100 protein-coding genes (1 of these 100 running past the window's edge) are annotated in these 98,794 nt (G+C 65.2%); 35 read left to right on the top strand and 65 right to left on the bottom strand.

The features are described 5' to 3' along the window. The 8 genes from kduI to RQH62_RS14650 all read right to left on the bottom strand — a co-directional run. Positions 1-709, bottom strand: a 709-nt coding sequence (kduI, locus tag RQH62_RS14685; RefSeq protein ID WP_311269471.1) for a 5-dehydro-4-deoxy-D-glucuronate isomerase, incomplete at its 3' end; no start/stop codon positions are given. Positions 710-804: 95 nt separating this feature from the next. Continuing rightward, a complete protein-coding gene (locus RQH62_RS14680; RefSeq protein ID WP_311269470.1) occupies positions 805-1,416 on the bottom strand; it encodes an LUD domain-containing protein in 612 nt (203 codons plus the stop codon). Beyond that, on the bottom strand, positions 1,413-2,825 hold the full coding sequence (locus tag RQH62_RS14675; protein WP_311269469.1) for a lactate utilization protein B: 1,413 nt from the start codon (positions 2,823-2,825) through the stop codon (positions 1,413-1,415). Before RQH62_RS14675 ends, RQH62_RS14680 begins: the two co-directional genes overlap by 4 nt. Continuing rightward, positions 2,822-3,580, bottom strand: coding sequence for a (Fe-S)-binding protein (locus RQH62_RS14670; protein WP_311269481.1), 759 nt, complete (start codon positions 3,578-3,580; stop codon positions 2,822-2,824). The genes RQH62_RS14675 and RQH62_RS14670 overlap by 4 nt, the downstream gene beginning before the upstream one ends. Continuing rightward, entirely contained in the window at positions 3,574-4,539 is a 966-nt protein-coding gene (locus RQH62_RS14665) for an alpha/beta hydrolase (RefSeq protein WP_311269468.1), read from the bottom strand. Before RQH62_RS14665 ends, RQH62_RS14670 begins: the two co-directional genes overlap by 7 nt. After that, positions 4,536-5,342 (bottom strand): rhamnogalacturonan acetylesterase, encoded by an 807-nt coding sequence (locus RQH62_RS14660; RefSeq protein WP_311269467.1) that lies wholly within the window; start codon positions 5,340-5,342, stop codon positions 4,536-4,538. Before RQH62_RS14660 ends, RQH62_RS14665 begins: the two co-directional genes overlap by 4 nt. A 73-nt stretch (positions 5,343-5,415) precedes the next feature. Beyond that, positions 5,416-6,180 (bottom strand): SDR family NAD(P)-dependent oxidoreductase, encoded by a 765-nt coding sequence (locus RQH62_RS14655; protein WP_311269466.1) that lies wholly within the window; start codon positions 6,178-6,180, stop codon positions 5,416-5,418. Between the two features lie 25 nt (positions 6,181-6,205). Next, complete coding sequence (locus RQH62_RS14650) at positions 6,206-7,054, bottom strand: IclR family transcriptional regulator (RefSeq protein WP_311269465.1); 849 nt, start codon at positions 7,052-7,054, stop codon at positions 6,206-6,208. Positions 7,055-7,243: 189 nt separating this feature from the next. Here RQH62_RS14650 and rhmD point away from each other — a divergent pair, with 189 nt between their 5' ends. From rhmD to RQH62_RS14615, 7 genes are all read left to right on the top strand, one after another. Next, the gene (gene rhmD / locus RQH62_RS14645) at positions 7,244-8,428 is read left to right on the top strand and encodes an L-rhamnonate dehydratase (RefSeq protein ID WP_311269480.1); all 1,185 of its coding nucleotides are present in this window, start codon (positions 7,244-7,246) and stop codon (positions 8,426-8,428) included. 21 nt (positions 8,429-8,449) lie between these two features. Then, complete coding sequence (locus RQH62_RS14640; protein WP_311269464.1) at positions 8,450-9,307, top strand: fumarylacetoacetate hydrolase family protein; 858 nt, start codon at positions 8,450-8,452, stop codon at positions 9,305-9,307. Then, positions 9,304-10,056: an SDR family NAD(P)-dependent oxidoreductase gene (locus tag RQH62_RS14635; protein WP_311269463.1), complete on the top strand. Its 753-nt coding sequence runs from the start codon at positions 9,304-9,306 to the stop codon at positions 10,054-10,056. Before RQH62_RS14640 ends, RQH62_RS14635 begins: the two co-directional genes overlap by 4 nt. Before the next feature lie 192 nt (positions 10,057-10,248). Then, positions 10,249-11,151 (top strand): amidohydrolase family protein, encoded by a 903-nt coding sequence (locus RQH62_RS14630; protein WP_311269462.1) that lies wholly within the window; start codon positions 10,249-10,251, stop codon positions 11,149-11,151. Further along, on the top strand, positions 11,148-12,209 hold the full coding sequence (rhaT, locus tag RQH62_RS14625) for an L-rhamnose/proton symporter RhaT (protein WP_311269461.1): 1,062 nt from the start codon (positions 11,148-11,150) through the stop codon (positions 12,207-12,209). The genes RQH62_RS14630 and rhaT overlap by 4 nt, the downstream gene beginning before the upstream one ends. After that, entirely contained in the window at positions 12,209-13,249 is a 1,041-nt protein-coding gene (locus RQH62_RS14620) for a glycoside hydrolase family 43 protein (protein ID WP_311269460.1), read from the top strand. Before rhaT ends, RQH62_RS14620 begins: the two co-directional genes overlap by 1 nt. Next, positions 13,236-14,066, top strand: coding sequence for an alpha/beta hydrolase (locus tag RQH62_RS14615; protein WP_311269459.1), 831 nt, complete (start codon positions 13,236-13,238; stop codon positions 14,064-14,066). Before RQH62_RS14620 ends, RQH62_RS14615 begins: the two co-directional genes overlap by 14 nt. A 4-nt stretch (positions 14,067-14,070) precedes the next feature. Here RQH62_RS14615 and RQH62_RS14610 read toward each other — a convergent pair whose 3' ends face one another. The 10 genes from RQH62_RS14610 to RQH62_RS14565 all read right to left on the bottom strand — a co-directional run bounded on the left by RQH62_RS14610 (position 14,071) and on the right by RQH62_RS14565 (position 28,669). Next, positions 14,071-15,120: a LacI family DNA-binding transcriptional regulator gene (locus RQH62_RS14610; RefSeq protein ID WP_311269458.1), complete on the bottom strand. Its 1,050-nt coding sequence runs from the start codon at positions 15,118-15,120 to the stop codon at positions 14,071-14,073. Between the two features lie 44 nt (positions 15,121-15,164). Then, positions 15,165-16,130, bottom strand: a complete 966-nt coding sequence (locus RQH62_RS14605; protein ID WP_311269457.1) for a family 43 glycosylhydrolase — start codon at positions 16,128-16,130, stop codon at positions 15,165-15,167. After that, a complete protein-coding gene (locus tag RQH62_RS14600) occupies positions 16,127-17,317 on the bottom strand; it encodes an SGNH/GDSL hydrolase family protein (RefSeq protein WP_311269456.1) in 1,191 nt (396 codons plus the stop codon). Before RQH62_RS14600 ends, RQH62_RS14605 begins: the two co-directional genes overlap by 4 nt. A 14-nt stretch (positions 17,318-17,331) precedes the next feature. Further along, the gene (locus RQH62_RS14595) at positions 17,332-18,840 is read right to left on the bottom strand and encodes an MFS transporter (protein WP_311269455.1); all 1,509 of its coding nucleotides are present in this window, start codon (positions 18,838-18,840) and stop codon (positions 17,332-17,334) included. 97 nt (positions 18,841-18,937) lie between these two features. Next, positions 18,938-21,412, bottom strand: a complete 2,475-nt coding sequence (locus RQH62_RS14590; protein ID WP_311269454.1) for a glycosyl hydrolase 115 family protein — start codon at positions 21,410-21,412, stop codon at positions 18,938-18,940. Positions 21,413-21,436: 24 nt separating this feature from the next. Then, positions 21,437-22,552: a glycoside hydrolase family 88 protein gene (locus RQH62_RS14585; RefSeq protein WP_311269453.1), complete on the bottom strand. Its 1,116-nt coding sequence runs from the start codon at positions 22,550-22,552 to the stop codon at positions 21,437-21,439. Further along, positions 22,553-25,546, bottom strand: coding sequence for a beta-galactosidase (locus RQH62_RS14580; RefSeq protein ID WP_311269452.1), 2,994 nt, complete (start codon positions 25,544-25,546; stop codon positions 22,553-22,555). Between the two features lie 4 nt (positions 25,547-25,550). After that, positions 25,551-25,865 (bottom strand): L-rhamnose mutarotase, encoded by a 315-nt coding sequence (locus RQH62_RS14575; protein WP_311269451.1) that lies wholly within the window; start codon positions 25,863-25,865, stop codon positions 25,551-25,553. Positions 25,866-25,946: 81 nt separating this feature from the next. Beyond that, entirely contained in the window at positions 25,947-27,467 is a 1,521-nt protein-coding gene (locus RQH62_RS14570; protein ID WP_311269450.1) for a glycosyl hydrolase family 28-related protein, read from the bottom strand. Beyond that, positions 27,467-28,669 carry a rhamnogalacturonan acetylesterase gene (locus RQH62_RS14565; RefSeq protein ID WP_311269449.1) on the bottom strand — a complete coding sequence of 401 codons (1,203 nt, stop codon included), beginning with the start codon at positions 28,667-28,669 and terminating at the stop codon, positions 27,467-27,469. The genes RQH62_RS14570 and RQH62_RS14565 overlap by 1 nt, the downstream gene beginning before the upstream one ends. A gap of 328 nt (positions 28,670-28,997) precedes the next feature. On the opposite strand from RQH62_RS14565, the gene RQH62_RS14560 reads away from it, so the two are divergent. Then, positions 28,998-31,946 carry a TonB-dependent receptor gene (locus RQH62_RS14560; protein WP_311269448.1) on the top strand — a complete coding sequence of 983 codons (2,949 nt, stop codon included), beginning with the start codon at positions 28,998-29,000 and terminating at the stop codon, positions 31,944-31,946. 200 nt (positions 31,947-32,146) lie between these two features. Here the strand turns inward: RQH62_RS14560 and RQH62_RS14555 are convergent, their stop codons facing one another. The 7 genes from RQH62_RS14555 to RQH62_RS14525 all read right to left on the bottom strand — a co-directional run bounded on the left by RQH62_RS14555 (position 32,147) and on the right by RQH62_RS14525 (position 37,840). Beyond that, a complete protein-coding gene (locus RQH62_RS14555; RefSeq protein ID WP_311269447.1) occupies positions 32,147-32,956 on the bottom strand; it encodes an IclR family transcriptional regulator in 810 nt (269 codons plus the stop codon). 133 nt (positions 32,957-33,089) lie between these two features. Further along, the gene (pal, locus tag RQH62_RS14550; protein ID WP_311269446.1) at positions 33,090-33,605 is read right to left on the bottom strand and encodes a peptidoglycan-associated lipoprotein Pal; all 516 of its coding nucleotides are present in this window, start codon (positions 33,603-33,605) and stop codon (positions 33,090-33,092) included. Between the two features lie 117 nt (positions 33,606-33,722). After that, positions 33,723-35,057 carry a Tol-Pal system beta propeller repeat protein TolB gene (gene tolB, locus RQH62_RS14545; RefSeq protein ID WP_311269445.1) on the bottom strand — a complete coding sequence of 445 codons (1,335 nt, stop codon included), beginning with the start codon at positions 35,055-35,057 and terminating at the stop codon, positions 33,723-33,725. Continuing rightward, positions 35,054-36,067, bottom strand: a complete 1,014-nt coding sequence (locus tag RQH62_RS14540) for a cell envelope biogenesis protein TolA (RefSeq protein WP_311269444.1) — start codon at positions 36,065-36,067, stop codon at positions 35,054-35,056. Before RQH62_RS14540 ends, tolB begins: the two co-directional genes overlap by 4 nt. A gap of 18 nt (positions 36,068-36,085) precedes the next feature. Further along, positions 36,086-36,544, bottom strand: a complete 459-nt coding sequence (locus RQH62_RS14535) for an ExbD/TolR family protein (protein WP_056690442.1) — start codon at positions 36,542-36,544, stop codon at positions 36,086-36,088. Positions 36,545-36,668: 124 nt separating this feature from the next. Further along, on the bottom strand, positions 36,669-37,373 hold the full coding sequence (gene tolQ / locus RQH62_RS14530; protein ID WP_311269443.1) for a protein TolQ: 705 nt from the start codon (positions 37,371-37,373) through the stop codon (positions 36,669-36,671). Continuing rightward, a complete protein-coding gene (locus tag RQH62_RS14525; protein WP_311269442.1) occupies positions 37,370-37,840 on the bottom strand; it encodes a YbgC/FadM family acyl-CoA thioesterase in 471 nt (156 codons plus the stop codon). The genes tolQ and RQH62_RS14525 overlap by 4 nt, the downstream gene beginning before the upstream one ends. 164 nt (positions 37,841-38,004) lie before the next feature. Between RQH62_RS14525 and RQH62_RS14520 the strand changes: the two genes are divergently transcribed. Beyond that, complete coding sequence (locus tag RQH62_RS14520; protein ID WP_311269441.1) at positions 38,005-38,883, top strand: 3-hydroxybutyryl-CoA dehydrogenase; 879 nt, start codon at positions 38,005-38,007, stop codon at positions 38,881-38,883. A gap of 112 nt (positions 38,884-38,995) precedes the next feature. Here RQH62_RS14520 and pspF read toward each other — a convergent pair whose 3' ends face one another. Then, positions 38,996-40,027, bottom strand: a complete 1,032-nt coding sequence (gene pspF, locus RQH62_RS14515; RefSeq protein WP_311269440.1) for a phage shock protein operon transcriptional activator — start codon at positions 40,025-40,027, stop codon at positions 38,996-38,998. Positions 40,028-40,209: 182 nt separating this feature from the next. Here pspF and RQH62_RS14510 point away from each other — a divergent pair, with 182 nt between their 5' ends. The 8 genes from RQH62_RS14510 (at position 40,210) to RQH62_RS14475 (ending at position 43,035) form a co-directional block, all read left to right on the top strand. Further along, entirely contained in the window at positions 40,210-40,404 is a 195-nt protein-coding gene (locus RQH62_RS14510; protein WP_311269439.1) for a hypothetical protein, read from the top strand. 85 nt (positions 40,405-40,489) lie between these two features. Further along, positions 40,490-41,158: a phage shock protein PspA gene (gene pspA, locus RQH62_RS14505; RefSeq protein ID WP_311269438.1), complete on the top strand. Its 669-nt coding sequence runs from the start codon at positions 40,490-40,492 to the stop codon at positions 41,156-41,158. A gap of 4 nt (positions 41,159-41,162) precedes the next feature. Beyond that, entirely contained in the window at positions 41,163-41,432 is a 270-nt protein-coding gene (gene pspB, locus RQH62_RS14500; RefSeq protein WP_093018949.1) for an envelope stress response membrane protein PspB, read from the top strand. 1 nt (position 41,433) lies between these two features. Further along, on the top strand, positions 41,434-41,814 hold the full coding sequence (gene pspC / locus RQH62_RS14495) for an envelope stress response membrane protein PspC (RefSeq protein ID WP_311269437.1): 381 nt from the start codon (positions 41,434-41,436) through the stop codon (positions 41,812-41,814). Between the two features lie 35 nt (positions 41,815-41,849). Next, positions 41,850-42,140, top strand: coding sequence for a hypothetical protein (locus RQH62_RS14490; RefSeq protein WP_120251276.1), 291 nt, complete (start codon positions 41,850-41,852; stop codon positions 42,138-42,140). Positions 42,141-42,166: 26 nt separating this feature from the next. Then, on the top strand, positions 42,167-42,478 hold the full coding sequence (locus RQH62_RS14485) for a hypothetical protein (protein WP_311269436.1): 312 nt from the start codon (positions 42,167-42,169) through the stop codon (positions 42,476-42,478). 30 nt (positions 42,479-42,508) lie between these two features. After that, complete coding sequence (locus RQH62_RS14480; protein WP_311269435.1) at positions 42,509-42,766, top strand: hypothetical protein; 258 nt, start codon at positions 42,509-42,511, stop codon at positions 42,764-42,766. A 29-nt stretch (positions 42,767-42,795) separates the two neighbouring features. Continuing rightward, positions 42,796-43,035, top strand: a complete 240-nt coding sequence (locus RQH62_RS14475; protein WP_120251273.1) for a hypothetical protein — start codon at positions 42,796-42,798, stop codon at positions 43,033-43,035. 122 nt (positions 43,036-43,157) lie between these two features. On the opposite strand, the gene pheT is transcribed toward RQH62_RS14475, so the two are convergent. From pheT to hisN, 6 genes are all read right to left on the bottom strand, one after another. After that, on the bottom strand, positions 43,158-45,575 hold the full coding sequence (gene pheT / locus RQH62_RS14470; protein ID WP_311269434.1) for a phenylalanine--tRNA ligase subunit beta: 2,418 nt from the start codon (positions 45,573-45,575) through the stop codon (positions 43,158-43,160). Then, the gene (gene pheS, locus RQH62_RS14465) at positions 45,572-46,663 is read right to left on the bottom strand and encodes a phenylalanine--tRNA ligase subunit alpha (protein ID WP_311269433.1); all 1,092 of its coding nucleotides are present in this window, start codon (positions 46,661-46,663) and stop codon (positions 45,572-45,574) included. The genes pheT and pheS overlap by 4 nt, the downstream gene beginning before the upstream one ends. Before the next feature lie 71 nt (positions 46,664-46,734). Continuing rightward, a complete protein-coding gene (locus RQH62_RS14460) occupies positions 46,735-47,352 on the bottom strand; it encodes a LysE family translocator (RefSeq protein ID WP_311269432.1) in 618 nt (205 codons plus the stop codon). Positions 47,353-47,547: 195 nt separating this feature from the next. Continuing rightward, positions 47,548-47,910: a 50S ribosomal protein L20 gene (rplT, locus tag RQH62_RS14455; protein ID WP_056690489.1), complete on the bottom strand. Its 363-nt coding sequence runs from the start codon at positions 47,908-47,910 to the stop codon at positions 47,548-47,550. Positions 47,911-47,923: 13 nt separating this feature from the next. Beyond that, the gene (gene rpmI / locus RQH62_RS14450) at positions 47,924-48,127 is read right to left on the bottom strand and encodes a 50S ribosomal protein L35 (RefSeq protein WP_056690492.1); all 204 of its coding nucleotides are present in this window, start codon (positions 48,125-48,127) and stop codon (positions 47,924-47,926) included. Positions 48,128-48,262: 135 nt separating this feature from the next. Then, positions 48,263-49,096 carry a histidinol-phosphatase gene (hisN, locus tag RQH62_RS14445; protein ID WP_311269431.1) on the bottom strand — a complete coding sequence of 278 codons (834 nt, stop codon included), beginning with the start codon at positions 49,094-49,096 and terminating at the stop codon, positions 48,263-48,265. A 68-nt stretch (positions 49,097-49,164) separates the two neighbouring features. Here hisN and RQH62_RS14440 point away from each other — a divergent pair, with 68 nt between their 5' ends. Together RQH62_RS14440 and RQH62_RS14435 are read left to right on the top strand one after the other, a co-directional pair. Further along, a complete protein-coding gene (locus RQH62_RS14440) occupies positions 49,165-49,587 on the top strand; it encodes a VOC family protein (protein WP_311269430.1) in 423 nt (140 codons plus the stop codon). 50 nt (positions 49,588-49,637) lie between these two features. After that, complete coding sequence (locus RQH62_RS14435; protein ID WP_311269429.1) at positions 49,638-49,874, top strand: hypothetical protein; 237 nt, start codon at positions 49,638-49,640, stop codon at positions 49,872-49,874. On the opposite strand, the gene RQH62_RS14430 is transcribed toward RQH62_RS14435, so the two are convergent. Genes RQH62_RS14430 through RQH62_RS14420 form a run of 3 tightly spaced genes read right to left on the bottom strand, consistent with a single transcriptional unit; the run spans position 49,871 to position 52,580 of the window. Then, positions 49,871-50,347, bottom strand: a complete 477-nt coding sequence (locus RQH62_RS14430; RefSeq protein WP_311269428.1) for a DUF2269 domain-containing protein — start codon at positions 50,345-50,347, stop codon at positions 49,871-49,873. The two genes, RQH62_RS14435 and RQH62_RS14430, sit on opposite strands and share 4 nt — an antisense overlap. Beyond that, complete coding sequence (locus RQH62_RS14425; protein ID WP_311269427.1) at positions 50,344-51,636, bottom strand: SDR family oxidoreductase; 1,293 nt, start codon at positions 51,634-51,636, stop codon at positions 50,344-50,346. Before RQH62_RS14425 ends, RQH62_RS14430 begins: the two co-directional genes overlap by 4 nt. Positions 51,637-51,644: 8 nt before the next feature. After that, on the bottom strand, positions 51,645-52,580 hold the full coding sequence (locus tag RQH62_RS14420; protein WP_311269426.1) for a ribose-phosphate pyrophosphokinase: 936 nt from the start codon (positions 52,578-52,580) through the stop codon (positions 51,645-51,647). A gap of 120 nt (positions 52,581-52,700) precedes the next feature. On the opposite strand from RQH62_RS14420, the gene RQH62_RS14415 reads away from it, so the two are divergent. Both RQH62_RS14415 and gltX read left to right on the top strand, forming a co-directional pair. After that, the gene (locus tag RQH62_RS14415; RefSeq protein ID WP_311269425.1) at positions 52,701-54,362 is read left to right on the top strand and encodes an NAD+ synthase; all 1,662 of its coding nucleotides are present in this window, start codon (positions 52,701-52,703) and stop codon (positions 54,360-54,362) included. Positions 54,363-54,379: 17 nt separating this feature from the next. Beyond that, on the top strand, positions 54,380-55,708 hold the full coding sequence (gene gltX, locus RQH62_RS14410; protein WP_311269424.1) for a glutamate--tRNA ligase: 1,329 nt from the start codon (positions 54,380-54,382) through the stop codon (positions 55,706-55,708). Between the two features lie 732 nt (positions 55,709-56,440). On the opposite strand, the gene RQH62_RS14405 is transcribed toward gltX, so the two are convergent. The 4 genes from RQH62_RS14405 to hemC form a co-directional block, all read right to left on the bottom strand. Beyond that, the gene (locus RQH62_RS14405) at positions 56,441-57,190 is read right to left on the bottom strand and encodes an alpha/beta fold hydrolase (protein WP_311269423.1); all 750 of its coding nucleotides are present in this window, start codon (positions 57,188-57,190) and stop codon (positions 56,441-56,443) included. 140 nt (positions 57,191-57,330) lie between these two features. Next, positions 57,331-58,233 (bottom strand): hypothetical protein, encoded by a 903-nt coding sequence (locus RQH62_RS14400; RefSeq protein WP_311269422.1) that lies wholly within the window; start codon positions 58,231-58,233, stop codon positions 57,331-57,333. A gap of 7 nt (positions 58,234-58,240) precedes the next feature. Then, on the bottom strand, positions 58,241-58,912 hold the full coding sequence (locus RQH62_RS14395) for a uroporphyrinogen-III synthase (protein WP_311269421.1): 672 nt from the start codon (positions 58,910-58,912) through the stop codon (positions 58,241-58,243). After that, the gene (gene hemC, locus RQH62_RS14390) at positions 58,909-59,835 is read right to left on the bottom strand and encodes a hydroxymethylbilane synthase (protein ID WP_311269420.1); all 927 of its coding nucleotides are present in this window, start codon (positions 59,833-59,835) and stop codon (positions 58,909-58,911) included. The genes RQH62_RS14395 and hemC overlap by 4 nt, the downstream gene beginning before the upstream one ends. A gap of 44 nt (positions 59,836-59,879) precedes the next feature. On the opposite strand from hemC, the gene tsaD reads away from it, so the two are divergent. From tsaD to RQH62_RS14375, 3 genes are read left to right on the top strand one after another with little or no spacing between them, the layout of a single operon-like run. Further along, positions 59,880-60,914 (top strand): tRNA (adenosine(37)-N6)-threonylcarbamoyltransferase complex transferase subunit TsaD, encoded by a 1,035-nt coding sequence (gene tsaD, locus RQH62_RS14385; protein ID WP_311269419.1) that lies wholly within the window; start codon positions 59,880-59,882, stop codon positions 60,912-60,914. Continuing rightward, a complete protein-coding gene (locus tag RQH62_RS14380; protein WP_311269418.1) occupies positions 60,911-61,882 on the top strand; it encodes an NAD(P)H-dependent glycerol-3-phosphate dehydrogenase in 972 nt (323 codons plus the stop codon). The genes tsaD and RQH62_RS14380 overlap by 4 nt, the downstream gene beginning before the upstream one ends. 54 nt (positions 61,883-61,936) lie before the next feature. Then, positions 61,937-63,457 (top strand): lipopolysaccharide biosynthesis protein, encoded by a 1,521-nt coding sequence (locus tag RQH62_RS14375; protein WP_405053553.1) that lies wholly within the window; start codon positions 61,937-61,939, stop codon positions 63,455-63,457. A gap of 43 nt (positions 63,458-63,500) precedes the next feature. Here the strand turns inward: RQH62_RS14375 and RQH62_RS14370 are convergent, their stop codons facing one another. After that, positions 63,501-64,502 (bottom strand): adenosine kinase, encoded by a 1,002-nt coding sequence (locus RQH62_RS14370; protein WP_311269416.1) that lies wholly within the window; start codon positions 64,500-64,502, stop codon positions 63,501-63,503. A gap of 125 nt (positions 64,503-64,627) precedes the next feature. Here RQH62_RS14370 and RQH62_RS14365 point away from each other — a divergent pair, with 125 nt between their 5' ends. Both RQH62_RS14365 and RQH62_RS14360 read left to right on the top strand, forming a co-directional pair. Beyond that, entirely contained in the window at positions 64,628-65,299 is a 672-nt protein-coding gene (locus RQH62_RS14365) for an EI24 domain-containing protein (protein ID WP_311269479.1), read from the top strand. Then, positions 65,296-65,670, top strand: coding sequence for a hypothetical protein (locus tag RQH62_RS14360; RefSeq protein WP_311269415.1), 375 nt, complete (start codon positions 65,296-65,298; stop codon positions 65,668-65,670). The genes RQH62_RS14365 and RQH62_RS14360 overlap by 4 nt, the downstream gene beginning before the upstream one ends. 257 nt (positions 65,671-65,927) lie before the next feature. Here RQH62_RS14360 and queG read toward each other — a convergent pair whose 3' ends face one another. Beyond that, positions 65,928-66,953: a tRNA epoxyqueuosine(34) reductase QueG gene (gene queG / locus RQH62_RS14355; protein ID WP_311269478.1), complete on the bottom strand. Its 1,026-nt coding sequence runs from the start codon at positions 66,951-66,953 to the stop codon at positions 65,928-65,930. A gap of 43 nt (positions 66,954-66,996) precedes the next feature. On the opposite strand from queG, the gene RQH62_RS14350 reads away from it, so the two are divergent. The 3 genes from RQH62_RS14350 to msrB are packed head-to-tail and all read left to right on the top strand — an operon-like array spanning position 66,997 to position 69,654. Beyond that, positions 66,997-67,971, top strand: a complete 975-nt coding sequence (locus RQH62_RS14350; RefSeq protein WP_311269414.1) for an ATP-binding cassette domain-containing protein — start codon at positions 66,997-66,999, stop codon at positions 67,969-67,971. Next, entirely contained in the window at positions 67,968-69,158 is a 1,191-nt protein-coding gene (locus RQH62_RS14345; RefSeq protein ID WP_311269413.1) for an ABC transporter permease, read from the top strand. The genes RQH62_RS14350 and RQH62_RS14345 overlap by 4 nt, the downstream gene beginning before the upstream one ends. 19 nt (positions 69,159-69,177) lie before the next feature. Then, positions 69,178-69,654, top strand: a complete 477-nt coding sequence (msrB, locus tag RQH62_RS14340; protein WP_311269477.1) for a peptide-methionine (R)-S-oxide reductase MsrB — start codon at positions 69,178-69,180, stop codon at positions 69,652-69,654. Here msrB and RQH62_RS14335 read toward each other — a convergent pair. The 4 genes from RQH62_RS14335 to RQH62_RS14320 all read right to left on the bottom strand — a co-directional run bounded on the left by RQH62_RS14335 (position 69,641) and on the right by RQH62_RS14320 (position 73,803). Beyond that, the gene (locus RQH62_RS14335) at positions 69,641-71,398 is read right to left on the bottom strand and encodes a hypothetical protein (protein ID WP_311269412.1); all 1,758 of its coding nucleotides are present in this window, start codon (positions 71,396-71,398) and stop codon (positions 69,641-69,643) included. The two genes, msrB and RQH62_RS14335, sit on opposite strands and share 14 nt — an antisense overlap. After that, positions 71,376-71,774, bottom strand: a complete 399-nt coding sequence (locus RQH62_RS14330; protein WP_311269411.1) for a GtrA family protein — start codon at positions 71,772-71,774, stop codon at positions 71,376-71,378. The genes RQH62_RS14335 and RQH62_RS14330 overlap by 23 nt, the downstream gene beginning before the upstream one ends. Before the next feature lie 5 nt (positions 71,775-71,779). Then, positions 71,780-73,303 carry an NAD(P)/FAD-dependent oxidoreductase gene (locus tag RQH62_RS14325; protein ID WP_311269410.1) on the bottom strand — a complete coding sequence of 508 codons (1,524 nt, stop codon included), beginning with the start codon at positions 73,301-73,303 and terminating at the stop codon, positions 71,780-71,782. A gap of 167 nt (positions 73,304-73,470) precedes the next feature. Continuing rightward, positions 73,471-73,803, bottom strand: a complete 333-nt coding sequence (locus RQH62_RS14320; protein ID WP_311269409.1) for a UrcA family protein — start codon at positions 73,801-73,803, stop codon at positions 73,471-73,473. A gap of 265 nt (positions 73,804-74,068) precedes the next feature. Here RQH62_RS14320 and RQH62_RS14315 point away from each other — a divergent pair, with 265 nt between their 5' ends. After that, on the top strand, positions 74,069-74,782 hold the full coding sequence (locus tag RQH62_RS14315) for a hypothetical protein (protein ID WP_311269408.1): 714 nt from the start codon (positions 74,069-74,071) through the stop codon (positions 74,780-74,782). Positions 74,783-74,793: 11 nt separating this feature from the next. On the opposite strand, the gene purH is transcribed toward RQH62_RS14315, so the two are convergent. The 7 genes from purH to htpX all read right to left on the bottom strand — a co-directional run bounded on the left by purH (position 74,794) and on the right by htpX (position 82,354). Next, a complete protein-coding gene (gene purH, locus RQH62_RS14310) occupies positions 74,794-76,383 on the bottom strand; it encodes a bifunctional phosphoribosylaminoimidazolecarboxamide formyltransferase/IMP cyclohydrolase (protein WP_311269407.1) in 1,590 nt (529 codons plus the stop codon). Positions 76,384-76,552: 169 nt separating this feature from the next. Then, positions 76,553-78,319 (bottom strand): heparinase II/III family protein, encoded by a 1,767-nt coding sequence (locus tag RQH62_RS14305; protein WP_311269406.1) that lies wholly within the window; start codon positions 78,317-78,319, stop codon positions 76,553-76,555. After that, positions 78,316-78,978: a ribulose-phosphate 3-epimerase gene (rpe, locus tag RQH62_RS14300; RefSeq protein ID WP_311269405.1), complete on the bottom strand. Its 663-nt coding sequence runs from the start codon at positions 78,976-78,978 to the stop codon at positions 78,316-78,318. Before rpe ends, RQH62_RS14305 begins: the two co-directional genes overlap by 4 nt. Positions 78,979-79,205: 227 nt before the next feature. Next, positions 79,206-79,697 carry a diguanylate cyclase gene (locus tag RQH62_RS14295; RefSeq protein WP_311269404.1) on the bottom strand — a complete coding sequence of 164 codons (492 nt, stop codon included), beginning with the start codon at positions 79,695-79,697 and terminating at the stop codon, positions 79,206-79,208. 50 nt (positions 79,698-79,747) lie between these two features. Continuing rightward, a complete protein-coding gene (locus RQH62_RS14290) occupies positions 79,748-81,058 on the bottom strand; it encodes a transcription antitermination factor NusB (protein ID WP_311269403.1) in 1,311 nt (436 codons plus the stop codon). Between the two features lie 25 nt (positions 81,059-81,083). Next, entirely contained in the window at positions 81,084-81,398 is a 315-nt protein-coding gene (locus tag RQH62_RS14285; protein WP_311269402.1) for a hypothetical protein, read from the bottom strand. After that, positions 81,398-82,354, bottom strand: a complete 957-nt coding sequence (gene htpX, locus RQH62_RS14280) for a zinc metalloprotease HtpX (protein WP_311269401.1) — start codon at positions 82,352-82,354, stop codon at positions 81,398-81,400. Before htpX ends, RQH62_RS14285 begins: the two co-directional genes overlap by 1 nt. Positions 82,355-82,444: 90 nt before the next feature. Here htpX and RQH62_RS14275 point away from each other — a divergent pair, with 90 nt between their 5' ends. From RQH62_RS14275 to RQH62_RS14265, 3 genes are all read left to right on the top strand, one after another. Next, positions 82,445-82,618, top strand: a complete 174-nt coding sequence (locus tag RQH62_RS14275) for a DUF1674 domain-containing protein (RefSeq protein ID WP_311269400.1) — start codon at positions 82,445-82,447, stop codon at positions 82,616-82,618. 157 nt (positions 82,619-82,775) lie between these two features. Then, positions 82,776-83,243: a hypothetical protein gene (locus tag RQH62_RS14270; RefSeq protein WP_311269399.1), complete on the top strand. Its 468-nt coding sequence runs from the start codon at positions 82,776-82,778 to the stop codon at positions 83,241-83,243. 178 nt (positions 83,244-83,421) lie between these two features. Beyond that, entirely contained in the window at positions 83,422-84,297 is an 876-nt protein-coding gene (locus tag RQH62_RS14265) for a UTP--glucose-1-phosphate uridylyltransferase (protein WP_311269398.1), read from the top strand. A 76-nt stretch (positions 84,298-84,373) separates the two neighbouring features. Here RQH62_RS14265 and ssb read toward each other — a convergent pair whose 3' ends face one another. The 5 genes from ssb to RQH62_RS14240 form a co-directional block, all read right to left on the bottom strand. Next, positions 84,374-84,979: a single-stranded DNA-binding protein gene (gene ssb / locus RQH62_RS14260; protein WP_311269397.1), complete on the bottom strand. Its 606-nt coding sequence runs from the start codon at positions 84,977-84,979 to the stop codon at positions 84,374-84,376. Positions 84,980-85,058: 79 nt separating this feature from the next. After that, complete coding sequence (locus RQH62_RS14255; RefSeq protein WP_311269396.1) at positions 85,059-86,912, bottom strand: ferrous iron transporter B; 1,854 nt, start codon at positions 86,910-86,912, stop codon at positions 85,059-85,061. Next, positions 86,909-87,181 (bottom strand): FeoA family protein, encoded by a 273-nt coding sequence (locus RQH62_RS14250; RefSeq protein ID WP_311269476.1) that lies wholly within the window; start codon positions 87,179-87,181, stop codon positions 86,909-86,911. The genes RQH62_RS14255 and RQH62_RS14250 overlap by 4 nt, the downstream gene beginning before the upstream one ends. Positions 87,182-87,275: 94 nt before the next feature. Next, entirely contained in the window at positions 87,276-87,941 is a 666-nt protein-coding gene (locus RQH62_RS14245) for a COQ9 family protein (protein WP_311269395.1), read from the bottom strand. Positions 87,942-87,951: 10 nt separating this feature from the next. Continuing rightward, positions 87,952-88,833: a DMT family transporter gene (locus RQH62_RS14240; protein ID WP_311269394.1), complete on the bottom strand. Its 882-nt coding sequence runs from the start codon at positions 88,831-88,833 to the stop codon at positions 87,952-87,954. Positions 88,834-88,906: 73 nt separating this feature from the next. On the opposite strand from RQH62_RS14240, the gene RQH62_RS14235 reads away from it, so the two are divergent. Continuing rightward, positions 88,907-90,001, top strand: coding sequence for an alkene reductase (locus RQH62_RS14235; RefSeq protein ID WP_311269393.1), 1,095 nt, complete (start codon positions 88,907-88,909; stop codon positions 89,999-90,001). Positions 90,002-90,203: 202 nt separating this feature from the next. Here RQH62_RS14235 and ribH read toward each other — a convergent pair whose 3' ends face one another. The 6 genes from ribH to RQH62_RS14205 form a co-directional block, all read right to left on the bottom strand. Continuing rightward, complete coding sequence (ribH, locus tag RQH62_RS14230) at positions 90,204-90,626, bottom strand: 6,7-dimethyl-8-ribityllumazine synthase (RefSeq protein WP_311269392.1); 423 nt, start codon at positions 90,624-90,626, stop codon at positions 90,204-90,206. A gap of 12 nt (positions 90,627-90,638) precedes the next feature. After that, positions 90,639-91,922, bottom strand: coding sequence for a 3,4-dihydroxy-2-butanone-4-phosphate synthase (ribB, locus tag RQH62_RS14225; RefSeq protein ID WP_311269391.1), 1,284 nt, complete (start codon positions 91,920-91,922; stop codon positions 90,639-90,641). Between the two features lie 101 nt (positions 91,923-92,023). Further along, positions 92,024-92,632 (bottom strand): riboflavin synthase, encoded by a 609-nt coding sequence (locus tag RQH62_RS14220; RefSeq protein WP_311269390.1) that lies wholly within the window; start codon positions 92,630-92,632, stop codon positions 92,024-92,026. A 103-nt stretch (positions 92,633-92,735) separates the two neighbouring features. Continuing rightward, complete coding sequence (gene ribD, locus RQH62_RS14215) at positions 92,736-93,737, bottom strand: bifunctional diaminohydroxyphosphoribosylaminopyrimidine deaminase/5-amino-6-(5-phosphoribosylamino)uracil reductase RibD (RefSeq protein ID WP_311269389.1); 1,002 nt, start codon at positions 93,735-93,737, stop codon at positions 92,736-92,738. Between the two features lie 2 nt (positions 93,738-93,739). After that, positions 93,740-94,261 carry a hypothetical protein gene (locus RQH62_RS14210; protein WP_311269388.1) on the bottom strand — a complete coding sequence of 174 codons (522 nt, stop codon included), beginning with the start codon at positions 94,259-94,261 and terminating at the stop codon, positions 93,740-93,742. Between the two features lie 85 nt (positions 94,262-94,346). After that, positions 94,347-95,048 (bottom strand): TonB family protein, encoded by a 702-nt coding sequence (locus RQH62_RS14205; RefSeq protein ID WP_311269387.1) that lies wholly within the window; start codon positions 95,046-95,048, stop codon positions 94,347-94,349. Positions 95,049-95,253: 205 nt separating this feature from the next. Here RQH62_RS14205 and RQH62_RS14200 point away from each other — a divergent pair, with 205 nt between their 5' ends. Further along, positions 95,254-95,856 carry a hypothetical protein gene (locus RQH62_RS14200; protein ID WP_311269386.1) on the top strand — a complete coding sequence of 201 codons (603 nt, stop codon included), beginning with the start codon at positions 95,254-95,256 and terminating at the stop codon, positions 95,854-95,856. A 208-nt stretch (positions 95,857-96,064) separates the two neighbouring features. Here RQH62_RS14200 and RQH62_RS14195 read toward each other — a convergent pair whose 3' ends face one another. Beyond that, positions 96,065-97,330 carry a DUF445 domain-containing protein gene (locus RQH62_RS14195; protein ID WP_311269385.1) on the bottom strand — a complete coding sequence of 422 codons (1,266 nt, stop codon included), beginning with the start codon at positions 97,328-97,330 and terminating at the stop codon, positions 96,065-96,067. A gap of 83 nt (positions 97,331-97,413) precedes the next feature. Continuing rightward, positions 97,414-98,794, bottom strand: partial view of an efflux RND transporter permease subunit gene (locus tag RQH62_RS14190; RefSeq protein ID WP_311269384.1) — the final stretch only. Its footprint extends 1,793 nt past the window's final position; only the last 1,381 of its 3,174 coding nucleotides appear in the window; its start codon lies beyond the right edge, outside the window; it ends in the stop codon at positions 97,414-97,416.

Raw genomic sequence — 98,794 nt, 5'->3', positions numbered from 1 at the left:
CTTCCTCGTTCGCCATCACGATGTGCCGCATCGCCTCGCCCTCGCCCATATAGTGGAAGACGCGGTCGCTCGGCCCATCCAGCTCGAAATAGAAGTAGATCTCGCTGCGGCGTTCATGAATGTGCGGGGGCATGGTGTTCCACACCGAACCGGGCTTGAGCACCGTCAGCCCCATCACCAGCTGCGCGCTGTCGCACACGCCGGGGATGACCAGCTGAAAGATCGTCCGCTCGTTCGATTCCTCCAGGCTGCCGCGCTCCAGCGCATTGGCGTCGGCAATACCCAGCTTGCGGGTCTTGAAACCCTTGTGCGCCGGGCAGGAGGCCAGATAATAGCGCGCGCCGGCCCCGGCAAATTCCACATCCTTCGCGCCCATCGTCACATAGAGGCAATCCTTGTTGCCCAGCGTGAAGACTTCGCCATCGACCGTCACCGTGCCTTCGACACTGCCGACATTGACGATCGCCAGTTCGCGCCGCTCCAGAAAGGGATGGCCCGCCGCCGAGGCCGGCTCGCTCTGCGCAGGCAGCTTGACTGGCGCATCGACCACCGCCACGCCGCCGATCACGAACCGCTCGGCATGGGTATAGTTCAGCACGCACTCGCCATCCCGGAACAGCCCGCCGATCAGATAGCGATCCCGCAATTCCTCGTTCGACACGCACTCCATCATATCCGGATGCGTCGCATAATAGGTCTTCTCGAACATTGGGAATCTCCTCGGAACTTTGCGTCCTTATAGCGTCCGCTGCTCCGAAAGGAACCATTTATTCCCTGAATGTGGAATGAAGTCCCGACATGCGGTTATTGCTGACGCAGCAGGATGACATGCAGGAATCGCGGCCCATGCGCGCCGCGCACATAAGTGCCCTCGATATCGGTCGTGCCCGACACGCCGGTGATCCAGTAGTGCGCGCGCGGCTGTGCACCGGCCAGCGGCGCCGCCTCCAGATGAGCGGCAATGTCCTCCACCGGCAGCAGCACGATATGATGCAGCGCCAGGAAATTGGGCAGCATCGGCGCCTGCGGCGACGTCTCGAATATCAGCGATCCGCTTTCCGCAATCCCCTTGCGCGCGATCGCCAGCGCAGCCGCCTCGTCCGGCGCTGCGACGTCATGCAGGGTGAAACCGCACCAGTCACACGCGCTCAGCCGCGGATCGGGTGGCAGGCAAAGGGTGCGTGCCTCGCCCTGCGCATCCAGATAGCGGGCGACCGCCGCTGGCAGGTCGGCGATGCTGTCGATCGCATCATGGCTGGCGCTGACGCTGGGCAGGGCCAGCCGGGCGAGGAATTCTGCCTCCAGCGCACGCTCGTCCACCGCAGGCCGCTCCGGCGCGACCAGCAGGGCATCGGCCTCCGCCTTGTCCGGCGCAGCGCCCTTCAACCGGGCAAGGATGGCGTCCCGCGTGCTCATTGGCGGCGCTCCTTCTTATATTGGTTCATGAAGGTCTGCGGCGCAGGCTTGGGCATGTCGCGATAGCGCGTCCATCCCCCCGCCAGCGGCAGACGGCTGATCCAGCCCTTCGTCCCCAAAATCTGCATCGCCCGCACCGCAACGCCGGTGCCGAAGCGATACAGCGCGGGTCGCCGCGCCACCCATGCCCAAATCCCAAGCCCCCAGCGCATCGACGTCGGCTCCAGCCCCTCGCGCCAGCTCTTCTCCCGCCACCCGCGCAGCAGCGTGGGCAGGGGGATGCGGACCGGGCATACCTCCTGACATTTGCCGTTCAGCGTACAGGCGTTTGGCAGTTCCCGGCTCTGCTTCAGCCCGTCGAACACCGGTGTCAGCACGGCACCCATCGGCCCCGGATAGGTGCCCCCATAGGCATGGCCGCCAATCTGCCGGAACACCACGCAGTGGTTCATGCAGGCGCCGCAACGGATGCAGCGCAGCATCTCCGCCAGACCTTCCTCGCGCATCTTCGTGCGGCCATTGTCGACCAGCACGATATGCATCTCTTCCGGCCCGTCCCGGTCGCCCGGCCGCTTCGGCCCGGTATAGAAGGTCGTATATTGGGTCAGCGCCGCGCCGGTGGCGGATCGCGCCAGCATCCGCAGCATATGGATGGCATGCGGCATGCTCGGTACGATCTTCTCGATCCCCGCCGTCACGATATGCACGCGCGGCGGCACCAGCGACAATTCGGCATTGCCCTCATTGGTGACGGTGCAGATCGCGCCGGTGTCGGCCACGAGGAAATTCGCGCCGGAAATGCCGATATCCGCGCCCAGCATTTGCGTGCGCAATTCGCGCCGCGCGCTTTCCGCCATCGCGGCGATCGTTTCTTCCTCATGCGGGCTGCGATGCTTCGCCTTGAACAGCGCCGACACCTGCTCGCGCGTCTTGTGCATGGCGGGCCAGATGATGTGCGACGGCCGCTCATCGGCCAGCTGGATGATATGCTCGGCCAGATCTGTCTCGACCCGCCGGATCCCGGCCTCGGCCAGCGCATGGGGCAGGCCGATCTCCTCGCCCAGCATCGACTTGGATCGCGCGACGCTCTTCGCGCCCGCCGCCTTGCAGATGTCGATGACGATCCGGCACGCCTCGTCGGCGGTGCTGGCCCAATGGACCTTAGCACCCGCCGCGATGGCATTGGCCTCGAACTGCTCCAGATAGGCGCCCAGATGCGCGACGACATGATCCTTGATCGCCGCTGCTCGATCCCGCGCCGCCTCGAAATCCGGGAAGGCGTCGACCGCGACCGCCCGCTTGGCTTCCGCCGTCCCCGCCGTCCGTTCGACCGCAACCTTCAATATCCGATCGGCCAGCGCTGCGTCGGCACGCGCCTTGAACGTCGCGGTGTCGATGGCGGCGCTCATGCCTCTTCCCCGATCGCCGGCCCATCACCCATGCCGGCGATCAGTTCGATCGCGTGGAAGGCCCGCACCTTGCTGCCCTTGCGGTTCAGCTTCCCCGCCATGTTCATCAGGCAGCCCAGATCGCCCGACAGCAGCAGGTCCGCGCCGGTCGCGTCGATCGCATCGGCCTTCTCGCCGACGATCGCGTTGGAGATGGCGGGATATTTGACGCAGAATGTACCGCCGAAACCGCAACATGTCTCCTCGCCCGCCAACGGTGCGAAACGCAGCCCGTCGATCCCCTTCAGCAACCGGCGCGGCTGTGCCTTGATCCCCAGTTCGCGCAGACCCGAACAACTGTCATGATAAGTCGCTTTGGCATCCACTGCGACACCCTCGGGCCGCCATCCGCACACTTCGTCCAGATAGGCCATGACCTCGAACGTCTTGCCCGCCACCGCCTGCGCGCGCGGCAGCCATACCGGATCATGTTCGAACATCTCGGGATAATGGCATCGGATCGTCCCCGCGCACGATCCCGACGGCACCACCACCGCCTCATAGGGTTCCAGCGCCACGATCGTCTGCTTCGCCAGCGCCATCGCATGATCCCGATCACCGCTGTTGAGCGCGGGCTGGCCGCAACAGGTTTGCCCCTCCGGCACCACGACCTCGCACCCCGCCGCCTCCAGCGCGCGGATCGCGGCAAAGCCGATGCGCGGCCGCATCAGGTCGACAAGGCAGGTGACGAACAGGGCAACTTTACGAGTCATAATCCATGGCGTTTCGCGAAATTGAGGAACAGGTCGGGCCAGGGCGCCGGCGCGGCAGGGGCGGGCGCCAGGCCAAACCCATGATTACCGCTTTCAAACAGATGACATTCGGCGGCAATGCCGCGCGCGCGCAGCGACGCCAGCATCGCCAGGCTGTTTTCCGGCGGCACGGCGACGTCGTTCAACGCATGGGCCAAAAAGACGGGTGGCGTCTGCGCGCTGACATCCTGATCCATGGAATAGGCGCGCAAGCGCTCGGGCGAGGGCGCCTCGCCCAGCAATTGCATGCGCGACCCGGCATGGACGAACGGCTCCTCCATCTGGATCACCGGATACATATAGGCGGCCAGCGCGGCCTTGATCGGCTCGCGATCGCTGGCATCCATCGGCGCATAGCTCTCTTGCGGCGTACGGCTGGTCAGCCAGGCGGCCAGATGCCCGCCAGCGGAAAAGCCCATCACGCCGACCCGCTCCGGATCGAACTTCTCCTTATGGCCCAGCGCCCGTATCAGCCGCAGCGCGCGCTGCGCATCCTGTAACGGCGCTTCCGCGCCCGCCGCCCAACCATCACCCGGCATGCGGTAAACCAGCGAGAAACAGGCGTAGCCCGCTTCGGCCAGCCGGCGTGCGATCGCATAGCCTTCCTTGCCGATGGCGACGCGGGTGTAGCCGCCGCCGGGGATCAGCAACATCGCCGCGCCATTGGGCCGGGCGGGGCGCAACAATGTCAGCGTCGGCGTCGTCACATGCGAAAAAGCGGTGTCGTCGGTCGGGCTTTCGGGCTGGCGCAGCGTCTCGACCTCCCGCACCGTCACATGTTCGCCGCCCGGCGCCTTGCCCGGCCAGATCGGGAAGCGCTCGAACCCGGCCGGCAACGGAAAAGTCTGCGCCAGCACGGGAGAAGCGAGCGCCGCGCCGGCAATGCTGCCGGCCAGCAAGGTCCGTCGATCAATCGGGGTCATGGGCAATCGCTCCTTCCTGACGGTGTGGTGCGGGTGAGGGCAGGGCGATCGGCCAGCACCTTGGCCGATATGGGCAGGTTCAACGCCTTCAATCCGCCCGCCACCAGATTCGCGACCTGCCGACCACCCACTTCGCTGAAATGCGTATTGTCGGTAACGCCCTTGGGGAAGGCGGCGATGCCATCCTCGGCCCGATAATGAAGATAATAGGCCTTTGCAGCCTCCGGCCCCGCCCGGTCGAGCCAGCGACGCGACAGCGATTCAAGGTCGATCAGCGGCACATGCAGATCCTTCGCCAGCGCCCGCATCACGCCCGAATAATCGGGATAATCGGCCAAGGCCCTGCCATCTGCACCAAAGTTGCGCCGCGCGACCGGCGTCACCAGCACCGGAATCCCGCCCGCGCCGCGCACATCCCACACGAAGCGCATCAGGTTGTTGCGATAGTCGGTTGCGGCAGGTGCCCAGCGTTCCGGCTTGCCCCGCGCCTGGTCATTATGACCGAACTGGATCAGCACCGCGTCGCCCGGCAGCATGTCCGCCAGCAACAGCTTCCACCGCCCCTCCGACAGGAAGGTCCGGGTGGACCGTCCGCCCATGGCATGGTTGGCAACCCGCACGGCCGGCGACAGGCCGCAGGAAAGCATCTGCCCCCAACCCACCTGCGGATAACGTTCAGCGCCGTAACTGGCCGCCGTCGAATCGCTGGCGATCAGGATCGTGTCGCCCGGCCGCGTGGCATGCGCGGGCAGACCGGTGAGCAAACCGACGAGCAAGGCTGCGATCTTCGGGGCGATCCTCATGGAGCGGCGTCCTGTTCGGGCCCCTTCCCCACCCTGAAAGGAGCGGAGGAGGGGGCCAGAATTATTACCAGAATTACTGCAAATTCACATACATGCCGCCGTCGACCAGCAACGCGGCGCCGGTGACATAGGCGGCCATGTCCGACGCCAGGAACACGATCGGCCCGGCCAGATCCTCCGGCTGGCCCAGACGGCCGAGCGGCGTGCGCGCTTCCATATATTGGCGCTTCTCGACATCGGCCAGATCATCCTTGTTGATCTCGGTCAGGATGGTGCCCGGCAGCACGCTGTTGCAGCGAATGCCATGCTTGCCCAGCGCAATGGCCGTGGACTGCATCAGCGAATGTACGCCCGCCTTGGTCGGGGTATAATGGGTCTGATATTCCCCGCCGACCAGCGCGGAAATGGAGGATACCGCCACGATCGACCCGCCATGGCCTTGGCGAACCATCTGCTGCGCCGCCGCCTGCACCATGAAGTAAGCGCCGTGCAGATTCACCTTGAAGGTCCGCTCCACCACATCGACCGGCATGTCGAGAAAGCCGTGGAAAGGGCAGATGCCGGCATTGCTGACCATCACGTCGACCTTGCCGAACGCCTCGACCGCCTTGGCGACGAAGTCCTGCGCGGTCTGCGGATCGGCGACATCGCCCTTCACCGCGATCGCCCGCTGGCCCAGCGCCTCGATCTCCGCGACGCAGCTTGCGGCAGGACCATCGCTGTTCGCATAGTTGATGACGACATCGGCGCCATGCTGCGCCGCGCCGATGGCGGCGGCGCGGCCGATGCCGGTGGATGCGCCGGTGACGAGGACGGTCTTGCCTTCAAGCAGCTTCATGGGATCGCTCTTCCTTCAGATGATATTATCGCCGCACCGGGCGGCGGGGGGATTTGACGCCGGGGGTCCAGCCCAGGTCGGCGCTGATCTTCTGCGCAGTCTCGCGAACATCGATACTCAGGGCCTGCATGCGTGCGTCATCCATATATTGGGCGGCACTCGACAGGCTGATGGCGGCGATGATCGCGCCGGACGCATCGCGGATCGGCGCAGCGACACAGCGTATCTGGTCCTCATTCTCCTCCAGGTCGAAGGATCGGCCTTCGCCGACATAGCTGCGCATCCGCTCCAGCCATGTGCCATAGTCGGCCGCATGGGTGCCGGCTTCATATTCGGCATCGAACATCCGGCGCCACACCGGCTCTGGATCGTCCAGCAGCAACGCCTTGCCAAGGCCGGTGGAGGTGAGGGGATGGCGGTCGCCGATCCGGCTGGAAATTTCGACGCGACGCCGCCCCGGAATCTTGTCGAGATACAGCGCCTGTTCGCCGTCCAGCCGCCCCAGATGCACCACATCCTCGCTGGCGGCGGCCAGCGCTTCCAGATGCGGCCGGGCGATCTGCACCACGTCCGCCTGCGACTGCGCCAGAAAGCCCAGCTGCAACAGCTTGGGCCCCAGATGATAGCCTTCGCGCGGCAGGAAGGTCAGGAAACCCCGCTCCACCATCGCATTGGCCAGCCGATGGGTCGTCGACCGGGTCAGGCCCATACGCTCCGACAGGTCGGCCAGCTTGATCGGTCCGTCTATCACCTGGTCGAGCAGGTCCAGCCCACGGTGCAGCGTCTGCGACCCGCCCGCTTTCGCGGCAGCCTTATCCTCTCGCACCAAATTTTCCGACCCGTCCGATTCTGGGTTTGACGTTTTCTGTCTCATCTAATAACACTCTATCCCACAAAATGAGAAAAACAAGAGTGAAGGAGAGGCCGACCTGATTCCTCCGGTCCTGCCAAACTGACACTCTGGTCCGGCTCCCTGCGGCGCCTATCATATTGTGAAAGTTTTCGCCTGCCGTTCCCACATGTTGAACGCGGGCTGAGTTGAGGGAGTTTTCGCGTGCCGATCGTGACGTTGCCGAAGATCAAGCATGTCCGCGCCTTTACCGTGCGCGGCGGTGGTGCCGACTATCATGACCAGGGCGAAGGCCACTGGATCGACGACCATATCGCCACCCCGATGTCGAAATATCCCGAATATCGCCAGTCGCGCCAAAGCTTCGGCATCAACGTGCTGGGCACGCTGGTGGTGGAGATCGAAGCGGAGGACGGCACCGTCGGTTTCGCCGTGACGACCGGCGGCGAACCGGCCGCCTATATCGTGGAAAAGCATCTCGCCCGCTTCCTCGAAGGGCGCTCGCCGACCGATTATGAGAAAATCTGGGACCAGATGTATTTCTCGACCCAATATTATGGGCGCAAGGGGCTGGTCATCAACGCCATCTCCGGCGTCGATCTGGCGCTCTGGGACTTGCTGGGCAAGCTGCGGCAGGAACCGGTCTATCATCTGCTGGGCGGCGCGGTGCGCGACGAACTGCAATTCTACGCCACCGGCGCGCGCCCCGACAAGGCGAAGGAATTCGGCTTCATCGGCGGCAAGATGGCGCTGCATCACGGCCCGGCCGAAGGCGTCGAGGGCCTCAAGAAGAACATCGCCGAACTGGCCGACATGCGCGCGAAGGTGGGCGATGATTTCTGGCTGATGTGGGATTGCTGGATGGCGCTCGACGTCGATTATGCCACTCGCCTCGCCATCGCCGCGCACGAACTCGGTCTCAAATGGATCGAGGAAGCGATCAGCCCCGACGACTATTGGGGCTATCAACAGCTCAAGCGCAACGTGCCCAAGGGCATGCTGGTCACCACCGGCGAGCATGAAGCGACCCGCTGGGGCTTCCGCATGCTGCTGGAAATGGATTGCTGCGACATCATCCAGCCCGATGTCGGCTGGTGCGGCGGCGTCACCGAACTCTTGAAGATCAGCGCGCTGGCCGACGCCCATGGCAAGATGGTCGTGCCCCATGGCTCGTCTGTCTACAGCTATCATTTCGTCATCACCCGCCACAACTCGCCCTTCGCCGAATTCCTGATGATGCACCCCGGACCGACCGAGGTGGTGCCGATGTTCCACCCGCAATTGCTGGGCGAGCCGGTGCCGGACAATGGCCGCCTGAAGGTGACCGCGCTCGACAAGCCGGGCTTCGGTGTCGACCTCAACCCCGACATCAAAATGCACCGCCCCTATACCCACTGATCTGACAGAGAGACTGACCCCATGAAATTCGTTCGTTTCGGCCAGCGTGGCCAGGAAAAGCCCGGCGTCATCGATGCTGACGGCCAGATTCGCGACCTGTCGGGCGTCGTGTCCGACCTGACCATCGAAAGCCTCGCCGCCGCCAAGGCCGCTGACATCGCCGCGCTGCCGGTCGTCGAAGGCGAACCGCGCTATGGCGTGCCGGTCAAGGGCATCGGCAAGATCGTCGCCATCGGCCTCAATTATGAGGATCATGCGATCGAATCGAACCTGCCGATCCCGACCGAACCGATGATGTTCATGAAGGCGCTGTCCTCGCTGAACGGCCCGAACGACGAAGTCGTGCTGCCCAAAAACAGCACCCATGGCGACTGGGAAGTCGAACTGGGCGTCATCATCGGCGAAACCTGCCGCTTCGTCAGCGAAGAGGAAGCCCTGTCGAAGGTCGCGGGCTACACGCTCGTCAACGACGTGTCCGAACGCTTCAACCAGAAGCAGCGCGGCACCCAGTGGAGCAAGGGCAAGGGCCACGACACTTTCTGCCCGGTCGGTCCCTGGCTGGTGACGCCGGACGAGGTGGGCGATCCGCAGAATCTCGACATGTATCTCACCATCAATGGTGAGCGGATGCAGACCGGCAACACGAAGACGATGATCTTCAACGTCGCCCAGCTCATCTCTTATGTCAGCGAATATATCACCCTCTATCCGGGCGACCTGATGATCACCGGCACCCCGCCGGGCGTGGGCGAGGGCAAGAAGCCCAATGCCATCTACCTGAAGGCCGGTGACGTCATGGAACTGGGCATCGAAAAGCTGGGCGTCCAGACGCAGAATGTCTCCGAATGGCGTCATCTGGGTGACGAGGTGCTGGGATGAGCGTCTGGTCGGGAAGATTTGAAGGCCAGACGGCGGTCATCACCGGCGGCGCTTCCGGGCTTGGCCGTCAGGTTGCCAAGCGCATCGTCGCCGAAGGCGGTGAAGTGGTGTTGTGGGATCTGAACGCGGAAGCGCTTGCGGAAGCGAAGGTGGAAGTCGCGGCAACGCACACCATCGCCCTCGACATTTCGGATCAAGCCGCTGTCGAAAAGGCAGCGGGAGAAAGCTTCCATGCTCTGGGCACCCGCATTGACGTGCTGGTCTGCTCGGCCGGCATCACCGGCGCAACGGCTGCCGTCTGGGACTATCCCGTCGACAGTTGGCAGCGGGTGATCGACATCAACCTCAACGGCCTCTTCTACTGCAATCGGGCCATCGTCCCGTTCATGCTCGAAAATGGCTATGGCCGGATCGTCAACCTGGCCTCTGTCGCAGGCAAGGAAGGCAATCCCAACGCCAGCGCCTATTCGGCGAGCAAGGCAGGCGTGATCGGCTTCACCAAGTCGCTCGGCAAGGAACTGGCCGGCAAGGGCGTCATCGCCAACGCGCTGACCCCCGCCACCTTCGAAAGCCCGATCCTCGCCCAGCTGCCCCAGAGCCAGGTGGACTATATGCGCTCGAAAATCCCGATGGGCCGCCTCGGCCTGATCGAGGAATCGGCCGCCATGGTCTGCTTCATGGCCAGCGAGGAATGTAGCTTCACCACCGCGTCCACCTTCGACACGTCGGGCGGCCGCACGACCTTCTAACCAAAGTTGCGCGGCGCGACCGGCCGAAAAGAGCCCAGCGCGCCGCAGTTATAAGACTCTCTCCGTTCGCCCTGAGCCTGTCGAAGGGCAGGCTGAGCGAAGTCGAAGCCTTCGCTGCGCTCTGGCAGGGGCTTCGACGTCGCTCAGCCCGAACGGAAGGGATGTCGCTGAACCATTGCACCGGAGAGGTCCATGATCCCCTTTGTCGATGCCCATATCCATCTGTGGGACTTGCACCATATCCGCTACGACTGGCTCAGCCCGCCCTTCTCGGACGATGGCCCCAATGGCAGCGTCGAGGCGATCGCGCATGATTATGGCATCGCCCAATATCGCGCCGACCTTGCCCGCTGGAATGTCGTGGGCGCAGTCCATGTCGATGCCGGCGCCGCGGCGGACAGCGCGTTGCGCGAAACCCAGTGGCTTGATGGCCTGGCCGCAGTCGAAGGTCTGCCCACCGGCCTCGTCGCCTTCGCCGCGCTGAACGATCCGGACGTCGATACTCTGCTGGCCGCGCAGGCGGCACACCCCCGCGTCAAGGGTATTCGCCACATCGTCAACTGGCATGTCGACCCGAAGCGCACCTACACGCCCGCCGACCTGACCGTCGATCCGCAATGGCAGGCCGGCTATGCCCTGCTCGCGAAACATGGCCTGTCCTTCGACCTGCAATGCTATCCGGGTCAGATGCCCGGCCTCGCCACGCTGATCGCCCGCCATCCCGACATTCCGGTCATCATCAACCATATGGGCATGCCGGTCCTGACCGATGCCGATGGCCTCGATGACTGGCGCCGGGGCATGAAGGCGCTCGCCGCGCTGCCCCATGTCGCGGTCAAACTGTCCGGCATGGGCTTCATCCGCCGCGACTGGAGCCTCGATACGATCGGCGACCTCGTCCGCGAAACCATCGACCTGTTCGGCGTCAACCGCTGCGCCTTTGCCAGCGACACCCCCACCGACAAGCTGTTCGGCCCGATCGATCGCTACATGGAGTCCTACCACGCCATCGTAGCGGATTTCCCGGAAGCCGATCGCCGCGCTCTCTTCGCTGGCAACGCCAATCGCCTCTATCGTCTGGGACTTGCCCTATGACCCCTAATCCGCTGCTCGGCGTCCTTTTCCACTGGCTGGGCGGCTTCGCCTCGGCCAGCTTCTACGTCCCCTTTCGCGGCGTCAAACGCTGGAATTGGGAAATCTACTGGCTGACCGGCGGCCTTTTTTCCTGGGTCATCGCGCCCTGGTTCTTCGCTTCGGTCCAGACCAGCGACCTGATGGGCGTCATGGCACAGGTGCCGTCCTCGGTTCTGGGCTGGTGCGTCTTCTTCGGCATCCTCTGGGGCTTTGGCGGCCTGACCTACGGCCTCACCATGCGCTATCTTGGCCTGTCGCTGGGCATGGCGGTGGTGCTGGGCCTGTGCACCGTCTTCGGCACGCTGATCCCGCCGATCTTCGACGGCACATTCATGACGGAGATCGCCGGCACGACCCATGGCCAGATCGTCCTCCTCGGCCTCGCCGTCACGCTGGCGGGCATCATCGTCGTCGCCCGTGCCGGCGCGCGCAAGGATGAGGCGCTCAGCACGGAGCAAAAGGCCGCCGCCGTCGCCGAATTCGATTTCAGGAAGGGCATCGCCGTCGCCATCTTCTCCGGCATCATGTCCAGCTGCTTTGCCTTCGGTCTGGCGGCGGGCGAGCCGGTCAAGGCGCTCTCCGCCGCCGCCGGTACCGGCCCCTTGTGGACCGGCCTGCCCACCCTCTGCCTCGTCATGTTCGGCGGCCTGATCACCAACGCGCTCTGGTGCGGCTGGCTGATCGTGAAGAATAAATCGGCCAGCCAGTGGATCGGCGCACCCGACGCCAGCGGCCAGCGCCCGAAGCTGCTCCTCAATATCCTGCTCTGCGCGCTCGCCGGCACCGCCTGGTATTTCCAGTTCTTCTTCTACACCATGGGTGAAAGCCAGATGGGCCGCTTCGGCTTCTCCAGCTGGACGCTGCACATGGCGTCGATCATCATCTTCGGCACCTGCTGGGGCTTCGCCTTCCGCGAGTGGAAGGATGCCGCGCCTGCCGTCCGCCGCATGGTGTGGAGCGGGGTCGGCCTGCTGATCCTCGCCACCATCATCATCGGCTATGGCAACCGGCTCGCCTGATGTGCAGACTGTTCGCCGCGCTGCTGCTGGCGCTCTCCGCTCCGGCAGCCGCGGCCGACGCGCCGCTGCTGACCTCTCACCTGCGCATCCATGATCCCTTCGTCGTCGCGGAGGAGAGCGCGAAGACCTACTGGCTCTTCTCGAAGAACGATCCGCTCGTCACCGGTGACAAGCGGCTCGGCATCATGGCCTATGCCAGCACCGACCTGACCCATTGGCGCAAGCCAAAGCTGGTCTTCGCCCTGCCGGACGACAATTGGGCCAATGAAGGCGGCTGGGCGCCCGAAGTCCATAGGTGGAAAGGTCGCTGGTATCTGTTCGCGACCTTCCACAATGACAAGGCGGCGATCGGCGCCACCGGGAAACGCCCGCTCTATCGCCGCGCCACCCTGCTTGCCGTCGCCGACCGGATCGACGGTTCCTACGCCCTTATCCACAAGGGCGAGCCGCCCACGCCCGTTACCGACATGACCCTCGACGGCACCCTCCATGTCGATGCGGCGGGCAAGCCCTGGATGGTCTATGCCCATGAATGGCTGCAAATGGGCGTCGGCACGATCGAGGCGCTGCCGCTCAAGGATGATCTGTCCCCCGCCGGCAAGGCTCGCCTCCTCTTCCGCGCCAATGACGCCGACTGGGTCGTCGGCCAGAAACAGCCCGAAGGCGACACCGGCACTGTCACCGACGGCCCGCAACTCTTCCGCACGAAGACCGGCACCCTGCTGATGCTCTGGTCCAGCTGGGGCAAGGACGGCTATGTTCAGGCGCAGGCCCGCTCGAAAAGCGGCACGATCGCCGGCCCCTGGGAGCAACTCGGCCCGCTGGTCGAGCGGGACAGCGGCCATGGCATGGTCTTCCGCGCCTTCGACGGCCGGCTGATGCTGGTCCTGCACCGCCCCTTCAAGCGCGCGCTCGCCAAATTCTACGCAATGCGCGACGCCGGCGACCGGGTCGAAGTGGTCCGCGAAGCGGTCGAACTGGACGGCGAAGCCTGGCCCACCCATGGCTGCCCGATGGAGGCGCAAGATGCTGGCTGCTGATCTGGTCTGGCCGCTGCACGATCCGGCAAGCGGCGCCTTCACGCTGGCGGATGAAGCGGCCGCCCCTGAACAGGCCCCCGAACAGGCGGTCGTCACCGCCGTCGATCGTCCGGTGCTGCTCGGCTACGTCCCCGAAGCGCCCAATGGCCGCGCCATGCTGATTCTCGGCGGTGGTGGCTATACCGCGCTGATGGCCGGGCGGGAGGGGGTACAGGTCGCCCGCTGGCTCACCGCGCTCGGCTATCACGCCTTCGTCCTCATCCATCGTTTCCCCCATGCCGGCACCGGCCCATCCGCACCGCTGGACGACGCACTGGCAGCGATGGCCATGATCCGCGCCAGCACGCTCGCGCCGAACGGACTGGGCGTGGTCGGCCTGTCCTCCGGCGGCCATCTCGCCGCCTGCCTGATCGCCGACTATCCGACGGCATGGGGCAGCGCCCAGTCCCAGCGGCCGGACATAGTCGTAATCGGCTACGCCCCCATCTCTACCAATGCGAAGGGCCGCACGATCATCGCGGACAAACCGCTTTTGCCGCCGCTGGAGAAGCAGGCGCTCTACGACGCGCTGCAACCCGATGCGCAGCTTTTGCCCGATCCGCCGCCGACCTTCATCGTCTATGCCGGCAATGATCCGGTCGTGCCGGTCGCCAACGCCCACCGTCTGCACGACGCACTGAAGGCAGCCGGCGCCTGCCCCGAACTTCATATTTTCGCCGACGCGCCCCACGGCTTCGCGCTCGATACGCCCGATCAGCCGGTATCGCTCTGGCCGCGCCTATGCGAAGCCTGGCTGCGACAGGTGGGGTTCCTGTAACCGATCAATGCCGCGCCGGCACTGCATCCGACTGGCGACGGATCAGCTGATAATCCAGCTTCACCTTGCCGATGATCCCGTCCGCGCCTTCATCCTGACTGCGGAACCGCATCGCCAGCAGGCCGATCGCTTCCCGGCTCATGTCGCGGATCGGCTGGCGGATGGTGGTCAGCGCCGGCCAGATCGCACTCGCCAGCGGCGTATCGTCGAACCCGCAAATGCTGATCTCGGCGGGCACATTGATCTTGCGCTGATGCGCCACGGTGATCGCCGCGGCCGCCATATCGTCATTGCAGGCAAAGATCGCCGTGGGCCGCGCGTCCAGCGCCATCAGCCGCTCCGCCGCATCCAGCCCGGACCGATAAGTGAAATCCCCCGGCACGATCAGCGCCTCGTCCACGTCCAGCGCATGATGCACCAGCGCGTCCTTATAGCCCTGCAAGCGCCGCGCGCTCGACCGGTGGCGCGGATTCCCCTCGATGAAGCCGATCCGCTTGTGCCCCAGTTCGATCAGATGCCGGGTCAGGTCATAGGCGGCATGGCGGTCGTCGGTGCTGACGCTCAGCATGTCGGGGCCATCCTGATCGGTGGCGATGGCGACGATGGCGATGTCGCGGGCGCGCAGCCCCTCGACCAGCTCCGCCCAGTCGCACAGGGGCGGGGGCAGGATCACGCCTGCCACATGGGCATGGGCGACCTGTTCGACAATCTCTGAGGCAAAAGCCCCCGGCGCGCATTGTTCGACCACCAGATGCAAATGCCGCTGCGGCGCCTCGCTCATCGCGCCCAGCAGCAATTCGCCCAGATAGGCCGATGTCGTGCTGTGGCTGTGCAGCAGGGCGACCCGCCGGTCCGCGCTCCCCGCCAGCGCCCGCGCCGACGCATTGGGAACATAGCCCAGCGCCTTGACCGCCAGGTCCACCGCGCGCTTCGCCTTGGCGCTGACCAGCGCCTTGCCGTTGACCGCGCGCGACGCGGTCATGATCGACACGCCCGCATGGGCGGCGACTTCCTTGATCGTGGGCGGTTTCTTCTTTGCGTCGCTCTTCTGCATCCGCTCCTCCCTAGCCGCTTTTGCGGCCAAGGAAAATCGGCTGTTCAGCGCGTCAGGCGAACATGGGCCGGCGCCTCGCGATCGACGCTGATGACGCCGCCCTTCTCCGTCAGTTCGGCGATCTGCAACACGCTGCGCCGCTTCCAGTCGGGATTGGCCTTGGCCTCTTCCTCGCCGTCCTGATGGACGAAATAGATTATATAGGCCCGGTCGCCCGCGACGATGATGTCGGGATGCTGCCCTTTGGCGCGGTCGGTCGGCTGCTGCCCTGGCGTGGCGAGGATATGCCCCGGCTGCGTCGTCCAATGCTGCCCATCGTCGGACCGCATCACCAGCAGCCCTTTCCAAGCATCGGAAATCAGCCAGTAGCGCCCCTTCCAGCGGAACGCTTTCGGCCCCTCACCCGGCGTCTGGGTCAATCGATCCTTGACCGTCCAGTGGATCAGATCGTCGCTGTCGGCGGTGACGATCGCCTTGTTCTGCCGCTCGTCATTGAAGAACAGCCGATACCCGCCTTTTGGCAGCGCCAGCACGCTCGCATCGATTACCCGGTCCGACCCCAGCTCCAGCTTCTCGCCGCAGGTCCAGTCTTTCAGGTCCGGGCTGGTCAGATGCACGATGAAGCGCGGCGCATTCCAGTCGCGAAACACGCCCGGCACCACCGTCAGCCACATATGCCACTGGCCTGCCAGCCATTGCACCTCGGGCGCCCACAGCGTCTCGCCGGTACAGCTTTTGGGAATGTTGGCCGTCCCGCCATAGGTCCAGTGCGCCCCATCCTTCGACCGGGCGACGCCGATTGCGGTACCATGCACCCAGCGCACATCTTTGGGATCGTCCATGGGCAGGTCGGCGCGGCGATTGGTGTAAAACATCACCCATTCGCCGGTCTGGCGATCGCGCACGGTGGAGGCATCGGCCGCCCCGTCATGCACCGGATCGCGGAACAAGGGTTTGGGCGCGACCGGCCCGCTCGCGGCGGCGGCCAGCATCAGCAGCGACGCAATCATCGCAGCAGCTTCAGGTCGACGGCGTCCGCCATGATCCGAAATCCTTCATCATTGGGATGCAGCGCATCGCCCACATCATAGGGCCTGGCCATGCGCGCAGGATCGGCCGGATCGGCGATCGCCTTGGCCAGATCGACAAAGCCGTCCGCCTCTCCATTCTGGCGAATCCAGTCATTGACCGCGACCCGCACCGCCTCGCCCTGCTCGCTCCAATAGTCCGCCCCCTTATAGGGCAGGATGGTAGCAAGGATGACCTTCACCCCCCGGTCATGCGCCCGCGCGATCATCTGGCGGTATGCTCCGATCAGGTCGTCGCGGGTCGGGATCGGGCGCTGTTGCGCAAAAGCCGACCCGATATCATTCACCCCCTCCAGCACCACCACATGGGTCACGCCCGGCACCGCGAGCACATCGGCGTCGAACCGCGCCAGCGCATTATGGCCATCACCCTCGCTCAGCAGCCGGTTGGCGCTGATCCCGGCATTGGCGACGCCGACCGACGTCCGCCCGGCCTTTTGCAACCGCTCCGCCAACAGGTCTGGCCAGCGCCGGTTGCTGTCCGGTGTCGCGCGCACCCCATCGGTAATGGAATCGCCCAGCGTCACGATGGTCGTGCCCACCCGGCGATTTTCCACTTCGACGCCGGACAATATGATGCGCGGCCCGATCACCGTCGCGTCGGTCAGGCTGGTCGCCCCGGTCTGGTCGCCCGGCGCAGTCCAGCCGGTCGCGGCGGAATAGCTGTGGACCGTCGCTTCCGGCGCCCCCTGCGGCAGATGCAGGCTGATGGTCAGCCGGGTCAGCGGCTTGACTGGCATGGCGATCGGATCGCTCAGCAACGGCGCGCGGGCCGGCACGGTCGCGCCCTGCGCCCCGTTGAAGGTCACGACATGGTCGGACCCCGCCACGATCGCACCATTCTCGTCCGCCAGCGCAACATGCACCGCGCCCAGCAGCAGCGGCTGGACCGACATCTCGTTCGACAGGCGCAGGCGGACACGCTGCCCGCCGCTGCTGATCCGCACCACCTGCCGCACGGTCCGGTCCTGCAAGTCCGGTCGCTTCTCCGGCGGCGCCTTCGACACCAAAGGCGCGGCCATCCAGCTACGCGACCAGCCTTCGGCCAGCGCCGGGGACGTCACCAGCGCGCCCGTCAGCATCAGGCCCAGCAAAAAGCTCCGCTGCATCATCATCCCCCTGTTCACCCCGCCGACCGGGCCACCGGGTTATTGCCCCATAGCTGGTCGTAGCGCCAGCCGGACAGATCCTCGACCACCATGGCGGCGGCGGGGGAGGAGGGGGTGGTGGCCCCGCTCCGCAGATGCTCGATCTCGCGCATCAAGATATCATGGGTGGCGGGGCTGAGGCGGAAGCGACGCGAAACGGCGATGCCGAACGCCAGACAGCCAACCGTCCCCACGCCCAGCAGCAGCGCCATGGTCAGGATCGCGCCATGACTCTGCGCTTGCGCGCCCGACACGAATCCGCCGGCCTGCATGATGAAGCCCACGCCCGCCACGGCGGCGGCCTGCGTCGCCTTGCGCACGAAGGTCATGACCCCGGCAAAGCTGCCCTCGCGCCGCTGCCCGGTGACGATCTCGTCCACGTCCGCCATATAATTGTACGTCGCCCAGGGAATATAATTGAGCGCCCCGCGCCCCAGACCCACCAATATGATCGGCAGCCAGATCCACGGGGACGTCGCCGGCACGCCCAGCAGCCACAGCGCCAGCAGCGCGAACACGCCCACTGCGAAGTCGGCGGCGGCCACCTGATAGGCCTTGGCCGGCGACGCGCGCAGCGCCAGGTTGATGGCGATGATCACCGCCACGAACTGCACGATATACATGGTCCCCAGCAGGCCCGACGCGATCGCCATCGACCCCGACAGGGCGAAGATCACGAAGAAGGTGAAGGCCGCGTTGAAAATATCCTGGCTGATATAACCGCCCAGATACATGCCCAGATGCAGGCGGAACGCCCGGATACGCATGGTCGAAAACAGGTTGCGATACAGCGCCTTCAACGCCTGCCCAGCGCCACCCGCACCCTTCTGCTCCGGCACCGCCGCCAGTCCGCCCGGCATATGCCGTTCCCAGCTGAACAGATAGAGCAGCCCGGCCGTCACCATGAACAAGGCGGCGAAGATCAGGCCCATGTAGAAGAAGGTGTCGGCGCTGTCCCGGCCCAGCGCGTTGATCAGCCACAGTGGCAGGAAGCCGGCCAGAATCGCCGACGCCTGCCCGAACAGGATGCGCGACCCTGCGAATTTCGCCTTGGTCCGGTAGTCGGTGGACATTTCCGCCGCCAGCGTCTCGAACGGGATGATCTCCATCGCGTAGACCAGCTCGAACAGCACATAGCTGACCAGATAATACCAGAATCCCTGCCCCGGCAGCCACATCAGCGCAAAGCTGGGCAGCAGGGGAATCGCCGCCAATATGAAGAAGCGCCGCCGCCCGAATGTCCGCCCCAGCCAGGTCGACCCGAAATGGTCGGAAATATAGCCGATCATCGGCGAGGCGAAGGCGTCCAGGATGCGCGCTACGGCAAAGATCGTCGCCGCCTGTCCCGCGCTCAATCCACAAAACTGGGTGTAGAAAATGAGCACCCAGCCGGAAATGACGGCCATCGACCCGGCACCCAGCACATCGTTGGAGCCATAGGCGAGATAGTTTTGCAGGCGGACGGGTCGGGTGGTTTCAGGCACGTGCAATTTCATCCTCGCCTTGGGGAGCGCCGGTGATTCTTATCCTCGGGCCAGGCATTAAATGCCACATAGTGGACGTCTATCACGCAATATGAAATTAATGCAAGGCGCGATCGGCCTCGATGGGCAGGAAACGCACCGCCTCGATCATCACCCCGCTATCGCTGGCCGACACCGTCAGATCATGCCGCCCGCCCGTCAGTTCGCCGGGCAGCGTCAGGCTCAGCCGATTGTCCAGCACCCCCATCGCCCAGTCCCGGTTCCCCGTCTCACGCGGTGTGATCAGCGCATGATCCGTACCGTCGATCCCTATCGTCAACCGCAACGGATCGCCATCCCGGTCGGCATAGGCGGGCGGCATATCCACCACCATGCGCCAGCGCCCGGCGGGCAAAGTGACGGCCGCCATGGCCCGACCACCGGTGCCGCTGGCGGCGAGCATCTCGGCCTGCCGGCCCAGCCCGTCCACCAGCCGCCATCCAGTCCCGGCAACAAAGTCGCGGGGCGAAACAGCTGTCCAACTCGCTGTCTCATGCGTTGCCGAAGCGCGCTGCACGACCGGCACGACCGCATCCACCGGCGGCAGGATCGGCGGGATCAGGCGATAGCTGCGCCATTGCCCATCGGCCGGCTCCACCGCCATCATCCCGCGCCATTTGCCGCCCGCAATGTCGCGATTATAGCGCCGGGTCAGCGCTCCGATCGCGGCATCGGCCTGATGCGCCATCTCGCCCCGCCGCGTCGCCTCGGCCAGATCGCTATCGCGCAGCCGGTCATGCGCTTCGGCCGCAAAGAAGCGCCGGTTCGCCGCCGCCGATGCCTGCACCGGATAGCCGACCAGCTCGAAAAAGGCGTCCCGTCGTTCAGGCGCGACCAGCGGCTCGATCCGCCCGACCGCTGCCTCCATCGCTGCAAAGGCCGCCAGCCGTTCATCGGCCTGCGCTATCGTCAGCGGACTTTGCCGCGCCTTCTCGCCCGGCAGATACCATTGAAGATGCTCCGGCCGCCGCGTGAAATTCAGCCGATGATAATCGCGCAGGATGGCCGCGACTGGCGCTGCCACCGCCGCGCCGATCGTCTCCGTAGCCCATTCTTCCACAAACTTATCCACAGCTTTTCCACGCACGCCGTCCACGTCCCATGCCATGCGCAGGAAATAGTCGGTGCCCAGTTCCGCCGGTTTCAGGTCGCCGACATTGACCACCCATAGGGTCCGCGCACCCTTGTCCCAGGCTCGCCCCATTTCCTGCCGGATCAGCGCGGGCGGCGTGGTCGACAACCAGAGATAGGAGAGCGGTGCACCCAGATAGGAGAGATGATAATAGACGCCCGACCCACCCTTGCGCGCCCGTTCGGCGGCATCGGGGAAATGGCGGATATAGCCGAAATTATCGTCCGGCCACATCAGCGTTACATCGTCCGGTACCTTCAGCCCCGCGCGATAGACGTCCAGTACCTCCTTGTAAGGCGTAAAGACCTGCGGCGCCTCACTTATGCCAGCCTTGCCCAGCATCGCCCGCTGGTCGGCGAATATCCGCTCCAGCGTGGCCCGCCGGTCCTCGATCGTCTTTGGCCCGACCATCCCGCTGTCATGAATGCCCCGCATCCCCAGCGTCCATACGCTTTCATAAGCGGCATTGGCCGTGACGCGCTCGCCCCAATAACGGCGCACGCCATCGGGGTTCTTCAGATAATCGAAATCCTCCGCCGGCGCGGTCCATTCGCCCACATTGTTGCGCAGCATCGGCTCGGCATGGCTCGATCCCATGACGATCGCATAGCGATCTGCCAGCGCTGCATTGGCCGGATCGGCATTGAACGGCCGCGTCACTTTGTGCATCGCCGGCCACAGCAGATTGGCCTTCAACCGCAGCAGCAGTTCGAAGAGTTTTTCATAAGTCTTCGGCCCCAGCGGCTTTTCATCGCGCGCATATGTGCCGGCTGCCCAGGGCACCAGCCCCCAATCTTCGTCGTTCAAAAATATGCCGCGATATTTGACCGAAGGTGGCCCGAACCGCTGCACGCCCTTCGCGACATAGAGCGCATCCCGATGCAGCGGCGTGACGTCCGCCCACCAGTGCCAGGGCGACATGCCGATCGCACGCGAGAGTTCATAGGCGCCATAGGCCGTCCCGCGCCGATCGCTGCCCATAATTACCAAGGCGCGGGGTACTCCCGGCGCCGGCCGATCGATCGTGACGATCAGGAAGCTTTCCCACGCGCCTTTCAGCTTGCCGACGTCGATCCGCTTCGCCGCGACCAGCCGGTCGATCGCTGCATGATGCCCCAGCGTCCCGATCCACACCTGCCCCGCGCCGCCTTCGGCCGCGCCGCTGACGGTGGCGATGTCCCGGCGCAGGTCGGCGGCGGCGATCCGCACAACCTCATGGTCCGCCGCATCGGTGACGATCCGCGCCGCCAGACCTTCCGCTGCCAGCGCAAAATCGCCCGCCTGCGCCCGATCATGCACCCAGTCCTCGGCCAGCGCCGGCGATCCCAGCAAAAATGCCGCCAGCCCGATCAGGCCGACGGCATTTTTGCGCAAAAGGCGAAAGAGGCACAGTCCTTCCACAGCCGTCCCCTTTCGCTCCTTGCCTCAGATATAGCTGCGCAAAAACTCGCCCAGCGCGCAGATGGCCAGACTCTGGCCATAGGGCATGGAGGTCAGCGCGATATCCTTGTAGAATTGCTGGCTACTGCCCATCGCGGTGCCGAAGCTGACCTGCTGCAACTCGCCGGCCTCATCGATATTGGCCAGAACGCCGCGCACCGCCTTGATCCCGACCTCCTCATAATGGCGCGGCAGATAGCCCTTTCGGACGCCCTTCAGGATACCATAAGCAAAGCCGGCGGTGGCCGAGGCTTCCAGATAGCTGGTCGGATCGACGATCAGCGTATGCCACAGGCCCGTCTCCGCATCCTGCGTTTCGGCCAGCGTCTTTACCTGCGCTGCCAGCGTATCGATCAGGAAAGTGCGGAAGAAATCGCCCTCCTTCAGGTCCAGAATCTCGATGATCTCGGGGATGGCGATCGTCACCCAGCAATTGCCCCGCGCCCAAAGGGCTTCGGCATAATTATGCCGCCCGTTGAAGTCCCAGCCATGGAACCACAGGCCGGTCTTCGTATCGTAGAGATATTTGATATGGACCAGGAACTGCCGCTTGGCCTCCTCGATATAGGCCGGACGGTTCAGCAGCAGGCCGATCTTGGCCAGCGGCAGCACCGACATCATCAGCGTGTCGTCCCACATTTCGCCGGGGTTTTCGTCATTATAGACGATATGCTGGAACCCGCCTTCCTCGGTCTTGGGCAGGCCGTCATCCGCCATCAGCCATTCGGCCCAGGTGTCCAGATAGGGGATGTAGCGCGGGTCCGGCTCATATTCATACAGATAGGCCAGCGTGATGAACGGGGCCATCGTGTTGATATTCTTGGTCGGCGTGCCCTCGGCAAAGCGATCCTCGAACCACTGCTTGATGATTTCCAGCGCCTTATAGTCGCCGGTCTGCTCGAAATAGCGCCACATGCCGAACAGGCCGACGCCATGGGTCCATTCCCATCCGGCCCATCCCTTGGTGTCGATGATGCGACCGTCCTCCAGATGGAGCAGGAATTCGCCCGTCTCGTCCTTGATATTGACGAGATTGTCCATCAGCCGGTCGATGGAATCGACGACCTGCTGGCGCGGGACATCATGATGGATAGCGGCCACTTACTTGGTCTCCTTGAGGTCTGAAGGTGCGTTTGGCGCGGCAACCATCTGCACTGGCAGACCGCCTTTCACGGTATGAAGGGTGATAAGGCGCACGCTTTCCAGCGCGTCGCCCGGCTGGCCATCGGATGTGACGGCCAGCGCGATATGATTCTTGCCCCGGTGATGGAGGATGCCTTCGGGGATGGGGAAGGTGCGTTGCGGCCCGACATGGGCGATGAACTGCCCCATGTTCCAGCCATTGACGAAGATCAGCACGCGATAGCGGACCGGGGAACGCGGTTTGGACGCATCGCCGAAACTCAGGCCAATGGTCGCATCCTGCCCCTTGGGCACATTGAGCGCGAAGCTGGTGCGATACCAACTGGTGCCCGCATCGGCCTGCGCCGCGGGCACGCTGACCTTGTCCCACGCCTTGTCGTCGAAACCGGGCAAGTGCCATCCCATGCGTTCGCCATAGAGGCCGCCATTGTTGGCCGGCCCGCGCACCGGATCGGGCAGGGTTTCGCCGCCCTGCTTGCCCTGAATCTTCCACTCGATCGGCACGGCGAAGCTGCGCCCGCTGGGGCCGTCCTCCAGCGAGGCGGAGATCAGGCCGCGCGCTTCCTTATGGAAATCGTCGCTGTCCAGATCCCAATTATGGCCGTTGTTGCGGACCATGACGGACAGGACATGCGCGCCGCTCTGCGCGCTGGCGGGCAGGGCGAAGCGCGCCGTCCCGGTGGTGATCGGTCGAGGCACGCCATTTGAGGTTTCCGCCTCGCCGATAAACTGTCCGTCCACCCATGCCTGCACCAGTCCCGCGCCACCCGCCCCGTAGAAGAGCGAGAGCGCCTTGGTGTCCGGCGTCCCGGTAAAACGGCCGCGATACCAGACATCGCCGTCATGAAAGCCATAGGCGTCCATGCTCATATTGGGCTGGCCGTCCGGGCGGATCGTGGTCGGCGCATAGGATCGCCGGTCGACCGCCTGCCATGCGCTGTCGTCAAATGCCGGATCGGCTTCCGGCGATCCCTTGGCCATGCGCCAGTCGGTGAGCGCGGGCAGGGCGAACTCCGCCGGCCCGCTCAGCGCCTGCGTCGCGATCAGGCTACCCGATGCGCCGACCTTGGTCGCGACCTTCGCGCCGTTCCAGCTGATGGCGCGAACCGCCTTGGGCGCCCACACTTCCAGCCCATCGGCACCATCCGTGTCGCCGGTGAGAGCAAGTGTGCCGCCCGTGGCAACCGCCGACCGTACCAGCGCAGGGCCGCGCACCAGCGCATCGCCCTGTCGCCAATAATGCGCGCCTTCCGCCTCATCCGCGACGATCAGCGTCAGCGGTGGGCGATCCCCACCCTCGATCCGCACGATCGCCCGGCCCTGATGCGTGTAGCCCAGCTTCAGGTCGCCCTTGGCCGCGTCAAATGCGCTCGAAACCTGCCCCTCCAGCACCGTCACCTTGGGCGCGGTGGCATAGCGCAGCACCGTTTCCCCCGGCTCACCCGCGCGGCCATAGAGCAGCATCACGCCATCCTGCGACGATTGCAGCTCCGACGTCGAATAGACCAGCCGCTGTCCGTTCAGGGTCACGCCCGCGACCAGCCACTTGGCGTCGAAGCCATTCAACTGCATCGGTACGGTATAGTGCCCGTCCGGCAGGTCCGCAGTAAAGCTGAACGCGTCGTTCGTCTGCCCGTTGGACGGCTTGTGCGTCACCATCAGGAAGCGCGCGTCCGTCTCAGGACTCTTGTTGTGGTAAATCTGGATGTTGGGCGATGAAATCACCGGCTGCCCCGCCGGGATCATGCCCGCCAGTTCGGGCACGGACGCGATCAGCCCGCCCAACGCCTTCATCTCCATCGCCTTGTCGCGCAGCACGCGCGGCTCGGAAATGGCCGATCCATAATCGTAACTGGTGAACACTACCGGCGCCGGCAACCAGCCCCAGCTGGTGCCGCCATAGCTCATATAGAAGCTCTGGATGCCGATCCCGTTGGCCAGATTGGTGCCGTAAAACACCCGCTGGAACCGCTTGCCGCGCTGGATCGCGTTGCACTCATAACCGCCGTTCGACCCCCAATAGTCGAACCAGCCGCCACCAAATTCCGCCAGAAACCCCGGCGTGTCAGGCGATGCGGATGCGCCGCCCTTCGCCCCGCCCGGACCATAATAGCCCCAGTCGGGGGCGGCGACGTCACGGGTCGGCTTGCCCTCCACGGTGCAGGTGCCGCCGGGATAGCCGTCGAACGCATACATATCGTTCGGGCCATGCACGACCTTGTCCACCTTGCTGCTGTCCGGCACCCAATAGCCGTTGCGGCCCTGATCATTGTGGAACAGCGGCACGCTGATGCCGTCGGCCCGCGCCTTGGCATAGAGATGGTCCATATAGCGCCGCTGCGCCGGGGTCGTCAGCGCCAGCTCATTTTCGATCTGGTGCAGGATGACGCCATAGCGGCGCTTGGGGTCGGCGTTGATCTGATGCTTCGCGATGATCGGATTGATGCGGCTCAGCCATTCGTCGGCCGCTTTCAGATAATCCGGGTCATCGGTGCGGGCGCGGGCGCGCTGGTTCACCAGCCAGCCGGGAAAGCCGCCGCGCGACAATTCCGCATTCACATAGGGCCCGGCGCGGGTGATGACGTAGAGGCCTTCCTCCTCCGCCATGGTCAGCAGCCGGTCGATGTCGCGAATGCCGCTGAAATCATACACGCCCTGTTTCGGGCTGTGATAGCCCCAGTCGAAATAGAGGGCGACGCTGTTGTAACCGCTCGCCTTCATCTTCTGGAGGATGTCGCGCCACAGATCGGGGGAGGGCAGGCGGAACGGATGAAACTCGCCGCCCCACACCACCAGCCGCTTGCCATCGACCATCAGCGACCGGGCGTCATAGGACACGCGCCCGAACGTCTTGACCGGGGCGGAGAGGTTGGCGGTCGGCTTTGCCTCCTGCGCGACGGCAGGCATGGCAAGGGCGGACCCCAGCAACAGGGCAGCGATCAGCGAACGCATGGCGTCAATCCATGTGGAACAGCAGGGGGAGCGGCCATTCCTTCGGCTGGTTGCCGGGCCGCACTTCCATCAGCGGCGCCATATAATCCCACCAGCGCTGCATGATCGGATGATCGGGCAGGCTGTCGCGGCTGTTATCCGCGCGCAGCTTCAGCACCGCGAACAGGCTCAGCGTCTCTTCGTCCAGGAAGATCGAATAGTCGTGGATGCCTGCTTCGGTCAGCAGCGCGGACAATTCCGGCCAGATTGCATCATGGCGTTTGCGATATTCGTCCACCACGCCGGGCTTCAGCTGCATCTTGAAGGCATGGATGGACATATTCTCTCCCCTCGCTCCCACCTATGAAACCATATTGTGGAACGTTCTACCTATATTTGGTAACACCGTCCCATATGTTCGTCAACGCCAGAGCAGCGTGTTCCGGACCGAAAAGCGCTGTACATCCTCCAGTGCAAAGGGCGGTCGCTGGTCGGCCTGCATCGTCCCGGCGGTGAAGCGGTCGATCATCAGCCCGTCCACATGCCGCGCCCACAAGGCCCAGCAGGGCAGCACGCCGAACATGCTCGGCTCCGGATAGGCGTCCGGCAGTTCGGCCGGGACACGCGCCGCATCCGCCGCCGTGCCGCCACCACGATATTCCAGATGCACGTCGCGCAATGTCACATCGCGGATCGGATGCCCCGCCAAGCCAGCGATTGCAGCAGGAAAGCGATGGTCGATCCCGCGCGCATCCACCTCGCGGATCGTCACCCCCTCGATCAAGCCCACGCCCGTCCCCGCCGGCCCGCGCCGCCGGTCGCCCAGCCGCAGGAACAGCGGCGCGGTGGTGACGTCACGCATCGTCAGCCGCTGCGCCACGACATGCTCCATGACGCCGCCGTCCACCGTCTCCAGCGCCAGCCCCCGGCACCGGGTGAAGCGGCAATCCTCGATCCGCACATTGCGATATCCGCCATTGCTCTCGGTGCCGAGCTTGATCCGCCCCGTCACCCGGTCCCGATCGGGTGCGATCTCCTGGGTGGTCCGCTTCGTCCCATCGACCAGCGACCCCATGTCATATCCCGACACATCGCAGTCGCGGATCAGGATATTCTCCGCCGCGATGGCCCGGCCCAGCGCAAAGCTGCTCTTCACCACGATCCCGTCGTCATTGGGCGAATTGACCCGGCATCGCTCGACAATCACATCCTGCACGCAGTCCAGATCAATCCCGTCCCGCTCGGTATCGATGGTCAGCCCCTCGATCCGCAGGGCGCGCGTGCCCGTTGCCAGAATCGCGAAATGCCCGCCCTTCAAGATGGTGAAGCCCGACAGATGAATGTCGCGCCCGTTCTTCAGTGCAATCGTCTTGTTGCCCAGCCCCTGCATCGCGGCAGCGGCGGGTTCCAGTTCCGCAATCTGCGCGTCGCTCATGCCTTGCATCGACAGCGGCCGCTCGCCCGCCTGTTTCTTCCACCGCGCGCCCGGTCCATCGCGGGTCAGGCCGATCCCATGGATCATCCCCGGCCCGATGATCGCCACCTGCTCGATACCCTCGCCCCAGATCAGGCTGTTGCGCCAATGGCTATGGCCGAAATCCTGATAAAGCTGCTCGATGCCGGCTTCGGGCAAGTCATATTGCCCGCCATGGCGCGCCGGATCGGCCGCCTCGATCACCGCCCCTTCAGCGAGCAGCAGCGTGACGCGGCTCTGCAACCGAATCGAAAAGCAGAGGTATCGCCCGCGCGGCAGGATCACCGTCCCGCCGCCCGCGCGAGACGCCGCTTCGATCGCGGCATTGATCGCCCCGCTGTCGATCGCGATGCCATCGCCCTTCGCGCCATGACCGCGCACATCGAAATGCCGCGCCGCATGCGCCGGAAAGACCGGCAACCACAGCGCAGCGGCGCCCAGCGCCAGTTCCCGACGGCTCATGCGCATCAATTGCCCGCCGGCCGCTGGTCGTTGCGGATCAGGCTGGAGACGATCGACACCGTCTCCAGTTGCGGCCGGCCCGGCATGAAGGCCGGCGCGGTCACATGCTCCGCCAGCGTCGGCACCTGCGCTCTGATTCGCTCCGCCACCGCCCGCGCCAGCAACCAGGCGCCGCTGTCATTATGATGCGTCTTGTCCTTGCCGCCATCGTTGAAGATGGACGGCGCGACCTCCGGCCCCAGCGCCTCATAGATCGCCTTGCTGTCCGCGTTCAGGTCGATCAGCGGCACGCCATCTTCCGCCGCGACCTTGCGCACCGCCGCCGCATAGGCACCCAGCGTGTCCTTTATCCGCCCGGCGTCATCGAAATTGCGCCGCTCGGGCGACGTCACCAGCACCGGCTGCGCGCCGCGCCGTCGCGCCTCGGCGATATAGGCGCGCAGCCAGGCGGGATAGGTCACATCCGCGTCCGCATAGGTCTGCGGCCATTCGGCCTTCTGGTCATTATGGCCGAACTGGATGAACAGCCAGTCGCCCGCCTTCATCCCCGCCAGCAGCTTGTCGAAGCGCAGGTCGGTCAGGAAGGATTTGAGTGTCGCCCCAGACTTGGCATGATTGGCGACCACAACCTTGTCGTCCAGCATGGCGGGCAGCATCTGGCCCCAACTGGCGGCCGGCTCGGCATATTGGTCGGTCACGGTCGAATCGCCGGCCAGAAAGATCGTCGGCGCCCGCACCGGCTCGATCCGCACCGACCGAACGGCCGGCTTGCCCAGAAACTCCAGCGTCAGCTTCTCGTCCCAGGTATATTCCTGCGCATCGCGGGCGTCGATCCGCACCGCGCTGCCGCCCGGCGCATTGGCCGGCGGCGGCGTCAGGGCAGGGGTGCGCACATTGACCAGAAAACTCCGTTCGACCGTCTCGCCTCGGCGCGTGACGACATGGTTCAGCATCAGCCGCCGCGCCTCCGCCTTCACTGTCGTGTCACCAGCCTGCGCGCCGCCCAGCGTCAGCGTCACGCGATAGTCGCCTTCCGGCAGCGCCACGGAAAAGAGGAAGCCGCCCGCACTGCCGCCCGGCTCCACGCCATGGCCACCTCGATCATAGGGCCGCTGCCGTTCGGCCGACTCGGGGCGCAGGTCGAACTGCTGAGTCGCGGCCATCGGCGTGGCGGAAAGCATCAGGGCGAGGGCGGCGGATATCGGCATGTGAGGAACCATCCGATCGGGGGATACGGAAAAAGGGAGCGCCACGAGACGCCGCAGCGCTCCCCCAGATCAACCGCCCGTGCAGAGGCAGTTGAATATTAATCCCGTTAAATAGGCATATAATCCATATATAGGGACATGATGGCGGTCAATGGGTCTGGCTCGTGGAACGGGTGATAAAATGATCCACATTGTGAAATGCAAAATCACATGATGATTTTTCTTTCTTTTGTCCGACTAGGTGGATAGGATGACACGCGAGTTCACATAGTGGAACCATTAGATCGACCTCCGGGGAGGAGGCGGTCAGGACATTGGGGAGGATTATATGCCTGTACGTTCCGCGTTCGCCCGCCGCAGCTCGGCCCTTGCGATCGCCTCGACCCTGCTGGTCGCCCTGCCGGCCATCGCCCAGGATCAGCCCGTCGCCGATCAGTCCACTGCCGATTCGGGCACGGCCGACATCGTCGTCACCGGCTTCCGCGCTTCGCTGAACAGCGCGCTCGGCATGAAGCGTAACGAGGCCGCTGCCGTCGACTCGATCGTTGCGGAAGATATCGGCAAGTTCCCCGACTCCAACCTCGCTGAATCGATGCAGCGTGTCCCCGGCATCGCGCTGGCTCGCGGCGACGGCGGCGAAGGCCGCAACATCTCGGTCCGCGGCCTTGGCGCCGGCTTCACCCGCGTCCGCATCAACGGCATGGAAGGCACGTCGCAGACCGGCTCGTCGGATATCTACGGCGCCGGCAATAACGGCCGCAGCTTCGACTTCAACGTCTTCCCGACCGAAATCTTCTCCGCCTTGTCGGTGCGCAAGACCACCTCGGCCGATGTCGAGGAAGGCTCACTCGGCGCTACCGTCGACCTGTCCGCGCCCAAGCCGATGGACCAGAAGGAAGATTTCGTCCTCGCCGCGACCATGCGCGGCGTCTATAACGAACTGTCGAAAAAGGCCGACCCGCGCGCCTCTCTGCTCGTCTCCAAGAAATTCGGCGACAGCGGCTTCGGCATTCTCGGCTCGGTCGCCTATCAGAAGCGCAACCTGCGCGAAGTCGGCTATTCGGCGGTGGATATCCTGTCGGCCAACACCAATGGCGGCTTCTGCTCGCCGCTGGGCGCGCCGATCAACACGGCCGGCCAGACGCCCGAGCAGCTTGCCCTGCGCGGCGTGACCGCTGAAAATTGCAGCACCGGCAATCCGCGTACCAGCGATGCCGCCGCCTATCAGACGATCCAGGATCTGCGCCGCGACGACCTGCCGGGTGTTGCAGGCAGCGGCGCCTTCCTGCCGCGCCTGCCGCGCTACCTCAACAGCCAGCAAAAGCAGGAGCGCATCGGCGGCTCGCTGACGCTGCAATATCAGCCGGATGACGCCACCGACATCTCGCTAGATTTCCTCTATTCGCGGTTCGAAGTGACGCGGCGCGACAATTATATCGCCGCCGTCTCCTTCGCCCGCAACGCCTCCAACCTCGGCCAGCCGATGACGTCGGTGCGCGAAATCGAGTTCGACGAGAATGGCTCGCTGGTGCATGGCGTGTTCGACGGCGTCGACGTCCGGTCCGAAGGGCTGGTCGATCACTTCGTCTCGACCTTCAAGCAGGCCAACTTCAACTTCAAGCGCCAGCTGAACGACAGTCTGGAAGTCAGCGGCATCGTCGGCTTCAACCAGTCGGTGTGGGATGGCAAGAGCCGCCTCCAGACCTTCATGGACGCGATCGACACCGACGGCTTCTCGATCGACTATCGCGACGGCGGCTCGACGCCCAAGCTGGGCTTCGGTGTCGACGTCAACGATCCGACCAGCTTCTCCTACGCGCCGACCGTCAACGGCACGGTGCGTGGCGGCTTCAGCTTCCAGGGCAAGCCGTCGAAGAACACCACCGACAATATGACCGCCGAAACCAACCTGAAATGGACGGTCAGCGACGCGCTGACGATCCGTGGCGGCGCGCAATATCGGCGCAGCGACTTCCTCTCCACCTTCCTGCGCCCCTATAATGCCGACACCGTCGTACGCGATCTGCCGGCTGGCACCACGCTGGCCGACATCACCACCACCATCAGCGGCGTGGATAAGCTGTGGGGCAATGGCGCGCCATCCAGCTGGGTCGCGATCGACCCGGCGAAATGGGCCAGCACCTTCGGCTTCGACGATGTTCGCTATTGCGGCGTGGAATGTGGCGGTGGGCGCAGCCGGGTCCGCGAAGAGGTGATGAGCGGCTATATCATGGCCAATTTCGACCTCGAAAATGCGATCGGCTTCGGCGTGCGCGGCGATGTCGGCGTGCGCTATGTCAAGACCGACATGGCATCGTCGGGCTATATCGCGCTGGCCGCCGTCAGCTCGCCGACCGGCCTGACCGGCCAATATGCCGCTGCGAAGAACAGTTATGACGACTGGCTGCCCTCGGCCAATGTCGTGATCGAGCCGATCGACAATCTCCTCGTCCGCTTCTCCGGGGCGAAGGTGCTGGCTCGTCCGGAACTCGGCCTGCTGACGCCCACCAGCGGCGTCAATCCGGTCACCCGCGTCGGCAATATCAACAACCCGTTCCTGGACCCGATCCGCGCGACCACCTTCGACGTCGCCGTGGAATGGTATTTCCGCCCCGGTTCGCTGCTCTCGGCCGCCTTCTTCTACAAGGACATCAAGAGCTTCATCCAGAATGTGAACAGCCAGATCCCGTTCAACCAGCTGGGTCTGCCCAATGCGCTGCTGGAAAACAGCAACACCTCGCCGGATGAACTGTTCACCGTGTCCCAGCCGTTCAACACGCCGGGCGGCAAGCTCAAGGGTATCGAGCTGAACGCGCAGATTCCCTTCACCTTCTTCGACGGCTTCCTGGGCAATTTCGGCCTGCTGGCCAACTATACCCATGTCACTTCGAAGATTAACTACATCCTCGCCAGCGTGAATGGCACGCCGACCGTGACCACCACGGCGGACCTTGTCGGCCTGTCGCCCAACACCGCGTCGGCCACGCTTTATTATGAGGATGACAAGTTCAGCATCCGCACCACCGGCAACTTCCGCGACCAGTTCATCCGCGGCATCCCGGCCTCGCCCGGCAGCGACCTTCAGGGCAATGCCAAGACCTTCTACATGGATGCCTCGGCCAGCTATAATGTCACTGACCGGCTGAAGGTCATCGTGGAAGCGACCAACCTGACCGACGAGCAGAACCGCCTCTATATCGACAGCCAGCGTCAGGACACTTTGTTCGAAACCCGGATCGGCCGCACCTTCACCTTCGGCGTGACCTACCGGATGTAAATTCCCTTATCATCCTCCCCCAAACTGAAGGGCGCGGTCACCCCGGTGACCGCGCCCTTATTGTGTCCGCCTGTCCTATCCGGCGTCGCCCTGCTACATTGCCGCTATCGCCGACACCGCTCGCATCATAATTTCCTATTGATGATCGATAATGTCGTAATCAGCGGGAAATGTGCTAAGTTAAGCGCGGGTCTTCCTATTCAGCGTGGCCCGGCATAGCCCACTGCGCCGCTGATCTGCTCGGCCGATCGCATCACCTGCTCGGCCAGCCCGTCTCGCAGGTCGTCGGTCAGATAATGGGCGGCGCTGGCGATCGAGATGGCGATGCAGATCTGCCCCTTGGCATCGCGGATCGGCACCGCGATCGACCGCACCCCGTCGCCCAGTTCGCTGTCGTGCAGCACCTCGCCGCGCGCCTTGTGCCCGCGCATTTCTGTGACATAGGCCTGAATCTGCGCCGGTGTCACCTTGCCATCCTTGGCCTCGACATAGAGCCGCTCCCAGGTCGCCTCATCCTCGTCCAGCAGCAGTGCCTTGCCCAGGCCCGTTTCCGCCACCGGCCGCCGGTCGCCCGGCGCGGTGGCGACGCGCAGCCGCTGCGTCCCCGTCACCCGGTCCAGATGGCGCGACCAGTCGCCCTCGCGCTTGCCCACGAACACGCAGAAGCCGGTGCGATCCGACAGCAATTCCATGAAGGGGCGAGCGACCCGCACATAGTCGATCTGCTCGGTCGCCAGCACGCCCAGCTGCAACAGCTTAGGGCCAAGCGCGAAGCCGTCGCGCGTCACCGACAGATAGTTGCGCGATTTCAGCGCTTGCACCAGCCGGTGCGCGGTGGTCTTGCTCATGCCCAGCTTGCGGGCCAGGTCGGCGGCGCGGATCGGCCCGTCGATCACCTCGTCCATGATGTCGAGCGCGCGCATCAACGTCTGCGTGCCCTTGACCGCCTCGGTTCCGTCTTTCCTGTCGTCGCCGTCCTGCATGATATTCTCGCTATCCCGCCGTCCCATATATCGGGGCGTTCCATATAGAGGAAAGCGTATCGGCTAAATTGGACCTTTTGTCAGCCTGTTTGTTGCGCCCATGTAAAAGGCCCGCCGGTCGCGGGGACCGGCGGGCCTTTGATAGCGCTCGATCAAACGATCAATATTGGATGGTAACAGTCACCGCGCGGCGATTCTGCGCCCAGCTGGCCTCGTCCGACCCCAGCGCCGCCGGGCGTTCCTTGCCATAGCTGACCGTGGTCAGCCGGCCCGGATCGATGCCCAGCGAGGCGAGGTAATTCTTAGCCGCATTGGCGCGGCGCTCGCCCAGCGCGATATTATAGTCGCGGGTGCCGCGTTCGTCGGCATGGCCTTCGATCGTGACGCGCACCGACGGATTCTGGCGCAGCCAGGCCGCCTGGCTCTGCAAGGTCGCCTGATCCTCGGCATCGACATCATATTGGTCCAGGCCAAAGAAGATGCGGTCCGCCGCGACCGACGCCAGAAAATCCTCCTGGCTACCCTTGACCGGGCCACCGGTACCGACCGGGCCGGTGGGCGCGGTGGTGCCGCCGGTACCGCCGGGGGCGGGGGGCAGTTCGGCCGGCGGCTTCTTCGAACAGGCGGCCAATGCGATGATGGCGGTGGCCATGACCAGCGTCCGGGACAATTTCATCGGGTTCTCCTTTTAATCCTCATGCCCACCCGCGAACATGGAGCGCATGCTTCGTGAAGGTCGTTACGCTGTCAAGACGATTAGGTTCCGCTTAGGGGGATCAGCCTGAACCCAGCCTTACGGCAGCAACGGTCCCCAGGCCGGGTCGGAGCCGCTCAGCGGCGTCGGAATCCGGCGCTCGTTCACCCCGGTCAGGTCGACCTGCCACACCTGGCTGCTGCCCTGCTTGCCGGGTGTCGTGCGGAAAAATTGCAGTACGCGGCCATTGGGCGACCAGGTCGGCTGTTCATCCTGCCAGCCATTGGTCAGGATGCGCTCATTGTCGCCGCTCGGCGTCATGACCGCGACCTTGAAGTCGCCCGACAGCTTGGTGAAGGCGATGAGGTCGCCGCGCGGCGACCATTCGGGCGTCGCATAGCGGCCGCCGCCATGGCTGATCCGGCGTTGATTGGAGCCGTCGGCGTTCATGACATAGATTTGCTGCCCGCCCGACCGATCGCTTTCGAACACGATCTGGCTGCCGTCGGGCGAATAGCTGCCGCCCACGTCGATGCCCGGCGATGTCGTTAGCCGCACCGGCGTGCCGCCACTGGCCGACACGCGATAGATGTCGGTATTGCCGGCCACCGCCATCGAAAACAGGATATTGCGGCCATCGGGCGACCAGCGCGGTGCGAAGGTCGCGTTGCTGCTTTCCGTCACCAGCTTCTGCTGCCCGGCGCCGATGTCGTAGATATAGAGGCGCACCCGACTGCCCAGATAGCTGACATAGAGGATCGACTTGTAATCGGGCGAGAAACGCGGCGTCAGCGCCATCGACTGGCCATTGGTGATGAAGCGGTGGTTCGCGCCGTCGCTGTCCATGATGGCCAGCCGCTTGACGCGCGCACCCTTCGGCCCGCTCTCGGCGATGTAAGCGATGCGGCTGTCGAAGAAGGGGCTTTCGCCCGACAGGCGGGCATAGATGGCGTCCGCGCATTTATGCGCGGCCCGGCGCCAGTCACGCGGGGCGACGACATAGCCCTGCCGCGTCAGTTCCTGGCGCAGCGCGACGTCGTAGAGATAACAGCCCACGGTGATGTCCGCTTCGCCGCCGGTCGTGCGCACGAAGCCCTGCACCAGCGCCTGATAGGCGCCCCATTTGTCATAGACCGGATTCGTCACTTCGGGAAAGGCTAGCGCAGGCAGGCCGCCCGGACCCGAAGGATCGAACAGGCCGGAGCCTTTGAGGTCCGACGCGATCACTTCGGCGATCTTCCGGCCCAGCTCGCTGGCCGTACCGGCGGGCGTGGCCACATCCTGCTGCGCGGGCAGGGCGGGTACGGCGACCTTGACATTGCTGTCGATCTCGCCGGTCACATCGACCGACAATTGCGCCATGGCGGGCGCAGACAATATGGCGGTCAGCGCGACGGTGGCCATCGCCAGGCGGCGTAAAATGCTGGTCTTCATCGGTTCAGCCTCGCGTCAAAGCGGAGTGGCCGGAGCCATTTCCATTGGTCGTAAAATTCGGGCGGCATGTTGCGGAAGGGGGATGCCAGCTTCACCGCCTGAATCGCCCGTTCCGCATGCAGCTTGGCCTGCGGTCGGTTGCTGGCGGTCACGCCCTGCTGGTCGATGACCTCGGGCGTGCCGATGACCGCACCGCTCTTGTCCAGCCGCACTTCCAGCAGCGTCACCAGCTGATCGGCATCCGCGCCCGAAGGCGGCCGCCAGTGCGGCTTCAACTGACGGCGCAGCTCCGCGTCCAGCGCCGACTTCTGCGCCGGCCCCATGGCGGCGGCGGGCGGCGGCGCGGGCGTGCGCGGCGCATCCTCCTTGCTGTCGATCCCTTTCAGGAAATCCTTGCCCAGCAACGATCCTTTGGGCTTGTCAGCCTTGCCAGCACCAGACGCCTTGGCCGGCGCGTCGCTCTTGCCCTTGGCATCGCTCTTCGCCTTGGACGGCGCGGCGGTGGCCGCTTTCGGCTTTTCAGGCGCAGGCTTTGCCTTGGCGGCGGGCTTTTCGGGGGCCGGCTTCGCCTTGGGCGCGGGTTTTTCCGGCGCAGGCTTGGGCTTGGCCGGCGTCTTCGCCACCTCCTTCTTGGGCGGCGCCGGCTTAGGCTGCGGCTTGGGCACTTCCTTCACCACCGGCTTGGGCGGGGTCGGCCTGGGCAGGGGTTTTGGCACCGGTTTGGGTTCCGGCGGCGCAGGCGTGGGTTCGGGTGCCGGGGCCGGTTCCGGCGCCGGCTTGGCGTCCTCGGTCGGTCCCTGCTCCGGCGCCACACTCGGGGGCGGCGGTTGGGTCGACACCTGCGGCGCGGTCGATTGCAGCGCGACCTCGTCCACCAGGCTGATGTCCATCGGCGGGGACTTCAGCTTCAACGGGTTGGGGGTGGACAGGAAACCGGCAGACAGCAGCCCGAACAGCAGGACATGTCCAGCCGTCGCGACGCCAAGGCCGATCTTTTCCGTACGCTCCATATCGCTGACCTATGGCCCCTATTCTGAACTGCCGCTGTCCGAACCAGCATCGGTGCTGACCAGCGATACCTTGTTCAGGCCGGCGCGGTTCAATTCACCCATGACCCGCATCACCCGGCCATAGTCCAGCGCCGTGTCGGCGCGCAGGAAGATTTGCGGCGGTTCGGGCTGGCCGGCATGGGCCGACGCGATCTCGGCCAGACGGTCGGGCAGGTCGGCGTCGCCGATCTGGTCGTCGTTGATGAACAGGCCGCCGTCGCGGTCGATCGACACGATGGTCGGTTTGGCGTCTGCATCCAACCCCTTGGCCCGCGTTTCCGGCAGGTTCACCGGCACGCCCGTCACCAGCAGTGGCGCGGTCACCATGAAGATGATCAGCAGTACCAGCATGACGTCAACCAGCGGCGTCACGTTGATGTCGGCCATCGGCGCGCGCCCACGCCCGCGCCGGGCAGAGGGAGGACCGGACATCGCCATCAGCCGGGATTCCTTTCTACAGTCGTCATCCCAGCGAAGGCTGGGATCTCACTGCTTTCCTCGCGCGAGGCCCGAAAAAGAGAAATGCCAGCCTGCGCTGGCATGAAGAGAGGAAGAGATGCCATCAGCGTTGCGCCTCCAGCTCACGGCTCAGCGTCGCATAAAAGCTGTCGGCAAAGCGGGTCAGCCCCGCTTCCAGCCGGTTGATGCCATGGCTGAACCGGTTGTAGGCGATCAGCGCCGGGATCGCCGCGAACAGGCCGATGGCGGTCGCGAACAGCGCCTCGGCAATGCCCGGCGCCACGACGGCCAGCGAACTATTCTGCTCGGCGGCGATGCTGGTAAAGGCGCGCATGATGCCCCATACCGTACCGAACAGGCCGATGAACGGCGCGGCCGACGCGACCGTCGCCAGGATGTTCAGCCGATCCGACAGCCGATCCACTTCCGACGCGATCGTGCTCGACATGGACGTCGCCAGCCGGTCGCGCGTCCCGTCGCGGTCGACCACCTTCTGCGCGGTCGACCGGCGCCATTCGGTGACGCCCGCCGCCATCACCTTGGCCGCCGGAAATTCCGCCTTGCCGCGCGATTCATAAAAGCGGTCGATATCCTCCGCCTTCCAGAAATCGGCCTCGAACTTGCGGCTTTCCTTGCTCGCCTTGCGCAGGCTGAAGCTGAAGGACAGGATGATCGCCCAGGTCCAGATACTGGCCAGCAACAGGCCCAGCATCACGCCTTTCACGACGATGTCGGCCTGAAGGAACAGGGCCAGCGGGGAAATGGTCGCGGCGTCGGTAATGGCGCCGGCAGGCAGGTTGAGCGTCATGGGTGAAGGTCTTCCCCTTGCAACAGGCGGGTGAAAATGTCGGTCCAGGCCTTGGGCTGGCGCTGCGGGCGGCCCTGCGGCGTCAGCCAGGCGACGGAAATGCTGGCGTTCGTCAACTCTTCCGCGCCGCACCTGACTGACTGATGAATGGTGCATGTCGCGGCGCTCACGGCGGCGACCTTGCTGACCACCATCAGGTCGTCGTCCAGCCGGGCCGGGCGGCGATATTTGATCTGAAGGTCGGTGACGGCATAGACGCCCGCACCCCTTTCATGGTTGGCGCGCTGGTCGATGCCTGCAACGCGCAGCATGTCGGACCGCGCACGCTCCATATAGCGCAGATAATTGGCGTGGTAGACGAGGCCGGACAGGTCGGTATCCTCGAAATAGACGCGCACGGGGAAATGATGCACGGCGGCAATGAAGCGTCCGGTGGCCGGCGCGGGCATCATTTCGGAAACAGACATGCCGGGCTTTTAACCATGGCCGCCGCGCAGCGCAAAGCCGGAAATGGCGGCCCCGCCCAATCCGTCCACCATCATGGCCCGATCCGTCGCCCCCTGCAATGGATGGTGGCCCCGATGCCGCAGTGCAGCTAAGGCAATGCGCATTCATAATGGAGAGACATGGCATGACGGATATTCGAACGGTGGGCGTGATCGGCGCGGGTCAGATGGGCGCGGGCATTGCGCAGGTCGCGGCGCAGGCAGGCTATGACGTCATACTGTCGGACATCGACCTGCCCCGCGCGGAAAAGGGGCTTGCCGGCATCGCGAAGCTGCTGGCCAAGGCGGTAGAAAAGGAAAAGATCAGCCAGGCCGACGCGGATGCCGCGCTCGCCCGCATCACGCCTGCCGGCGACATCGCGCCGCTGGCTGGCGCGCAACTGGTAATCGAGGCTGCGACCGAGCGGGAAGAGGTAAAGCGCGCCATCTTCGCCAATGTCGGCAAGATTCTCGCCCCCGACGCGATCCTTGCCACCAATACCTCCTCTATCCCCATCACCCGCCTGGCGCAGGCCGCGCCGGATGCAGGCCGCTTCGTCGGCGTCCATTTCTTCAACCCCGTGCCGGTGATGATATTGGTGGAGGTCATTCGCGGCCTCGCCACCACGCCGGAAACCGTCGCGGCGGTCGAAGGCTTTGCCGCCAAGATCGGCAAGACCACCGTCCACGCCTTCGACGCGCCCGGCTTCGTCGTGAACCGCATCCTGCTGCCGATGCTGAACGAAGCCGTCTTCGTGCTGGGCGAAGGCGTGGGCAGCGTCACCGACATCGATCAGGGCTGCAAACTTGGCCTCAATCACCCGATGGGGCCGCTGACCCTGCTGGATTTCGTCGGCCTCGACACCGCGCTCGAAATCCTCAACGTCTTCCTCTCCACCACCGGCGATCCCAAATATCGCCCTGCGCCGCTGCTGGTGAAATATGTCGAAGCCGGCTGGTACGGCCGCAAGACCGGCAAGGGATTCTACGATTATTCGGGTCCGGAACCCGTCCCGACCCGCTGAACTATCCCCCCCCGCTCGCGGGGAGGTGGCACCCCGCAGGGGTGACGGAGGGGGGCTGCTCCCCCTCCACCACTGGCTTCGCCAGCGGTCCCCCTCCTCGTGCCGGGGAGGATTACCCCGCGCTCAACCCGTGCTTCTTCATACAGTGGCGCAACTGGTCGTAGGTGAGGCCCAACCCCTTGGCCGTCGCCCGCTGATTATAGCGATAGCGATCTAACGCGGCCCGGATGATTGCGGCCTCATGCCCGTCCACCGCCGCGCGCAGGTCGCTGATATCCTCGAACGCGATGGCCGACGCAGCAGCGGCAACCGGGGCAGGGGCTTCCCCTGCCGGCATGGCGCTCGCCCTTGGCATCATCGGCTTGGGCTTCCACGGTGATGCAAAGGGATCGAAGGTGATGCGGCTGATCGGCCGCCCCGGCTCGTCCCAGCGATAGACGGCGCGTTCCACGACATTGCGCAGTTCGCGCACATTGCCCGGCCAGCCATAGCCTTCCAGTTCCGCCGCGCAGGCGGCGGTGAAGCCCGGCCATTGCGGCCAGTCCCGCTCGGCGGCCATGCGCCGCCCGAAATGATCGGCCAGCACCGTTATGTCTCCCTCCCGCGCACGGAGCGGGGGCAGGGTAATGACCTCGAAACTCAAACGATCCAGTAGGTCCGGCCGGAACCGCCCGTCCTCCGCAGCGGCGGGCAAATCCTCATTGGTCGCCGCCACGATCCGCACATCCACCGTCACCGGCCGCGACGCGCCGATCCGCGTCACCTCGCCATATTCGATCACGCGCAGCAGCCGCTCCTGCGCCGCCATCGACAAGGTGCCCAGTTCGTCCAGAAACAATGTTCCGCCATCGGCATCCTCGAACCGGCCGGGCCGCGCCTTGGTCGCGCCGGTGAAGGCGCCCTGTTCATGGCCGAACAATTCCGCCTCGATCAGCGTCTCGGGCAGCGCGGCGCAGTTCATCGTGATCAGCGGTTCGCCCCAGCGCGGCGAAAGATGGTGCAGCCGCTCGGCAATCAGTTCCTTGCCGGTCCCGCGTTCGCCGATCACCAGCACCGGCCGGTTGAGTTCGGCCGCGCGCCCCGCCTGCTCGACCGCGTCGAGAAAGGCGAAGCTCTGGCCAACAAACTGCGTATTTTTCTCCATGCGCCAACTTATGGTGAAATTTCCCACTCCTTGGCAAGCGACATATTGGCACGGCTCCGCCGCTTAGCCAGAAAATCGCGAAAATCCGCCATTTTCTGAAACTGGCACGGCCTCTGCAAAGCTGGGGACAATCCGCGATCAACTGCGGAACCTATGAAGGCCAAGTTTCAGGGAGTATGACCATGACCAACCAGAGCAACAGCGTTCGCGAAATCGGCCAGCTGATGTCGGTCGCCATTGCCGCCGTCCTGTTCGGATCGACCATGATCCTTTCGGCGGTCGGCCCGGCCAGCGCCAGCGAAAATGCTACTCGCGCCAGCGAAGCGCCGATCCTCGCAACGCAACAGACCCCCGCGACCCTGCGCTATCTGGCGTAAGGCCGCACCCCCGGCCGGGGCGGGACTTACCCCCTCTCGCCCGCCCCGGCACCTGAAACAAGTTACGACCAGGAGTGACGTTAAAATGGGTATTTTCTCCCGCACCCGCGACATCATTGCCGCCAATGTGACCGATCTGCTCGACAAGGCGGAAGACCCCGCGAAGATGATCCGCATGATCATCCTCGAAATGGAGGAAACGCTGGTGGAAGTCCGCGCCTCGGCCGCGCGCACCATCGCCGACCAGAAGGAAATGCGCCGCCACATCGCCAAGCTGACCGCGTTGCAGGACAGCTGGACCGAAAAGGCGCAGCTCGCCCTCTCAAAGGATCGCGAAGACCTCGCCAAGGCCGCACTGGTCGAACGCCAGAAGGCCGCCGACATGGCCGATCATCTCAGCCATGAGATCGAGACGCTGGACGACGCTCTGCGTGCCTCGGAAGAGGATATCGCCAAGCTGCAAGGCAAGTTGCGCGAAGCCCGCGCCCGCCAGAATAGCCTCGCGACCCGCTTGCAGAGCGCCGAAAACCGCCTGCGCGTCCGCGAAGCCTATGCCGGCGAGAAGGTCAATGACGCCTTTGCCCGCTTCGACATGCTGGAACGCCGCGTCGATCTGGCTGAAGGCCGCGCTGATGCCGTGACGCTGGGCGGCCAGCCCAAGACGCTGGAGGAGGAAATCGCGGAATTGAAGTCGGCCGACAAGGTCGATGCCGATCTTGCCGCGCTCAAGGCCAGCATGAACAAGGGAGCCTGATCCGATGGAAGACGTATTCCTGCCGATCATGGTCTGCGGCATGCTGTTCATCGGCATGCCCTGGCTGATCTTCCACTATGTCACCAAGTGGAAGCAGGCGCCCAAGATCACCGACGAGGATGAGAAGCTGCTGGACGATCTCCACCTTCTCGCCCGTCGCCTCGAAGAACGGCTCCAGACGGTCGAACGGATCGTCGCCGCCGACAACCCCGATTTCCGCCCGCAGCGCCCGGCCCAGGAGCCGGACGACTACAGCTTCGACCGGAGGAACTGACATGACCGCCCGCCGCACCAAATTCTACCTCGACAAGCAGAATGGCAAATGGATGGGCGTCTGCGCCGGCATTGCCGACTATACCGGGATCGACGTGACCTGGGTTCGCGTCGGAGCCGTGCTCGTCACTCTGATGGGCGCCTTCCCCTGGACCCTGATCGCCTATGTCGTCGTCGCCTATTTTGCTGAGAACAAGCCGAGCGGCCTTTATGCGGACCGCGATGACGAGAAATTCTGGCAAGGGGTGCGCACCAACCCGACCCGCTCCACCCGCGACGTCCGGTCCAAGTTTCGCGACATCGACCGCCGTCTGGCCGACATCGAAATCTATTATACCAGCCGCAACACCCGCCTCGCCGACGAGATTGACAGCCTGCGCTGAACCGTCGGCCGGGGTATCAACAGGGAGACACAGTCATGAATTTCGGTGGTCCCTTCTTCGTCCTCGCCATCATCGCCATGTCGACGCTGGGCTGGATGTTCACCACCTGGGTCCGTGCCCGCCACGGCTATCCGGTGGAAAATGAGTGGACTGGTACCGTTCATCGAACGGAACCCGACGCCGGTCGAAAAATCGACCTTTTATCAAGCGAAAACGAAAAGCTGGTTGGCCGCATCAGCCGTCTCGAAGAGCGCATCGCCGTGCTGGAGAGGATCGCCACCGATCCTGCCACCCGCACCGCGCGCGACATCGACGCACTGCGCTGACCGATCAGGCAAGGGGAGTAATCATCATGTTTCCATTCGAAGCCTTTGCGCCGGTCGCCGCAGGATTGGGCATGCTCGCCATCGCCGGCTGGATCTTCACCACCTGGCTGCGCATCAAAAATGGCTATCCGCTTGAAAACAGCTGGGGCAAGGCGGTCTATCCGCAGAAGAATGAGGAAATGGTCGAGCGCATCAAGCTGCTCAGCCAGGAAAATGCCCAGCTTCGTGCAGAGATCGGGTCGATGAAGGACCGGCTCGCCGTGGTCGAACGCATCGTCACCGACGAAAGCCATCAGCTGACCCGCGAGATCGAACAGTTGCGCGGCACCGCCAACTGACCGCGCGACATAAATCAAGGGACAAGACAGATGATCGACAATCCTTTTTCCATGGTCGTCCTTATCGTGGCGATCATCGCAATCTCGCGGGTCTTGCAGGCCAAATATGGCGTCGTGCGCCACGGCAAGGGCGAAACGCTGATCCAGCGCGGCCCCGATCCGGAAACGGAACGGCTGCGCGCGGAAGTGAAGGCGCTCAAGGACCGCGTCGCCGTGCTGGAACGGCTTGCGACGGATGGCTCCACCGCGCTGGAGCGGGAATTCGAAAAACTCCGGGACCGCGACTGATCGCGGGTTGACCGGGCAGGGAGGCTTATATGCAAGACCCCTATCTCTACATCACTCTCGCGGCGGCCAGCCTGGCCGGCCTCTCCATCCTTACGGCTGCCGGCCTGCGCGGCTGGAACGGCTGGCTGGAACTCAAGCGCGCCGAACTGATCCGCTACGGTCAGAGCGAAGACAGCGGCCCACCGACGGCAGCCGCCCGAATCGAGGTCGCCGACCTCAAGGAACGCATCCGCAAGCTGGAAGCGATCGCAGCGGGCGTGGATCTGTAAGCAGCAACCTACATCCGTTCGGGTTGAGCCTGTCGAAGCCCCGTTCCTGTCTGAAAGCGGTACATGCAAAAAGGGCGCGATGCTCGATCATCGCGCCCTTTTCATGATTCCGAAGAGAGCGTTCAGCCCCGCAGGCTACCACCCAGCTTCTGCGCGGCCTTCACCACCGCAGCGCTGATCGCCTCCAGCTCTTCCTGGGAAAAGCTCTTCTCGCCCGGCTGCAACGTCACTTCGATGGCGAGCGACTTGAAACCGTCTTCCACGCCCGGCCCGACGAAGACGTCGAACAGGCGGACGTCGACGATGCTCTTCTTGTCCGCGCCCTTCACGCCGCGCACCAGCGCGTCGGCTTCTACCGCTTCCGGCACGATGAACGCAAAGTCACGCTTCACCGCCTGCAAGGCGGGCGGCGCGTAAGGCGCCCGCATAAAGCCGCTTTTGCGCTTGCCCGGAATCGCATCGAGGAAGATTTCGCCCGCGACCACAGTCCCAGACAGACCGAACTGCTTGGCAAGCGAGGGATGCAGCACGCCATATTCCGCCAGCACCGCTTTAGGCCCCAGCCGCAACGTACCCGACTGACCCGGATGATAGGCAGCCGACGCTTCCCCGAAATTCTGGAGATTGCCCACCGGCGCACCGGCTGCGGCCAGCAGCGCGACAACCTCGGCCTTCGCGTCGAACGCATCAAACGCCTGCGCCTTGCCCGACTGCCAGCCGCGCGGGGTCTTCTCACCCGCCAGCACGAAGCCCACGGTCGCCCGCTCACCCTGCTTGAAATAGCGACGGCCCAGTTCGAACAGCCGCACGCTGGTCGCGCTGCGATCGACATTGCGCTTCGTTGCCGACAGCAGGCCGGGCAGCAGCGATGGCCGCATGATCTTCAGATCTTCGGAGATCGGATTGGCCAGCATCCAGTCGCCCCCACCCACGGCAGCGGCTTCCTTTTCGGAAATGAAAGACCAGTTGATCGCTTCGGCGAGGCCACGCGCAGCCGCCGTGCGGCGCACGCGACGCTCGACCAGTTGCTCGGGCGTGGCGGTCGGGCGAGCGACGCCCGGCACGCGCGGCAACGGGGTGGAGGGCACGTGGTCCAGGCCCACGATGCGCACCACTTCCTCGACGATATCGGGCCAGTCATCGACGTCGCGGCGCCAGGTCGGCACCGTGATGGTCCAGCTGGCTGGCACGCTGACGGGCATCCCGTCCTGATATTCGACGCCGCCGCCGCTCGCGCTGACAGCAAAGCCCAGGCTTTCCAAGATGCGCTGCTGCTCGTCGGCGGGCACATCCACGCCTGCCAGCGCCAGGCACTGGTCGGGCGCATAGCCCACCGTCTTGGGCATGGCGGGCGCGACACCGGCGCGGGTCGCCTCGCTTGGGCTTCCACCGCACAGTTTCACCACCAGATCGGTCGCGATCGACAGGCCATCGTCCAGAAACGCCGGATCGACGCCACGCTCGAACCGGCCGCGCGCTTCGCTGGTCAGGGTCAGCTTCTGCCCCGTCACCGCGATCCTTTCCGGCGTGAAATAGGCACATTCGATCAGCACGTCGGTCGTGCCGTCCTGCGCGCCCGAATGTTCGCCGCCCATGATGCCGCCAATGTCGTGCACGGCTTCATCGTCGGCAATGACCGTCATCGTCTCATCGACCGTATAGGTCTTGCCATTGAGCGCCAGCACCTGCTCGCCGGCCTTGCCCTTGCGGGCGACAAGGCCGCCCTTGAGCGTCGCCATGTCATAGACATGCAGCGGCCGGCCAAGGTCGATCATGATATAGTTGGTGATGTCGACCAAAGTGCTGATCGGCTTCTGCCCGATCGCCTTCAATCGCTTGCTCATCCATTCCGGCGACGCGCCATTGGTCACGCCGCGCACCGTGCGCGCGAAGAAGGCCGGGCAGCCATCGGCGTCGTCGGTGCGCACGTCCGGGCCCGGACCCACGCCCTCGATGGTCGGCACGATGATGGCGTTCAGCGTACCAAGGCCCGCCGCCGCCAGATCGCGCGCGATGCCGCGCACGCCCATGCAGTCCTGTCGGTTCGGCGTGATAGACACGTCGATGACCGGATCATTGAGGCCCGCCCAGTCGGCATAGACCTGACCCACCGGCGCATTGTCGGCCAGTTCGATGATGCCGTCATGATCGTCGCCCAGTTCCAACTCGCGCGTGGAACACATCATGCCGTTGGATTCGACGCCGCGAATAGCTGTCTTCTTCAGCACCATGCCGTTGACCGGCACCACCGCGCCCTCGACCCCGAACACGCCGATCAGGCCTGCCCGCGCATTGGGCGCGCCGCACACGACCTGCAACGGATTGCCGTCCCCATGGTCGACGGTCAGTATCTGCAACTTGTCGGCCTGCGGATGACGCTCGGCGGTCAGCACCTTGGCGATCTTGAATGCGCCCAGCTTCTCGGCCGGGTTTTCCACACCCTCGACCTCCAGCCCGATGGCATTCAGCGTCTTGAGGATCGTCGTCAGGTCTGCGTCGGTCTTCAGATGCGTCTTGAGCCAGCTCAGGGTGAACTTCATGCGCCGACTCCTCCGCTCAGCGTGGGCACATCCAGCGCCGAAAATCCATAATGTTTCAGCCAGCGCAGATCGCCGTCGAAGAAAGCGCGCAGGTCGTTCATGCCATATTTCAGCATGGCGAGCCGGTCGACGCCGGTGCCGAAGGCGAAGCCCTGCCACTCATCAGGATCAAGCCCGCATGCCTCGATCACGCGGCGATTGACCATGCCGCTGCCCAGCACTTCCAGCCAGCCGCCACCGGCCGCATCGCCGTCGCCGCCGATCACCCGCTGGCCGTTGGTCAGCGTATAGCCGACATCCACCTCGACCGACGGCTCGGTGAAGGGGAAGTAACTGGGACGCAGGCGCAGCACGATATCCTCGCGCTCGAAAAACGCCTTCAGGAAGGTTTCCAGCGTCCATTTCAAATGGCCCAGCGTGATGCCCTTGTCGATCACCAGACCCTCGATCTGGTGGAACATGGGTGTGTGGGTCGCATCACTGTCGCTGCGATAGACGCGGCCCGGCGCGATGATGCGGATCGGCGGCTCCTGCGTCATCATCGTGCGGATCTGCACCGGCGAGGTGTGGGTGCGCAGCAGCATCCTCTTCTGCCCTTCCTCATCGGGGAAGTAGAAGGTGTCGTGCATCGCGCGCGCCGGATGCGTCTCCGGAATATTGAGCGCGGTGAAATTATGCCAGTCGTCTTCGATCTCCGGTCCGGTCGCTACCGAAAAGCCCAGGTCAGCGAAGATTTCGGCCAGCTCGTCCATCACCTGGCTGACGGCATGGACGCTGCCCTGTGCGCCATGATCGGCGGGCAGGGTCATGTCGACCTTCTCCGACGCCAGCTTGGCGTCCAGCGCGGCCTGCTCCAGCGCGCCCTTCCTGTCGGCCAGCGCTGCGGTGACGCTTTCGCGCAGATCCTGAATCGGCGGGCCTTTCGCCATCCGCTCTTCAGGCGACATGCCGCCCAGCGTCTTGAGCAGGCCGGTCACGACCCCGCTCTTGCCCATCGCCCCCACCCGCAGCGCCTCCAGCGCATCGAGCGTGTCGGCGGCGGCGATGTCGGCGATCAGGCCGGCTTTCAATGCGCTAATTTCGGTCATTCTTCTTCCAGAGCCTGTGGTGGCGGAGCTATGTCCGCGGCCTTAGCGGGGCATGCCGATCAAGGAAAGGGTTAGGCGCGTGCGCCCAGCAAAGCCCCGCCAAAGCCGATGAACATCAAGCCAGTGCCACGATTGAACAGCTTCTGCCGATTGGCGGGCGCCAGCCAGCGCGCCAGACGAGCGCCACCTAAGGCATAGACGCCATACCAGAAGCTCTCGATCACCACGAAGCTGGCGATCAGGATGGCAAGTTGCAGCCAGAAGGGGCGATCAAGGTCGATGAACTGCGGGAAAAGCGCCGCGGCAAAGATGATCAGCTTGGGGTTGGCCAGCCCGGTCAGCAGGCCGGTGCCATAAAGCGCGCGGACCGATCGCGCATGGGTTGCCTGCGTCTCGTCGCCGCCCACGGGCGCGCGCCAGGCCTTGATCCCCAGCCAGACCAGATAGGCGACCCCGGCATAACGCAGCACGTCGAACAGCCGGGGCGACGCCTTCAGCAGCGCGCCAAGGCCGAGCGCCGAGGCGATCAGACACAGCAGCACGGCGCTCATCAGCCCCGTCATCGTGGCCAGCGCCTTGCGCGGGCCATGGGCGATGCTCTGCGTCATCACATGCAGCATGTTCGGCCCCGGCGTGGCCGAAATCAGGAAAACCGCCGTAACATACAACCACCAGAGATGCAGCGACATGGGATGATTCCTCGGTGTTGAGGCTTAACCAACCTCCGTTCGCCCTGTTCAAGCGAGCCACCTGTCTCGCTTGAATGTCGAAGGGCGCGTGCCTGCCTCGAAAGGCGCAGCACGAACGGAGGTCGAGTAAAAACAAAAAGGGCGCCGGAAGCATCTGCCCCGGCGCCCCTTTGACGATCTTGCGATCGATCAGCTTCAGGCTGCGGGCAGCGCAGCCTTCGCCTGGGCGATGATGGCGCTAAACGCCTCGCCTTCGTGCATCGCGATGTCGGCCAGAACCTTCCGGTCCAGTTCGACGCCAGCCAGCTTCAGGCCGTGCATGAACTGCGAATAGGTCAGGCCTTCGGCGCGAACGCCGGCGTTGATGCGCTGGATCCACAGACCACGGAAGGTGCGCTTCTTGACCTTACGGTCGCGATAAGCGTACTGGCCGGCCTTTTCGACGGCCTGGCGAGCGACGCGGATCGTATTCTTGCGACGGCCATAATAGCCCTTCGCCTGATCCAAAATCCGCTTATGCTTCGCCTTGGTGGTTACACCACGTTTTACGCGTGCCATGTGCCTCTACTCCTTACTTCAGGCCGTAGGGCGCCCAGAGGCGCACGTGTGCCACGTCCGAATCCGACAGCACGGACGTGCCACGGTTCTGACGGATATACTTCGCGTTGTGGCTGATCAGGCGGTGACGCTTGCCAGCGACGCCGTGCTTGACCTTGCCGGTGGCGGTGAACTTGAAGCGCTTCTTCACACCGCTCTTGGTCTTCATCTTGGGCATTTTCGTCTCCTTGTTTGGCGCGACGATTACAGACAGCCACGGCAGCCCTAGTTAGCCGGGCGGTCTCACTGAATATCGCGAAGGGCGGCCCTTAGTGGGCCATGGCGCAAAAGGCAAGCGATTCGGCGGCTGTTCTCAATGATCGTGAAGATGTCCATGATCATGGCCGGTCGCATGGCCTACGCCATGAATCGCCTCCAGCACATCCTCCAGCCGCGCCGGATCGCCCAGCGCCAGCACATGGCCCTCGCTGTCCGCCGTCAGCGGCTCGCCATTCCAGTCGCACATCAGGCCGCCCGCGCCCTCGACCACCGGCACCAGCGCCGCGAAGTCATAGCTTTGCAGGCCCGATTCGATGACGATGTCCAGAAAGCCCGACGCCAGCAGGCCATAATTATAACAATCCCCGCCATAGACTGGCCCCTGTCGCGGCGATCCGCCCGACACGGCGGCGACCAGCGCCATATAATGGGGCACGTCCCCTTCCGCGAAAAGATGCGGGCTGGTGGTGGCGATCCCCGCGCCTTCCAGCGCCTTGCAGGCCCGCGTGCGCACCGGCTTGCCGTTGAAGGTGGTCGGCTGGCCGCTCATGCCGGCCCAGCGTTCTTGCGCGATCGGCTGGTCGATGATGCCGATGGTCGGCCATCCCCCCTGCGTCAGCGCGATCAACGTGCCGAAGATCGGCCGGCCGGCGATGAAGCTGCGCGTCCCGTCGATCGGATCGAGTATCCACACCCGCTCGGCATCGGTCCGCACCGATCCATACTCCTCGCCGATAATGCCGTCGTCCGGGCGCTCCTTCTCCAGAATCGCACGGATCGCCGCTTCGGCGGCGCGGTCGGCCTCCGTCACCGGCGATTTGTCCGCCTTGATCTCCATATCGTAGCGGGCACGGAAGAAGGGGCGGATGGCGGCGCCGGCGGCGTCGGCAAGGCGGTTGGCAAGGGCCAGGTCGTCGCGGGTGGTCATGCCTCACCGCCTAGCGGTTGCGCCGGCTTTGCGCTAGACTGAACGGCGCAAGAGAGAAGGAGAGCAAGATGCTCGGTTCGCCCGTCATTCCATGCCTGCGCTATGCCGATGCGCCCGCTGCCATCGACTTTCTGTGCGCCGCCTTCGGCTTTGCTCGCCACGCCGTCCATCCCGACGAAGCCGATCCGACGATCATCCACCATGCCCAGCTGACCCTAGGCGACGGCATGGTCATGCTGGGCAGCGTCAAGGATATGGAGGGCGAATCGCTCTACACTTGGTCCACCGCCCGCGACCTCGGCGGTATCACGGCCTGCGTCTATGTCGTGGTGCCCGATCCTGACGCCCATTGCCTGCACGCCCGCAATGAAGGCGCGGTGGTAGTCGATGAACCGCATGACAATCCGGGCTATCCGGGGCGCGGCTACACCGCGCTCGATCCCGAAGGCAATGTCTGGAGCTTCGGCAGCTATGATCCCTGGACGGATTAAGTCTTCCGCAACCCCGCCGTTTTAGCCTGTCAAAGGAAAGGGGCACGCCCATGGCCATGGTCGGCTGGATATTGAGCTTCATCGCCCTGTTCGCGGGCCTCGCCCTGCGTCAGGACATGCCGATCGGCGGTTCGGTGACGCTGTCCAACATGCTGTTCCTCGTCGCTCTGCTCGCTTGTCCGATGATCTGGCGGGAAAAGCCACTCGGCATATCGCGCGGCCAGCGGATCATGGTCGCGCTGGCGCTCGTCTTCGCTTCGCCGATCTTCCTGTTTCCCGCCGCTTAAAGGACCGGCCGGGCCAGCATCAGCCAGACGATGACCAGGATCGCCCCGAACGCGGGGAAGCCAAAGGCAAACCACCAGCGATAAAGGCGATGATAGGCGTCGGGCAGCGGTGCATCGGCCTGCATCGCTGCCATCGCCAGATCGCGCATCCGCGCCTGCATCCACAGCACCGGCAACCAGAAGGCGCCGATCAGCAGGTAGAGACCGATCGACGCGACGATCCATGGCGTATCGAGCGGCCAGCCCAGCTCGTGGGCCAGCAGCACGCCGCTGATCGGCTGGACGATGACCGCGCTCATCGTGAACAGCATGTCGGCAATCACCACGATCCGCGCCGTATGCGCAATCACCCGCACGTCCCCGCTGCGATGCGCCATCAGCATGAAGAAGGCGATGCCCGCCCCGGTGCCGATCAGGGTGCAGGCGCCCAGCACATGCGTCCAGCGCAGCAACAGGATCAGCGTGTCGCTCATCGTTCCTCCAACAGCGCATGGGCGACCAGCGCCAGCATCAGCGCCGTTCCGGCCTTGGCCAGCGGCGCCAGCGGATCGCTCCACATGTCGGGCCGCAGCCAACTGCCCATCAGCAGATAGCCGATCGTCAGCCCGGCCATGCCCAACGCCGCGCCGCGCGCCCAGCGGCGGACCAGAATCGCGCTGCCCAGTGCAATGTCGGCCAGCGCCCCTGCCACGCCCAGCAGGCGCGCGGGCAGGCCCGCGACCACCGTGCCATCCAGTTCCGCCGCCACCCGGTCAACCTGCATCAGGCTGGTGAAACCGGACAGTAGGAACAGCAGCGCCAGCGCCGCGAGGATGAAGGGCATCAGCAGCACCAGCCGCGCTTGCCACCGATCCTGCAACCCGGCCGGATTGCGGGCCAGCATCTGCCCCAGCGTCAGCAATGGCCGCCCCAGCAGCGCCTCGCCCCCGGCCGGATCGCCGCGCACATCGCGCGCGATCATCGCCATGGCGGTGCTACGCAGCGGCGATCGCCAGCCCAGATGGCCCAGCAGGTCGGCGATGCCGCTGACGGGCTTCGCGATCCAGCCGGGCAGGGCGATCATAGGCGCCGGTGCAATCCCCAACCACCGCCGATGCGCCCGGATCAACTCGGCCAGCGTCGATGGCGCGCGCTCCACCAGATCGACGTCGATCCCATGGACATCGCTCGCAAGGCAGCGCCGCACCGCCTCCGCCACATCGTCCAGCGCCACGCTTTGAATCCGGCTCTGTCCATGGACGACGCACAGCCGCAACGGCATCGCCGCCAGCGCGCGCAGCAGCAACGTGCCGCCATAGGCATTGCGCCCGATGACCAGACCGGGCCGCAGGATCGCCCAGTGCAAGCGGGACGCGCGCAGCCGATCGTCGGCCAGCGCCTTGGTCGACAGGAAGGGGCTGGCGTCGTCGGCCTGCGCACCGGGGGCCGAAATCTGGATGAAGCGGGCAACGCCCTGCGCCTCGCATGCCTCGATCAGCGCGCGGATGCTGGCGCCCTGTATTGCCTCCAGCCGGTCGCCGCCGCCGCTTTGCAGCGCGCCGCTGGCATTCACCACCGCATCGACGCCATGCAGCATCGCCGTCCAGTCGCCCGGACGGGTCATGTGGTTGAGGTCGGCGATCTGCCAGGCCATGTCGGGAAAGGTTCGGCGGGCCGTTCGCGCGGAACGGCCCAGTCCGGTCACCTCATGCCCGGCTGCGATCAGCGCGGGCACGATGCCGCTGCCGATGAAGCCATAGGCTCCGATCAGCAGAACGCGCATCTACAGTCTCAGTCGAACAGGCTCGACACCGAACTTTCGTCGGCGATCCGCTTGATCGCCTCGCCCAGCAGCGGGGCGATGGGCAGGTGGCGAATGCTCTTGGCGTTGATCACGGCATCGGTGCCCTGGATCGAGTCGGTGATGACCAGTTCCAGCAGTTCCGACGCTTCGACGCGCGCGACCGCGCCGCCCGACAGCACGCCATGGCTGACATAGGCGACCACTTCCTCCGCGCCCGCTGCCTTCAGCGCGCTGGCAGCGTTGCACAGCGTGCCCGCGGAATCGACGATATCGTCGATCAGGATGCAGAAGCGGCCCTTCACGTCGCCGATGATGTTCATCACTTCGGATTCGCCGGCGCGCTCGCGGCGCTTGTCGACGATGGCGAGCGGGGCGTTGTCCAGCCGCTTGGCCAGCGCGCGGGCGCGCACCACGCCGCCGACGTCGGGCGACACGACCATGATATTCTTGTCGCCGAAGCGGGCCTGAATATCGGCCGACATCACCGGGGCACCGAACAGATTATCGGTCGGAATGTCGAAGAAGCCCTGGATCTGCCCCGCATGCAGGTCGACCGACAAGACGCGGTCGGCACCGGCGGTGGTGATCAGATTGGCGACCAGCTTGGCGCTGATCGGCGTGCGCGGGCCGGGCTTCCGATCCTGGCGGGCATAGCCGAAATAGGGAACGACGGCGGTGATTCGCTTGGCCGACGCGCGTTTCAGCGCGTCGATCATGATCAGCAATTCCATCAGATTGTCGTTGGTGGGGTAAGCCGTCGACTGGATCACGAACACATCTTCGCCGCGGACATTCTCATGAATTTCCACGAAAACTTCTTCGTCGGCGAAACGACGGACGCTGGCGTCGGTCAGGGGGATTTCGATATAGTCGGCGATGGCGGCCGCAAGCGGCTTGTTGGAATTGCCGGTCATGAGTTTCATGATGAAAACCCCCGTGACGAATTGATGACGATGCGCGAAACGCGGCCCCTTTAGCGGTGCATGTCCCATGTGGAAAGGGCGCTTTTGCGCCCTGCGACAAAATGCACTAGGGCGCGGGACATGACCGACAAACTCGTGATCGCGCTTGCGCAGATGTCCCAATATATGGGCGACCCCAAAGCCAATGCCGACGCCATGCTGGAATGGCGCGCGCGGGCCAAGGGCGCGGACCTGATCGTCTATCCAGAACTCCAACTGATCGGCTATCCGCCCGAAGATCTGGTTCTGAAGCCCGCTTTGCTGGATCAGGCCAATTATCATCTCGACCGGATGGCGCAGGAAACGGCGGATGGCGGCCCGGCCATGCTGGTCGGCACCGTCGTCGCCTCGCAGGGCGTGCTGTTCAACGTCGTCGCCCTGCTGGAAAATGGCGCCGTCACGGCCATCCGCCAAAAGCGCGAACTGCCCAATTACGGAACCTTCGACGAAAAGCGGCTCTTCGCCCCCGGCCCGCTTCCTGCCCCGATCATCTTCAAGGGCGTGAAGATCGGCATCCCCATTTGCGAGGATATCTGGTTCCCCTTCGTCACCGCGCATCTGCGCAGCGAGGGCGCGGAAATCCTGATCAGTCCCAATGGCAGCCCGTTCGAGGTCGACAAGGACGATCGCCGTCTCAACGCCGTCGCCGGCACCCGCGTGCGCGAAACCGGCCTGCCGCTCGTCTATCTGAACCGCGTCGGCGGGCAGGACGAACTGGTGTTCGACGGCGCTTCCTTCGTGATGAACGGCGACCTCAGCGTCGCGCAGCAACTGCCCGACTGGGAGGAAGCGCTGGTGCTGACCACATGGGAGAAATGGGACGGCCAGTGGGTCTGCCTGCCCGGCGAGCAGCATGATCTCGATCCACGCCCGGCCGATATCTACAACGCCATGGTGCTGGGCCTGCGCGACTATGTGAATCGCAACCGCTTCCCCGGTGTGGTGCTGGGCCTGTCGGGCGGTATCGATTCCGCCCTGTCCGCCGCCGTCGCGGTCGATGCGCTGGGTGCCGACCGGGTCTGGTGCGTGATGATGCCCTCGCGCTTCACCTCGCAGGAAAGCCTGGACGATGCGGTCGAATGTGCCCGCCTGCTTGGCGTCCGCTACGACACCATCCCGATCGAACCCGCCGTCGCCGCCTTCGACACGATGCTCGCCCCCGTCTTTGAAGGCCGTAGCCGCGACCTCACCGAAGAGAATATTCAATCCCGCATCCGTGGCGTCACGCTGATGGGCCTGTCCAACAAATATGGCCATATGCTGCTCACCACCGGCAACAAGAGCGAGATGTCGGTCGGCTATGCCACCATCTATGGCGACATGGCGGGCGGCTATTCGGTGTTGAAGGACGCCTACAAGACGACGGTCTTTGACCTCTGCCGCTGGCGGAACGAGAATGTTCCGTCGCTGGGCGAAGGGTTCGGCCCGTCCGGCCCGGTGATGCCCGAACGCGTCATCACCAAACCGCCCAGCGCCGAACTGCGCGACAATCAGCGCGACGACGACAGCCTGCCGCCCTATGAAATACTGGACCCGATCCTCTACGGCCTGGTCGAGGAGGAATTGTCGGTCGACAAGCTGGTCGAGCGGGGTTTCGAGAAGGAGACGGTCGCCCGCATCGAGCGCCTGCTCTACATCGCCGAATATAAGCGCCGCCAGTCGCCCCCCGGCGTCAAGCTCGGTATCCGCAATTTCGGCCGCGACCGCCGCTATCCCATCACCAACGGCTTCCGCAGCATCTAAGGCGGACAAAGAGCATCATGACCGTCATCACCCGCTTCGCTCCGTCGCCGACCGGCAACCTCCATGTCGGCAATATCCGTGCCGCGCTTCACAACTGGCTGTGGGCACGCAAGTCCGGTGGCCAATTCCTGCTGCGTCTCGACGATACCGACCTCGAACGCTCCCGCCCCGAATATGCGGATTCGATCAAGTCCGACCTGAAATGGCTCGGCCTCCACTGGGACGGCGAGGAAAAACAGTCCGGCCGCTTCGCACTCTACGAAGCCCGGTTTGAAGCCCTCAAAGCGTCGGGCCATGTCTATCCGGCCTATGAAACCAGCCAGGAACTGGACCTTCGCCGCAAGATCCTGCTCGGCCGCGGCCTGCCGCCGGTCTATGATCGCGCCGCCCTTGCGCTGACCCCGGACCAGATCGCCGCCTATGAAGCCGAAGGCCGCACCCCCCACTGGCGTTTCAAACTGGACCATGACCAGCCGATCGTCTGGACCGACCTGATCCGCGGCGACCAGCGCTTCGACCCGAAATTGCTGTCCGACCCGGTCATCCGCCGCGCCGATGGCAGTTGGCTGTACATGCTCCCCTCGGTCATCGACGATATCGCCATGGGCGTCACCCATGTCCTGCGCGGGGAAGATCATGTCTCCAACACCGCAACCCAGATCCAGATGTTCACGGCCTTGGGTGCACAACTCCCGGCCTTCGCCCATGAAGCGCTGCTGACCGGCAGCGAGGGCAAGCTGTCCAAGCGCCTCGGCTCGCTGGGCGTCGCCCATTTCCGCGACATCGGCCTCGAAGCGATCAGCGTCGCATCCCTGCTCGCACGCCTCGGAACATCGCAGCCGGTCGAGCCTTTCGCCGACATGGCGCCGCTGATCGCGCATTTCGACTTCGCCCATTTCGGCCGCGCCCCCGCGCGTTTCGACGAAGCCGAACTGGCGACCCTCAACCAGAAGATCGTCCATCTGCTCCCCTATGAAGCGGTGGCCGATCGTCTGCCCGAAGGCGTGGACGCCGTGGCATGGGCTGCGATCCGTCCCAATCTGGAAACCGTCGCCGGCGCAGCCGACTGGTGGCGCATCGTCACCGGCCCGATCACTGCCCCCGCAGTGGCGGAGGACGATCGCGATTTCCTCGCCAGCGCGCAGCGCATCCTCTCCGACACGCCGTTCGATGCCGACATCTGGCGCACGCTGACCAACGCGCTGAAGGAAGAGACGGGCCGCAAGGGCAAGACGCTCTTCCTCCCCCTGCGCCGCGCTCTGACAGGTCTGGACCACGGCCCCGACATGGCCCAGCTTCTGCCACTGATCGGCAGGGATGAGGCGTTGGTGCGGCTTCAGGCCTGAGCCTGTCGAAGGGCCTGGCATGACGGAAGAGGGTATGGCGATTAACGACCAAGAAATGGACGTCCGGCTGTTATTTTGACCCGCCCCATAGCAGTCACCCCAGCGAAGGCTGGGGTCTCAGGCGGTAGTAGAATGAGGCCGGCCGCCTAGAGCTATCTGGTAACGGGGTGCGTGCCTGCCTGAGATGCCAGCTTTCGCTGGCATGACGATGAGGGGCGACTAACGGTCAGAAGCGGACATGTTCCCCCTCCCGTTTACGGGAGGGGGCTAGGGGGTGGGCTGGACGTCGCGACAGCCCACCCCGCTGCGACTAACGCGCTGCGCGCGCAAGTCTCGCTGCCCCTCCCGCAAGCGGGAGGGGAATGGCAAGAAACCACCCATGTATGCCATTCCCTAAACGTCCTCTCCTTCCGCTTGATTTGCGGTTGAGATGGCGGTTCCTCCTATTTCCCTTCCAAAATAGGGATTGGCCTGATCTGTCCTGCAATATGGACCAGTCTGCCCTGCACCGTCGCGCCCGCCCGCATGCGCCCTTCCCACAGGAACGCACCTGTGACCTATCCAGCGCTTCCCCGCCGCGTGGCCGTCGCGTCCTCATGACCCAACACGCGCAGCTCCGGCGCGTCGGCGGCGTATGGTCGTCGCCAATCCGGCTCAAAGGCGTGAAAATACGCCATCATCGACGGTGTGAACTTTGGTGCCATGACCCTGTCGGTCGAATCCGTGACCTTTTCAGGCCCGCAGCGCGTCCAGCGCCTTGCCCACGGCCGCAATGCCCTCGGGGGAGGCCGCGAATCCCATATGGGTGCAATCCACCTCGATCGCCTTGTCGCGCTCGCCGGCCCGGCCGCGCGAACATTCGGGCAGGATCACGCCGTCTCGCTTCGACCACAGGGCCACGGTCGGCACTGGCGGCTTGGCTTCGCGGGTGCAGGGGAAGGGCGGGCGGTCGACGGGAAAGCCCGACACCAGCTGATAGAGTCGCCAGGCATGATTGGCACGCGGATCGCCGGAAAAGGGCGTACCCATCGTCACCACGCCGCTCACCTTGTGGCGTGCGAACTTGGCATATTCACGCGCATACAGCCCGCCCAGACTCCAGCCGATCAGCGTCACCGGTGCGCCGCTCTGCTTGCGAATCGCGTCCACCCGCCGGTCGATCTTGTCCAGGCTGTCGGGCTTCGGTCCAAAATTGCGGCCCATGCCCCAGTCATGCGCGTCGTAACCGGCCGCGTTCAAAATATCGCGCAGCCAGCCCATGCGCTGTTCCGACGCCATCAGGCCGGGGATCAGCAATATGCTGCGTCCGTCGCCCCGCATCTGTCCGGCCAGCAGGGCGGCCTGCGCCCGCGTCCGCTTCAGGTCGAACGGCACGCTCAGATTGCCCAGCAACTGCTGCAAAGGCGGACGCTGCGCCGCGCGCGGTCCGGGCGCGAGGCGATCTTTCCAGAAACTGCTGACAGCTTGAGCGTAAGGCGGCACGACGATGATGATCCCTGACCCCCGCCACAGGTTTCGCGTCGGGAAACGATGACATTATCGTGACAACGCGGGGTGCGTCTATGGGTTTCGCCTCAGGCGATCAACGGTTCGTCGTTTGTGACAGTGACTTGTTGAGGGTCTTAAGGGGCGAGCGGCGACGTCTGGCTCACCGCCGCGCCCTCGGTCCCGCGCAATTCCCGCGGTTCCAGGATCGCCGCCGTCTCGATCAGGTCCAGCGCACGCCGCGCCTCCAGATAGCGGCGGGTATATTGCATCCAGCGGTCCGCCGCCGCACGGCCCGGCATCCGCTCCACTTCGGCCAGCGCCGCGCTGACCCGGCCGCCGTCGATATAGCGCAACGCCCGGTCCATCGCGACCTGTGGCCTGGGGGAAGGAGTGGAGGCTTTGCGGATGGTGATCAGTTCGCGCGCCTCATGCTCCAGCGCGTCCCACCATCCGGCATCAACCGGGGGCGTCGTCAACTGGCCCGACACGTCCATCAGCCCGCCGCGCAAATCGGCCAGCGTGATCGGCTCGCGCGCGGCGTTGATGATGGCGGCGACGGCACGCGGCTGGGCCTGGCCGAAGCGCAACCGCAACTGCCCCTCGATATAGCCGAGCGGCGTGCCGTTATCGAGCGCACGGCGCGCGGCAAAGGCGACCAGCAACCCTTCGGCCCGCGCCGCATTGCCCGACGCGGCCTGTGCTTCGACTGTGATGCGGTTCAGCCGTTCCTCCAGCTGGATGACGCGCCCGTCCAGCATCTGCGCGGCATCGGCGGTCAGGGGGCGGGCGGCCACGGCCGGGTTGCCTGCTCCGATCAGGCCCTGCACTGGCGCAGGCGTGGCCGGCTGAGGCTGTTGGTCGCCCCAGCGGCGCTGGATCTGCGGCCAGGCCCAGACGGTCAGCACGACGCCCAGCGCAAAGGCCAGCAGGGTCAGGATCAGCAGCGGCAACAGGCTGCGCCGACGCGCGGGCGGCGGTCCGGCGCCGATCGTGCCGACCCCATCCTCGTCGTTCATGCGGACCCTTTCGTCTGTCATTGCCCCGTCATTCGCACAATCGAAGGGCAAGGGCCAGCATCTCGTCATCGCGCGGCGAATGGGGGAACTGCCCGCTGGCCCAGCCATTGCCGCACGCGGCCAATGTCGCCGCGCTGATCGCCACGATATGCAGGCTTTTTCGTCCTTCCCGCCTGATCTGTTCCGCCAGCCGTGCGGCCGCGCGCGGCGAATGGACCAGCAAGATCGACCCGGGTACCGCGTCGGCGATCAGCGCCGGATCGGGTGGCAGGGCGGTCATGCCGTACACCGCGATCCGCGTCATATCGAGCGGCCCTGTCTCCATCGGCGCAACCGTCGTACCTGCCAGATGCAGCACCCGGCCATGCCCGTCGGCCGCGATCCGCGCCGCTATTGCACTGCCGTCGCTATCGCCGGCAATGACCGTGGGAAATCCGGCCTCCGCCAATGCCTGCGCCGTGGTGGCGCCCACCGCATAAGCGGGCAGGCCGCGATAATGCAGCAGCGCCGGCCCGGCGAACGCCACGCCATTGGCGCTGGTCAGCAGCAGCACGTCGAAATCCTCCGGAACCGGTGGCGCCCAGTCGATCGGCTGGGGCGCGAACAGCGGATGCACCCGCGCGTCCATGCCCAGCGCCGCCGCTTTGGCCGCCGTCCTGCCCGCCGCCGGTTCGGGGCGCAGGATCAGGACGCGTCTCACCCCTCGAATAGCGCGCGCAGCGCCGGGCTGGCCCGCTCCAGCAGTGCTTGCCCGATCGCTTCCGCTGCTGCTTCGTTGGCACGCCCCAGTTGTGCTTCCTCGCGCACCGTTTCCTGCCCATCCGGGCTGATGATCTCGGCGATCAGATACAGCCCGTCAGCCTCCACCCGCGCCAATGCCGCGATCGGCGAGTGGCAGGTGCCGCCCAGCCCCTTCAGCACCCCGCGCTCGGCCATCACCGCGTCGAACGTGTCGAGATCGTTGATCGCCGCCAGCGCCGCGACCACAGCATCGTTGGCAGCCAGCGTCTCGATCCCCACCGCACCTTGTGACGGCGCCGGCAGCATCAGGTCGATCGGAATCGTCGTACCGACATCGTGCTGGTCCAGCCGGTCCAGCCCCGCCGCCGCCAGCAAAGTCGCATGCACCTCGCCCGCTTCCAGCTTGGCCAGCCGCGTGGCGACATTGCCGCGAAACAGGGTGATTGTCGCATCGGGCCTCAGTCGCTTCACCTGCGCGGCGCGGCGCGGCGAACTCGTCCCCACCAGAGGATTGGCCGGCAGCGCGTCGAAATTCGCCACCCCGACCAGCCGGTCGCGCACATCCGCGCGCGGCAGCATGGCAGCGATATGAAAGGCGTCGGGGCGCAGTGTCTCCACATCCTTCATGCTATGCACCGCAAAGTCGATCTCGCCCGCCACCAGCGCCCGGTCCAGTTCCTTGGTCCACAGCGCCTTGCCGCCGATATCGGCCAGCGCGCGGTCCTGTATCCGGTCGCCGCTGGTCTGCACGGTGACGATCTGCACGGCACCCTCCGCCCAGCCATGGACGGCGCACAGGGCGCGTGCGGTCATATGGGCCTGGGCCAGTGCCAGGGGCGATCCTCTGGTGCCGAGGCGCAACGGTCGATCAGTGAAAAGCATATGCGGCTTGCTCTAATGGCCGTGGGCATTAGATGGAAGCGACAATGACCATCATCCTCGGCCTGGAATCGAGCTGCGACGAAACCGCGGCGGCGCTTGTGACGGCCGATGGCCGAATCCTGGCGCATCGCCTCGCCACGCAGGAGGAGGCGCACCGCCCCTATGGCGGCGTCGTCCCCGAAATCGCTGCCCGCGCCCATGTGGAGGCGCTCGCGCCATTGATTGAAGCGGCACTGGCGGACGCAAAGATGACGCTGGCCGATGTGGACGTGATCGCCGCGACCGCCGGCCCCGGCCTGATCGGCGGCGTCATGGTCGGCCTCGTCACCGGCAAGGCGCTGGCGCATGCGGCGGGCAAGCCGCTGGTCGCGGTCAACCATCTGGAAGGCCACGCGCTTTCGCCCCGGCTCGCCGATCCTTCGCTGAAATTCCCCTATCTGCTGCTGCTCGTGTCGGGCGGCCATTGCCAATTGCTCCATGTGAAGGGGCCGGGCGACTATGCGCGCCTCGCCACCACGATCGACGATGCGGCCGGCGAAGCCTTCGACAAGACCGCCAAGCTGCTGGGCCTCGGCTATCCCGGCGGCCCGCGCGTGGAAAAGGCGGCGGCGCAGGGCAATGCCAAAGCCGTTCCCCTGCCGCGCCCGCTGGTCGGCACGGCCGAACCGCATTTCTCCTTCGCCGGCCTCAAAAGCGCGGTGATGCGCGCCGTCCAGTCCGGCCAATATGCGACCGAAGACATCGCCGCGTCGTTCCAGCAGGCAGTGATCGACTGCCTGATCGACCGTACCCGCCGCGCGCTGGCGACAAGCGATGGCGTCACCGCGCTCGTCGTGGCGGGCGGCGTGGCCGCCAACCAGCCGATCCGCACCGCACTCGAAAAGCTGGCTGCGACCCATGATCTGCCGTTCGTCGCGCCGCCGCTCTGGCTGTGCACCGACAATGCGGCGATGATCGCCTGGGCCGGGGCGGAGCGCTTTGCGGTGGGGCTGGTCGACGATCTGACGGTTCCCGCCCGACCGCGCTGGCCGCTCGACCCTGCGGCGGAAAAGGCGCGTGGAGCAGGAGTGAAAGCATGAAGGCTGGAGTCATAGGGGCAGGTGCCTGGGGCACGGCGCTGGCGCAATTGCTGGCCAGCGACGGCCGCCCGGTCGCCCTGTGGGCGCTGGAGCCCGATGTCGTGGATGCGATTAATCGCACCCATGAAAATCCGCTCTACCTCGCCAATATTCCGCTCTCGCCCTCGATTGCGGCGACGGGCAGCATGGCCGATCTGTCGGATTGCGACCTGCTGCTGGTGGTCAGCCCCGCCCAGCATCTGCGCAGCGTCGTCGCGCAAGCGCCGGCCGGCGTCCCGCTCGTCCTCTGTTCGAAGGGTATAGAGGCCGGCACCAGCCTGCTCATGTCGCAGGTCGCGCAGGAGGCGCAGCCGACCTCGCCCATCGCCGTCCTGTCCGGCCCCACCTTCGCCCATGAAGTGGCGAAGGGCCTGCCGACCGCCATCACCCTGGCCTGCGAAGACCGCGACCTGGGCCAGCGCTTGGCCGCCCGGATCGCCCGACCAGCCTTCCGTCCCTATCTGTCGGACGATGTCATCGGCGCGGAGATCGGCGGCGCGGTCAAGAATGTGCTGGCCATCGCCTGCGGTGTTGCGGAAGGCGCTGGCCTTGGCCTCAATGCCCGCGCGGCGTTGATCAGCCGAGGCTTTGCCGAAATGACCCGCTTCGGCCTGGCGCGGGGCGCGCGGGCCGAAACGCTGGGCGGGCTGTCGGGACTGGGCGACCTTGTCCTCACCTGTTCCTCCACCAATTCGCGCAACTTTTCCCTCGGCAAGGGGCTGGGCGAGGGGGGAAGCGCCGCCGACCTCTTGTCCAACCGCCGCACCGTGGCGGAAGGGGCCTTTACCGCCCCCGTGCTGCGCGATGCCGCCCGTGCGGCTGGCGTCGAAATGCCGGTGGTGGAGGCGGTCTGCGCCCTGCTGACCGAAGCTGCGCCGCTGGCGCAGGTCATCGACGCGCTGCTCGCCCGGCCGCTGCGCCCTGAATAACCCGTCGCGCTGCCGCCGCATTGCGCCTACAACGACCAGATATAGCAACAGAGAATGACACAAGGGGTTCATAGTTCGTTGGCGACAGAGGCGTCCCCATCCAAGGATCAGGATGATATCGCCGCTCTGGCCAAGGGCGGGCGGACCAATATCTTCGGTTTCCTGCTGCGGCTGGCCGCGCGCCTGCCGTTCCTGTTCATCGCGGGTCGCTGGTATGGTGCCGAAGCGCTTGGCCGCTTCGCCTATGCCGTGCTGGTGGTGGAGTTCGTCGCCCAGATCGCGACGCTGGGCCTGAAGCGCGGCCTTGCCGGCGCATTGTCGCAGACGGAGCGGCCGCATAATCATGTCGTGACAGACGCGATGGTCGTGACCCTGCTCGCGGCCTTGCTGGGTTCTGCGATCCTCATCGCCTTTCCGCAGGCAATGTTCCCCAACAGCAGCATCAACGGCCTCGACCGGTTGCTGGCGCTGGTGGTAATCGGCGTGGCGGGATCGGACGTGGCGCTGGCCGCTTGCGCCTATCGCTTCGATGTCGGCGCGACCGTCCGGGCGCGGTCCATCATCGAACCCTGGACGATCAGCATCGGCGCCTTCGCTTTTGCTTTCTATTCGACCCGCGACGGCCTCATCCTTTCCTATGCCGTGTCGATGATCGCCGCCTTCGTCGCCTCGATCATTCCGATGATCCGCCATTATGGCCTGCCCACCGGCTGGCGTCCCGATCCGGGCCGGCTCTGGCGCCTCGCCCGCCGCAACCTGCCGCTGGCGGCGGCGGATGGTGTCGAATGGGGGTCGCGCCGGCTCGACATGGCAATCCTTGGCCTGTTCGTCAGCCCGGCGGTGATCGGCATCTATTATGTCGCGCAGCAGGTCGCGTCGCTGCCGCAAAAATTGAAAACCAGCTTCGACCCGATTCTCGGCCCGGTCATCACCCGCAACCTCGCCGAAAACAATCTGGCCGCCATCGCCAAGCAGGTCAGCCAGGTCGGCTTCTGGATCATCGCGGCGCAGGCGGGCATCGCGCTGGCGCTCGGCATCCCCGGCGAAGCGGTGATGGGTCTGGTCGGCCCGCATTTCGTGGGCGGCACCGGCGCGCTCGCTTTCCTGCTGTTGGCCGAAGTCGTCGCGGCCACGGCGGTCGTCAGCGAATCCGCGCTGGTCTATATCGCCCGTCATCGCAACCTCATGATCTCGCTCATCATGATCGGCTTGCAGGCGGCCTTCAGCTTCGCCCTCATCCTGCTCGGCCGCGACCTGAAGCTGGACGATATGTGGATCGCTGCCGCGCCCGCTCTGGCCCTTTGTCTGGCGCTCGGCGTCAGCGCTTTCGTCAAGGCGCGCCTGTTGTCCCGCCTGCTCGACGCACCGATCAACGCCTGGCGCTGGCCGCTGCTGAGCGCGGCGGGCGTGGCCTGCATCGTCGGTGCCGGCTTCGTCGCCTTGCCCGCGCGTTTCGAATGGGTCGAACTGGCGGTCGGCGTCTGGGCGATATTGGGCGCTTACGGCCTCGTTATCTGGCGCTGGGGCTTCGGCTCCGACGACCGCGCCCTGTTCCGCAAGCAGAAGCCGGCATAAAAAAGGCCCGCCTCTCATTGGAGAGGCGGGCCTTTTATTCAGCTCAGGCGAACAGCGTGTCGCGGATCACGCCCAGATCTTCCTCCGGCCGCGCGCCCCAGTGGGAGATGACCTCGGCGGCGGCGGCGGCGCCCAGCGCCAACGCATCCTCGACGCTGCGACCGTCGATATGGGCGGCCAGGAAGCCCGCAGCGAACAGGTCGCCCGCGCCGGTCGTGTCGATAATCTGCGCGACCGGGGCGGCCGGCGCTTCATGGCGCACGCCATCGACGATGGCGACCGCGCCCTTTTCACTGCGGGTCGACACCAGCACCGGCACCTTGTCGGCGAAGCGGGCCAGCGCCTTGTCGAAATCATCGACCTCCGCCAACGACTGAATCTCGCCCTCGTTCGAAAAGAGGATGTCGATCAGTCCCTGTTCGATCAGGTCGATGAAGTCGGCGCGATGGCGGTCGATCACGAAATTGTCGGACAGGGTGAAGGCGACCTTGCGACCGGCGCCATGGGCGGCCTCGATCGCGGCGCGCATCGCGGCGCGCGGCTGGGCCGGATCCCACAAATAGCCTTCCAGATACAGGATGCCGGCCGAGCGGATCATGTCCAGATCCAGCGCCGCTTCGGGCAGGAATTGCGAGGCACCCAGGAAGGTGTTCATGGTCCGCTGCGCATCCGGCGTCACCAGGATCAGGCAACGTGCGGTCGGTATGTCGCCCTGCACCGCCGGCGTGTCGAACCGGATGCCCAGCGCATGGACGTCATGCGCGAAGACCGCGCCCAGCTGATCGTCATTGACCTGACCGATGAAGCCGCACTTCTTGCCCAGCGCGGCCAGACCCGCCAGCGTGTTTGCGGCCGATCCGCCGCTGATTTCCTTGGCCTGGCCCATGTCGGCATAGAGCGTCTCGGCCATGTCGGCGTCAATCAGCTGCATCCCACCCTTGGTCAGGGCATGTTGCGCCAGAAAGGCGTCGTCGCTGCGGGCGATCACGTCGACGATGGCGTTGCCGATCGCGACGACATCCAAAGTGGGGGCAGAAGCGGTCACGCACTATCCTTAGTCTGATGAAGAAATAAAATTTCACGGCCTTTACCGGTCCGGCCAGTGCCATGCAACTTTCGCCTGCAACGCTGGTGATTGACCTGATGGTCGGGCGGTAGGATAGCTGGATGATGGTCCTGACCGCTGCCCTGCGCGCTTTCCCTTCCATCTTCCGCGGTGCGGCGCTGCGCCTGCTGGTCAAGACGATCATCCTGACGTTGCTGCTCTTTGCCGGGCTGGCGAGCGCCTTCTGGTTCGGCTTCCACGCGCTGCGGCTGCATTTTGGCTGGGGCGGCGGCGGAGGCTGGGGCAATTGGGGTGAGGCAACGGCGACCGCGCTGCTGATGGTGGCGTCCGGCTGGCTGCTGTTCCGGGCCACGGCGATGGCGGTGATGGGCCTGTTCGCCGACGATATTATCGAGGCGGTCGAGCGGGACGATTATCCCCATGTCACGGCGCGCCCGGTCGGCTGGGCGCGCAGCCTGCGCTTTGCCTGTCGTTCGGTCGCCCGGACCATCGGCTGGAACCTGCTCGCGCTGCCCGCCTATATCCTGCTGCTGGTGACGGGGGTGGGCACGGTCGGGTTGTTCCTGGCGCTCAACGCCTATCTGCTCGGCCGCGACATGGCCGACATGGTGGAGCCGCGTCATCCCACCCTCCCGCCGTTGTCGCGCAGCAGCCGGTGGCTCATGGGCCTCGTTTCGGCGCTTCTGTTCATGGTGCCGGTCGCCAACCTGCTTGCGCCGATCTTCAGCGCAGCTATGGCGGTCCACATGCTGCTGGGCCGAAAGACGATATCATGAAGACCCTCCGTTCGGGCCTCACATCCCTGCTGGCTCTGCCGCTGGCCGCCTGTGGCGCCGGGACGGTCGTGCCCCCCGCCCGGCCGATCGCGCCGCCGCCCGGACCGCCGGCCAGCGCCTTCATGAAGCAGGGACCGCTGATGGGCAGCGACGCCCGGCGACTGACCCAGATGTTCGGCCAGCCCCGGCTCGACATTCGCGAGACGACCGTGCGCAAATTGCAGTTCGCCAATGGCCGCTGCATCCTCGACGCCTATCTCTACGCGCCCGCGCGCGGCAAGGAACCGGTCGTCACCCATGTCGACGCGCGCAGCCCGACCGGCACCGACGTCGATCCGGCCGCCTGCGCCACGGCATTGCAGGCAAAATAAGCAGGCGGCAAAGTTCACACCGTTGCCGGGCTTTTTCGCCCCGAAGCGCTCGCAACGCGCTCCCGAGGCTTCCCCAAGGCTTTACCAAGGCTTCCGCAAAGCGTGCGCGCCTGCGCCCGTGATGGCCGCTGTGGGCGGGAGGGGAAAAGCCGCGTCATCATTGAGGATAGATCAGAGCAAATCCTACATTGGAAGGATTTCGTCGCCTGACTTTATGCCCCTCCCGTTAACGGGAGGGGGAACACGCCGGCTCTCCGCTACCCCGCCAGCTTCCCGATCGCCCAGGTCGCCGCTTCCGCCACGACCGCATCCTCATCCCCGACCAGCGCCTCCAGCCGCGCCAGGAACCGCCTGTCGCCGCTGTTCCCTGCCGCGATGGCGGCGTTCCGCACCATCCTGTTGCGGCCGATGCGCTTGATCGGGGAGCCGGAGAAAATCTCGCGGAAGGTCGCGTCGTCCAGATCGAGCAGGTCGCCGATCGCTGGCGCAGCCAACTCCGCCCGGCCGATAAACGCCTTGTTCGCCGCCGCATGGTCGGCAAACTTGTTCCATGGACAGACCGACAGGCAATCGTCGCAACCATAGACACGGTTGCCGATGCCGGCGCGCAACTCTTCCGGGATCGGCCCCTTAAGTTCGATCGTGAGGTAGGAGATGCAACGGCGTGCATCGACCACATAGGGGGAGGGGAAGGCGTCGGTGGGGCAGGCGTTCAGGCAGGCGCTGCAACTGCCGCAATGGTCGCGCTCGCCGCCATCGGGTTCCAGCGCCATTTCGGTGTAGATGGCGCCCAGGAACAGCCAGCTGCCATGGTCGCGGCTGACCAGATTGCTATGCTTGCCCTGCCAGCCAAGACCCGCGCCCTGCGCCAGCGGCTTTTCCATGACGGGCGCTGTATCCACGAACACCTTCAGCGCACTCGGTTGCTGCTCCACCAGCCAGCGGGCCAGCGCCTTCAACGCCTTCTTGACGACGTCATGATAATCCTTGCCCTGCGCATAGACCGAAAAGCGCGCCCGGTCCGGCACGTCGGCCAGCGCCAGCGGATCGCGCCCCGGCGCATAGCTCATCCCCAGCATGATGACGCTGCGCACATCGGGCCACAGCCCTTTGGGCGATCCGCGCTGCTCGGCCCGGTCCTCCATCCACAGCATCTCGCCATGATGACCCGCGTCCAGCCATTGCCGCAGCCGTTCCCCGGTCTTGGGCGCAACATCGGCGGGCGCGATGCGGCAGGCGGCAAAGCCCAGCCGCGCCGCTTCCGCCTTCAGGCGCTGTTCCAAGGTTTCTATAGGCACGGGCACGGGTCCAGACTATCAGGGCGGGATGATCGGCGACATAACGGCCTCATCCCCCGCCTCCATCCCGGCCTATGCCGTCGAGGGGCATGGGCTTGTCAAGACATTCGGCAGTTTCCGCGCAGTGGATGGCATCGACATCGCAGTGCCGGCGGGCGCCATCTATGGCGTGTTAGGCCCCAATGGCGCGGGCAAGACGACGCTGCTGCGCACACTGCTCGGCATCATCGACCCGGATGAGGGGCATCGCACCCTGCTGGGCGAGGATCAGCCACTGCGCATGGCGGCGCAGGTCGGCTATCTGCCGGAAGAGCGTGGCCTCTATCCCTCGATGAAGGCATTCGAAGCGATCGCCTTCATGGGCGCGCTGCGCGGTCTGCCGCTGAAGATCGGGCGTGAGCGGGCGAAGGCGATGCTCGACCGGCACGGGATGGGGGCGTCGATCGAAAAACCGATCCGCCAATTGTCCAAGGGCATGGCCCAGACGGTGCAACTATTCGGCACCATCGTCCACGAACCGCGCCTGATCGTGCTGGACGAGCCCTTTTCCGGCCTCGACGCGATCAATCAGGAGAAGCTGGAGGCGCTGATCCGCGAGCAGGCTCGCAATGGCGTCACCATCCTCTTTTCCACCCATGTCATCGCCCATGCCGAACGACTGTGCGAGCGGATCGCCATCGTCGCGGGCGGGCGCATCCGGTTCGAAGGGACGCCGGGCGATGCACGCGATCGCTTGCGATCGCAGGTGCGGCTGCGCACGCGGGCCAGCGACGGGACGTGGCGCCGTGCTTTGCCGGCCGACACGATGGCGGAGGAGGGGACATGGCATTTCGCCCTGCCCGATGAAGGGATCGAGCCGCTGTTGCGCGCGCTGATCGACGGACAGGCGGGGATCGAGAGCCTGTCGATCGAGCGGCCCGGCCTGCATGACGCCTTCGTCGCGATTGCAGGCGAAGCGGCAGCGCGACAAATGGGCGAAGACCGGCAGGAGGAACAGCCATGATGCAATTGTGGCGCGCCGCCTATGTCATCGCCCGGCGGGACTTCACCGCGGTGGTGCTATCCCGCACTTTCATCCTGTTCCTGCTGGGGCCATTGCTGCCGATTCTGATCGGCTTCGCCTTTGGCGGTCTGGGCGACAAGATCAGCAGCACTGACCTGCGCCCGATCGTAGGCGTCGCCATGTCGGCGGCGGACAGCGCCGCGCTGCAACGGTCGCATGACCGGCTGGCCGAGCGGATGGGGGACCAGACGCTGCCGCGCCTGCGCATTGTGCCGGCTACGCCAGCCCCGCGCATCCAACTGGCCCGGCCCGATTCGGAAGTGGTGGCGATTCTCTCCGGATCGCTCGCGCGCCCGGTGCTGACCGGCAAGGTGGAGGATCTGGACAAATTACAGGGCGATATCAGCCTGCTCTCCACCGCCGCGCTGGCCGAGCGGACGCTGACCTTCGTGACGGTGGATCGGCAGGAAGTGACCACCAGTCTTGGCGCGCAGGCGCAGGCGCGACTGCTGATCGGCCGGGTGGCGCAGGTGGTGATGTTCTTCCTCACCATCCTGCTCGCGGGCATGATCCTGTCCAATCTGGTCGAGGAAAAGACGAACAAGATCATCGAGATATTGGCCGCGGCCGTACCGATCGACGCGATCTTCCTGGGCAAGCTGATGGCGATGCTGGCGATGAGCTTCGTCGGCATCGCCTTCTGGGGCGGCACGGCCTTCGCCATTTTCCTGGCGCTGCATGGCGGGGGCGGGCCGTTGCCGGCGCCGGCGGTGGGCTGGCCGCTCTTCCTGCTGCTGGCGGTGCTCTATTTCGCCATGGCCTATACGCTGCTCGGCTCGCTGTTCCTGGGCATCGGTGCGCAGGCCGCGACGGTGCGCGAAGTGCAGACGCTCAACATGCCGATCACCATGGCGCAGATGCTGATCTTCTTCTTCGCCAGCTATGCCGTCGACCATATGGGTTCCCCGGCGGAGGTCGCCGCCTGCATCTTCCCGTTCAGCTCGCCCTTCGCCATGATCGCACGCGCGGCGCAGGACGGGGCGGTGTGGCCGCATCTGGTTGCGCTCATCTGGCAGGCGGCGTTCGTGGCGCTCATCATCCGGGTCGGCGTGCTGCTGTTCCGCCGCCATGTGATGCAGTCGGGCGGGCGCTGGTGGAAGCGGTTGTTCAGGCCCGCGACAGGCTGAACCCGCTATGCCGCCTGTCATGGATAGGCGGCATTTTCTGGGTGGCGTCATGACTGGCGCCGTGGGAATCGCGCTCTGGCAGATGATGCCGGAACGGGCGGAGGCGGCCTATCCCTTTGCGCTCAGCGATGCGGAATGGAAGAAGCGGCTCAGCCCCTGGGCTTATAAGGTGCTGCGTCAGCAGGCGACCGAGTTCCCCGGCTCCAGCCCGCTCAATCGCGAACATCGCGCCGGCACCTTCGCCTGTGCCGGCTGCGAACAGAAATTGTTCAGTGCAAAGACCAAGTTCGACAGCGGCACCGGCTGGCCGAGCTTCTGGGCGGCACTGCCCGGCGGGGTCGGCACCAGCCGCGACCTTGGCCTGGGCGAAATCCGGACGGAAGTGCATTGTGCGCGTTGTGGCGGGCATCTGGGCCATGTCTTCGACGATGGGCCGCGTCCGACAGGCAAGCGTTACTGCATGAACGGCGTGGCGATGCGGTTCAGTCCGGCCTGATCCGCCAGATGCGCAGCGGGGCCTTGGCGGGAACGGGTTCCAGCCAGCCTGGCGCCTTGCCCTGCGCCAGTTGCGCCGCCAGCCCCTTGCCATTTTCCTGTCCATAGAGGCGATATTCGGTCAGCCCGTCGCAGGTGACGATATAGCGGGCGCTGGTCTGGCCGATGACGATGCGGGCCTGATCCGGCGCATCGACAAAGCCTTCGATCACGGCGGTGATGCCGGCCGCATTGCGATGATGGGCGGTGCCGATGACGCTGTGGCGCGTCTGGACAAGGATGTCGGGGCCAAGGTCGAGCGGGGTGAACAATGTGCTGGCCGGCAAGGCCTTGAGCGGCGCCAGCACGGACGCGGCGCGGCAATTGGCGCTGGCCGCCTTGGCAGGCTCGGGCTTGGCTGCAATGGCCACCCAGGCGGCGCATAGCCCGGCGGGCGTCAGCAGCACCAGCGCGACCGATCCCAGCACGCGCACCAGCGCCATATGCGACGCCTGCGCCCTGCGGAACAGGCTCAGCAACAGCCAGGCGATGCCGGGCAGGGCAAAGACATGGGCGACCGACAGCGCCCGCATCACCAGCAACGACATCAAAGTCGCGCCGACCAGCAGCAATAGCAGCGTCAACCAGCGCATCCGCGCTTCGGCATGGGCTTGCCGTGCGGCCATCAGGCTGGCGCCAAGGCCCAGCAGCGGCGGGAGAAGGATGACGCCCTGCATCGACAGGCTCTGTTCCCAGATCGGTCGGCCTTCCATCACTTGCAGATACCAGAGGCGGTAGGCGACCGGGCCGAGCGCGGCGAAGGGATCGCCTGACAGGCAGGGTCCGCCGGTGACGAGGAAGGTCGCGATCGCCGCGCCGCCGCCGATCGCGGCGATCAGGAAACGGGACCGGGCGGTCGCGGTGCCGATCAGCCGGGCCGCAATCGTCGTCGCCAGCGCGAATGCCACCAGCGGCCAGAGATAGACGAAGGACAGGGCATCGCACTGGCGCGCGATCAGCGCCTGCGGCCCGCGCAACAGGGCGAGCAGCAGCAATGCGCCACCGCCCAGCGTAACGGCAAAGCCGATAAAGCGTGGCGCCTGATCGCGCGCATGCCAGTGACGCAGCGCGAAGGTAGCGGCGAACAGCGCGCCATAGGGCAGCGCCTCACTCGAAATCTGGAGCCAGAGGGCGAGCGCAAGGCCCGCGACGATGCCGCCGCGCAGCGGTCGCGCGTCGATCGCGCCACACAGCGCCAGCGCCGCCAGCATGATCTGCCAGCCATGATGGTCGATGCGCAGCGGGGTGAATTGCACCAATATGCTGGGGCTGGTCAGCAGCAGCGCCACGCTCAGCAAGGCGATGCCGCTGCCGGCCACACGGCGCGCGGCGACGAACAGGGCGGCGGTCAGGCCGCCCAGCAGCAGCAGCGGCACGGTGGCGCAGGCGACCAGTTCCGCGCCGGACGCGCCGATCATCGGCGTGAGCAGCAGCATCAGCGCCGCGATCGGCATGTCAACAATACGCGACCAGTGCATCGGACCGCCGACCGGCGGGTTCACCCGATGCTGGCTGACGTCCCAGAAGGCCTGCCCGCCGATCCAGTCGCGTACCTGCGCCAATCGCATCGCATCATCGGGATCGCGAAAACCCAGCGCCGGCAGATCAGCCCGGAACAGCCACAGCATCGCCATGCTGCACAGCAGCCACAGCAGCAGCGCCCACAGCGCGGCGCGTGGCGCGTCAGGCTTTCCCAAATAGGCCATATTTGCGGATCGCATAGACGGACAGGAAGCTGACCGGCACCGACAGCAGCTTGGCGAACGCCGGGGCGACGCCGACGGCGCTCAGTGCGCCGACTAGCGCCATGGTGATGCCCATGCCGATCGCGGCGCTGACGACGAAGCCGATGCGCTGCACATGGGTCGGGCCGCCCGCCAGATCAAAGACGAAGCGGACGGAAATGACCCAATGGACGATCAGGCCGACCAGATAGCCGCCCAGCGCGGCGATCATCGGCGCGGCACCGCCATGGTCCAGTATCAGGAAGGTGGCGAAGTCGCATGCCAGCGCAGCGATGCTGGCCAGCAGATAGCGGGCGAACATCAGCCGGGCCAGCAGCGCGCCGATCCGCGCCGCCATGGTCGTCAGGCGGCCTTCAGCCGCGATGGCACGGCGCGCACGCTGGACAGGGCGGCCTGCGTATCGGCATCCTGGCCCTCGTCGCCGGCCTCATGATATTCGGCATCCTCATTGACCTGCCATACGTCATGGATGCGGGCGCCCGCGACGATATTGCGCACTGTCAGCATCGCCGTCATCATTGCATGGTCCTGATTATTATAGCGGTGCATGCCGTTGCGGCCGACCAGATGCAGCGTAGGATAACGTGCCTCCAGTTCGCTGCGCATCGCCAGCACATTGGCGGCATAGTCGTCGTCATAGACCGGATAGGCCTTTTCCTGCCGCACCACCGCGCCGCCGACGACATCGTCGGCTTTGCAGAGGCCAAGCTGGCCCATTTCGCGGGTGGCGAGTGCGATCAGATCGGCATCCGACGCCGACCACAGGCCATCGCCCTCGAAACAAAAATATTCCAGGCCCACGCAAGCGAGCGAGGGATCGGGCACCATCTCGGGCGACCAGCTGCGGAAATTCTGAATACGGCCGACCTGCACCTTGCTGTCATGGATATAGATCCAGTTGTCGGGGAAGATATCCTCCCCCTTCACCATCAGCGCCACGGTCAGGAAGTCGCGATATTTGAGGTCCATCGCCTGCGGCAGGCTGTCGGGCAGCGGATGAATACGGCCGGCCAGTTCGCGCATGGGCGCCGACGAGATGACATGGGCAGCGTCGATCGTGACATCGCCGTCCGGTCCGGTCGCGATCAGCCGCCACCGGTCGTTCGCCTTATCCTCTTCCAGCCGCTTGAAGCTGTGCGCCATCAGTACCTGGTTGCCGCCCTCGACCACCTTGTCGCGCGCGGCTTCCCACATCATGCCGGGGCCAAGGCGCGGATAGCGGAAGGTTTCCAGCAGCGTCTTGGTCGCCATGCCGTCATTGGGCTTCTTATTGAGGCCAAGCGAGCGCTTGAGACCATCGGTCACTGCGCCCCAGAGCGACAGGCCCTTGATCCGCTGCGCCGCCCAGTCGGCCGACATTTCGTTGCAGGGCATGCCCCAGACCTTCTCCGTGTAGGTCTTGAAGAAGATGGAGAAGAGCTTGTGGCCGAAAGCGTTGACGGTCCAGTCCTGGAAGGAGCGGACGTTGCGGTTCGGGAACAGCTTCGCCTTGGCGAAACTCGCCATGCACAGTGTCGAGCGCCAGATGCCGAGATTCCACAGCGCTTCGAACGCACGCAGCGGATAGCTGTAGAATTTGCCCTCATAATAGATGCGGCTCATCCGCGGACGCTGGATGAAGTCGTCGGGCAATATCTCGTTCCACAGGTCCACCACCTGCTGCGACTTGGAGAAGAATCGGTGTCCACCAATGTCGAATCGGAAGCCGTCCAGTTCCACCGTGCGGCTGATGCCGCCGACATAGACCGGGTCTTTTTCGATCACTGTCACGTTAAGTCCCTGCTTTGTCAGCAGATAGGCGGCGGTCAGGCCCGCCGGGCCGGCGCCGATGATGGCAACGTCGACGCTGTGATCGGTACGCGGCATGGCAGGCAGTTCCCCGAGTGATATTTCGTACCTCCGGAACTGAAGGAAATCCTCTAAGGAGTGGTTAATGGGTGGTAAGCATGATGCCCCGCATCACGGCAAAGGGCCGCCCCACAGCAGTGGAACGGCCCCGCACTTTCCCTTCGTGGGGGAAGGGGATAGCTGGTTCAGCTCTGGCGCTGGGCCAGGCCGTTGAGATCGCTGCGCGCGCCGTCGATCGCGCTGCCATAGCAGGCGCGATAATCGTCGGTGACGGGAATGACCGATCCGTTCACCCAGCCGCACACCTGCTTCGAGGCGCGGACGAGGCGGGAATCGGCACGGCGCATGCCGTTGGTGCTGGAAAGGTTGAGGTCGGCCACCGATACGGCGATGCTGCGGGTTTCGGTGCCGGCATGGCCGTCCACCACCACATCCATGTCGTTGCTGCCGGCGCTCGCCACGCCGGGCAGCGCAAGGGCCATCGTGGCGGCCAGCGCCACCAGCGTCTTCTTGGTCATCCTATTCTCCTGTCGAACATGCTTTTTATTGTTCGCCCCACGTCTGCCGTGGAAGTAGGGTCGCCCTTATAAATAGGCGCCCCCGGCAGAGTTGAAAAGAGGCCAATTGACAAAAAATGGCGGTTTTCCGCGATTTTTGCAGGTGCGAAGGGCTTTGGCGCTTGACCTTGGCCGGCCCGTCGCGGGATGCAGGGCCATGCGCCTGACCCGCCTCTTGCCCGCCCTGTTCCTGCTGCCGCTGATGGCTGGCTGTTCCTACAGCGCCATGCCGGACTGGCTGGTGGAAATGCTGGGTGGGCCGAAGCGCACGGGATATTATGTCGATGGGCCGTTGAAGGACAGCTATGTCGTTGAAAGAGCCAAGCTAAACTTGCCGGCGCTGACGCAGGACGGCGCCATGCGATTGCAGGTCGCGCCGTCCTTCGGCCTGTACGACTATGTGTTGGACTTCACGCCGCAACCGGCGGGTTGTCTGGTGATGTGGAAGGGTCGCGATTTCAGCGACGAAGAGATCAAAAGGCGCTGCCGGATCATCGCCGTGCATGTTTGGCGCAGTGCATCAGAAAATGCAGGCACGCCAACGCCGGTCGAAGAACGCGCATTCTTCGTGCCCGAGGAAGATTATCGCGATGTGGTGCAGGCGTTTTCAGAGCGCGTGCGGTTCTCGAAGGGGCATTCGGGCGGCACCATTGATGGGACATGGGTTGGGGTGGAGCAGGTTCGCCGAGGCAGCCTCGGTTCAATAGAGGATAATGCGGCTGAATCTCCCTACGCTTCGCCGCCTTCTCAACTGCTGCGCGATATTCATCGCTTGGGGCTGTCTTATGGGCCGGAGGATTTCTTGCCCCGATCCTATGATTGGCACAGCTTTTCCGATCCCGAAAATCCCTGTTTCGGCGGCCTCGCCGGAACCGACCCTGACGGCATGGGTACCGGGAATGACGCCTGCGCGGCCTGGCTCAAAGAAAGGCCGCGCTGACGCCCTGAACCTTAGTGGCGGAAGTGGCGCATGCCGGTGAAGACCATCGCCAGACCGGCTTCGTCCGCCGCCGCGATCACGTCTTCGTCGCGGATCGAACCGCCCGGCTGGATCACCGCCGTCGCGCCGGCTTCCACCGCCGCCAGCAGGCCGTCGGCAAAGGGGAAGAAGGCGTCGGAGGCGACTGCGGAGCCGATCGTGCGCGGCGTGGCCCAGCCGGCCTTTTCGGCGGCGTCCTTCGCCTTCCACGCGGCGATGCGCGCGGATTCGAGGCGGTTCATCTGGCCCGCGCCGACGCCCGCCGTGCTGCCGTCCTTGGCATAGACGATGGCGTTGGACTTCACATGCTTGGCCACGGTCCAGGCGAACAGGCAGTCCTTCAACTCCTGTTCGGTGGGCGCGCGCTTGGTCACGACTTTGAGTGCATCGCGATCCACTTTGCCATTGTCGCGGCTCTGGACCAGCAGGCCGCCGGCGATGCTCTTGATCTGGAGGCCGGGACGCGCCGGATCGGGCAGTTCGCCGGTCAGCAGCAGGCGCAGATTCTTCTTCTTGGCAAAGATCGCCTTGGCCTCATCATCGGCATCCGGCGCGGCGACGACTTCGGTGAAGATGCCGCTGATCGCTTCGGCGGTGGGGCCATCGAGCGGCCGGTTAACGGCGATGATGCCGCCGAAGGCCGACACGCTGTCGCAGGCGAGCGCCGCCTCATAGGCTTCGATCAGCGTCTCGCCGGTGGCGACGCCGCATGGATTGGCGTGCTTGACGATCACCACGGTCGGCGGGCCATCGCGGAATTCGCTGACCAGCTCCAGCGCGGCGTCGGCGTCGTTATAATTATTGTAGGACAGTTCCTTGCCCTGAATCTGCTCGGCCTGGGCGATGCCCTTGGCCGAAGGACCGACGGGCAGATAGAGCGCGGCCGACTGGTGCGGATTTTCGCCATAGCGCAGCGTCGCACCCAGCTTGCTCGATACGGCCAGCGTTTCGGGGAACATCACGCCCTGATCGGCGAAGGCGAACCAGCTGGCGATCATCGAGTCGTATGCAGCGGTGGCGGCATAGGCCTTGGCCGCCAGCATCCGGCGGAAGTCGTAGCTGGTTGCGCCGCCCTTCTGCTCCATCTCTTCGATCAGGCGGGCATAGTCGGTCGGATCGGTGACGATCGCGACGCTTTCATGATTCTTCGCGGCCGAACGGACCATGGACGGACCGCCAATATCGATATTCTCGATGATCTCGTCGCGGTCGGCGCCCTTGGCCACCGTCGCGGCGAAGGGATAGAGGTTGACGACCACCAGATCGATCGCGCCGATTGCATGTTCGTCCATCGACGCCACGTGCTCGGCATTGTTGCGCACGGCGAGCAGGCCGCCATGGACCTTGGGGTGCAGCGTCTTGACGCGGCCGTCCATCATTTCGGGGAAGCCGGTGAGGTCGGAAATATCCTTCACTTCCAGGCCGGCTTCGCGCAGCGTCTTGGCCGTGCCGCCGGTCGACACCAGTTCGACGCCATGCTTGCCCAGCGCCTGACCCAGTTCGATGAGGCCCGACTTGTCGGACACGGACAACAGGGCGCGCTTGATGGTGACGTCAGTCATGAGGCTGGAGCTTTCCTATGGCAAAGAGCGGTACGGCTTTGCGCCGGTCCCTTAGTGCCAGACGGGGCAAAAATACAGCCCCGAGGCGTGTTTGCCGGCTGCGGGTCAGCCGATCGGCGATAGAAACCGGAAAAGGCGGGCTTTTCTATATCAACGGAGCGGAACCCGCTCAGTTCATCCGCTTGAAAATCCAGCCGATGCTCGATCCGCCGGGCAGCGCTTCGGCGGTGACGACCAGTTGCCGGGTCGGATGCGGACGCCCGTCGCCATCGACCCACAGGCTGTCCTCGACGCTCAGTGCGCCCGCGCCCGCCCGAAACTGCCAGAGCGGGCCGAGGTCGATGCGCAGCAGCGCGCCCATATTGTCGGCGGTCAGGGTCGGTTCGACACCCGGCGCCAGATGGAAGCGCAACTGCACCGGCTGTTTCGACGGCTTGCGGCGGCGCTCCGCCGGGGTCAGCATGTCCTCGCCGCGAATTTCCTTGCCGTCGCCACTCATCAGCAGCAGGCGGCGGTGGACATAGCCCATGCGCCGGACATAGCCGTCATGGGAAAGGTCCAGCCGGCTCCCATTGTCCAGTTCCTGCCGGTTCAGCTCCACCTCGGTCACGCCCTTGCCCAGCGTACCGTCGGGCAGCAGGGCGGTGGAATTGCTGTCGTTCAGGACCAGCGTGCTGTGCGCCGCCGTTGTGCGCAGCCCCTGCGCCAGATCGCGGGGAATCCATGCGCCTTCCAGGGCCGCGCCGCCGCAATTGACGATCAGGCGCAGCGGCCCGTCGCTGATCTCGAGTCCGCCGGTCGAAGCGCAGCCAGCCTCGGCCAGTCGCGCGACCGGCGGCGGGGCGGCGTCGATCTGCACCACGGTCGCGCCCGCCGCGATCCGCTGATAGCCCCAGTCGCGGGCCTGTCGCAGCGGCCGGGTGCGCACCCGGCTGGCGCTGACCACGGCGGCGACGGCATCCGGGGCGATCGCGCCCGCGCCCTGCCAGCTGCCAAGCCCGCCATCGCCATGGGTCAGCCCCAGCAGGGCCGGCACCGCGCGCGCCAACGCTTCGCCGAGGCAGGCGGGCGCCGGTTCGCGTCGCACATCATAGACCGCCTGCACCATGGACAGCAGCATCACTGCTTCCAACTGCGCCAGCGGGGATCGCGACACGATGCCGCCATCGGCGTGGAAACCGCTGTCGATCGCGCGTTTCAGGCCCGCTTCGCCGAACAGCTTGCGCGCATGGCCGCCGGGGATCAGCAGCGACGCCGCGACGATGCCGCACCAGGCGACGAGCCGGGGGAGTCCCATCGGCGCCTTGTCGGCGCTGCGGTCCAGATGCCGGGCGGTGCGCGCAATGCAGTTCAGCACCAGCGAGCGATAGACAAGGTCGCTGGACGAGAGGATCAGCGGCGCATGGGCGGTCCAGAACAGCAGGCGCCAGCCGGCATTGTCCGCGCGCCAGGCTGGTTCGCTGGGCGTTTCATGATGGGTCGCCAGCCATTTGCGCATCACGCTTTCGGCGATCGGTGCGCCCTGCTCGCGGGAGGCGGCGCTGGACAGGTCGCGCAGCCAGCGGAAGCTGTGCAGATAGTCGGCAAAGGCGGGGCCGACCGTCAGCCGGGCGAAGTCCAGCTTATCGACCGGCAGCTTCTGCCCCCGGAACAGGAAATAGCCCGCGCGCATCGCCGCGCCCGCGCGCCCGTCGCCGGGAATGGCGTCGTCCGGCACGGCCAGCAGCTTGAGCGGATATTTGCCCTTCAGCTTGCGGCCGTGGATCGGCGTCTTCCAGCTGAGCAGATAAAATTGATTGGCGATCTTCTGGGCCAGCGACAGCCCCTTGTCATCCGCGACGCGGATGAGCCGCTTGCCCTGCTCTATGCTGTCGTCGGCCGCCTGTGGAGCGGTGTCGGGCGCGGAGCGGGGGGAGATGCGCCGGGCTTCGCTCACCCGCCCCGCAGCTTCCGGATATTGTCGGCGTAAGCGTCGGGGCCGCCGCGGAAGGTGGCGGTGCCGGCGACCAAGACGTCGGCGCCGGCTGCGATCGCTCTGGGCGCGGTGTTGAAATCGATGCCGCCATCGACCTGCAAATGAATGTCACGCCCGCTCTTGTCGATCATCTTGCGGATCGCCTCGATCTTGCGCAGCTGGTTCTCGATGAAGCTTTGCCCGCCGAAACCGGGGTTGACGCTCATCACCAGGATCAGGTCGACATCATCCATCAGATAGTCGAGCATCTTGGCCGGGGTGCCGGGGTTCAGTACCACACCTGCCTTCACGCCCAGCGACTTGATATGCTGGACGGAGCGGTGGATGTGCGGCCCGGCTTCGGGATGGACGGTGATGATGTCGGCGCCAGCCTGCGCGAAGGCGTCCAGATACAGGTCCACCGGCGAGATCATCAGATGGACGTCAAACGTCTTTTGCGTGTGCGGGCGCAGCGCCTTCACCACGGCCGGGCCGATGGTGATATTGGGCACGAAATGCCCGTCCATCACGTCGATATGCACCCAGTCGCAACCGGCGGCGTCGATGGCGCGGACCTCCTCACCCAGACGGGCAAAGTCGGCGGACAGGATGGAGGGCGAGATGAGAATAGGACGGGTCATTAACCGTTCGCCTTAGTCACCGCCGGGGCACAGGGCAACGGACATTTTCAGGCGATTCGCGATTGTTGTTTGGAAGCCGCACCAGCCCTCTCCTCCACCCGGCCACTCATAAAATACTGTCGTTGGGTGGCCGGGTGGGTTCAAACGAGTCACGTGCCTCGTTTGAAGGGCTTGTGCGGATCAAAAATGCGCTCTCCCGCGCATTTTTCAAATCGACTCCAACCCCATCAAAGCATGACGAAAATCGTCGGATCGAGCCGCTGGGAAGCGACCGCGCCCCTGGGCAGCAATTGCTTGACGCCATGCAGGCCGATGACGTCGTCAACCTCGTTCAGCACCGGCGCGGCGATCAGGCGCATCGCGCATTCCCCCATGCCATCGGCCTGATGGATATCGACGTCCAGCGTGAAGCCGCGCTTATGGCGGATGGCATAGGCGCGCAGCCGCTCCATCGCCTCGCGCGAATCCGGGGCGTACAGGGAGGCGGACAAGGCGCGGGAGACGCTGCTGTCCCGGTCCAGCCCGAATATGTCATAGACCCCCGCCGTCCAGCGCAGGCTGTTATCGCTGAGGTCACAATGCCACAGGCCAAGGCCCCGTTCGGCCAGCGCCGCGTCGTTACGGGCGATGCTGGAATCGAGCAGGACGGGGGCAAGATGCGCGCGCAGGTCGTAGAGCGGCCAGCTATGATGCAGAGGGAGAGGCTCGATCGGGCGCATGGCGGACCTTAAAAACAAGAGCCTTTCCATAGGCTAATCTTGGTTAAGGCTTAGTTTGCCTTTCTGACAAGCCGGGCGATGAAAAATCCGTCCGTGCCGCCCTGCGCCGCCAGCGTGTCGGGCAGGGTACGCAGCCAGCCCTGCGCGGTCGGCGCCATGCCTTCGGGCAGTTCGGCGGACTCGATCGGCAGCAGCGCAAAGCCGGGATGCGCGGCCAGAAAGCGCCCGACCTGCTCCTCGCCCTCGGCCTGCTCCAGCGAACAGGTGGCGTAGATGATGTGCCCGCCCGGCTTCAGCCAGCCGGCGGCGCGGGCGAGCAGTTCGCCCTGCAATTCCGCCAGTTCCGCGATCTGGCGCGGGCCGATGCGATGCAGCACGTCGGGATGGCGGCGATAGATGCCGGTCGCGGTACAGGGCGCGTCGAGCAGGATGGCGTCCACCGGGGCATCGGGCTGCCACTGGCGCAGATCGGCGGCCGCCACCTCGGCGGACAGGCCGGTGCGCGCCAGATTCTCGGACAAGCGCTCCAGCCGCTTCTTCGACTGGTCGATCGCTGTCACGCGCCATCTGGCCGCCGCCAGCTGCATCGTCTTGCCACCCGGCGCAGCGCACAGGTCCAGCACGGTGCGATCCTCGCCCGGTCCCAGCAGCCGCGCGGCGCAGGAGGCCGCGATATCCTGCACCCACCAGGCACCCTCGGCAAAGCCGGGGAGGTCGGGAATATTCGTGCCTTCAGGCAGGCGGACATGGCCGGGCGCGAAGGATGTGCCGTCCAATTGCGCTGTCCAAGTCGCTGTCTCACTGGCGTCGCGCAGGCTGACATCGACCGGCGGTCGCACGCCATAGGCATGGGCGGCGGCCTGCGGCATCGCATCGCCCCACTGGCCGGTCCAGCGTTCCGCGACATGCGCCGGCAAGGTCGGCGGCACGGGCAGGCTGGGTTCGCCGCGCGTCACCGTGCCGAACACGCCATGGACCAGCTTGCGCGGGCCGCCATCGACCAGCGGCAGGGCGGTGGCGATCGCGGCATGGGGCGGGGTGTCGAGCGCCAAGGTCTGCGCGAGCGCGATGCGCAGCACCATCCGCGCCTTGGCATCGTCGGGCAGCACCTGTTTCGTCGCGCCGTCGATCAGCGCGTCGAGATCGGGCAGATGGCGCAGCACTTCGGCGGCGATGGCATGGACCAGCGCGCGGTCGGCCGGGGGCAGGCCCTGCGCCGCGCCATGCAGCGCCAGTTCCAGCGGATCGCCCCGGCGCAACACCGCGTCCAGCAGCTTGAGCGCTGCGCGGCGGGCGGGGAAGCCGGGGACGGCGTCGGCGCGAGGGGGCTTGGGGCGGCTGCGATCTTGGGGGCGGGGCATCAGCGGCCCCTACGCGCTTTCGCCGTCAAAGAAAATGGGAGACGCCAAGGCCGATCGCGAAGAACAGGGCGATCCAGAAGAGGATACCGACCCATAGCGCCAGCCAGTCCGATCGGCGGGGGCGGGCGGACACGCCCTTTGGCACGGTCCGAAGCGAGGTGGGGATGCGCGTGCGTCCCAGCGTCAGCATCGCGATCAGCCGCCGCCCCACACCATGAAAGAAGCGGGCGGTATGGCGGGAAAAGATGTGATCGACGGTCAGGTCCACGACCAGCCCGCCGGCATGGCGAAACACCGCCCCGGCCACATCGACCACGACCTCCCCCAGTTCGTCGACCATCAGCGCCCGTTCGGGTCGAGCGCGCTGCGACGCCGTGGCTGGTCCTTGGACGGCGCGGCATGGGGAGATAGCGCCGAAGCGCGCGGCACTGCCGACGTTGCGGTGACGCGAAGCGCCGGCGCCCCCATGTCCGCCGCAATATCCTGCAAGGCGGCGATGCGCTTCTCTGTCGCAGGGTGGGTGGAGAACAACTCGCTCACATGGGTCGGCACGATATAGAGCTGCGCCGCCGCCGGATTGCGCTCCGCTACCGGATTGGGGATGCGCTCGGCCTGTCCCGCGATCTTGGCGAGCGCGGAGGCGAGCGCATGCGGGTTGCCGCTAATCTCCGCCCCGGCGCGGTCGGCGCCATATTCGCGGGTGCGGCTGATCGCCATCTGTACGATCATCGCGGCAAAGGGGGCGACGATCACCGCCAGCAGGCTGGCGATCATATTGCCATGGCCGTTTTCATTATCGCTGCTGCGGAAGAAGAGCCCGAAATTGGCCAGCATCGAAATCGCGCCCGCGATCGTCGCGACCATCGTCATGATCAGCGTGTCCCGGTTCTTCACATGGCCCAGCTCATGCGCCATTACCCCTGCCACCTCGTCCCGGCTCAGCATCTCCAGCAGGCCGGTCGTCGCGGCCACGGCGGCATTGTCGGGATTGCGGCCGGTGGCAAAGGCGTTGGGGGCGTCCTGGTCGATAATATAGACGCGCGGCATCGGTAATTGCGCCCGCTGCGCCAGATCGCGTACCAGATTGTAGAAATCCGGGGCACTCTGCGCATCGACTTCCCGCGCGTCGTGCATGCGCAGCACGATCTTGTCGGCGTTCCAGAAAGTGAAGAAGTTCATGCCCGCGGCCACCAGCAGCGCGATCACCGCGCCGCCGCTGCCGCCCAGCGTATAGCCCAGCGCCATGAACAGCGCCGTCAGCGCCGCCAGCAACATGGTCGTCTTCATTCCGCTCACTTGCACTTCGCTCCTTTGCGGCCCAGATAGCGGGCCTCAGCCATGAATATGGGGTGGATCGGCCCCGTTCGCAATTGAAAGGCCGCACATATGGGAACCTTCAACGGCAAGCGCCCGGCGCATGTGAAGCCGCCCGCCCATCTGTCCAAGAACCCGCCTGTGCCGCAGGGCGACGCACTCGACGCGCCTTCGCGCCATCAGGAAGAATTGAGCCCGGTGCGCTATGGCGATTGGGAGCGCAAGGGCATCGCCATCGACTTTTAACCCTAAGTTCCTGACTCCATTTACCTGACTCCGCTCACCGTCGATAATGCACGGCTGCCGATGGCCCGTGCCACGCCTGCGGGGAGCCAAGGCCCCGCACTCTGGTCTTTTCTGCCGCAAAGTCTGAAGGCTTGGAGCCAAGAGGAGATATTGGGGCGTGGGTGTACAATTGGTTTCTGACGTGAGTGCGAAGGCGGTTTCGGGTTATGCGCCGGAGGATGCGGCGTTGCTGTGTGGGGTCGGCCGGCTGGTCTGCGCCTGGACCATGCTGGAACAGAGCCTGGAGGCAAAGATCGGGCTGTTGCGGGAAGGGATGGGCGACGTCCGCGTCGTGGGCGCGCGCACCCGCCCCAGCATGGCCAAGCTGATGACCGAATTGCGCACCATGGTGGCGATGCGCGACCGACGCAACGCCAGCGCCCTGACGGAAATTTCCGCGATCGAGCGTGACATGCAGCGGATCGACCGGTTCCGTGCCCTCATCATCCAGGGTTTTCATCAACCCGAAGAGGGCGGCTTCACCTGCCGCGACGGACGCAACAATATCCAGCATGTCGCGTTTGAGCAGCTGGACGGTGAAATCACGGCGCTGGAAAGCGTCGCAAGCCGTCTCCTCGCTGTCTGAGAATGATGGATGGGCGTCGGCGCTTGCGCGCCATGGCCTTCACCTTCATGATTGAGACGATCTTCATCATGCATCCCGCATGATTTCATAATAGTTTAATGTTTGCGCGGCGCTTGACCTTTGTTGTCCGGACGGCAATCCAAGGCCGGGTCGCGTTCGCGCAAAGGGGAATCCAGTTTTGACCAAGCCGATTCGTAAAGCCGTTTTTCCTGTCGCGGGCCTTGGCACGCGTTTCCTGCCCGCGACCAAGGCGGTGCCCAAGGAATTGCTGCCGGTGGTCGATCGTCCGCTGATCCAATATGCGGTCGATGAGGCGCGCGAAGCGGGGATCGAGCAGATGATCTTCGTCACCGGTCGCGGCAAAGGCGCGATCGAGGATTATTTCGACATCGCCTTCGAATGCGAAGTGACGCAGAAGGAACGCGGCAAGGATCTGTCGGCGCTGGAAGGCACGCGGCTTGATCCCGGCAATGCCGTCTTCCTGCGCCAGCAGGAGCCGTTGGGTCTGGGCCATGCCATCTGGGTGGCGCGCGACATCATCGGCGACGAGCCCTTCGCCATCCTGTTGCCCGACGAGTTCATGAAGGGCGCGCCGGGGCAGGGCTGCATGAAGCAGATGGTGGATGCCTATGAAAAGGTCGGCGGTAATCTGGTCTGCGCGCTGGAAATCCCGATGGAGCAGACGCCGAGTTATGGCGTGATCGATCCGGGCGCGCGCGACGGCGTGTTGACGGAGGTGAAGGGGCTGGTCGAAAAGCCGGTGCTCGGCACCGCGCCCAGCAACCTGATCCTGCCCGGTCGCTACATCCTCCAGCCCGAAGTGATGAAGATCCTCGAAACACAGGAAAAGGGCGCGGGCGGCGAGATTCAGCTGACCGACGCGATGGCTTCGCTGATTGGCAAGCAGCCTTTCCATGGCGTCACCTTCGATGGCCGCCGCTTCGATTGCGGGTCCAAGGCCGGCTATATCGAGGCCAATCTGGCGCTGGCGCTGGAGCGTGAGGATCTGGGCGCGCATATCCGCGCCTTTGCGACGGAAGAACTGGCGCGCTGAGCTATTATCCGGGAATGTGAAAAAGGGCGGTCTCCATCGGGAGGCCGCCCTTTTCATTGTCCGGTGAATGCGCCGATCAGAACGGCACTTCGTCGTCCAGATCATTGTCGAAATTGGGGCTGCCGGCGCGGCCGGCGCCACCGCCGCTATTGCCGCCCTGCGACCGCCCGCCGCCAAAGCCACCGCCCTGGTTGCCGCCGCCACCCTGGCCGCCGCCGAAATCGTCATAGTCGCCGCCGCCAAAGCCGCTCGACCCGCCCTGCCAGTCGCTGACGCCCTGCTGCGAACGGCCACCGCCGCCGCCATAGCCGCCGCCCTGACCGCCGCCCGGTGCGCCGTCCAGCATGGTCAGGACCGCGCCCGGACCCGACAGCGCGACTTCGGTCGTGTAGCGATCATTGCCCGACTGGTCCTGCCACTTGCGGGTGCGCAACTGGCCCTCGACATAGATTTTCGAGCCTTTGCGCAGGAAACGCTCGGCGACGCCGACCAGCCCTTCGCTGTTGATGACGACGCTGTGCCATTCGGTGCGCTCCTTGCGCTCCCCGGTCATGCGGTCCTTCCAGCTTTCGGACGTGGCGATACGCAGATTGCATATCTTGCCGCCATTCTGGAAGCTCTTGACCTCCGGGTCGGCACCGAGATTGCCGATCAGAATGACCTTGTTGACCGAGCCTGCCATGATTCCTCCGAAAGATTAGCTGGCCCTTATAGCGGCGCGCGCCGGCAAATCCAGCCGGGTCGATCCGCTATCTGTCGGCCTAGCCCAGCCCCAAGGCGATCGCGGACCAGTAGGTGATGCCCGCTGCGGCATAGGCCAGCGCGAACAGATAGCCGATCATGAAACTGGTCCATTTCCAGCCGGCGGTTTCGCGCCGTGTCACCGCGATGGTGGAAATGCACTGCGGCGCGAAGACGAACCAGGCGAGGAAAGCCAGCGCCGTCGCCAGCGACCAGCGCCCCTGCAACCGTTCGCCCAGCCCCTTGTCCAGCGCCTCCACATCATCTTCGGCGTCGATCGCGTAGACGGTGGCGATGGCGGACACGGCGACTTCGCGCGCCGCCATGGATGGTAGCAGGGCGAGGCTGATGTCGCGGTTGAAGCCGATCGGCTCGACCAGCAGATGGATGCCGCCCGCGATCCGGCCGGCGATCGAATATTCGCTCTGGCGCACGCCATCGGGCGCCTTGGGGAAGCTCATCAGCACCCACAGCACGATGTTGGTGAACAGGATGATGGTGCCGGCCCGCTTCAGGAAGATCACCGCGCGCTGCCACAGGCCGATGAGCAGATCCTGCGGCCGGGGCCACTGATATTTGGGCATTTCCATCAGGAAGCCGCTGCTTTCCCCCTTGGTCACGGTCAGTCGCAGCGCCCAGGCCGCGACCAGCGCGCCGACGATGCCGAAGACATAGAGCAGGAACATCACCAGCCCTTGCAGGCCCACGCCCCAGCCAACGGTACGGGCCGGGATGAAGGCGCTGATGATCAGGCCATAGACGGGCAGCCGCGCCGAACAGGTCATCAGCGGCGCGATCAGGATCGTGGTCAGCCGGTCCTTGGGATCGGAAATGGTGCGCGTCGCCATGATCCCCGGCACGGCGCAGGCGAAGGAGGACAGCAGCGGGATGAAGGCCCGGCCCGACAGGCCGACCCGCGCCATCAGCGAATCCATGATGAAGGCCGCGCGCGCCATATAGCCGGTCGCTTCCAGCATCAGGATGAAGAAGAAGAGGATCAGGATCTGCGGCAGGAACACGATCACCGCGCCCACGCCGCCGACCACGCCCTGCAACAGAAAGTCGTGGACGATGCCGGGCGGCAGCGTGTTGGTCACCGCTTCGCCCAGCGCCGTCACCCATCCTTCCAGCATGTCGGCGGGCGCGCTGGCCCAGCTGAACACCGCCTGGAACATGACGAACAGCAAGGCGAGCAAGAGGATGAAGCCGATGACGGGATGCAACAGCACCCGGTCCACCGCCGCGGTCAGCCGTCGCGATGGCGTTTCGCGCACGATCGCCGCGCGCGCGATCCGGCGCGCGTCGCTGCGCACGGTATCGAAATCGCGCGCCGCTTTGGCGGTGTAGGGCGCGGGCGCGCCGTTCATCAGGCCGTCCAGTTCCTCGCGCAGATGATCCAGGCCGCGCTTGCGCACGGCGACGGTCGATATGACCGGCACGCCCAGTTCGCGCGACAGGACGGCTGCATCCAGTTCCAGCCCGTCGCGGGTGGCCAGATCGACCATGTTCAGCGCGACCACGGTGGGCAGGCCAAGCGCGATCAGTTCCAGCGCGAAGCGCAGATGATTGTCGAGGTTGGACGCATCCACTACGATGACCAGCGCGTCAGGGCGCTTTTCGCCCTCCTGCCGACCCAGAATGACGTCGCGCGTGACCTGTTCGTCGGGGCTGGTGGGGTCAAGGCTGTAGGTGCCGGGCAGGTCGACCAATTCGACCGGGCGGCCGTCCGACAAGGCCAGCCGGCCCGCCTTGCGCTCCACCGTGACGCCCGGATAATTGCCCAGCTTCTGCCGCGCGCCGGTCAGCGCGTTGAACAGCGCACTCTTGCCGGCATTGGGATTGCCGACCAGCGCGACCAGCGGCAGCCCGCTCATGCCGGTTCGTCCTGTGTCCCGGTGCCGTCGGGGCCGGTCCGCACCGTGACGGCGGCGGCGTGGGTGCGGCGCATGGCGATGGTCATGCGCCCGACCTTGCAGGCGATCGGCCCCTTGCCCAGAAAACCGCCATGATGCAACGCTTCGACGCTGGCGCCTTCGCACAGGCCATATTCGCGCAGACGCTGTCCTTCAGACGGGGTGAGGGCGGACCAGTCGATCAGGTCGACATAGGCGGGTTGCCTCAGCGGCAGATCGGTCAGGCGCAAGGAACAGGGACTCACAGGCTATTTTCTGCGAGTGCGTATCGATAACGACTGCTTAACGCCAGAAAAAATGCGTTTCTCCCGAATTGCCGTCCGGTCAGATGGCCGGATAGCGCAGTCGACCGATGAAGCGGGAGAGGCTGAGATGCTCGCCGCCGCCCACGCCCTTCAGCTTCGCCTTGGCTTTCTCGAACTGCATCACATTTTCGATCCGCCGGGCCAGAAAGGCGCGGCTGTCGGCATGGCCCTCGCTCTCGTCATCGATGAACACCAGCAGGGTGGCGACATAGACGGCGGTCAGCGTCGTGCGCTTGCTATAATGGTTGAAGTCGGCGGCGGTATCGCCGGCCGCGCGCCACATCACATCGGCCGCGCGCCAGCCCAGCTTGCCCGCCCGCACCGCATTGGTCGGCAGCGCCAGAATCGCGATCGCGCGGCGCAATGCCTCCCGGTCCGGCGCCAGCAGGGTCAGGCGCGCCTCGATCAGCGCGATGATCCTCTTGCGGATCGACAGGGCGGCCAGCTCTTCCGCTGGCAAGGCCGCGATCATGCCCGCGTCGATGCTCGCGAACCAGGCGTCGATCATGTCGACAGGGCCATCGGCAAAGGCCAGCGCAGCGATATCGGGGTCTATCCCCTTCTCCTGCGCTGCCATCGTCACCGCCTGTGGCCGCCAGCCGTCGAACGCGGCATGGCGCGCCAGGGCAGGCGCCAGCAGGGCGCGGATTTCGTCGAGAGTGAGATCGTCCTGTGCTTCGCTCATGACGTCTTATCTAGGCCCGCGACGGCAGCCGCACAAGCACCAGCGCCGCCGCCACCGCGCTCATGCCGATCAGGTCGATGGGGCTCAGCCATTCGTCGAACAGCAGCCAGCCCAGCAAGGCTGCCACCGCCGGTTGCAGCAGCAGGCTGACGCCAATGATCAAAGGTGAAAACCAGCCGATTGCATAGGTCAGCAACCCCTGCCCGATCACCTGGCTCGACAGCGCCAGCAGGATCAGCGGCGTCCAGTTGCCCGGCATCACCCGTTCGCCCAGCGCCAGCGCGAACAGCAGCAGCAAGGGCGCGCTGACCGTGCTGGAAACGGCCAGGATCGACCAGCTTTCCAGCCGCCCGCGCGCCTTCTGCACCACCAGCAGATAGGCGGTGTAGAGGATGCCGGCGAGCAGGCAGAGCAGGTCGCCCTTCAGATTGCCGATCGACAGGTCGTAACTGCCCCCCATCATGACAAGCGCGCCCGCGCCTGCCAGCATCAACGCCGCGGCCTGCATGCCCCTGGGTTTCTGGCGCAGCACCAGCAGCGCCCAGGCCGGCAGGAACAGCCCGCTCAGATTGCCGAAGACGGTGGCATTGGCGACCTTGGTATAAAGGATGCCCAGATGCCAGGCGGCAAGATCCGCCGCGAACATCACGCCCGCCAGCACCAGCGCACTCCATTCTCCGCGCGTTGGCGGCATGCGGGTCAGGCCCGGCCGCGCCAGCAGCAGCAGAAAGGGCAGGGCGATCGCCAGCCGCCAGAAGGCCGCAGCTACCGGCCCCACATCCGACAAGCGGACAAATACTGGCCCCAGCGGCAGGATCAGGTTCGCCAGCAGCAGCGCCGGAAAAGCAAGGCGCGGCATGTTTATCTGCGCGGCGGGGGTTGAACTGGCCATGGCGGCTCCCTAGCTGGCTTTGCGCACCAAGTCCCGTTGCAAATTGCAACTTTATTATAAGGGAGCCTTATTGATGACGACCCTGTTCGATCCGATCCAGCTGGGCGCCGTCAGCGCCGCCAACCGCGTCCTGATGGCGCCGCTGACCCGTGGTCGCGCGACGCGCGCCCATGTGCCGACGCCGATCATGGCCGACTATTATGCGCAGCGCGCCTCGGCTGGCCTCATCATAAGCGAGGCGACGGGGATCTCGCAACAGGGGCTGGGCTGGCCCTATGCGCCGGGCATCTGGTCGGACGAGCAGGTGGAAGCATGGAAGCCGGTGACGCAGGCCGTGCATGCCAAGGGCGGCAAGATCATCGTCCAGCTCTGGCATATGGGCCGGGCCGTCCACAGCGCCGTGACGGGCGAGCAGCCGGTATCGTCCAGCGCCACCGCCGCGCCGGGTGACGCGCACACCTATGAAGGCAAACAGCCCTATGAAACCGCGCGCCCGCTGGCGCTGGAGGAAATTCCCGCCATCATCGAAACCTACGTCCGCGCCGCGCATAATGCGATCGCCGCCGGCTTCGACGGGGTGCAGATCCATGCCGCCAACGGCTATCTGATCGACGAATTCCTGCGCGACAACAGCAATTTCCGCGATGACATCTATGGCGGCAGCGTCGAAAACCGCGTCCGCCTGCTGCGCGAAGTGACGCAGGCGGTTGCCGATGCGATCGGTGCCGATCGCGTGTCGGTGCGCCTGTCGCCCAATGGCGATACGCAGGGCGTCAATGACAGCGATCCCGCCACCCTGTTCGCGGCCGCCGCCGATGTGCTGAATGCTATCGGTATTGCTTTCCTTGAATTGCGTGAACCGGGGCCGGGCGGCACGTTCGGCGCGACCGACGTGCCGCGCCAGTCGCCGCTCATCCGCCAGCATTTCAAGGGGCCGCTGGTGCTCAACAGCGATTATGATGCGGATCGCGCACAGGCGGACCTCGCCAGCGGCCTTGCCGACGCGATCAGCTTCGGCCGTCCGCTGATGGCCAATCCCGATCTGGTCGAGCGTTTGCAGGAGGGGGCGCCGCTCAGCCCGCCGCAGGCGATGACCACATGGTACAGTCAGGGCGCGGAGGGCTACACCGACTATCCGACGCTGGAAGAGGAAAAGGCGGCCGCCTGATCTACTGTTCCCCCTCCCGTTCACGGGAGGGGGCTAGAGGGTGGGCTCGGCTTAGCGACAGCCCACCCCGCTGCGACTAACGCGCTGCGCGCGCAAGTCTCGCTGCCCCTCCCGCAGGCGGGAGGGGCATATATGCCCAACAAAAAAAAGGGGCGGCTCCAACCCGGAGCCGCCCCTTTTTTATCCACAGGTCGCGCTTCAATCAGGCGCCGAAGCGGTCCCGCAGCGCCAGCATCGCGATTGCCGCCTTGGCTGCTTCGCCGCCCTTGTCCTTCTGGTCGGGGCGAGCGCGCACCAGCGCCTGTTCCTCATTTTCGACGGTCAGGATACCGTTGCCGATGGCGATGGCATCCATGCTGAGCGCCATCAGGCCACGCGCGCTTTCGTTCGACACGACTTCGAAATGATAGGTTTCGCCACGGATGACGACGCCGATCGCGACGAAGCCATCATAACGGCCGGTTTCCGCCGCCAGCGCGATCGCGCCGGGGATTTCCAGCGCGCCCGGCACCGTCACCACCTCATATTTATGGCCGGCCTCGTCCAGCGCCGCCTTGGCGCCTTCGATCAGCAGGTCGTTGAGATGGTCGTAGAAGCGGGCTTCGACGATCAGGAATTTGGCCATGACATATGTTCCTTACAGCTCGATCGGGCGCTGCCCAACCACGGACAGGTCATAGCCGTCAAGCGCGATCAGGCTGTGCTGGCTGTTGCTGAGCAGGACCATGTCATGCACGCCCAGCTCGGCGAGCAACTGCGCGCCCACGCCATAGTTGCGCAGTTCGTCCATGCCAGCCGGGGCTGCACCGGCATGGGCCTGCACGCTGCGGCTGACGAAATCGCCTTCCTCATTGCCGGTCAGGATCACGATTACGCCCGATCCTTCCTGGCCGATAATGTCCATCGACTTGGCCAGCAGCCCGGCGCGCGATCCTTCCGCGCCATAGACATCATCCAGCAGCGACAGCTGGTGCATGCGCACCAGAGTCGGCTGGTCGGGGGACACATGCCCCTTTTGCAGCACCAGCTGCTCGCTTTCGGTCGCACGATTGTAGAAGCTGATCGCCTTCCACTCGCCGCCCCACTGGCTGTGGAAGCTGGTTTCGGCGCGTCGCTCGACCATATGGTCATGGCGGCGGCGATAGGCGATCAGGTCGCGGATCGTGCCGATCTTCATCTTGTGCTTCTGGGCGAAGACGATCAGGTCGTCGAGCCGCGCCATTGTGCCGTCATCCTTCATCACTTCACAGATGACGCCGGACGGATTGAGGCCGGCCAGACGGGCGACGTCGACCGCCGCCTCGGTATGGCCGGTGCGCACCAGCACGCCGCCGTCGCGCGCGATCAGCGGGAAGACATGGCCCGGCGTCACGATGTCGGCGCGGGTCTTGGACGCGTCGATCGCGACCGATACGGTGCGGGCGCGGTCGGCGGCGCTGATGCCGGTGTCGACACCCTCGCGCGCCTCGATCGACACGGTGAAGGCGGTTTCGTGCCGGGTGCCATTGTTGCGGCTCATCAGGTCGAGGCCCAGCTGGTCGACGCGGCTCTTGGTCAGCGCCAGGCAGATCAGGCCGCGGCCATGGGTCGCCATGAAGTTGATCGCGTCAGGCGTCGCCATCTGCGCGGGGATGACCAGATCGCCTTCATTCTCGCGATCCTCGTCGTCGACCAGAATGAACATGCGGCCGTTGCGGGCCTCGTTGATGATTTCTTCGGGGCTGGCGAGCGCGGTGCCGCCTTCGCGCTTCAGCAGATAGGCTTCCAGCTTGCCCAGCGTTTCGGCGGTCGGGTTCCAGTCGCTCTCGCCCAGCTTGCGCAGGCTATTGGCGTGCAGGCCGGCGGCGCGCGCCAGACCGGAACGGGACATGCCGCCATCGGTGACGAGGCTGCGAACGGAATCGAGAAGCGCGGACGACATGAAAAAGACTCCTTCCCGTCATGGGATCGACGCCAATATCACATCGCAGTGTGATTATTTCAAGTGAGAAATCACAATAAGCTGTTCAGCCTTGCGTTCGGTCACTTGCCGCGCAGGCTCTGCATCCGGTCCAGATAGCGAGCCAGCACATCGATCTCCAGATTGAAGGCGCGGCCATCGTCCAACCGGTCCAGCGTCGTCGCGGCGGCGGTGTGGGGGATGATGTTCAGGCCGAAATGCACGCTGCCATCGGTCTGATCCTCGACGCTGTTCACCGTCAGCGAAATGCCATCGACCGTGATGGATCCCTTCGCTGCCAGCGCGGCCGCCAGTTCGGTGGGCGCGCTGATGACAAGCCGGGTCGAATCACCCTCGCCTGTCGCCGACACCAGATGGCCGATGCCATCGACATGGCCGGTCACGATATGGCCTCCCAGTTCGTCGCCGACCTTGAGCGCGCGCTCCAGATTAAGCCGGCCGCCCCGCGCCCACAGGCCCGGCGCGGTACGCGCCACGGTTTCGGCCGACAGATCGACCGCGAACCAGTCCGCACCCTTTTCCACCACCGTCAGGCAGGCCCCCGAACAGGCGATCGACGCGCCGATCGCGACGCCGTCCATCACATAGGCGCAGCCGATGACGAGCCGCAGGTCGCCACGCTGCTCATGGTTGCGGATGGTGCCGATGTCGGTGATGATGCCGGTGAACATGGATCGGTCCTATTAAGCAAAATCCGTTCGGTTCGAGCCTGTCGAGAACCGTTTCGCGGGGGACTCGACAGGCTCGAACCGAACGGAGGATCGGGAAGGGGACTTAGGCGCTCCGAACCCGCTCGTAAACCTCCAGCCGATCAATGCCCAATGCGCGGGCATCGGTCATGCACCAGCGGCCATGCGCTTGCGCCAAGTCGGTCAGGCCGATGTCGCCAATCCCCGCCAGCCCATCGCCAATGATGATCGGCGCGCGATAGAACAGCAGCCGGTCGACCAGATCGGCGCGCAGGAAGGCCGCTGCCGTTGCCGCGCCGCCCTCCACCAGCAGATGATCGACCCGGTCCAGCGTGGCGATCTCCTCTGGCGCGGCGATCCGCTCCCAGCCTGCGGGTACTTCGCCGCGGCTCAGCAGGATGCGGCACGGCGATCGCCCCTCCAGCCCCGCCAGCCGCACGTCCAGCCTTGGCGCATCAGCCCGCAATGTGCCGCCGCCCACCAATATCGCATCATGTCGTGCCCGCTCCATATGGGCATGGGCGCGGGCGTCCGGTCCGGTGATCCATCGGCTGGACCCGTCGGGCAGCGCGATGCGGCCATCGAGCGACAGGCCGAGCTTCAGCGTCACATGCGGCCGACCCAAAGTCTGGCGCAGCACGAATCCGCCCATGGCGCGGGCGGCCTCATACGCCATCAGGCCCATCTCGACGGCCACGCCACGCTCGCGCAACCAGCTTGCGCCCTGTCCGTCGGTGCGCGGATCAGGATCGCGCAGCGCGATCACCACGCGCGCAACGCCGGCCCGCGCTATCAGGTCGGCGCAGCGCGGCCCGCGCGGGGAGAGATGGAAACAGGGTTCCAGCGTGACATAAGCCGTCGCGCCCGCCGCTCGGTCCATCGCTTGCTCCAGCGCCTGTGCCTCGGCATGGGGGCGGCCGCCTTTCTGGGTCCAGCCGCGCCCGACCACCTGCCGCCCCGCATCAGGAGAGTCCCGGACGATCAGGCAGCCGACATTGGGATTCGGGGTGGAAAGGCCCCGGCCGCGCCCTGACAGGGCAATGGCGGCGGCCATGTAGCGCCGGTCGTCAGCAGGCGATGACGGCATGGTCAGGGCTGGACGGCAGGCGCCGGTTTCGCGCTGGCCTGCGGCCCGGCCTTGTTCGTGGCTTCCGCCTTGGCCAGTCGGTCGTCCAGCATCGCGTCGATCGCCTTCACCGCTTCCTTGCGCTTGGCGGTGTTGCGGGCTTCCTCTTCGCGCCATTCGATCCCGAAGGCGTCGGCATAGCCCTGCATCTTGGTCTGCTGCTTGACCAGTGCCGCCTCGCGCTTCGCAAAGTCGATCTTCTGTTGCAGGATGATCGCCGCGTCGGACCGGTTCGCGTCCCAGCTCTGGACGTAGATGATCTTGTTGCGCGTCGGCATCGTGTTGGTATTCGCGTCGATCACGAAGGTCCACACGATGACATAGGTCAGCGCAACGGAAACGCCCAGCAGCGGCCATTTATGCTGCCGCTGTTGCTTGAAATAGCCCCAGAAGTCGCCAAGCGCACTTTTGGGGGAAACGGGACGGGGGAATATCGCCATAGGCCCCTTATAGGACAGGGCGGGCGCCAATGCAAAATGGTCCATGCTGGCCTCCATCTTTGTCCCCTCCCGCGGGCGGGAGGGGACGGGGGCGCGACGCCAAAGGCGTAAGAAGACTGCCGGAAGCCGGTCAGTTGGTCAGGGTGAAGCGGACCGTCAGCGTCTTGGTCGATGCGATCGCCACGCCATCGCGGGTGGCGGGACGGAACCGCCATTTGCGTAACGCATGACGCTCCGTCGCCAGCCAGAAACTCTCATCGCTGGCGCTGACCTTCTCGATGGCGGTGACGCGGCCTTCCGGACTGATGGTGACGCGTACCGTGACCGCGCCTTCCACCCCCTGGCGAATCATCGTACCGGGATAGTCGGGCTGGAACGCTCCCTTGGCACGCGGATCGATCGACGCTTCGGTCAGGACCGGGTTGGGCAGGGGCGGCGGCGGCGCGATATAGGGCGGCATGACTGGCCCCATGTCGGAGCCGCTGCTGCTCTTGGTGGCTGTGACCGGTGGATCGCCTATGGGCAATTCGATCAACGGATCGGTCACGGTGGGCTGCGGCCGTGGTTGCGGCTGGGTTTCGATCTTCGGATCGGCTGTCTTTTGATCAATCGGTTCAGGCAGGGGCGGCAGCGGAATATTGGTGCCGATGAAGGGCTTGGAAGTGACGATCTCGATCACCTCCTTTGGGATCAGCAGGAAGGCACCGATGATCAGCGCATGCACCGCCACGGTGCCGCCCAGTCCCAGCGGAGACTTGCGCCCCGCACCATAGCGCGATTGTCCGCCTGCCTCCGTGACTTGCCCTGTCGTTCCCATTGTCATGAGTCGCATCGTCTGGCTCCTCTATGTGTCGCATCCTCTCGTCGGTTCCCGATTCTGCCGATCAGGCTGTTACCATCGATGAAATGATACAACATCATTTGATGATATGTTGCAACATCATTTTTCAACGCCTGCAACATAGCGGCTGCATCGGGACATATGGCGGCAAAGCACAGGTGCGAGGGAAGGGGCGATCCCGCTTCCAGGAGCCTCCATGCGTTTTCGCCAATGTCTTTCTGCTGTCCAACTCGCTGTCGCACTTCTCGCCTCGACGCCGCTGCTGGCCCAAATGCCATCCGCCCCGCCAGCGGCGCCTGAAGGCGGTCCCTGGGCGGCCGATGCCGATGGCGATGGGCGCATCACCCGCGACGAGATGGTCGCCTATATGGACCGTCGCTTCAGCCTGATGGATCAGGACAGCGACGGACTGGTGCCGGTGCAGGCAATGCAGCGCATGCTCGGCCATGAACCGCAGGCGCGGGGCCAGACGGATCAGGCGCAGCGCGGTCCCGGCAAGGGGCGCGGCGGTCCGGGTGGCGGGTCTGGCGGACCGGGCGGTGCCAGTGGCCCGCCGCCAGGCGGTCGTCCGCCAGAGGGCAAGCGCGCCGACGCAGCGCCGCCACCGCCGCCGGGCCGTACCATGCCCTATCCGGAGGATGGCAATGATGATGGCCAGATCGACCGCGCCGAATTTCTCGCGCCTGCGCTGGCCCTGTTCGCCGATCAGGATCGCAATGGCGACGGCGTGCTGACCGCAGACGAACTGCCGCCGCCGCCGCGCCATGGGGAACGGCCGCCGGACGAACCGGAGGAATAAGTTTTCGAGACAGGAACCGGCTGCCTTCTCTCCTCTGCGCGGCTGGTTCCGTCGGGGCGCGTCGTTTGGCCCGACGCGCCCCGGCACTTTTTTGGGAAAGGCGCTGATGCGCATTTCCATTACCGCACCAGCCCGTTCCCCCACCCGGCCACCCAACGGTAGTATTCTATGGGTGGCCGGGTGGGGGAACGGGCTGGTGCGGTTCGACCTAAAAGAATGTGTCGATCGCGTGGATCGCCAGGCCGACCAGCCCGCCGACCAGCGTGCCGTTGATGCGGATATATTGCAGGTCGCGCCCGACCGCATTTTCCAGCCGTGACGTTACCGTGCCCGCATCCCATCCGCGCACCGTATCGCTGACCAGCCGGACGATCGCATCGCCATAGCTGGCCGTCGCGCCCACCGCTGTGCGCCGGACGAAGCGGTTGATCACCAGCCGCAGCCGCGCTTCTTCCTGCAACGTCCCGCCCAGCGCGCGCAGCGCTTCGCCCAAGCGCCCGGCCATCGCCTTGCTGGGATCGCGCACTGCGCGCAGCAGCCCGCCACGCGCCTGTTCCCACATCCCCTCGATCCAGCGCTGCATCGCCGGATTGTCGACGATCTCGTCGCGAATCTTTGCGACCTTCGCCTGCATCTCCAGATCGAACTGAAGGTCGAAGGCCAGCTTGGCCATGCCCTCTTCGGCCTTCAGGCGCAGGCTGTGACCCGGATCGGCGGCCATGTCGGCCAGCATCTTGCGCAGGCCGGAAAGGATCGCATTGGCCAGATTTTCGTCCAGACCGGTCCAGCGCAACACCTTGCCGGCGCGTTCCTGCACCATCTGGCGGATCAGATGCTCGTTCGCCTCCAGCGTGCGGTCCGCCCATGTGATGATGCCGTCCATCACCGGCGCATGGCGACCGTCCCGCATCGCCGCTTCGATCGCCTGACCCACCAGCGGGCCGATGTTGATGCCGCGCAGCCGCTGGCCGATCGCGCCCTTCACCATGCCGCCCAGCCGCTCCTGATCCAGCGCCTCCAGCACGTCGGCGATCAGCCGCGACGCGCCCTCGCGCAGCCGCCCGTCGCCCTCGGACGGGCTGGCCAGAAAGCGGCCGGCCGCCGCCGCGACGTCGATATGGCGCATCCGCCGCGCGACCACGGCAGGAATCAGGAAATTGTCGCGCAGGAACAGCGCCAGCGTGTCCCCAATCCGGTCCTTGTTGCGCGGGATGATCGCGGTATGGGGGATGGGCAGGCCGAGGGGATGGCGGAACAGCGCCGTCACCGCGAACCAGTCTGCCAGCCCGCCGACCATCGCCGCCTCAGCAAAGGCCTGGACGAAGCCGATGGCGGGGTGGAGATGCGCGGTGGTCCGCGCGGCGATGAACAGCGCGGCCATTGCCACCAGCATGCCCGTCGCCACCAGCCGCATTCGCCGGGCGGGATGCGGCGTCAACAGGTCTTTGGGCCGGGGCAGGCGGAGCAGCGTCATGACCCCTTAACGGTTACGCTGCCGTTTCGTTCAGGCAAGGCTTTCTTTTGGCCATTCCGGCTTCCTGGCCTGAACGATGATCGTCATTCGGCCGGATGATGCACCGCACCACGCACAGGCTTGCCGTCGTCGCCCGCCTTGTAGGTCAGCAGGCCCCGACCCAGCCGTGGGCCGATCCAGCTTTCCAGCCCGATCGCCAGGCTGAACACCGCCGGCACGATCACCAGCGTCAGCACCGTCGACAGCATCAGGCCGCCGATCACGGTGATGCCCATCGGTGCGCGCCAGGCGCCATCGCCCGACAGGGCCAGTGCGGTCGGCACCATGCCTGCCACCATCGCCACCGTGGTCATCACGATCGGCTGGGCACGCTTGTGACCGGCGTCGACGATCGCTTCCTTCTTGGGCACGCCCTTCTCCATCTCCTCCAGTGCGAAGTCGATGACGAGGATCGAGTTTTTGGCGACGATACCCAGCAGCATCAACAGGCCGATGAACACCGGCATGGAAATGGGCTGCCCCGCAATGTGCAGCGCCAGCGCGCCGCCCAGCGGCGCCAGCAGCAGCGACCCCAGATTGACGAAGGGCGGCATCAGGCGCTTGTAGAGCAGGGTCAGCACGGCCAACACCAGCAGGATACCGGAGAAGACGGCGATGATGAAATTCTGGATCATCTCCGCCTGCCACTTGGCATCGCCGGCGTTGATTTTCTGCACGCCCTGAATCTTGCCGGCATTAATATCCTTCATCAGCGGCAGGGCGTTGATCTTGGTCATGGCCTGGCTGGTGACGATGCCCGGCGCCAGATCGGCGCCCACGACGACGCGGCGAATCTGGTTGTAGCGACGGATCTGCGTCGGCCCTGCGCCGAAGCTGATATCGGCGACGACCTTCAGCGGCACAGAGCCGCCCGACACGGTCGGCACCGGCATATTCTCGATCGTGGCGATGTCCTTGCGGCTATCCTCGGCCAGTGCGACCCGGATCGGGATCTGGCGATCGGACAGGGAGAATTTGGCGACATTCTGGTCGATATCACCGATCGTCGCGATGCGGATCGACTGGCTGAGCGCGATGGTTGTCACGCCCAGGCTGGCAGCCAGGTCCGGCCGCGGCTTGATGATGATTTCGGGCCGCTGCATGTCGCCCTGCACGCGGGGTGCGCGCAATTCGGGGATGCCGGCCATTTCATGCACCAGTTGGTTGGCGGTCTTTTCCAGCAGGGCCGGATCGTCGGATCCAAACATCATGATGATATCGCGACCGAAACCGCCACCCGACTGCGACTGGAAATTGACGCGCGCGTCGGCGACGGTCTGGAACTGGGGCGCAACCTTGCGCTCCCAATCGACCGAACTGATCGGCCGGTCCTTCTTCAGCGTCAGGAATATGTCGGCGCTGGTTGGCTCGATATCGGCAAAGGCAGCGTCGACCATATCCTTGTCGGCGCTCAGCATGTTGGCG

Origin of the sequence: Sphingobium sp. WCS2017Hpa-17, from assembly GCF_031843765.1 — a bacterium.
Classification (GTDB): Bacteria; Pseudomonadota; Alphaproteobacteria; order Sphingomonadales; family Sphingomonadaceae; genus Sphingobium.
Note: the sequence above shows the minus strand (reverse complement) of the source record. Positions and strands in the feature narration are given on the sequence as shown.

Coding starts and splice junctions, on each gene's coding strand:
- RQH62_RS14680 (WP_311269470.1), bottom strand. CDS start 1,416: ATGAGCACGCGGGACGCCATCCTTGCCCGGTTGAAGGGCGCTGCGCCG.
- RQH62_RS14675 (WP_311269469.1), bottom strand. CDS start 2,825: ATGAGCGCCGCCATCGACACCGCGACGTTCAAGGCGCGTGCCGACGCA.
- RQH62_RS14665 (WP_311269468.1), bottom strand. CDS start 4,539: ATGACCCCGATTGATCGACGGACCTTGCTGGCCGGCAGCATTGCCGGC.
- RQH62_RS14660 (WP_311269467.1), bottom strand. CDS start 5,342: ATGAGGATCGCCCCGAAGATCGCAGCCTTGCTCGTCGGTTTGCTCACC.
- RQH62_RS14655 (WP_311269466.1), bottom strand. CDS start 6,180: ATGAAGCTGCTTGAAGGCAAGACCGTCCTCGTCACCGGCGCATCCACC.
- RQH62_RS14650 (WP_311269465.1), bottom strand. CDS start 7,054: ATGAGACAGAAAACGTCAAACCCAGAATCGGACGGGTCGGAAAATTTG.
- RQH62_RS14640 (WP_311269464.1), top strand. CDS start 8,450: ATGAAATTCGTTCGTTTCGGCCAGCGTGGCCAGGAAAAGCCCGGCGTC.
- RQH62_RS14635 (WP_311269463.1), top strand. CDS start 9,304: ATGAGCGTCTGGTCGGGAAGATTTGAAGGCCAGACGGCGGTCATCACC.
- RQH62_RS14630 (WP_311269462.1), top strand. CDS start 10,249: ATGATCCCCTTTGTCGATGCCCATATCCATCTGTGGGACTTGCACCAT.
- rhaT (WP_311269461.1), top strand. CDS start 11,148: ATGACCCCTAATCCGCTGCTCGGCGTCCTTTTCCACTGGCTGGGCGGC.
- RQH62_RS14620 (WP_311269460.1), top strand. CDS start 12,209: ATGTGCAGACTGTTCGCCGCGCTGCTGCTGGCGCTCTCCGCTCCGGCA.
- RQH62_RS14615 (WP_311269459.1), top strand. CDS start 13,236: ATGCTGGCTGCTGATCTGGTCTGGCCGCTGCACGATCCGGCAAGCGGC.
- RQH62_RS14610 (WP_311269458.1), bottom strand. CDS start 15,120: ATGCAGAAGAGCGACGCAAAGAAGAAACCGCCCACGATCAAGGAAGTC.
- RQH62_RS14605 (WP_311269457.1), bottom strand. CDS start 16,130: ATGATTGCGTCGCTGCTGATGCTGGCCGCCGCCGCGAGCGGGCCGGTC.
- RQH62_RS14600 (WP_311269456.1), bottom strand. CDS start 17,317: ATGCAGCGGAGCTTTTTGCTGGGCCTGATGCTGACGGGCGCGCTGGTG.
- RQH62_RS14580 (WP_311269452.1), bottom strand. CDS start 25,546: ATGCGTTCGCTGATCGCTGCCCTGTTGCTGGGGTCCGCCCTTGCCATG.
- RQH62_RS14575 (WP_311269451.1), bottom strand. CDS start 25,865: ATGTCCATCCATGCCTTCAAGATGCAGCTGAAGCCCGGCGTGGTGGAC.
- RQH62_RS14570 (WP_311269450.1), bottom strand. CDS start 27,467: ATGCGCATGAGCCGTCGGGAACTGGCGCTGGGCGCCGCTGCGCTGTGG.
- RQH62_RS14565 (WP_311269449.1), bottom strand. CDS start 28,669: ATGCCGATATCCGCCGCCCTCGCCCTGATGCTTTCCGCCACGCCGATG.
- RQH62_RS14560 (WP_311269448.1), top strand. CDS start 28,998: ATGCCTGTACGTTCCGCGTTCGCCCGCCGCAGCTCGGCCCTTGCGATC.
- RQH62_RS14555 (WP_311269447.1), bottom strand. CDS start 32,956: ATGGGACGGCGGGATAGCGAGAATATCATGCAGGACGGCGACGACAGG.
- pal (WP_311269446.1), bottom strand. CDS start 33,605: ATGAAATTGTCCCGGACGCTGGTCATGGCCACCGCCATCATCGCATTG.
- tolB (WP_311269445.1), bottom strand. CDS start 35,057: ATGAAGACCAGCATTTTACGCCGCCTGGCGATGGCCACCGTCGCGCTG.
- RQH62_RS14540 (WP_311269444.1), bottom strand. CDS start 36,067: ATGGAGCGTACGGAAAAGATCGGCCTTGGCGTCGCGACGGCTGGACAT.
- RQH62_RS14535 (WP_056690442.1), bottom strand. CDS start 36,544: ATGGCGATGTCCGGTCCTCCCTCTGCCCGGCGCGGGCGTGGGCGCGCG.
- tolQ (WP_311269443.1), bottom strand. CDS start 37,373: ATGACGCTCAACCTGCCTGCCGGCGCCATTACCGACGCCGCGACCATT.
- RQH62_RS14525 (WP_311269442.1), bottom strand. CDS start 37,840: ATGTCTGTTTCCGAAATGATGCCCGCGCCGGCCACCGGACGCTTCATT.
- RQH62_RS14520 (WP_311269441.1), top strand. CDS start 38,005: ATGACGGATATTCGAACGGTGGGCGTGATCGGCGCGGGTCAGATGGGC.
- pspF (WP_311269440.1), bottom strand. CDS start 40,027: ATGGAGAAAAATACGCAGTTTGTTGGCCAGAGCTTCGCCTTTCTCGAC.
- RQH62_RS14510 (WP_311269439.1), top strand. CDS start 40,210: ATGACCAACCAGAGCAACAGCGTTCGCGAAATCGGCCAGCTGATGTCG.
- pspA (WP_311269438.1), top strand. CDS start 40,490: ATGGGTATTTTCTCCCGCACCCGCGACATCATTGCCGCCAATGTGACC.
- pspB (WP_093018949.1), top strand. CDS start 41,163: ATGGAAGACGTATTCCTGCCGATCATGGTCTGCGGCATGCTGTTCATC.
- pspC (WP_311269437.1), top strand. CDS start 41,434: ATGACCGCCCGCCGCACCAAATTCTACCTCGACAAGCAGAATGGCAAA.
- RQH62_RS14490 (WP_120251276.1), top strand. CDS start 41,850: ATGAATTTCGGTGGTCCCTTCTTCGTCCTCGCCATCATCGCCATGTCG.
- RQH62_RS14485 (WP_311269436.1), top strand. CDS start 42,167: ATGTTTCCATTCGAAGCCTTTGCGCCGGTCGCCGCAGGATTGGGCATG.
- RQH62_RS14480 (WP_311269435.1), top strand. CDS start 42,509: ATGATCGACAATCCTTTTTCCATGGTCGTCCTTATCGTGGCGATCATC.
- RQH62_RS14475 (WP_120251273.1), top strand. CDS start 42,796: ATGCAAGACCCCTATCTCTACATCACTCTCGCGGCGGCCAGCCTGGCC.
- pheT (WP_311269434.1), bottom strand. CDS start 45,575: ATGAAGTTCACCCTGAGCTGGCTCAAGACGCATCTGAAGACCGACGCA.
- pheS (WP_311269433.1), bottom strand. CDS start 46,663: ATGACCGAAATTAGCGCATTGAAAGCCGGCCTGATCGCCGACATCGCC.
- RQH62_RS14460 (WP_311269432.1), bottom strand. CDS start 47,352: ATGTCGCTGCATCTCTGGTGGTTGTATGTTACGGCGGTTTTCCTGATT.
- rplT (WP_056690489.1), bottom strand. CDS start 47,910: ATGGCACGCGTAAAACGTGGTGTAACCACCAAGGCGAAGCATAAGCGG.
- rpmI (WP_056690492.1), bottom strand. CDS start 48,127: ATGCCCAAGATGAAGACCAAGAGCGGTGTGAAGAAGCGCTTCAAGTTC.
- hisN (WP_311269431.1), bottom strand. CDS start 49,096: ATGACCACCCGCGACGACCTGGCCCTTGCCAACCGCCTTGCCGACGCC.
- RQH62_RS14440 (WP_311269430.1), top strand. CDS start 49,165: ATGCTCGGTTCGCCCGTCATTCCATGCCTGCGCTATGCCGATGCGCCC.
- RQH62_RS14435 (WP_311269429.1), top strand. CDS start 49,638: ATGGCCATGGTCGGCTGGATATTGAGCTTCATCGCCCTGTTCGCGGGC.
- RQH62_RS14430 (WP_311269428.1), bottom strand. CDS start 50,347: ATGAGCGACACGCTGATCCTGTTGCTGCGCTGGACGCATGTGCTGGGC.
- RQH62_RS14425 (WP_311269427.1), bottom strand. CDS start 51,636: ATGCGCGTTCTGCTGATCGGAGCCTATGGCTTCATCGGCAGCGGCATC.
- RQH62_RS14420 (WP_311269426.1), bottom strand. CDS start 52,580: ATGAAACTCATGACCGGCAATTCCAACAAGCCGCTTGCGGCCGCCATC.
- RQH62_RS14415 (WP_311269425.1), top strand. CDS start 52,701: ATGACCGACAAACTCGTGATCGCGCTTGCGCAGATGTCCCAATATATG.
- gltX (WP_311269424.1), top strand. CDS start 54,380: ATGACCGTCATCACCCGCTTCGCTCCGTCGCCGACCGGCAACCTCCAT.
- RQH62_RS14400 (WP_311269422.1), bottom strand. CDS start 58,233: ATGACAGACGAAAGGGTCCGCATGAACGACGAGGATGGGGTCGGCACG.
- hemC (WP_311269420.1), bottom strand. CDS start 59,835: ATGCTTTTCACTGATCGACCGTTGCGCCTCGGCACCAGAGGATCGCCC.
- tsaD (WP_311269419.1), top strand. CDS start 59,880: ATGACCATCATCCTCGGCCTGGAATCGAGCTGCGACGAAACCGCGGCG.
- RQH62_RS14380 (WP_311269418.1), top strand. CDS start 60,911: ATGAAGGCTGGAGTCATAGGGGCAGGTGCCTGGGGCACGGCGCTGGCG.
- RQH62_RS14375 (WP_405053553.1), top strand. CDS start 61,937: ATGACACAAGGGGTTCATAGTTCGTTGGCGACAGAGGCGTCCCCATCC.
- RQH62_RS14365 (WP_311269479.1), top strand. CDS start 64,628: ATGGTCCTGACCGCTGCCCTGCGCGCTTTCCCTTCCATCTTCCGCGGT.
- RQH62_RS14360 (WP_311269415.1), top strand. CDS start 65,296: ATGAAGACCCTCCGTTCGGGCCTCACATCCCTGCTGGCTCTGCCGCTG.
- RQH62_RS14350 (WP_311269414.1), top strand. CDS start 66,997: ATGATCGGCGACATAACGGCCTCATCCCCCGCCTCCATCCCGGCCTAT.
- RQH62_RS14345 (WP_311269413.1), top strand. CDS start 67,968: ATGATGCAATTGTGGCGCGCCGCCTATGTCATCGCCCGGCGGGACTTC.
- msrB (WP_311269477.1), top strand. CDS start 69,178: ATGGATAGGCGGCATTTTCTGGGTGGCGTCATGACTGGCGCCGTGGGA.
- RQH62_RS14335 (WP_311269412.1), bottom strand. CDS start 71,398: ATGGCCTATTTGGGAAAGCCTGACGCGCCACGCGCCGCGCTGTGGGCG.
- RQH62_RS14330 (WP_311269411.1), bottom strand. CDS start 71,774: ATGGCGGCGCGGATCGGCGCGCTGCTGGCCCGGCTGATGTTCGCCCGC.
- RQH62_RS14325 (WP_311269410.1), bottom strand. CDS start 73,303: ATGCCGCGTACCGATCACAGCGTCGACGTTGCCATCATCGGCGCCGGC.
- RQH62_RS14320 (WP_311269409.1), bottom strand. CDS start 73,803: ATGACCAAGAAGACGCTGGTGGCGCTGGCCGCCACGATGGCCCTTGCG.
- RQH62_RS14315 (WP_311269408.1), top strand. CDS start 74,069: ATGCCGGACTGGCTGGTGGAAATGCTGGGTGGGCCGAAGCGCACGGGA.
- purH (WP_311269407.1), bottom strand. CDS start 76,383: ATGACTGACGTCACCATCAAGCGCGCCCTGTTGTCCGTGTCCGACAAG.
- rpe (WP_311269405.1), bottom strand. CDS start 78,978: ATGACCCGTCCTATTCTCATCTCGCCCTCCATCCTGTCCGCCGACTTT.
- RQH62_RS14295 (WP_311269404.1), bottom strand. CDS start 79,697: ATGCGCCCGATCGAGCCTCTCCCTCTGCATCATAGCTGGCCGCTCTAC.
- RQH62_RS14290 (WP_311269403.1), bottom strand. CDS start 81,058: ATGCCCCGCCCCCAAGATCGCAGCCGCCCCAAGCCCCCTCGCGCCGAC.
- RQH62_RS14285 (WP_311269402.1), bottom strand. CDS start 81,398: ATGGTCGACGAACTGGGGGAGGTCGTGGTCGATGTGGCCGGGGCGGTG.
- RQH62_RS14275 (WP_311269400.1), top strand. CDS start 82,445: ATGGGAACCTTCAACGGCAAGCGCCCGGCGCATGTGAAGCCGCCCGCC.
- ssb (WP_311269397.1), bottom strand. CDS start 84,979: ATGGCAGGCTCGGTCAACAAGGTCATTCTGATCGGCAATCTCGGTGCC.
- RQH62_RS14255 (WP_311269396.1), bottom strand. CDS start 86,912: ATGAGCGGGCTGCCGCTGGTCGCGCTGGTCGGCAATCCCAATGCCGGC.
- RQH62_RS14245 (WP_311269395.1), bottom strand. CDS start 87,941: ATGAGCGAAGCACAGGACGATCTCACTCTCGACGAAATCCGCGCCCTG.
- RQH62_RS14240 (WP_311269394.1), bottom strand. CDS start 88,833: ATGGCCAGTTCAACCCCCGCCGCGCAGATAAACATGCCGCGCCTTGCT.
- RQH62_RS14235 (WP_311269393.1), top strand. CDS start 88,907: ATGACGACCCTGTTCGATCCGATCCAGCTGGGCGCCGTCAGCGCCGCC.
- ribH (WP_311269392.1), bottom strand. CDS start 90,626: ATGGCCAAATTCCTGATCGTCGAAGCCCGCTTCTACGACCATCTCAAC.
- ribB (WP_311269391.1), bottom strand. CDS start 91,922: ATGTCGTCCGCGCTTCTCGATTCCGTTCGCAGCCTCGTCACCGATGGC.
- RQH62_RS14220 (WP_311269390.1), bottom strand. CDS start 92,632: ATGTTCACCGGCATCATCACCGACATCGGCACCATCCGCAACCATGAG.
- ribD (WP_311269389.1), bottom strand. CDS start 93,737: ATGCCGTCATCGCCTGCTGACGACCGGCGCTACATGGCCGCCGCCATT.
- RQH62_RS14210 (WP_311269388.1), bottom strand. CDS start 94,261: ATGGACCATTTTGCATTGGCGCCCGCCCTGTCCTATAAGGGGCCTATG.
- RQH62_RS14205 (WP_311269387.1), bottom strand. CDS start 95,048: ATGCGACTCATGACAATGGGAACGACAGGGCAAGTCACGGAGGCAGGC.
- RQH62_RS14200 (WP_311269386.1), top strand. CDS start 95,254: ATGCGTTTTCGCCAATGTCTTTCTGCTGTCCAACTCGCTGTCGCACTT.
- RQH62_RS14195 (WP_311269385.1), bottom strand. CDS start 97,330: ATGACGCTGCTCCGCCTGCCCCGGCCCAAAGACCTGTTGACGCCGCAT.